This window comes from Cryobacterium glaciale, from assembly GCF_004402535.1.
In the GTDB taxonomy this organism is placed as follows: Bacteria; Actinomycetota; Actinomycetes; order Actinomycetales; family Microbacteriaceae; genus Cryobacterium; species Cryobacterium glaciale.
Genome location: NZ_SOEY01000018.1, coordinates 170,272 through 254,235 on the forward strand (window position 1 = coordinate 170,272; position 83,964 = coordinate 254,235).

General features: G+C 67.2%; 72 protein-coding genes, 1 tRNA gene and 1 riboswitch (1 of these 74 only partly in view). Of the genes, 29 read left to right on the forward strand and 44 right to left on the reverse strand.

Features of this window, described 5'->3' with window-relative positions:
• From E3O06_RS08915 to E3O06_RS08930, 4 genes are all read left to right on the forward strand, one after another.
• On the forward strand, positions 1 to 510 hold the final stretch of the coding sequence (locus E3O06_RS08915; protein ID WP_241980005.1) for an MFS transporter. The gene continues 984 nt to the left of window position 1, outside the view; the window shows 510 of its 1,494 coding nt (coding positions 985–1,494); its start codon lies beyond the left edge, outside the window; it ends in the stop codon at positions 508 to 510.
• A gap of 125 nt (positions 511 to 635) precedes the next feature.
• The gene (locus E3O06_RS08920; RefSeq protein ID WP_134502879.1) at positions 636 to 1,514 is read left to right on the forward strand and encodes a hypothetical protein; all 879 of its coding nucleotides are present in this window, start codon (positions 636 to 638) and stop codon (positions 1,512 to 1,514) included.
• 4 nt (positions 1,515 to 1,518) lie between these two features.
• A complete protein-coding gene (locus E3O06_RS08925; protein WP_134502881.1) occupies positions 1,519 to 2,619 on the forward strand; it encodes an acyltransferase family protein in 1,101 nt (366 codons plus the stop codon).
• Positions 2,616 to 3,185 carry a YdcF family protein gene (locus E3O06_RS08930; RefSeq protein ID WP_134502883.1) on the forward strand — a complete coding sequence of 190 codons (570 nt, stop codon included), beginning with the start codon at positions 2,616 to 2,618 and terminating at the stop codon, positions 3,183 to 3,185. Before E3O06_RS08925 ends, E3O06_RS08930 begins: the two co-directional genes overlap by 4 nt.
• Here the strand turns inward: E3O06_RS08930 and E3O06_RS18260 are convergent.
• Positions 3,157 to 3,786: an acyltransferase gene (locus tag E3O06_RS18260; RefSeq protein WP_134502885.1), complete on the reverse strand. Its 630-nt coding sequence runs from the start codon at positions 3,784 to 3,786 to the stop codon at positions 3,157 to 3,159. The genes E3O06_RS08930 and E3O06_RS18260 overlap by 29 nt on opposite strands.
• Positions 3,787 to 3,905: 119 nt before the next feature.
• On the opposite strand from E3O06_RS18260, the gene E3O06_RS08940 reads away from it, so the two are divergent.
• From E3O06_RS08940 to E3O06_RS17545, 8 genes are all read left to right on the forward strand, one after another.
• On the forward strand, positions 3,906 to 5,333 hold the full coding sequence (locus tag E3O06_RS08940) for an O-antigen ligase family protein (RefSeq protein WP_134502887.1): 1,428 nt from the start codon (positions 3,906 to 3,908) through the stop codon (positions 5,331 to 5,333).
• A gap of 112 nt (positions 5,334 to 5,445) precedes the next feature.
• On the forward strand, positions 5,446 to 6,435 hold the full coding sequence (locus tag E3O06_RS08945) for a glycosyltransferase family protein (RefSeq protein ID WP_198415799.1): 990 nt from the start codon (positions 5,446 to 5,448) through the stop codon (positions 6,433 to 6,435).
• On the forward strand, positions 6,432 to 9,350 hold the full coding sequence (locus tag E3O06_RS17530; RefSeq protein WP_166788151.1) for an oligosaccharide flippase family protein: 2,919 nt from the start codon (positions 6,432 to 6,434) through the stop codon (positions 9,348 to 9,350). The genes E3O06_RS08945 and E3O06_RS17530 overlap by 4 nt, the downstream gene beginning before the upstream one ends.
• Positions 9,347 to 10,564 (forward strand): glycosyltransferase, encoded by a 1,218-nt coding sequence (locus E3O06_RS08955; protein ID WP_134502891.1) that lies wholly within the window; start codon positions 9,347 to 9,349, stop codon positions 10,562 to 10,564. The genes E3O06_RS17530 and E3O06_RS08955 overlap by 4 nt, the downstream gene beginning before the upstream one ends.
• Positions 10,561 to 11,610, forward strand: coding sequence for a polysaccharide pyruvyl transferase family protein (locus E3O06_RS17535; protein ID WP_166788152.1), 1,050 nt, complete (start codon positions 10,561 to 10,563; stop codon positions 11,608 to 11,610). Before E3O06_RS08955 ends, E3O06_RS17535 begins: the two co-directional genes overlap by 4 nt.
• Positions 11,607 to 12,596: a glycosyltransferase family 2 protein gene (locus tag E3O06_RS17540; RefSeq protein ID WP_166788153.1), complete on the forward strand. Its 990-nt coding sequence runs from the start codon at positions 11,607 to 11,609 to the stop codon at positions 12,594 to 12,596. The genes E3O06_RS17535 and E3O06_RS17540 overlap by 4 nt, the downstream gene beginning before the upstream one ends.
• Before the next feature lie 382 nt (positions 12,597 to 12,978).
• Positions 12,979 to 14,538, forward strand: a complete 1,560-nt coding sequence (locus E3O06_RS08965) for a right-handed parallel beta-helix repeat-containing protein (protein WP_134502893.1) — start codon at positions 12,979 to 12,981, stop codon at positions 14,536 to 14,538.
• Between the two features lie 526 nt (positions 14,539 to 15,064).
• Positions 15,065 to 17,080 carry a right-handed parallel beta-helix repeat-containing protein gene (locus E3O06_RS17545; protein WP_166788154.1) on the forward strand — a complete coding sequence of 672 codons (2,016 nt, stop codon included), beginning with the start codon at positions 15,065 to 15,067 and terminating at the stop codon, positions 17,078 to 17,080.
• Here the strand turns inward: E3O06_RS17545 and E3O06_RS08980 are convergent.
• The 8 genes from E3O06_RS08980 to E3O06_RS09015 form a co-directional block, all read right to left on the reverse strand.
• Positions 17,034 to 18,245 carry a glycosyltransferase family 4 protein gene (locus E3O06_RS08980; RefSeq protein WP_134502895.1) on the reverse strand — a complete coding sequence of 404 codons (1,212 nt, stop codon included), beginning with the start codon at positions 18,243 to 18,245 and terminating at the stop codon, positions 17,034 to 17,036. The two genes, E3O06_RS17545 and E3O06_RS08980, sit on opposite strands and share 47 nt — an antisense overlap.
• Positions 18,242 to 19,330: a polysaccharide pyruvyl transferase family protein gene (locus E3O06_RS08985; RefSeq protein ID WP_134502897.1), complete on the reverse strand. Its 1,089-nt coding sequence runs from the start codon at positions 19,328 to 19,330 to the stop codon at positions 18,242 to 18,244. Before E3O06_RS08985 ends, E3O06_RS08980 begins: the two co-directional genes overlap by 4 nt.
• Positions 19,327 to 20,313 (reverse strand): glycosyltransferase, encoded by a 987-nt coding sequence (locus E3O06_RS08990; RefSeq protein WP_198415800.1) that lies wholly within the window; start codon positions 20,311 to 20,313, stop codon positions 19,327 to 19,329. The genes E3O06_RS08985 and E3O06_RS08990 overlap by 4 nt, the downstream gene beginning before the upstream one ends.
• An 81-nt stretch (positions 20,314 to 20,394) precedes the next feature.
• Positions 20,395 to 21,870 carry a tyrosine-protein kinase domain-containing protein gene (locus E3O06_RS08995; protein WP_134502899.1) on the reverse strand — a complete coding sequence of 492 codons (1,476 nt, stop codon included), beginning with the start codon at positions 21,868 to 21,870 and terminating at the stop codon, positions 20,395 to 20,397.
• A 105-nt stretch (positions 21,871 to 21,975) separates the two neighbouring features.
• Complete coding sequence (locus E3O06_RS09000) at positions 21,976 to 22,893, reverse strand: alpha/beta hydrolase (RefSeq protein ID WP_166788155.1); 918 nt, start codon at positions 22,891 to 22,893, stop codon at positions 21,976 to 21,978.
• The gene (locus E3O06_RS09005) at positions 22,890 to 23,945 is read right to left on the reverse strand and encodes an acyltransferase family protein (RefSeq protein ID WP_166788156.1); all 1,056 of its coding nucleotides are present in this window, start codon (positions 23,943 to 23,945) and stop codon (positions 22,890 to 22,892) included. The genes E3O06_RS09000 and E3O06_RS09005 overlap by 4 nt, the downstream gene beginning before the upstream one ends.
• A gap of 50 nt (positions 23,946 to 23,995) precedes the next feature.
• The gene (locus tag E3O06_RS09010) at positions 23,996 to 24,997 is read right to left on the reverse strand and encodes an LCP family protein (protein WP_166788157.1); all 1,002 of its coding nucleotides are present in this window, start codon (positions 24,995 to 24,997) and stop codon (positions 23,996 to 23,998) included.
• A gap of 125 nt (positions 24,998 to 25,122) precedes the next feature.
• On the reverse strand, positions 25,123 to 25,890 hold the full coding sequence (locus tag E3O06_RS09015) for an HAD-IIB family hydrolase (protein ID WP_134502907.1): 768 nt from the start codon (positions 25,888 to 25,890) through the stop codon (positions 25,123 to 25,125).
• 42 nt (positions 25,891 to 25,932) lie between these two features.
• Here E3O06_RS09015 and E3O06_RS09020 point away from each other — a divergent pair, with 42 nt between their 5' ends.
• The gene (locus E3O06_RS09020) at positions 25,933 to 26,556 is read left to right on the forward strand and encodes a flavin reductase family protein (protein WP_134502909.1); all 624 of its coding nucleotides are present in this window, start codon (positions 25,933 to 25,935) and stop codon (positions 26,554 to 26,556) included.
• A gap of 57 nt (positions 26,557 to 26,613) precedes the next feature.
• Here the strand turns inward: E3O06_RS09020 and E3O06_RS09025 are convergent, their stop codons facing one another.
• The 4 genes from E3O06_RS09025 to E3O06_RS09040 all read right to left on the reverse strand — a co-directional run bounded on the left by E3O06_RS09025 (position 26,614) and on the right by E3O06_RS09040 (position 34,153).
• Complete coding sequence (locus tag E3O06_RS09025; RefSeq protein WP_134502911.1) at positions 26,614 to 28,857, reverse strand: acyltransferase family protein; 2,244 nt, start codon at positions 28,855 to 28,857, stop codon at positions 26,614 to 26,616.
• Between the two features lie 250 nt (positions 28,858 to 29,107).
• Positions 29,108 to 30,142 (reverse strand): YeiH family protein, encoded by a 1,035-nt coding sequence (locus tag E3O06_RS09030; RefSeq protein WP_134502913.1) that lies wholly within the window; start codon positions 30,140 to 30,142, stop codon positions 29,108 to 29,110.
• A gap of 278 nt (positions 30,143 to 30,420) precedes the next feature.
• Positions 30,421 to 31,731, reverse strand: a complete 1,311-nt coding sequence (locus tag E3O06_RS09035) for a UDP-glucose dehydrogenase family protein (RefSeq protein ID WP_134502915.1) — start codon at positions 31,729 to 31,731, stop codon at positions 30,421 to 30,423.
• 358 nt (positions 31,732 to 32,089) lie between these two features.
• A complete protein-coding gene (locus E3O06_RS09040; protein WP_166788158.1) occupies positions 32,090 to 34,153 on the reverse strand; it encodes a cutinase family protein in 2,064 nt (687 codons plus the stop codon).
• A gap of 402 nt (positions 34,154 to 34,555) precedes the next feature.
• Here E3O06_RS09040 and E3O06_RS09045 point away from each other — a divergent pair, with 402 nt between their 5' ends.
• Positions 34,556 to 34,999 (forward strand): hypothetical protein, encoded by a 444-nt coding sequence (locus E3O06_RS09045; protein WP_134502919.1) that lies wholly within the window; start codon positions 34,556 to 34,558, stop codon positions 34,997 to 34,999.
• Complete coding sequence (locus tag E3O06_RS09050; protein WP_134502921.1) at positions 34,996 to 35,214, forward strand: hypothetical protein; 219 nt, start codon at positions 34,996 to 34,998, stop codon at positions 35,212 to 35,214. The genes E3O06_RS09045 and E3O06_RS09050 overlap by 4 nt, the downstream gene beginning before the upstream one ends.
• 9 nt (positions 35,215 to 35,223) lie before the next feature.
• On the opposite strand, the gene E3O06_RS09055 is transcribed toward E3O06_RS09050, so the two are convergent.
• From E3O06_RS09055 to E3O06_RS09070, 4 genes are all read right to left on the reverse strand, one after another.
• The gene (locus E3O06_RS09055; RefSeq protein WP_134502923.1) at positions 35,224 to 36,111 is read right to left on the reverse strand and encodes an aminotransferase class IV; all 888 of its coding nucleotides are present in this window, start codon (positions 36,109 to 36,111) and stop codon (positions 35,224 to 35,226) included.
• Between the two features lie 80 nt (positions 36,112 to 36,191).
• Positions 36,192 to 37,160 carry an anti-sigma factor gene (locus E3O06_RS09060; protein ID WP_134502925.1) on the reverse strand — a complete coding sequence of 323 codons (969 nt, stop codon included), beginning with the start codon at positions 37,158 to 37,160 and terminating at the stop codon, positions 36,192 to 36,194.
• On the reverse strand, positions 37,157 to 37,741 hold the full coding sequence (locus tag E3O06_RS09065) for a sigma-70 family RNA polymerase sigma factor (protein ID WP_241980007.1): 585 nt from the start codon (positions 37,739 to 37,741) through the stop codon (positions 37,157 to 37,159). Before E3O06_RS09065 ends, E3O06_RS09060 begins: the two co-directional genes overlap by 4 nt.
• A gap of 391 nt (positions 37,742 to 38,132) precedes the next feature.
• Positions 38,133 to 38,762 carry a DNA-directed RNA polymerase subunit beta gene (locus tag E3O06_RS09070; RefSeq protein ID WP_134502929.1) on the reverse strand — a complete coding sequence of 210 codons (630 nt, stop codon included), beginning with the start codon at positions 38,760 to 38,762 and terminating at the stop codon, positions 38,133 to 38,135.
• A gap of 95 nt (positions 38,763 to 38,857) precedes the next feature.
• Between E3O06_RS09070 and E3O06_RS09075 the strand changes: the two genes are divergently transcribed.
• Positions 38,858 to 38,930: transfer RNA gene (locus E3O06_RS09075), tRNA-Lys, on the forward strand.
• Positions 38,931 to 38,999: 69 nt separating this feature from the next.
• On the opposite strand, the gene E3O06_RS09080 is transcribed toward E3O06_RS09075, so the two are convergent.
• The 3 genes from E3O06_RS09080 to E3O06_RS09090 form a co-directional block, all read right to left on the reverse strand.
• The gene (locus tag E3O06_RS09080; RefSeq protein WP_134502931.1) at positions 39,000 to 39,560 is read right to left on the reverse strand and encodes a pyridoxine/pyridoxamine 5'-phosphate oxidase; all 561 of its coding nucleotides are present in this window, start codon (positions 39,558 to 39,560) and stop codon (positions 39,000 to 39,002) included.
• A gap of 49 nt (positions 39,561 to 39,609) precedes the next feature.
• Positions 39,610 to 40,833, reverse strand: a complete 1,224-nt coding sequence (locus E3O06_RS09085; RefSeq protein WP_134502933.1) for a GAF domain-containing protein — start codon at positions 40,831 to 40,833, stop codon at positions 39,610 to 39,612.
• Between the two features lie 91 nt (positions 40,834 to 40,924).
• Complete coding sequence (locus E3O06_RS09090; RefSeq protein WP_134502935.1) at positions 40,925 to 42,235, reverse strand: DUF445 domain-containing protein; 1,311 nt, start codon at positions 42,233 to 42,235, stop codon at positions 40,925 to 40,927.
• A gap of 283 nt (positions 42,236 to 42,518) precedes the next feature.
• Here E3O06_RS09090 and E3O06_RS18270 point away from each other — a divergent pair, with 283 nt between their 5' ends.
• Both E3O06_RS18270 and E3O06_RS09100 read left to right on the forward strand, forming a co-directional pair.
• Positions 42,519 to 42,689 carry a DUF305 domain-containing protein gene (locus tag E3O06_RS18270; protein ID WP_134502937.1) on the forward strand — a complete coding sequence of 57 codons (171 nt, stop codon included), beginning with the start codon at positions 42,519 to 42,521 and terminating at the stop codon, positions 42,687 to 42,689.
• Between the two features lie 146 nt (positions 42,690 to 42,835).
• The gene (locus E3O06_RS09100) at positions 42,836 to 44,899 is read left to right on the forward strand and encodes a heavy metal translocating P-type ATPase (protein ID WP_420898875.1); all 2,064 of its coding nucleotides are present in this window, start codon (positions 42,836 to 42,838) and stop codon (positions 44,897 to 44,899) included.
• Positions 44,900 to 45,013: 114 nt separating this feature from the next.
• On the opposite strand, the gene E3O06_RS09105 is transcribed toward E3O06_RS09100, so the two are convergent.
• Positions 45,014 to 46,954 carry a primary-amine oxidase gene (locus E3O06_RS09105; protein WP_134502940.1) on the reverse strand — a complete coding sequence of 647 codons (1,941 nt, stop codon included), beginning with the start codon at positions 46,952 to 46,954 and terminating at the stop codon, positions 45,014 to 45,016.
• 150 nt (positions 46,955 to 47,104) lie between these two features.
• On the opposite strand from E3O06_RS09105, the gene E3O06_RS09110 reads away from it, so the two are divergent.
• The 3 genes from E3O06_RS09110 (at position 47,105) to E3O06_RS09120 (ending at position 50,705) form a co-directional block, all read left to right on the forward strand.
• Positions 47,105 to 47,701 carry a TetR/AcrR family transcriptional regulator gene (locus tag E3O06_RS09110; protein WP_134502942.1) on the forward strand — a complete coding sequence of 199 codons (597 nt, stop codon included), beginning with the start codon at positions 47,105 to 47,107 and terminating at the stop codon, positions 47,699 to 47,701.
• 338 nt (positions 47,702 to 48,039) lie between these two features.
• Positions 48,040 to 49,011, forward strand: a complete 972-nt coding sequence (locus tag E3O06_RS09115; protein WP_134503028.1) for an AraC-like ligand-binding domain-containing protein — start codon at positions 48,040 to 48,042, stop codon at positions 49,009 to 49,011.
• A 188-nt stretch (positions 49,012 to 49,199) separates the two neighbouring features.
• Positions 49,200 to 50,705, forward strand: coding sequence for an APC family permease (locus E3O06_RS09120; protein ID WP_134502944.1), 1,506 nt, complete (start codon positions 49,200 to 49,202; stop codon positions 50,703 to 50,705).
• A gap of 70 nt (positions 50,706 to 50,775) precedes the next feature.
• On the opposite strand, the gene E3O06_RS09125 is transcribed toward E3O06_RS09120, so the two are convergent.
• Positions 50,776 to 51,702, reverse strand: a complete 927-nt coding sequence (locus tag E3O06_RS09125; protein WP_134502946.1) for a DMT family transporter — start codon at positions 51,700 to 51,702, stop codon at positions 50,776 to 50,778.
• A gap of 73 nt (positions 51,703 to 51,775) precedes the next feature.
• Between E3O06_RS09125 and E3O06_RS09130 the strand changes: the two genes are divergently transcribed.
• Positions 51,776 to 52,669: a LysR family transcriptional regulator gene (locus E3O06_RS09130; protein ID WP_134502948.1), complete on the forward strand. Its 894-nt coding sequence runs from the start codon at positions 51,776 to 51,778 to the stop codon at positions 52,667 to 52,669.
• On the opposite strand, the gene E3O06_RS09135 is transcribed toward E3O06_RS09130, so the two are convergent.
• Entirely contained in the window at positions 52,666 to 53,610 is a 945-nt protein-coding gene (locus tag E3O06_RS09135; protein ID WP_134502950.1) for an aldose 1-epimerase family protein, read from the reverse strand. The two genes, E3O06_RS09130 and E3O06_RS09135, sit on opposite strands and share 4 nt — an antisense overlap.
• Positions 53,611 to 53,810: 200 nt before the next feature.
• Between E3O06_RS09135 and E3O06_RS09140 the strand changes: the two genes are divergently transcribed.
• Positions 53,811 to 54,353: a gamma carbonic anhydrase family protein gene (locus E3O06_RS09140; protein WP_134502952.1), complete on the forward strand. Its 543-nt coding sequence runs from the start codon at positions 53,811 to 53,813 to the stop codon at positions 54,351 to 54,353.
• Positions 54,354 to 54,466: 113 nt separating this feature from the next.
• Here the strand turns inward: E3O06_RS09140 and E3O06_RS09145 are convergent, their stop codons facing one another.
• The 7 genes from E3O06_RS09145 to glyA form a co-directional block, all read right to left on the reverse strand.
• Positions 54,467 to 54,664, reverse strand: a complete 198-nt coding sequence (locus E3O06_RS09145; protein ID WP_134502954.1) for an integrase core domain-containing protein — start codon at positions 54,662 to 54,664, stop codon at positions 54,467 to 54,469.
• Between the two features lie 12 nt (positions 54,665 to 54,676).
• Positions 54,677 to 55,702, reverse strand: a complete 1,026-nt coding sequence (locus E3O06_RS09150) for an IS110 family RNA-guided transposase (RefSeq protein ID WP_198415801.1) — start codon at positions 55,700 to 55,702, stop codon at positions 54,677 to 54,679.
• A 269-nt stretch (positions 55,703 to 55,971) separates the two neighbouring features.
• Positions 55,972 to 56,427 (reverse strand): DDE-type integrase/transposase/recombinase, encoded by a 456-nt coding sequence (locus tag E3O06_RS09155; RefSeq protein WP_134502958.1) that lies wholly within the window; start codon positions 56,425 to 56,427, stop codon positions 55,972 to 55,974.
• Complete coding sequence (locus E3O06_RS09160; protein ID WP_134502960.1) at positions 56,409 to 56,672, reverse strand: IS3 family transposase; 264 nt, start codon at positions 56,670 to 56,672, stop codon at positions 56,409 to 56,411. Before E3O06_RS09160 ends, E3O06_RS09155 begins: the two co-directional genes overlap by 19 nt.
• Complete coding sequence (locus tag E3O06_RS09165; RefSeq protein WP_134502962.1) at positions 56,669 to 57,034, reverse strand: transposase; 366 nt, start codon at positions 57,032 to 57,034, stop codon at positions 56,669 to 56,671. The genes E3O06_RS09160 and E3O06_RS09165 overlap by 4 nt, the downstream gene beginning before the upstream one ends.
• 61 nt (positions 57,035 to 57,095) lie before the next feature.
• Entirely contained in the window at positions 57,096 to 57,980 is an 885-nt protein-coding gene (locus E3O06_RS09170) for a bifunctional methylenetetrahydrofolate dehydrogenase/methenyltetrahydrofolate cyclohydrolase (RefSeq protein WP_134502963.1), read from the reverse strand.
• A gap of 237 nt (positions 57,981 to 58,217) precedes the next feature.
• Entirely contained in the window at positions 58,218 to 59,489 is a 1,272-nt protein-coding gene (gene glyA / locus E3O06_RS09175; RefSeq protein WP_134503030.1) for a serine hydroxymethyltransferase, read from the reverse strand.
• A 60-nt stretch (positions 59,490 to 59,549) separates the two neighbouring features.
• Positions 59,550 to 59,638: riboswitch (ZMP/ZTP riboswitch) on the reverse strand.
• Positions 59,639 to 59,837: 199 nt separating this feature from the next.
• On the opposite strand from glyA, the gene E3O06_RS09180 reads away from it, so the two are divergent.
• Complete coding sequence (locus E3O06_RS09180; protein WP_134502965.1) at positions 59,838 to 60,995, forward strand: LLM class flavin-dependent oxidoreductase; 1,158 nt, start codon at positions 59,838 to 59,840, stop codon at positions 60,993 to 60,995.
• Here E3O06_RS09180 and mnhG read toward each other — a convergent pair.
• From mnhG to E3O06_RS09215, 7 genes are all read right to left on the reverse strand, one after another.
• Positions 60,979 to 61,341 (reverse strand): monovalent cation/H(+) antiporter subunit G, encoded by a 363-nt coding sequence (gene mnhG / locus E3O06_RS09185; protein WP_134502967.1) that lies wholly within the window; start codon positions 61,339 to 61,341, stop codon positions 60,979 to 60,981. The two genes, E3O06_RS09180 and mnhG, sit on opposite strands and share 17 nt — an antisense overlap.
• A gap of 37 nt (positions 61,342 to 61,378) precedes the next feature.
• Positions 61,379 to 61,648 carry an MrpF/PhaF family protein gene (locus E3O06_RS09190; RefSeq protein ID WP_338144836.1) on the reverse strand — a complete coding sequence of 90 codons (270 nt, stop codon included), beginning with the start codon at positions 61,646 to 61,648 and terminating at the stop codon, positions 61,379 to 61,381.
• Entirely contained in the window at positions 61,645 to 62,256 is a 612-nt protein-coding gene (locus tag E3O06_RS09195) for a Na+/H+ antiporter subunit E (protein ID WP_134502969.1), read from the reverse strand. Before E3O06_RS09195 ends, E3O06_RS09190 begins: the two co-directional genes overlap by 4 nt.
• Entirely contained in the window at positions 62,253 to 63,860 is a 1,608-nt protein-coding gene (locus E3O06_RS09200) for a Na+/H+ antiporter subunit D (protein ID WP_134502971.1), read from the reverse strand. Before E3O06_RS09200 ends, E3O06_RS09195 begins: the two co-directional genes overlap by 4 nt.
• The gene (locus E3O06_RS09205; RefSeq protein ID WP_134502973.1) at positions 63,857 to 64,399 is read right to left on the reverse strand and encodes a sodium:proton antiporter; all 543 of its coding nucleotides are present in this window, start codon (positions 64,397 to 64,399) and stop codon (positions 63,857 to 63,859) included. Before E3O06_RS09205 ends, E3O06_RS09200 begins: the two co-directional genes overlap by 4 nt.
• Positions 64,396 to 67,386: a Na+/H+ antiporter subunit A gene (locus E3O06_RS09210; RefSeq protein WP_134502975.1), complete on the reverse strand. Its 2,991-nt coding sequence runs from the start codon at positions 67,384 to 67,386 to the stop codon at positions 64,396 to 64,398. Before E3O06_RS09210 ends, E3O06_RS09205 begins: the two co-directional genes overlap by 4 nt.
• Before the next feature lie 95 nt (positions 67,387 to 67,481).
• Complete coding sequence (locus tag E3O06_RS09215) at positions 67,482 to 68,741, reverse strand: MFS transporter (RefSeq protein ID WP_134502977.1); 1,260 nt, start codon at positions 68,739 to 68,741, stop codon at positions 67,482 to 67,484.
• A gap of 197 nt (positions 68,742 to 68,938) precedes the next feature.
• Here E3O06_RS09215 and purU point away from each other — a divergent pair, with 197 nt between their 5' ends.
• Positions 68,939 to 69,799: a formyltetrahydrofolate deformylase gene (gene purU, locus E3O06_RS09220; protein WP_134502979.1), complete on the forward strand. Its 861-nt coding sequence runs from the start codon at positions 68,939 to 68,941 to the stop codon at positions 69,797 to 69,799.
• 116 nt (positions 69,800 to 69,915) lie between these two features.
• Entirely contained in the window at positions 69,916 to 70,272 is a 357-nt protein-coding gene (locus E3O06_RS09225; protein ID WP_241980011.1) for a YrdB family protein, read from the forward strand.
• Here E3O06_RS09225 and E3O06_RS09230 read toward each other — a convergent pair.
• The 6 genes from E3O06_RS09230 to E3O06_RS09255 all read right to left on the reverse strand — a co-directional run bounded on the left by E3O06_RS09230 (position 70,269) and on the right by E3O06_RS09255 (position 80,572).
• On the reverse strand, positions 70,269 to 70,919 hold the full coding sequence (locus tag E3O06_RS09230; RefSeq protein ID WP_134502982.1) for an alpha/beta hydrolase: 651 nt from the start codon (positions 70,917 to 70,919) through the stop codon (positions 70,269 to 70,271). The genes E3O06_RS09225 and E3O06_RS09230 overlap by 4 nt on opposite strands.
• 34 nt (positions 70,920 to 70,953) lie before the next feature.
• Positions 70,954 to 71,961 carry a ring-cleaving dioxygenase gene (locus tag E3O06_RS09235; protein ID WP_134502985.1) on the reverse strand — a complete coding sequence of 336 codons (1,008 nt, stop codon included), beginning with the start codon at positions 71,959 to 71,961 and terminating at the stop codon, positions 70,954 to 70,956.
• A gap of 76 nt (positions 71,962 to 72,037) precedes the next feature.
• Positions 72,038 to 73,279: an MFS transporter gene (locus tag E3O06_RS09240; protein ID WP_241980013.1), complete on the reverse strand. Its 1,242-nt coding sequence runs from the start codon at positions 73,277 to 73,279 to the stop codon at positions 72,038 to 72,040.
• Positions 73,280 to 73,410: 131 nt separating this feature from the next.
• Positions 73,411 to 77,085, reverse strand: coding sequence for a S8 family serine peptidase (locus E3O06_RS09245; RefSeq protein ID WP_134502989.1), 3,675 nt, complete (start codon positions 77,083 to 77,085; stop codon positions 73,411 to 73,413).
• A gap of 213 nt (positions 77,086 to 77,298) precedes the next feature.
• Complete coding sequence (locus E3O06_RS09250; protein WP_134502992.1) at positions 77,299 to 79,206, reverse strand: heavy metal translocating P-type ATPase; 1,908 nt, start codon at positions 79,204 to 79,206, stop codon at positions 77,299 to 77,301.
• Between the two features lie 151 nt (positions 79,207 to 79,357).
• On the reverse strand, positions 79,358 to 80,572 hold the full coding sequence (locus E3O06_RS09255; RefSeq protein ID WP_092107621.1) for an NADP-dependent isocitrate dehydrogenase: 1,215 nt from the start codon (positions 80,570 to 80,572) through the stop codon (positions 79,358 to 79,360).
• Positions 80,573 to 80,737: 165 nt separating this feature from the next.
• On the opposite strand from E3O06_RS09255, the gene E3O06_RS09260 reads away from it, so the two are divergent.
• On the forward strand, positions 80,738 to 81,190 hold the full coding sequence (locus E3O06_RS09260; RefSeq protein WP_134502995.1) for a GNAT family N-acetyltransferase: 453 nt from the start codon (positions 80,738 to 80,740) through the stop codon (positions 81,188 to 81,190).
• A gap of 8 nt (positions 81,191 to 81,198) precedes the next feature.
• The gene (locus E3O06_RS09265) at positions 81,199 to 81,531 is read left to right on the forward strand and encodes an MGMT family protein (RefSeq protein ID WP_134502997.1); all 333 of its coding nucleotides are present in this window, start codon (positions 81,199 to 81,201) and stop codon (positions 81,529 to 81,531) included.
• Between the two features lie 7 nt (positions 81,532 to 81,538).
• On the opposite strand, the gene E3O06_RS09270 is transcribed toward E3O06_RS09265, so the two are convergent.
• Entirely contained in the window at positions 81,539 to 83,164 is a 1,626-nt protein-coding gene (locus E3O06_RS09270) for a DUF4389 domain-containing protein (protein WP_241980015.1), read from the reverse strand.
• A 255-nt stretch (positions 83,165 to 83,419) separates the two neighbouring features.
• On the opposite strand from E3O06_RS09270, the gene E3O06_RS09275 reads away from it, so the two are divergent.
• The gene (locus tag E3O06_RS09275; protein WP_134502999.1) at positions 83,420 to 83,770 is read left to right on the forward strand and encodes a cupin domain-containing protein; all 351 of its coding nucleotides are present in this window, start codon (positions 83,420 to 83,422) and stop codon (positions 83,768 to 83,770) included.
• The last annotated feature ends 194 nt before the right edge of the window (positions 83,771 to 83,964 follow it).

Genomic DNA, 83,964 nt, shown 5'->3' on the forward strand with positions numbered 1-83,964 from the left:
TTCGCAATCGGCACGATTCTCGGCGCCTCCCAAAGCGACCGGCTGGCCAAACGGCTCGGGCGCACGGTGCTCGTGGTCGGCGTGGCCTTCGTCACGATCGGCCTGATCTGGATCTGGCTGGTCATGCTTCTAACGACTCCGGGCGACCTGACCAATTGGCACCTGCTGCCGCCGTTGTTCATCGCCGGCCTCGGCAGCGGATTCTTCATCGCACCGAACGTGTCCTTCATCGTCGCGACCGTCGCGCGCTCCGAAGCCGGCGGAGCGAGCGGCGTGGTCGGCGTCATGCAGCGCGTGGGCAGCGCCGTCGGTATCGCCGTGATCGGCAGCGTCTTCTTCGGCACGCTGACGGTGACCGGCCCCGGAACGGATGCCCTCGCCATCGCGTTCACGCACAGCGCCACCCTGGCGATGGCGGTCAGTGCCGGGTTTGCCGTGCTCGCGCTCGTGCTGGTGTTCGCGCTGCCGAAGCGCATCGCCGGCAACGGCCAGGCTTCCGCCGCCGGGTAGGCCGAGTTGGCTGTGCAGGCGGGGTGCTTCGGCTGACCCCGGGACCGCGCCCGGCACCGCACGAAACCTAGCCCCGCCACATCCCGGGTTGGACCTCGAGGACTCACTCTGCTACCTTCGGCAGAATGAAGCGTCGAGAGTTTCTCACTTTGTCCACCGCTGGCGCAGCCACGCTCGGTTTCGGTGCGCTCGGCGCACCGGCCACTTTCGCTGCCACCGCTCCGAAGCTACCCGGAGAGGTGTCGCGCCTGTCGAATGTGCTCACCCAGAAGGGAAAGAAGCTCTACGACAACATCGAAGTGGACATCGGCGGTGATCGTGCCCGCCTGTTCATTCCGCAGACAATTTCACGCAATTCCACCGCTTCGGTGGGGGCGGTGTGGTTCTACCACGCGGCCTCCAGCTCGCACAACGCCCTCAACGGTGGCTTCAAGTACCCCGGTGAGCTCGTCGTCGACCAGAACTCCATCGCCATCTGCATCAACGCCGGCGGCACCCAGTACACCAATTCCATCGCCACCAATGCTCAGAAGAACGCCTGGACCTACCTGAACTCGCTCTACACCGTGCGCCGCAATTTTCTGCGGGCTACGTCCTTCGGCGGATCACTGGCCTGCTACACCTACGGCAAGAAGCTCATCCCTTACATTCGCGGCCTGTACATGGTCAACGCCCTCTACGACAACGAGTGGCTCTACGCCTACGACACCCAGAACCAGGCGCACGTCGGCGATGCCTACAACAACAACCTCACCCTGCTCAAGGGCACCAACCCGGCGCGCATCAGCGCGACGCCGTGGACCAACAGCCGGGTCAAGGTACTCGTCTCCGATGACGCCCACCCCGATAATGTGGTCATTCCGAGCAAGAACGGACTCGCCCTGATCAATAAGATCACGCCGGTCGCCGCCGACGCCCAGGTGATGTATCACACGCTCGCCCATGAGACGCCGGGATTCGCCCACACCGACATGATGAAGACCTTCGCGCAGTGGTCCGTCTAGTGCAGTGGTCGGTGTAGCGAACCAGACGCGGGTCGACTGGGTTGATGGCGCCAAAGGCATCGCCATTCTGCTCGTTGCCCTCGCGCACGCGGTGCAGTGGACCGTGCTCAGCGGTCTCGCTCCCGAGCTGTGGAACAAGATCAACCTCGTCTTCATCGTGTTTCGCATGCCCCTGTTCTTCCTCGCCTCCGGACTGTTCGCCGCCTCGGTGATCACCCGCACCTGGCCCACCCTCTGGCGTACCCGACTGAGTCTGCTGGTCTGGGCGCTGCTGGTCTGGACGGTCATCCGCTTCGGGTATTTCTCGCTGCTGCCCAACCCGGCCGGCTTCGACGAGACCAACCCGATCGACCTGCTGCTCGCCCCGGTGCGCCCCAGCAACGGCCTGTGGTTTCTCTACGCCCTCGCCCTGTTCTTCGTGGCCGCCAAGCTCATGCGGGGCCGCATCGACTGGCGGGTGCAGATCGGCGGCGCCGCCGTGCTGTCGGTGCTGTTCTTCGCCCGCGCCGACACCGGCAACATCGCCTGGAATGGCATCGGCCGCTACTTCGTGTTCTTTCTGCTCGGCTGTTACCTGCGCGAGTGGATCATCGCCTTCGTGAACCGCCCCAGCCGCTTCGGCGCCCTGGGGCTGGGCCTGGGGTTCGGCGCGGCCTTCCTCGCGCTGGCCGGCGTCATTCTCACGGTCGATGCGCGGGTGCCGTTCATCACCGGCACCCTGGTGCTGGTCAGTCTGCTCGCCCTCGGCGCCGGCCTGCTTGTGGCCCGATTCCTGGTCGACTCTCGGGCAATGGGGTGGCTGGCCTACGTCGGTCGCAATACCCTGCCGATCTATGTCGGGCACGTTCTATTCGTCTCGGCCCTGACCAGCCTGCTGCTGCTATACCGCGGCGAGGCCTGGCTCGACCGGCTCGGCCCCGTGTTGCCCGTGCTCGTCGCCGGCGGGGCCGTCGCCGCCTCACTGCTGTTTTGGCGCCTCGTGCGCGACCTGCCGGTACTTCGATACGGGTTCATCGTTCCGACCTGGTTCGCCGGGCGCGCGCCGGGGGTGACATCGGCAGGGCAGGCAGAACCGGCAGAGCGGATGCGCCCGCGCAGCGAGTGAGCCGATCGCGCTGCCGGCAGCGCGCGCTCCTGGCGCTCACCGGCCTGGTGCTGCTGTCCGTCGGCCTGTTGGCCGTCACGACCCGAACGGTGATGTTTCCGCGTGAAGACCCGCCCGTTCCCGCCGACGCCATCGTCGTACTCGGTGGACTCGGAAGCGCCGCCGTGGTGGCCAAGGCCGTCGACCTCGCCAAGGCCGGTTACAGCGGACGCATCCTCATTTCGGATGCGTTCGGCGGCGACACCCGCCCGGCAAATTTGTGCGCACGCCCCGTGCCCGTGCCGAGCACGACGATCGAGGTGGAGTGCTTCGACCCGCACCCGACCACGACCCGAGGTGAAGCGGAGGCCATTGCCGCGTTCGCGAGAGAACAGGGCTGGAACCGGGTGATCGTGGTCACGTCGAGCTATCACGTGAGTCGGGCCCGGCTGCAGATCAGCCGATGCTACGCGGGGTCACTCGCGGTGATCGGTGCCCGACAGCCGATGGATCCGCTGAAATGGGCCTACCAGCTCGTCTACCAGAGCGCCGGGTTCATCAAGGCCGCGGCCACGCCCGCATGTTGACCAGAAACCCCTCGGCGATCGAGTCGACCCGCTCACGGTAGGTCGGGCCGACCATGTCGGCCTCTGCCGGCCATTCAGCGAGCGCCGCGTGGAACTCAGGCCATTCCTTGATCGGCCGGGCCGGAACACCGGCCACGATGGTGCCGTCCGGAACCGACGCGGTGACCACCGAGCCGGCTCCGACGACGCACCGGTCCCCAATTCGAACGCCCGGCAGCACGGTGACACCGGCACCAATAAACACGTCGGAGCCCACTCGAATCGGCGCAAACCGGTAGCGACGACCCCGCTCGTCGCGGTAGAGCCAGCCGGAACCGTCGTGGGTGATGAACGTCACCGCGGAGCTGATCGTCACTCGGTCGCCGATCGAGATGAGCCACGGCTCGGTCGTGGCGATGTCACTGAGAATTCGGCAGCCGCTCCCGATTTGCACGCCCAGGGCCCGCATGGCGTACACCCGGCCCCGGGAGCGTCGCAGGAACTTATAGGTCAGGCGGGACAATTTCACCGGAAACTCCACTTCGTTGATGGTTCGGGCCTTCAGCGACCCGCCCAAAGTATCGGTTTTCGGGCCGCCGCGCTGGCGCTGAGGAAAATTCACGTGTTATCGTTGCGCCTGATCGCACCAACAGCGCTGCGGCCAGATCTCGTGTTCCCACTGAGCTTGTCTAACCACTGAGCTACCACCATTCCCTGCGCGACCTCCCCCGAAGGCGGCCGATGTTCGATTTCACCACGCTGCGCCTGCACCGCACGCCGATTATTCTCGTCGCACTCGCTGCCCTGTTCGTGATCGTGGCCAGCCTGGTGCTGCCGCGCTTCGTCGCCGAGGTCGGTGTCATCGTGCTTCCGCTGACCCTCTTGGCTTTCGTCGCCGTGGCAACGCTGTTCCTGGTGCCGACGCACATCCTTCCGGCCGTTGCACTGGCCACCTTTGCGCTGATTCCGGCCCGCGTCCTTCCCCAGGACGGCCCGATCGGCGCCCTCCCGCTGACCACCATGATCATCGTCGTCTGGGCGGTGCGTCGCCTGCTCACCGGCCCAGCCGATCTTCCGGGCCCGGCCGCGCCAGCGCCATTCCGATCAGCCACCCGCTACTTTGCCCTGCTGTTCCTGGTCTGGTCGCTGTTCTCGCTCGTGCGCAGCACCGACGTGCAGGCAAGCCTCGGCTGGATCATCAGCTTCAGCGCCGGGGTACTCCTCCCGCTATCCATCGTCAACGCCAGCCGGGAGGCCTACTGGATTCGGCGCGTCTGGCTCGTGCTCGGAGCGTGGCTCGGAGCATATGCCGTGCTCGAGGGCGCGCTGCGCGCCAATCCGATCTGGGGCACCCTGTTCAGCGTGCTCGGCCTCAGTGATAGCCAGCACTGGTCGGTGTATCGCGCAACCGCATCGTTCGGGCATCCGCTCTTCGCCGGCTTGTTCTTTGCCGTGGCCTGCGCCCTCGCCATCGGGGTGTGGTTGCGGGAGAATTCGAAGCCTGCCCTCCTCGCTGCGGTGTTCAGCGGGCTCGGCCTCGTCGCGACCGTCTCCCGCGGCGCCATCCTCTCAGCGGCGATCGCCATCGCCTTCGCCTACGCGGTGTCGCTCGTGCTGCGCGGCGACAAACGCTGGGGCAAATTCGCCCTGCTCGCAGTATTGATGGTCGTCGCGGTGATCGGACTGTTCCAATTCGACGCCTTCACCGCCCGCAACAACTCGATCGAAGCCGAACTCTCCTCGCAGGCGCGTGACCTCGGCGTCTGGGTGTCGCTCCAGGCCGCGAACCTCACCGGTTGGATCGGGTCGGGCCCGGGCACCTCGGGCATCACCGGGCGCCTGTTCAACGAGGTGACCATCGAGAATTCGCTGCTGCAGCTGCTCATCAGCATCGGCCTGCCCGGAGTCGTGTTGTTCCTGCTCGTGATCGGTTCGGCGGTCGCGCACGCGCTCTCCCGCCGGGCGGTCGGGGCGGCAGCCGCTCTGGTGGCCTACACGGTGTGCATTGCCGGCTTCAACGCGATCGACGCCCTGCGCCCCATGCACCTGCTGCTCGGATGCCTGCTCATTCTGGCGTTGAATCCGACGCAAACGGATGCCGCTCCCCGGCCTGGGCCCCGCCGGGGCCGAGCAACTCTGCGCCCCAAACGGGGGTATGCGCGGCTCTAACGCGCTCGTAGCGCGCACGCTACGCTAAACCGACAGATTCTCAACTTTAGCCGGACTTCACCGGCCCCTGAGGGGTATGGGCGTGATGAATACAGGCACGACACACATCACCGTGTTGCAATCTCTGAGCCCGCCCGACGGCACCACCCGGTACGTCAACCAGGTAGTCGAGGGCGCACCGGATGCGGTGACCATGCGCTTCTTCTCCTGGCGCACCGCGCTGCTCGGTCGCTATGACGTTTTTCACGTGCACTGGCCGGAGCTGCTCATTCGTGCGCCGCGCCCGCTGAAGGCCCGACTGCGCCGCCTGGCGCTGCACGCGCTGCTGCTGCGGGCGCGGCTGCAGCACATTCCCATCGTGCGCACCATGCACAACCTGACCCCGCACGAAGCCGGCCACGGCGCCGAGACCCGGGCCCTCGACGCGCTCGACGCCCGCACGGCCCTCGTCATCCGCCTGAACCCGACCACGCCGGTGGAGCCCGAATGCCGGGCGGTCACCATTCTGCACGGCCACTATCGTGACCGCTTCAGCGCAATGCCGCGGCCCGAGTCCGTGAGCGGGCGCATCCTCTATTTTGGGCTCATTCGCCCGTACAAGGGCGTCGAAACCCTGTTGCGGGTGTTTCGGGCGCTGCCGGGCCCCGACCTGACGTTGCGCGTCGTGGGTCGGCCGTCGAGCGGGCTCGGCGAGACTATCACCGCCGAAGCCGCGCGGGATGCGCGCATCAGCTCGGTGCTGCGCTTCGTCTCCGACGAGGAACTGGTCGTCGAGGTCGGCGGGGCCGAACTGGTCGTTCTGCCCTACCGGGAAATGCACAATTCGGGGGTGCTGCTCGTGACGCTGTCGCTCGATCGGCCGGTGCTCGTACCGTCGACGCCGTCGAACCGAGCCCTGGCCGACGAGGTCGGGCCCGACTGGATCTACCTCTACGACGGCGATCTCACGCCCGAGATTCTGCAGGACACCCTCGAGCGGATGCGCGCGGCCGGCTCCCGGCCGCGCCCGCGGCTCGACGATCGGGATTGGAAGACCCTGGGCCAGCAGAGTTATCGCACCTACCTGCGGGCGCTACAGCTGGCCGGGCGGAGCATCCGTTGACCGCGATTCTGCCGCCCGACGCACCCGAAACGCCCGGAACTCCCGAGAAACCCGCCTCGACGACCGGACTCGGCCGCACGGCAGGCCGCGGCGCGTCGACCACCCTGGTCGGGCAGCTCATTCGCATCGGCGTACAGCTCGGCGGCATCGTCGTGCTCGGCCGGCTGCTCGACCCGAGCGACTACGGCCTGGTCGCGTCGGTCGCCGCCATCATCGGCGTCGGCGAGGTGCTGCGCAATTTCGGGCTGTCATCGGCCGCCATCCAGGTGCGCGACCTGAGCCGGCACCAGAAGGACAACCTGTTCTGGATCAACAGCGTGATCGGGCTCGCGCTCATGTTGCTCGCGGTGCTGTGCAGCCCGCTCATCGCCACCCTGTACGGCGACGACCGGCTCGTGCTGCTCACCCAGGTGCTCGCCGGAACGTTTCTGCTCAACGGGCTCGCCACCCAGTTTCGTGCTGACCTGAACCGCAACTTCCATTTCAAGGCCCTCGCCGGGTCGGAGATCGGCGCCCAGATCGGCGGCCTCGTCATTGGCATCGTGATGGCACTGAATGGTTTCGGCTACTGGGCCCTCGCCGGGCAGCAGATCAGCCAGGGCATCCTGACCCTCCTCATTCTGGTTCCGATCACCCGCTGGTTTCCCGGCTGGTATCACCGTCGAGCGCCCATGCGTCACCTGATCATGTTCGGGTCGAACCTCGCCGGCACCCAGCTGCTCGGCTACGCCAGCCGCAACACCGACACGATCGTGATCGGCGCGACCCTCGGAGCCGGCCCACTCGGCCTGTACAACCGGGCGTTCCAGCTGCTGCTGCTGCCGCTCAACCAGATCAACGGCCCCTCCACCCGGGTAGCCCTGCCGGTACTGGCCCGGTTGCAGGACGACCCGCCCAAGTACGACCGGTTCATTCTGCTCGGGCAGACCATCATGCTGCACGCCGTCACCATCGTGCTCGCCTTCTCCTGTGCCCAGGCCCTCCCCATCATCAGCATCGCGCTCGGCAGCAACTGGCTGGGCTCCGCCCCGATATTTCAGATTCTCGCCATTGCCGGGTTCTTCGAAGCGGCCGCCTATGCGACCTACTGGGTCTTCCTATCGAAGGGAGTCACCAAGCAAAACCTGTATTTCGCCCTGTGCACCCGGCCGCTGCTCGTCGCGTTCGTGCTGCTCGGCTCGTTCTGGGGCGTCTACGGCGTCGCCGCCGGCTACTCGCTCGGCGTCGCCCTGATCTGGCCGATCGGCCTGTGGTGGATCAGCCGGGTCACGAACGCCCCGGCACGCGCCATGTTCCTGGCCGGAGTACGCGCCATTCTCGGCTACGGTTTTGCGACCGGAGCCAGCTGGGCCGCCGTGCAGTGGATCCCTCTGGAGCTGTCGGTCGCGCGCGTCGCACTCGGAGGGGTCGCCCTGCTCGCAGCGATCGGCCTGGTCATGCTGGTCTGGCCGATCTTTCGCCGCGATGTGCGCTCGATCGCCCAGGCCCGCAGCTTTCTGCGCTCCGCCAAATCCCCCAAGCCGGGCACCGGCAGCCCGAACGCCGACCAGCTGGCGCCCGCCCGCACGACCGCCCGCCGCCGCACACCGGGGCGCACCCGGCTGCGCATCATCCGCCGGCTGGACCGGGTGCTGCACGGGCTCGCCGCGGCATCCGCTCTGCCCTACCTGCGCGATCGCGCCGCACTGAAACGAGCGACCGACCGGCTGCGCCCATTCGACGTGCACACCGCACGGTGGCACGTGCTCGTCGCCCCACCCGGCCAGGGCAATATCGGCGACCAGGCCATGGTCGAAGCCTTTCTCGAGAACGTATCGGGCCCGGTACAGGTTCTCGTGCGCCGGCCGGCCGACGTGCGGATTCCGCCGCAGCATGCCTGGCGGGCCCAGCTCGTGCCCATCCCACACCTGGTCTACGGTGCGGGACGGATCCACCGGCAGGCCATGGCCGCGCTGGCCACCGTGCTCGACGGCGCCCTGTCGCTGACCGTGGTCGGCGCCGACATCATGGACGGCGCCTACAGCGTGCGCGCCTCCTCACGGCGAGCGGATGTTGCGAGCCTCGCCCGCAGCGTGGGTGTCGAAGCGCGCATCCTCGGTTTCAGCTGGAACGGCCAGGCCAATACGGGGGTGCGCCGCTCTCTCGCCCGGGCCGGCCGGCTGGGCACCCGACTGCAGCTGCGCGACCCGATCTCGAGCGCCCGCGCCCGCGCCGATCACCTCGCCAACATTGTCGATGTCGCCGATTGCGTGTTCGCGGCCCATACGAGCTCCGCCCTCGCCGCCACGGAATATCTCGGCGCCACGCCGGCACCCTATGCCGTCGTGAATGCCAGCGCACTGGTCGGCCGAGGATTCGACCAGACCACGGAGTACGCCCGCATCGTCACGGCGCTGCTTCAGGCGGGGCTCCGGGTGGTGCTGCTGCCACACGTCGTGCGGTCGAGCGGCGACGACGCGGCCGCCTGCCGGGCCGTGTTCGACCGCCTGGCGGGGGCAGACGGAGTCATTCTGGTGAACCGGCTGCTCGCCCCGGCCGAGGTGCGCGGGCTGTGCGCCGGCGCCGAGATCGTACTGACCGGGCGCATGCACCTCGCCGTGCAGGCCATGTTCCACACGGTACCGGCCGTTGCGCTGTCGACCCAGGGCAAGGTCGCCGGCCTGATGCGGCTCTTCGACACCCAGGAGCTCTGTGTCGAGCCGGGCCTCGGCCTGGCCGAGCGTATGATTCCAGTCGCGCTCGGGGTGCTGGCCGATCGGAAGCGCTATCGCGACCGCCTGGCCGAACGACTGCCCGAGGTTCAGCGCCTGGCCGCCCGCAACTTCGCCGCCCTGCCGAGCGCTACCCCGTCCCGTCCCCCTGGTCAGCACCCGAGCGCCCAGCACCCGACTTCCCACAGACAAGGCCACGCATGACACCCTCCTCGCAGACCCCGCCCGACGACGCGCGCGGGCGGGCCGCGCTCCGCCGCATCCTCTTCGTGATTCCCTCGCTGCACGGTGGCGGGGCAGAATTCGTGGCCCGCACCTGGATGGGCTGGCTCGCCGACCAGGACTACGAGGTGAGCGTCGTGCTCACCGCCGCGGAGGTGAAGCCGGAGTACCTGCCAGACCGGGTGGAGGCCGTCTCTCTCGCTGGCCGGCACGGTCACGTGCAGAAGGCCGCCGCGCTGCGCCGCCGCTTGCTCGACTGGCAGCCCGACGTGGCGATCTCCCTGCAGGCGCACCCGAACCTGGTACTGCTGACCGCGGCCCGACTGGTGCCGGCACGCCTGCGCCCGCGCGTGCTCGTGAGCGAGCGCAACCTGGTGTCGCTCGGACTGCCCGGATCGGATCTGGCCCACCGCGTGAAGATCTGGTTTGCCAAGCGCCTGTATCGGTGGGCTGACCACGTGATCGCCATCTCGCATCCGGTCGCCGCTGAAATGGTCGCCGCCTTCGGGGTGCGCGGCGACCGCGTCACGGTCGTCGCCAACCCTGCAACGGCGAAGCTGCGCGGAACCCCGCGCGGGCAGGGCACGACCACCGCGCACGCGCAGGTTGGTGGCGACGAGGCGGGCGGCGTGGATACGATTGTGGCGCGATCGGAACGCCGCCCCGGATCGGCCAACGGCATTCAGATCGTGTTGGCTTGCCGATTGGTGGCACAGAAGCGTCCGCTGCTCGCGATCGCCGCCGCCGCCGAGCTGGCCCGCCGCGGCGTGCCCGTTGAGGTCGTCTCGTTCGGCGGCGGTCCGCTGCTGGAGGACGTGCAGGCTGCGGCCCGACAGGAGAACGTGGTCTTCCACCACCGCGGCTGGGTCGAGAACTGGTTCGACTACTTCGGCGACAACGCCGTGGCCCTGCTGACGTCGAGTCGCGAGGGCTTCGGCAACGTGCTGGTCGAGGCGGCTGCAGCCGGGTACCCCTCGGTCGCCGTCTCGGGGGCGCTCGGCGTAGCGGATGCGATTGTGCCCGGCATCACGGGCGAGCTCGCGCTGTCCGCACACCCGGTGGACCTTGCCGACGCTATCCTGCGGGCGGCCGAGCTGCCGCTCGACAACATCGAACCGTGGCTGGCGCGTTTCTCGGAGGAGGCGAGCGGCTCCGACCTGGAACGGGTGTTGCTGCGGGTCGTGGAGCGGGCATGAGAATCTTCGCCTCGGCCATGGGCCAGATCGACAACGTCGGCGATACCGTGCTGCGACGGGCATTTCTGGATGCGCTGCGAGGCGCCGGCGAGCTGCAGGTGTTCGTCGGTGCCCGGTCGGATGCCTACCTGAGCGGGCTCGGCCTGCACGACGACGATCGGGTGTACCGCACGAGCGCGGAGTGGCGACGCGAGATTTCGCGGTCGACGCTGCGGGAGGCATCCGTCTATGCCTTCAATGCCGGGGAAATGGAGTTGCAACGCGCCTACGCGCTGCGCTACCTGCGCCTGGCTCCGCACCTCGCGCTCAACCGGCTGCGCGGCGGCCACGCAGTGCACGCCGGATTCGGGGTGCGGCAGAAGACCGGGTGGCGCATACCGGTCGCGGCGACGCTGCGCCTGTGCGATCTCGTGGCCTGGCGCGACGCGTACAGCCGCGCAGCGATGGGGCTCGGTCGGATCGCTCCCGACTGGGCTTTCGCCACCGGGGCAGCGGATGCCGACCTGCTCGCGTCGACGCCCGACCGCCCATTGCTCGCCGTGTCGGTGCGCTACAACGGGCGCCGTCCCGACGAGGTCTGGCTGGGCGCCCTGAGGGGCCTGGCCGATACCCTCGGACTGGAGATCGTGGCCGTGTCGCAGATCGAACGGGACGGCCCGCTCGCCGAGGAACTCGCCGCGTCGCTCGGCGGTACCGCTCTGGTCTGGGATGGCCCAGACCATGCCGAGCAGGAAGTGAAGCTGCGGGGCGTGTACCAGCGGTCGCTGCTCGTGGTGACCGACCGGCTGCACGCCGCCGTGATCGGACTGACCGAGGGCGCGTTGCCGCTCGTGATCGCCGACGCTGGCCCGTCAAAGGCGGCCCGCACCCTCGACGCGGTCGGCATCAAGGGCGCAACGATCGGCTGGTCACTGCCCGACCCCGCGGCACTCGAACGTCGGGCTCGCGACGTCATCAGCCGCCGGGAACCGATTCTGCGTCACGTCGTCGAAGCCCGCGCCTCTCTGCACGAGCTAACCAGCTGCATTCGAAAGCTCACCGCGTGACCCGTTCCCCGGTCGTGAGCGTCATCGTGCCGGCCTACAACGCCGCCGAATTTCTGGGCGGCGCGATCGATCGACTGCTCGACCAGACTCTGGCCGAGATCGAGATCATCGTGGTCGACGACGGTTCAACGGATGCGACGGCCGTGATCGGTGCGCGGGCGGCCGCCGCGCACGCGGGCGTGCACTACTTTCGGCTGGAGCAGAACGGCGGGGTCGCACGCGCCAGGGCCCGCGCGGTAGCGGAGAGTCAGGGCGAGTTCCTGTGGTTCATCGATTGTGACGACGACTGGGCCCCGTCGGCGCTCGAGAAGCTCGTGGCGACGGCGCGGTCGACCGGCGCCGACGTCGTGGTGTGCGGTGCGGAGTACGTCTACCCCGGCCAGCGGCGCCCGCTGGCCGCGCCGCTACTGAACGATCCGATCACCGGGGCAGAAGCATTCAGCCGGCTGCTCGACGGCGAACTCACCGGGCACCTGTGGAACAAGCTTTTCCGACATTCCCTCGCCGACCAGATCGAGTTCACCCCGGCCCGGGTGCACTCCGACCTGGCCATGGTCGCCCAGCTGTTCGCCGCGGCCGATCGGGTGGCATTCATCGACGACGTGCTCTATTCCTATGTCGTGCGCGGTGGGTCCATCATCCGCTCGGGGTCGCGCCGGGCTGAGTCGCTGCTGCTCGTGGAACAGGCGGTCACGGACGCTGCGATCACCCTCGACACCCGCATCATCGGCTCGAACTCCTACGGCTACTTTCGGCTGCGTTACGTGCTGTTGTCCGGGCTGAAGGACGCCCTGACCGGCCCCTACGACGCCGAAGAACGCGCCGAGATCGTCGCTGAGCTGCGCTCCCGCCTGACCTGGCGCCTCGTGCTGCTCGCCGCTAGCCGCCGGGACTGGAAACGCCTGGCCCTGGCCGGTACGGCCAAGCTGAGCGTGCCCCTGCACCGTCGCCTGCTGCGTCTGGCTGCCGAACGTGGTGCCGCCTGAGCTATTAGGAGGACTTTCACAGGAAAGTGAAACGGATTCGACTTTACCCATCGATAGGCTCGAACCCATAGTTCAATCCGAATAGTCCCTGCGCTGTCGGGCATCGAACGCTGAATACGCACCGCACCACGCACCGACCGGGCCCGCATCCGCCCCAAGCACCTGTCAGAACGACACGCTGCTGCAGAACACGCGGGATCACGACACCTGCCCGGCTCGATGAGGTTGACGAACCGACCTCCGGCGACATCCCTGCCGGCACCGGTGCGACCGCTGCATCCGCTCACTCGGACCGTCCCTAGCGATTCGGGCAGGCACAGCATCCGCGCAGCACTGCGCACCCGCTGTTCATTCGCGACCCGACTCTCCGGAGGACTCCACCGTGCCACTTTCTCAGCTGCCATTTTTCCGCACGCTGCCCTTTCGCAAGCCTGATATCCGCACCCCTGCCAGCACAGCGCAGGCCGAACACCGCAAATCTGCCCGCCGCGCCACGATCGCCATAGCCGCCGTCACGGCCGTGACCCTCGCGATCCTCGCCCCCATGATCGCGCCCATCCCGGGCGCGGCGTCTGCGGCTTCGGCGCGTACCGTCATCGACAGTTCCTCGTCGAAGATCAGCTACACCGGCGCCTGGCGCAGCACCCGCCATGCCGCCGACCGCGGCGGATCCGTGCGGTTCCAGTCCAGCGCCGGCAGCGCATCGATGTCGTTTGCAGGAAGCAGCGTCGCCTTCATCACGCGCACCACGAAGAGCTCGGGCAAGAGCACCGTCTCAATCGACGGCAAGGTCGTGGCCACCGTGAACGGCTACTCCGCGACCACCGTGCACAAGAAGACCGCCTTCAGCACGACGAGCCTGTCGAGCGGCACCCACACGATCAAGATCACTCGCACCGGTAAGAGAGACGCTCGCTCGAGCGGCACGAACAGCATCATCGACGCATTCGTCGTCAATGCGGCGACCGGCACCACACCCGCACCAGCCCCGGCACCGGCTCCGGTTCCCGCTTCGTCGCCGTCTGTGCACCGCTACGCCGACTGCCCCGCAGCGTCGACGACGGTGCGCACCGCCGACGAGCTCATGGCCGCCGTCGACCGCGCCGTCCCCGGCACCGTCATCAGGATGGCCCCCGGCACCTACCGCGGCCAGATCAACATGCACGCCAATGGAACCGCCGCCGACCCGATCTGGGTCTGCGGCCCGCGCGACGCCGTGATCAATGTCGGCAGCATCCAGGACAACCACGGCATCCAGATCAAGAACTCCTCCAACCTGGTCATTGCCGGCATGACCGTCACCAACAGCCTCAAGGGCATCAGTGTGATCAGCGGCACGAACGTGACCATCGCCGACACCCGCGTCAACCACATCGGTTACGAGGGTATTCACCTGCGCGGCTTCACCACCGGCAGCACGGTCGTCGGCAACACGATTTCAAACACGGGAGCCCGCGACGCCTCATTCGGTGAGGGCATCTACATCGGCACGTCCGAGAACAATTGGTGCGAGCAGACCCGGTGCGGGCCCGACCGCACCGACGGCACCCTGGTGCTCGGCAATCGAATCAGCCTCACCGGTGCCCAGCCGATCGAGGTCAAGGAAGGCACCTCCGACGGCGTCATTCGCGGCAACGTGATCGACGGAACCAACGCCATGAGCAACGCTCAGGAATGGATCAAGGTCAAGGGCAACGACTGGACGATCGACGGCAACCAGGGAGCCAGCAGCCCCCTGCACGGCTACGCGGTCAACGGGAGTGTCGCCGGCTGGGGCCTGCGCAACACCTTCACCGACAATTCGGGAGCGGTGAACGCCGATGGCTACGCCTTCTTCATCCACGAGAAGGGCAGCAAGGGGTCGAGCAAGACCGACCTGTCGTGCTCCAATTCGGTCACCCGCGCCGCCGAGGGATTCTCCAACATCGCCTGCACCCGCTAGACGCAGAACCTGAACGGCCCCCAGCACGCTGTCACAGCGCGCTGGGGGCCGTGGCCGTCAAAGGGCGCCGCATGCACCCGCGAACGCCTCATGATCACGGCTGACAGAATCTCAAGAGTTCCAAATTGACTCTAGGCACTTTCACAGGAATGACGGATGCGCCGACCGGCGACCACTCGTGGCCGCTCGAAATTCGCACCCCCTGCTCGCGGGGCAGAACCCACAATGGGCAATAGCACTGGTCAGGGCCAAATCCAGAGGTCTTCTCAGTTTCGCCCGACCTGCCAACCGGCAGGGGTACGCGGCCCTCTCGCGCGCGCCCGCGCGAGAAAAGGCCGCGGCATCCGCTTAAATTGTGCCCACAAACCCATTTGCACACGGGTAACGCGCAGCAGCTCAGACGCTAATTGACGAAGTGATCACGGCAGCACAACCGCCGAAAAATCACAAAGATCATGTGCGTTTGCGAAGCCTTCGGGTTCACGGACGTAACCACCCCGTCCCTGAACATCCGGAAGGTCCCACCATGTTGTTCCCCCGCTTCACCCGACGTGCGAGCATCGCGGCCGTTGCCATCGCCGCGCTGGTTCCCCTCACCGCCATCATTCCCGTGGCGACGGCCTCCGCCGCAACGGCGCCCGCCGGCACCTCGGTGATCGACAGCACCTCCGCCCAGATCACGTACGCCGGTACCTGGCGCAGCACCGGCTCGCCCTCCGACCACGGCGGGTCCATTCAGTTCGCTTCGTCAAGCTCAAGCGCCTCTCTCACCTTCACCGGGTCGACCGTGGCCTACGTAGCCCGTACGACCCCCAGCTCGGGCACGAGCACGATCGCCATCGACGGTACGACCGTCGCCACCGTTGACGGCTACTCGGCGACGACGACATACCAGCAGGTGCTGTTCGCCACGTCGAACCTCTCCGGCGGCACGCACACCATCACGGTCAGCCGCACCGGCCAGAAGAATGCCAGCTCGACCGGCACCGGAAGCATCGTCGACGCCTTCGTCACCCTCACGCCGGCCGAGGCCACCGTTCCGGTGCCGACCCCGGTTCCCACGCCCACGCCCACGCCGACGCCGGTTCCGACACCCACGCCGACACCGACACCGGTTCCGACACCCACGCCGACACCGACACCGGTTCCGACACCCACGTCGACGCCCACGCCCACACTCGCCCCGACGACCGTCGGGGCGGCTCCGGTCGGCTCAACCACCTTCGACAGTGAGTCGGCGTCGGTGAAGTATTCCGGCACCTGGCGTACCTCGGGCTCGGCCAATGACTCGGGTGGATCGGTCAAGTTCTCGACCGCCTCGAGCAGCGCCTCGTTCACCTTCCAGGGCACGAGCGTCGCGTTCATCACCCGCCTGACCAGCAGCTCCGGCACAAGCAACGTGGCCATCGACGGCAAGGTGGTCGCCACGGTCAACGGTTACTCAGCCACCACCGCCTACAAGAAGACAGCCTTCAGCACGACGAGCCTGTCGGCCGGCACGCACACCATCACGGTGACCCGCACCGGCCAGAAGGATGCCCGCTCCACCGGCACCAGCAGCATCGTCGACGCCTTCGTCGTGTCGGCCGTGCCGAGCACCGCGCCGAGCCCGGCACCGATCAGCACCCACCGCTACGCCGACTGCCCCGCCGCGACCGTCACCGTGACCACGGCTCGGGAGCTCTTGGCCGCCGTACAGCAGGCCCAGCCCGGAACGGTCATCAAGATGGCGCCCGGCACGTACAACGAGCAGATCAACATGACCGTGAACGGAACCGCTGCCAACCCGATCTGGGTCTGCGGTCCGCGGAACGCCGTCGTCAACCCCGGAAGCATCCAGAACAACCACGGCATCCAGATCTCCAACTCGTCCAACCTTGTCATCGCTGGAATGACCGTCACCAACAGCCTCAAGGGCATCAGCGTGATTCGCAGCAGCAACGTCACCATCGCTGACACGCTCGTCGACAACATCGGCTATGAGGGCATCCACCTGCGTGCCTTCACCACCGACAGCAAGGTCGTCGGTAACACCATCAAGAACACCGGCAAGCGCGACCCGTTCTACGGTGAGGGCATCTACATCGGCACCTCGGAGAACAACTGGTGCGCCCAGACCAGCTGCCAGCCGGACCGCACCGACCGCACGCTGCTCATGGCCAACACCATCAGCCTCACTGGCGCCCAGCCGATCGAGGTCAAGGAAGGCACCTCGGCCGGCATCATCCGCGACAACGTGATCGACGGCGCCGCAGCCATGCCGCGCGCCGAGGAGTGGGTCAAGGTCAAGGGCAACGACTGGAGCATCTACAACAACCAGGGCAAGAACAGCACCGCGCACGGCTTCGCGGTGAACGGGAGTGTCGCCGGCTGGGGCCTGCGCAACTCCTTCTACGGCAACACCGCTCCGGTCGGCGCCGCCGGCTACGGCTTCTTCATTCACGAGCAGGGCAGCAAGGGTGCCAGCGGCACCAAGGTCTACTGCTCGAACACCGTCACGGCTGCAGGCTCGGGTTTCTCAAACCTGGCGTGTGTTTCTTAGCCACGCGATCTAATCGACGGTCGAGCGCAGCAACCCAGCTGCGCTCGACCAGCGGAAAGACAGCGGTCGCCGAATAGGTGCTCTCAAAGGCGGATCTGGCCAGATCCGCCTTTGTGGCGCGCCAGGCGGCATCCGTTATGGCGTGCCGCAGAGCCGCCTCGAGCGAGTCGATGTCGCCGGGTTCCACGATCACCCCCGCACCGTTGGCGAGAACCGCCGGCACACCGCCGACCCGGGTCGCGACCACACAGTTGCTGCGGGCCATCGCTTCGAGAATGAACATGGGCATCGCCTCGTCGCGCGAGGGTAATACCGCGATCGATGACCGTTCGAGCAGCTTCATGAGTGCCTCATGGCTGAGCGCACCCACGAATTCGCCGCGGGTGAGCGGAACCGCCGGCTGGTCCATAATCGGGCCGACGATAACCAGTTTCCAGAGCGGATGCTCGGGCGCGAGTCGCTGCCACGCCGCCACGAGCACGTCGACGCCCTTGCGTGTGCTGACCGCACCGCCGAACACCACGAGCGGCTCGGTCTCGCGGCGCACACCGTCGGCGACCGCGTTCGGCACGAGGATGACCCGCTCCCCCGGCACGAATTCGGCGGCCGCGGCTCGCGACTCGGCCGAGAGGGTGAGCACCACGTCGGCCGCGCGCAGGACGCGCCCGACCAGGCCGGGACGTTTCTGGGCGAAATCGGCGAAGGAGCTGCCGTGCAGCTGGGCCACGGTGGCGAACCCGCGGGCGTGGGCGAGGGCGAGCAGCGCGCCCTCACGGGCGAAGGACCCTCCCTGGGAGAGGTGCGCGATCACGACGGTGCGCCCGGGATCGGCCAGCCGCAGCACCGTCCAGAAAGCGGTTGCCGCCAGCAGGGCCGCCCGCACCCCGGCACTGCCGTCGCGCGAGGAAACCATGCGCAGGTCAAAGTCGGCGAAGGGATGAGCCAGGTAGCCGTTGACGACCTGGCTCATGCCGCCGGCGACCTCGCCGCTGCGCCCGATGTGCACGGCGAGCAGCCGTTCGGCCGGCGTGGACGGGACGGGCGAGACGGAAGACGAGCTGGCAACTGGAGCGGGAGCAGCGGAGGGCTTCATGATGCTCGGCGGCACGATGCTGATCGGTTCGGTGTCGATCGGCTGCGTGTCGCCCGCTTCGGCGAGGCTCACCGCACGCTCTCGGTTGTCAGCACCTGGTCGAGCAGGCGGCGCACGGTCTGCAACTCCTGCTGCGCCTCGGCCAGTCCGGCGAGGATGGCGGTGCGGCGGCCGATCAAGTTCTGCAACCGACCCGCTACCTCATCGGCCGTCATCCCGGCGCTGATAATGCTCACGTCGTGCAAACCGGCGGCGGCGAAGTGTCGGGCGATCTTGTCAGATCTTCCGTCTACCAGCAGCGCCGCCGGCACCGCACCCTCGGTGAGGGCGCCGACGAGCACGTGCAGGCGATCGCTCACGGCGAGCGCCGCCCGCCGGTACAGGGCGCGCAGGCGCTGTTCCTGCTCGTCGTGCCCTGTACCGTTCCAACGCAGGGCCTGGCCCCCGAGGTCGGCGGCGAGCTGGCCGCACTTGTCGTCGTCACGCAGAACCTGGGTCACACACCAGATCTCGAGGCCGTTGTCGGCCGCGACGGCGCGCACCCCGGCGAGCCAGGCGGCGCTCGGGTAGTCGAGGTCGGAGCGCATCGACACGACGAGCACGTCGCGCACCCCATTCGACACGTCACTGACGTTGGCGAAAGCCAGGTCGGGCATGATGCTCCCCTGCCCGAGATACCCGGCCGTCTCCGCATCCCGCCACAACGACACGTTGGACAGAGCGATCGACGGCGCCATCAGGGCACGCGGCAGCGGGGCGAAGTTGCGACTTCCGACCCCGACCCGGGCAACGCGGCCGTGCCGGGCCCGCACGAGGGCGAGCACCGGAAGCATGGCGAGATGCTCTTTCATACCGATCAGGGTGAGTTGGATCTCGCCCGGCTTGAACACGTAGGAGGCCCGGCCGCGCGCGGCACTCGCGAGCGCCGCCGCATACCAGCGGCGAAAGGAGCGGTACTGCACGTCGTCCGGCCCGAGGCCGAGGCCCTCGGCATACCCGTCGGGTGCCTCGCCGACGTATACGTGCAGCGGGCCGCTCGCGCGAAGCCAGTCGAGCAATTGACGGCGCAGCAGAATATCGCCGATATTGTCGTACTGGCCGCGGGCCGGCACGAAGATGTCGCGCAGCATCCGCTGCTTCGCCGCTCGCTTCCTCATCGGTCGCTGGGCAGGGGAATGCGCACCCCGGTGTCGATGGCGCGGCCGCCAGCGAAGCGGATGACATCGGCCGTCAGGTCCGGCGTGTCAACGGCCCGCGCTACGCCGAGGTACTCGGCCAGCTCGGCGATCTGCATCTGGTGGTCGTCGACGTGTTCGGCGCGGTGCTTGCGGCGGGTCACGATCACCGGGAAGATGCCCATCTCGAGCAGCCCCATGAAGGTGCCGACCCCGGCGTGGGTGATCACGACGTCGGCGTTCAGTGCGGCGTCGATGAACTGCGCGGTCGGCATCATCTGGTGCACCTGGCCGGGAAGGTCGGTGCGGTCGGTGGTGAAACCGAGCTGCCAGACGGTGCGCTCATCGGCCAGGCCGCTGGCGAGCACGGCGTCGACGAGGGAATCGAAGCGGTAGCCCTCGATGGTGCCGAGGGTGACGAACAGGCTGGGGCGTTCCGGCGCGGGCCGGATCAGGGGATGGTAGGTGGAGAGCACGCTCGGGTGGGTTCGCCAGCGATTGGTGGCCCACGCTGGATGCTGGGTGCGGACGCTGACCAGGTGGCTGGCGGCGAGCATCCGCCCGCTGAGCGACGGGCCCTCGACGCGGGAAACGCTCTCGATGTACAGGCTCGGCACGCCGCTGATAGCGGCCTGCGGGAGTGCGGCGACGGCGAGGCCGGCGCCGGTACTCACAGCGCCCTCAAAGCTTTCATGCTTGAGCACGCGGCGCACGATGCCGGCCGCCCGCATCATGCCCAGGTAGTCCCGGGGGCGCACGTACGGAACGTGGATGCGCCGTCGGCCGGCCAGCAGCGAGCGGCTCTGCATGGAATCAAAAGTGACCCAGAGCGAGCTCGGTGAGGCGCCGAGGCCCGGCGCCAGCCGCACCAGCTGGGCCAGGTGCCCACCGGTGGAGGCGACGAGCAGAAGCTTCCGCTGCGTGGAGGGCGACGGATCTATCGGGTGAGACGAGTGCACGGACACTGAGGCTCCCTTCGGGTAAAGCCTTGTAGAACTGATTCGAACGTGCGTCTTCGAACGTACAAACGGAGTGGAACGGGTCAACTACCAGGTGACGCGCTGTTGAGTGTCTGTCGGGGCAGACTCGCTGTCGGGCGGGGTGGAGCGGCTTGCGTCGCTCGGGCGTGCATCGACGGATCTGGGGGCACGGGGCGCCGGGCGGGTCACAGCCGCGAAGCCGCCGTCACGCACGAGCGCGTCGGGGCCGCGAGTGGGAACCATGGCGAGCACGACGCCGAGGGGAGTCGTACCGACCGCTTCGAGGGCGTCGAGGGCGGCGAGCAGTTCGGGTTCACGCACCCGGTTTGCGCCGACGACCAGGATGGTGCCGCCGCTCCAGCGGCTGAGTACGGCGGCGTCGGTCACCGCGAGCACCGACGGGGCGTCGATGAGCACGTAGTCGTAGCTGCTGCTGAGTACGTCGAGCACGGTGCCCATGGCGGTCGATCCGAGCAGTTCACTCGGGTTGGTGGGAATCCGGCCCGACGACAGCACGGTGAGCGGATGCTGCGTGCCCCACGACTGCAGGGATTCCTTGAGCTGCACGTCGCCGAGGAGCACGTCGGTGAGGCCGCGATCGGCGTCGAGGCCGAGATAGTCGGCGAGCCGGGGCGTGCGCAGGTCGGCGTCGATCACGGCGACCGTCGCGCCGCTCTCGGCCAGCACGATGGCGAGATTCACGAGGGTCGTGGTCTTGCCCTCCCCCGACACCGAGGAAGTCACCACGAGGCTGCGGCGGCTCGTATCGGCATCGGCGAACTCCAGGTTGGTGCGCAGCACCCGGAAGGCCTCGGCGCGGGCAGTGCTCGCGCCGTCGGGCGAGATGATCGGCGTGGCGCGGGCTTCGAGCGGGATGCCGCCGAGCACGGGGACGCTGGTGAGTCGCTCGATATCGTCGCGGTTGTAGACGCGGCGGTCGAGCAGGCCGAGGATGAGTGCGGTGACGAGGCCGACCAGCAGGCCGATCAGCAGGCCGACGGCGAGATTGAGGTACAGCTGGGGCAGTGCGGGGTTGTCGGGCGCGACGGCCGGGTCGAGAACTCCGACCGTGACCGGGCTTGCGCCGCCGTCGGCCGGCGTTTCCAGCTGGTTGATGACGACATCGGTGAAGCTTTCGGAGACGGCCTGCGCGAGCTGCTGGGCGGCATCCGCTGTGGAGGCGAGGGCAGCGATTTCGATGACGGCCGAGCCGGGCTCGGTCGTGGCCGTGACCCGCCCGGCCAGGTCGACCGCGCTCTCGTCGAGGTTCAGGCTCGAAATGACCGGGTCGAGCACGCGGGGGCTCGTGGCGACGTCGAGGTAGTACGGCAGCTTCTGCACCACGAAGTTGTTGCCCTGCACGAGGTCACCGGGAGTGGACCCGTTCTGGATTTGCGCGGCCACGAACACCCGGGTGGAGGATTCGTACTGCACCGGCGTCAGGAGGGCGGCGGCCGCGCCACCGACCAGGCCGAGCAGGACGAACGCGACGATGAGAATCCATCGCTTTCGCAGAATTCGAACCAGTCGTTTCAGTTCCATACGTACTTCTCCCCGCGTGATCGACGCGTCGTGCTTCGGGTGCACGACGACAGGACCCTATGTTGGCATAAAAATCCTCACTTTTGGACCGCCAGTATTGAGGATTTAATCAGTCCGTGTTGAGGAATTGACCAGATTGTCGATGAGGAACTGACGAATACTCGCCCGAGTGGCCTCGTCGAGGAGCTCCAATGCGTGTCGTTCACCGGGTTTCACGTCGAGCGTGACGGGCACGCCGACCGCCTTGAGGGCCAGCATCATGGCCTGCCCCTGCTCGAGGGGAACGAGTTCTTTTTTCGACATGGCGATGTAGAACGGCGGGTCGGTCTTGTCGACGGAGTACAGCGGCGATGCGTCCCTGGCGTTCGGGCACGCTCGAAAATCGTCGCAGCCGAGGTATTGCAGAATGGAGGAGATCGCCATTTTCGACGGGTCGCCGAGCAGCAGTCCCTTCTCGGTGAGGTCGACCGCCGGCGACAGTGCGACGACGGCGGCGACCCGGTCATCACCGGTGAGACTGCCGGTGCCGTTGGTTCCGATCGAGGAGGCGATGATCGCGCCGGCCGAGCTGCCGAACAGTCCGATGCGTTCGGGGTCGATGCCGAACTCGGCGACCTGGGCCGGGTCGCGCAACCAGGCGAGCGCGTCGGTTACGTCGTTCACCTGCGCCGGAAAAGCGAATTCCGGGGCCAGCCGGTAGTCCACCGAGAAGGCGGCGAGTCCGCCGTCGGCCAGCTCGGAGCAGAGTGCGGTCATACCGCCGAAGTCCTTGGTACCGCTGTCGAAGCCTCCGCCGTGGATGAGGATCACGGCCGCGGTGGGTTCGCCGCCGCCCTTGGGCAGGCAAGCGTTCAGCAGCAGCTTCTCCCCGCGAGCGGTACCGTATTGCAGGTCGTTCTGCAGCACGACCGAGTCGCTGTGCGCATTCGCGGCGGGCGCGGTAGGGGTGGCGGAGCATCCGCTCAACACCAGGCCAATAGCCAGCAGCCCAGCGGATGCCGCAAGCAGGCGGGTTGTCTTCACAACAGGTCTCCGTTCACCTGAGCACGACGGGAGACCACTTTGGTCTGGCGTTTGCGGAACGGGCTCACCCAGAGGAAGGAGTACCGGCGCAGGAGCTTGGCGAGGTAGAGCGAGGCGACGAGCACGATGGCGGCGAGCAGGAACGGCAGGGCGTTGCCGGCGCGCTGCAGCCAGACCGATTCGGCGAATGGCGCGAGCAGCGCGAGGGCGCTGGCCACGAGGAACAGGTGCAGCAGGTAGATCTGAAAACTGTATTGGCCGAGCGTGCTCATGAAGTTCAGCCATTTCACCCGCACCAGGAGGGTGGCCAGAGCGACACCCATCGCGACGGCGATAGCGCTTTCGAGCAGGATCAGACCGGGTATCCGCGAGAGGTGCAGGAGCACGAGGAGCGCTGCCAGGCCGACGTAGGCGACCACGAGCACGACGGCATGCCAGACGCGCACCCGCGCGGCCAGGCGGTACACCGTGCGTGGAAAATAGACGGCGATGATGAAGAACCCGAAGTTGGCGGCGACCCGATCCCAGCCGACGTTGTCGAGGTCGAGCACTCCCGGCGTCGTCGACAGCACCGCCACCGCTCCGGCCAGCGCGATTTGCAGCTTGACGGGCAGTTTCCGCAGCAGCCAGGCCAGCAGGGTGAACACGGCCAGGGCCCAGATGAACCAGTAGCTGCTGGTGGGCCAGATGGGCAGCAGCGCAATGTTGAGCAGGTCGGTCGGGGACCGTTCGGTGCCGCGCAGGTGCGGCACGACGAGGTAGAACACCACGCGAATGACCGACCACAACAGGTACAGGTAGACCAGGGTGAGCAGGCGGCGCCGCCAGAGATCTGTGAGGTTCCAGGTGAGCATGCGCCGGGCGGTGAGCCCGGCGATGAAGAAGAACACCGGCATCGGAAAGTAGCTGAGCACGAGGCGCAGCCGCGGGGTGCTGCCGGCCAGCCCCAGGTCGTTGAGGAACAACGACGAATGGTAGAGCACGACGAGGATGATCGCCGCGCCCTTGGCGAAGTTGATCCACTCGCGATTCTCGGCCTGTATCTCTTTCACAAACGAAATGTACACGAGAAAAACTCAAGATGGTATCTCGAGCGGATCATCTAGGGGTTGTAGGCCTCGAGCGTGTCGGTCTGGAAAGCCTGCTGCAGCGGGGCCAGCGCACTGAAATCGATATTAACGATGGACTGACCGTTGGCGGACGTTCCGGTGCCGTTCGTGGGCAGGGTGAAGAACGTGAGGTCGCTTCCGTGCAGGCCGTGCAGCTGCAGCTCGAGGCCGGTGAGATAGCCGAAGTCGAGGCCGTCATCCACGGCAATCCACGGAGTGATGTCCTCGATCAGCCTGGTCAGGGTGGCCGGATTGGTCACCGTTCGAGAACTCATGACGGTGCTCAGCATCGCCTTGAAGAAGCGCTGCTGGTTGCGCACCCTGGTGAAGTCACCGTCGGCGAAGGCGTAACGTTCCCGCGCGTAGGCGAGCGCCTCGGCTCCGGTCACGACCTGCTTGCCGACGGTGAAGGTATGGCCCTTGATCTTCGAGGACGCAAACGCGACCGGGTTGTCGATTTCGACGCCGCCGACGGCATCCGTTATGGCCTGGAAGCCCTCGAAGTCGACCACGGCGACATGGTCGATGCGTGTCTTGATCAGGCTTTCCACGGTTTGGACGGCAAGCGGCACCCCACCCCAGGACAGTGCGGCGTTGATCTTGGCCTGGCCGTGGCCGGGAATTTCCAGCCAGCTGTCGCGCAGGATCGACATGACCCAGACGCCCTCGCGATTTGCCGGAATGTGCACGACCATGATCACGTCGGAGCGCTGGCCGGTGAGGTTTACGATCGACTCGTTGTGCGCGCCGCGACTATCGGAGCCGAGCACGAGGATATTCTGGGCCGCTGCCGCCACGCCCACGCTCGGGGCAGGGCGAAGGTTCGCGGGCGGGAAGACCGTGCTGATCGTCGCGACCTGGTCGTCGAAGGCTCGGCTGAGTTTGTAGGCGCCGACGCCGCCGACTCCGGCGCCGAGCAGCAGGAGCGAGAGCATGCTGCCGAGTGCGATGTGCCAGACCCTTTTGCGACGCCGGTGTCGGAGTGCGTACGGCACGATGCTGCCTCCTGCTACCGCCTTCGGGAGCGGTGTGCATACCGTAGGCCAGACTCCCATCCAGCGGAATGGGGTAGCCCCCGGTCAGCCCCGGACTGGGGGTAAAAGCACTACTCGGTCACGCGTCAGACGGTGACGTAGCGGGGAATCAGGTCTTCGAGCAGGGCTGCGGTGTCTGGCCAGCCTTCGACGGCACGGCACTCGACACCGAGCACCTTGACCGGGTAGTCGTTGCCGTTCTCGTCGAGGCGATCGCCGACGAAGAGCATGTCGTCGAGATCGACGCCGGTCAGCTCAGCCAGACGCTTCATGCCGTAGGCCTTGTCGATGCCCCGCCGGGTGATATCAACGGATGTCGACCCGCCGGACCGCACTTCGAGATCGGGCAGCAGGGCCTGCACGGCCTCCCGCAGGGTGTTCTTCTTCTCGCCGCTCGGATCCCAGGCGATTTTGGCGACGACCGGCGCCGCCTGGCCGAGGGCGGAGAAGGTGATCTGCGAGCCGCGGTCTTCGAGGATCGGACCCCAGGTGTCGCTCTCCCAATACCCGAGGCTGCGCGCGCTCTGCTCGACGGCGTCAAGGGCCCGAGCCTTCTGGTCTTCGCTGAGGTTCTCGGCGTAGACCTGGGTCCAGCCCTGGGCGTCGGCGCGGTAGTACTGGGTGCCGCAGGTGGGCATGAGGTGCAGACGGGCGAGGGTCTCCCCACTGACCTCCGGCAGGTTGTCGATGATCTGAGCCTGGAATTGGCCGAATTGGCCGCCGGAGATGACACAGACCTCGGTCACGCCGAGCAGCTTCACGAGCAGGTCGATCATGGTCGGGTCGAGCGCGGACTTGGACGGCGCGAGCGTATCGTCGAGGTCGAAGGCCACCAGGCGGGGAAGAGTAGGCATCAGGCCACTCTATCGGCGCTGCTGACTTGTTAGCCTGAGCGGGTGCGTACTGACTTTGACCCCCGAGACCTGCCCCGCCGCGATTTCTACCGCCTGCTGAATTCGCTCGTGGTGCCGCGGCCGATCGCGTGGGTGTCGAGCCGGTCGGCGGAGGGTGTCGACAACCTGGCGCCGCATTCGTTCTTCACCGTGGCATCCGTTTCGCCGGCCATCGTGCAGTTCACCTCGGTCGGCGTCAAGGACACCGTGCGCAATATCCTCGCGACCGGGGATTTCGTGGTGAACTTCACGCCGGAATCGCTTTTTGCCGAGGTCAACGCGACCGGTACCGACTTCGCAGCCGACGAGAGCGAGTTCGACCGCGCCGGGCTCACCCGGGAGCCGAGCCTGACCGTGGCATCGATGCGGGTCGCCGAGTCCCCCGCTGCGATCGAATGCCGCCTGCACTCGACCCTGTCGATGGGCGACTGCACGCTTGTCTTCGGCGAGGTGACGCACGTGGCGGTGTCGTCTGCGGTGCTGGACGGGGCGCATCCGCTTATTGGCAAGCTGCGCCCGCTGTCACGACTGGGCCTGGACGAGTGGGGAACCATCGGCGAGGTCAAGGAAATCCAGCGCATTCGGGCGAGCGACTGGCCGCGAGACTTTCGGCCGCGCGAGCACTGACTTTCGGGCCGCCCACCCGGGCCAGGACGAAAAAGTGGATGCCGCCAGCCGAGCCGGCTACTCGGCCGGCGGGAACAGGGCCTCGGCGAGCAGCGGGCCGAGCTGGGTGCTCGCCTCGCGCACGAAGTGCTGGCCGTCGAAGAACACCGGGGTGTTGTCGATGACGGCCGGGCAACTGTTGTCGACGCAGAGCCACGGCACGACGTTCACGTATTGGGCGAAGTCGCCGGCCGAAGTGACCGCGGCCCGCTCCGCCGCGACGACCTTTTGGTAGAGGCTCGACGGTCTGTAGGTGCAGTCCGCCGGGCCGCTCGTGAGGGTCTTGCACTCCGCGAACGGCGTGCTGGCCGGCGGCGGTGAGAGGACCGCGACGTGGTCGGTCGAGCCCTTCAGCGCGGTGATCGTGTCGGTGGTCGCGGTCTGCCACTCGGTCAGGGCGGCGGCTCCCTCGTTGCCGCTCGCGAGGCGCACGATGGATCCGGCCAGGCTCGACATGATCACGAGGTCCGGCGAGATCCGGGCGACCTCGGCGTAAACCCAGGCGTGGTGGTCGTCGCAGGTGGCTGCCGACGCATCGGAGGCGTTCTTCGGCGCGACCGAGATGTTGACGGCCGGGCAGGAGAACATGGTGAGCGACTGCACGTTGTAGCCGAGCGGTTCGAGGGCCGCGCGAATGGCGGGCATGTAGCTGATCGCCATGGAATCGCCGAGCAGCACCGCGGTTTTCGCCGCCGTGGGGTCGCCGTAGCGGCAGCCGGCGGCGTTCTTCGCGCTGACCGAGAGACAGTTGTCGTCGACCCATTCCGGGGCGCCGGAGTTGTCGCCGAGCGCGTCGAAGGTCGGGGTGGTCTCCGGCCAGGCCGTCGACGCCAGGGCCGCGGTGATGGCGGCCTGCCGGGTGGCCAGCAGGGTGGCGGGTTCGGCGGGCGTCTGCACGCCGAGATCGGCGCCTGCGCCTAGAGGGGCCAGTCCGAGCGGGGCCGGGTCGACGGCGGCCGCCGACGGGCCGGATGACGTGCCGCCCTTCAGCGCCACGAAGGAGATCGACACGATGACGAGGGTGACGACGACGAGGGCGCCGATCCAGGCCTGGGCCGCGGTGAGGCCGGAGCGATGCTGGGTGGCGGGGCGGCGCATCCGTTCTCGCTGGCGGGTCTGGGAATTTTCAAGCCAGAGGGAGCGACGAATGGGGTCCTCGACGAAGTGGAAGGAGAACACCGAGAGGGCGAGCATGAGCACGATAGCGAGCGGTAGGTAGAGCGGCGAGTCGGTGGCGAAGACGGTGGCGAGCAGAATGACGACCGGAAAGTGCCAGAGATAGAGAGAGTAGGAGATCTTGCCGATGTACCGGCTGACCGGATTCGTCAGCGGAAACAGCAGCCGCTGCTCGGGCTGGCCGATGCCGGCGGCGATGACGAGGGCGCTTCCAGCGACGGGCAGCAGGCCCCAGGGGGCGGGGAATGGCGAGTCGCGGCTGATCAGCACGAGGCTCATAGCGATGAGTGCGAGACCGAGCCAGGCGAGCACGGGGCGAAAGGCGGCCGAAAGCTTGGCGATGCCGGGTGCTGCGGCGGCGAGGAGGGCGCCGATGCCGAGTTCCCAGGCGCGGGCGCCCGTGGAGAAGTAGGCGATGGCCGGGCTCGTCGAGGTCAGGGCGAAGCTCCAGGCCAGGAACGCGAGGGTGATGACGCCGGTGGTGACGGCGACCGATGTGATCAGGGCGCGGGCGCTGAGCGTGCGACGACCGGCGAGGGCGAAGATCACGATCAGCACAAACGGCCAAACAAAGTAGAACTGCTCTTCCACCGCGAGCGACCAGTAGTGCTGCAGCGGGGAGACGGCGTTGGTGGCCTGCAGGTAGTCGGTTCCGACGAAAGCGAAGTGCCAGTTGGCCACGAACAGTGCCGAATAGACGCCGTCCCACAGGGTGCTGAGGGCGCGGACACCAGGCAACAGCAGGTAGCCGATAGCCACGGTGACGACGAGCACGAGCAGCGACACCGGCAGGATGCGGCGGATGCGCCGCCGGTAGAAGTCGACGAGGGAGATGCGGCCGGTGCGGGCGTGCTCCTTGAGCAGCAGGCTCGTGATCAGAAAACCGGAGATGACGAAGAAGATGTCGACGCCGATGAATCCGCCCGACGGCCAGCCGAGCAGGTGGTCGAGAATGACGACGATCACGGCGACCGCGCGCAGGCCCTCGATGTCACCGCGAAAGGTGCGGGTGGCGGACTTGCCCCCGGTGGGGCCAACGTGGTCGGGGGCGCGCTCGTGGCGTTCCCGGACGGACTGAACGGACATGTATAGCCTCCGACTCGGGTTTCGGAACTGGTACCTGTTCGGCCCGACGTTCGGGCACGTCCTGCGATTATGACGTAATCTCAGCTACCGAGGCAAACTCGGCCCGATTGTTTACCTCAGCGTCACAACCTCGCCGGTGCGGGCCGATACGGGTGGCTAAATCAGGAAATCCGGCGGGGCGTGCGCCGTACTGTCCCGAAAACTGCCGACTCCAAACGTGTATTTCCTGAATTGGCCACGGAGGGCGGGGTCAGGACAGCTGCACGGCACCGAAGGCAAGAGCGGCGATCAGCGCCCAGGACAACAGGCCGACGGCGAGAGCCCGGCCGCCGGTGCGCAGCAGGGTTACGAGGTCGACAGCCGCGCCGAGAGCGAAGAGGGCCATGGCCAGAAGGGCGGTTTGCACCAGGTCGGCACCCACGAGCACCTGTTCGGGCAGCGGAACCACGGTGCGCACGAGCATGGCCGCGATGAAACCGGCCACGAACAGCGGGATGATCGGCGGCCGGCTCGACCGGCCTCGGCGGACCGGCCGGCCGCGCACGTCGGTGGCGGGGGTGACGGCATCCGCTTTATCGAGGCCGGCGAGTCGGTGTCGCTCCACCATTGACGCGGCGGCGACGATCGGGGCGAGCATGAGCACCCGGGTGAGTTTGACGACGAGGGCCACGGCGAGCGCGGCAGACCCGGCGATCTGCGCGGTCGCGACGACCTGGCCAACGTCGTGCACGCCGGCACCCACCCAGTGGCCGAATTGCAGGGCGTTCAGGCCGAGCGGATGCCACAGCAGCGGCAGCACGGCGATCGCGAGGGTTCCGCACAGGGTCACCAGGGCGATCGGGGTGGCGGTTTCCTCGTCCCTGGCCCGAACGACGCCGCTCATGGCACCGATCGCCGAGGCGCCGCAGATGCTGAATCCGGTCGCGATGAGCAGGGGCTGATGCCCGGGGAGGCCGAACCAGCGACCGAGGCCGAGGGTGCCGACGAAGGTGAGCAGCACGATCGCGACGGTGGTCGCGATGGTCACCCAGCCGAGTGCGGCAATGTCGACGAGGCTGAGTTTGAGGCCGAGCAGCACGATTCCGAGCTGCATGAACGGTTTGGCGGCGACGGACAGGCCGGGCGCGAGGGATCCGGCGAGCAACGGGCGGGCGGCCGGGATCTGGCCGACGACGATTCCGAGCACGACGGCCATCGTAAGGAGGGGGATGCCCGGTGTAGCGAGGTGCACGCCCCAGGCCGCGGTGGCGGCAAAGGCCGCGACGAGCACTCCCCGAAGCCACATTGGTACGAGTCTAGGCGGGACGGGCCCGGGCCCCGTCCAAGTTCCCAGTTAACGAACTGGGCCCGCGTTCCTAAGGTGGTCCCGGTTTCGGGGCCTGGGCCCGAAACGCGCGTCAGGCTCCCGATGATCTCCGGGCCCATGCTCCGCAACCGGGCCCATGATCAATCGTGGGCCCGGTTGCATAAGGTGGGCCCGCGTTCCAGGCTCAGTTCCATAAGGTGGGCCCGCTTTCCGGGCCCGGGCCCGGAAAGCACAGCGCAGGAAGAAACGGCCGCAGGCTAGGGGCGGCCCAGGCCGTAGTAGGTCCAGCCGGCGGCACGCCAGACGGCGGGATCGAGGGCGTTGCGGCCGTCGACCACGGTCTTGGTTTTCACGAGCGAGCCCGCCCAGACCGGGTCGAGGTGTCGAAACTCGGGCCACTCGGTGACGAGCACGACGGCATCCGCTCCCCGCAAGGTGTCCTCGAGCGACGAAGAATACTGCAGCTGCGGATGCCGCGCCCGCGAGTTCTCAATGGCCTGCGGGTCGGTCGCCACCACTTCGGCCCCGAGACCGCGCAACTGCACGGCCACATCAAGCGCTGGTGAATCGCGCACGTCGTCGGAGTGCGGCTTGAAGCTCAAACCGAGCACCGCAACCTTGGCGTTGTAGACGGTGGCGCCGAGCGCCCCCACCGTGAGGTCGACCACGCGCTGACGACGGCGCAGGTTGATCTTGTCGATCTCCTTGAGGAAGGCCACGGACTCGCCGCGTCCCAACTCTTCGGCTCGCGCGGTGAAGGCGCGAATGTCCTTCGGCAGGCATCCGCCCCCGAAACCGACGCCGGCCCCCAGGAAGCGGCGGCCGATGCGTCCGTCATAGCCGATGGCATCCGCCAGCTGGGTGACGTCGGCGCCGGTCACTTCGGCGATCTCGGCCATGGCGTTGATGAAGCTGATCTTGGTGGCGAGAAAAGCGTTCGCGGCGACCTTGACGAGCTCGGCGGTCGCGTAATCGGTGATGACCAGGGGGGTGTCGGCGGCGAGCGCCGTGGCGTAGATCTCGTTGAGCAGCGCGGTGGCGTGCTCGCCTTGAGGACCCGGGGCGACGCCGTAGACGAGGCGGTCGGGGCTGATGGTGTCCTGCACGGCGAATCCCTCGCGCAGGAATTCGGGGTTCCAGGCCAGCGAGGCCCCGCTGCCGGCCTCGATGAGGTCGGCGAGGCGGGCAGCGGTTCCCACCGGCACCGTGCTCTTGCCGACGACGAGGTCACCGTCGGCCAGATGCGGAATGAGCGATTCGATCGAGGCATCGACGTAACGCAGGTCGGCACTGTAGCTGCCGGGCTTCTGCGGCGTACCGACGGCGATGAAGTGCACCTGCGAGCCGGCGGCATCCGCTATGTCGGTGCTGAAACGTAGGCGACCACTGCTCATGGCCGAGGTGAGAACTTCGGGAAGTCCTGGTTCGAAGAAGGGTGGCTTGCCGATGGCAAGTTGGGCGATCTTGGCGGCGTCGACGTCGATTCCGACGACATCATGCCCCAGCTCGGCCATAGCCGACGCGTGTACGGCGCCCAGGTAGCCGCATCCAATGACAGAAATTCTCATTTATTCCTCTCGGTCATCCCAGAGCATACTGGGCGCGGAACGTCACCCCAATTCGAGCAGGTTAACGAGCGGATGCCGCGCCCACGTTCTCGCTGCCTCGCGGTTTCCGCGGCGGGTACCGGTTGGGTGCGTTCCGGGGCTGGGTGCGTGCTGGGTGCGTTCCGGGCCGGAACATGGGCCCAGGTTAGAAGCTCGGCCCGGGTTCGCAGAGTGGGCCCGGGCGCGGCATCCGCTCGGCTGCGCACGTAGTGCCGGTAGATTTTGCGACACGCCGAGCCAGGGACCTGAGGTGCCCGGCGTGTCGCAAATTTACCGGCGTAACGTACCGCGCGCGGGTGGCGCTGCGGCGCATCCGTCCTTAGGCGGCCACCACGCGGCGACGCGGCAGCACGGTCACCGCGAGGCCGGCCAGCAGCACCAGCAGGGCAGCGCCGAGCACGCCACCCAGGTCGACTCCGGTTTTCGCAAGGGTCGAAGCGGATGCCGCGGCGTCGACCACCCGCACGCCCAAATCGAGCACGCGAACCGAGCCGTTCGGGGCCAGTCCGACGACCTGCAGGGTGTGCAGGCCGGCCGCGATACTGGCGGGCACGGCAAAATTCTTGCTGAACGCTCCGGTCGAATTCACCGGCGCGGAACCGACCGCAGTCGCGGTGGAGAACAGGTAGACCTGCACGTCGGTGTTCGGCGCGAAGCCCTCCCCCGACACGGTGACCGAGCCGTCCCGCTCGAGTACGAGCACGGTGTTGGGATCTACGTTGGTGGCCGAACCGCCCCGGTGCAGGCCGTTGACGGTCAGCGTGTAGTCGGTACCCGTGACAGTGACGCCGGTACGGGCCGACGTGCGGGCGACGGTGACGGCATCCGCTTCGCCATCGACGGTGGCCACGGCCTGGCCGACGGCGGGAACGGTGACCGGGGTGACTGATTCGAGCGGGCCGCCGGTCTGGGGCAGGTCGGTGCCGGGGTCAACTGTCGCGGCGACGATGTCGACCGTGCTGACTCCCCAGGCGCCGTTCTCGGCGCCGACAACGACGAAGTACTTTCCCACGGCGAGATCGGCGGGAACCATGACGCCCGACTCCGAGGCGAGCACGGTCGCACAGGCCGGTTCGGCACCCCACGGCGACGCGGAGACGGCCGGCACGAGCAGCAGGGTGAGCGCCGAGTCGGTCGGGGCGCCCCGCAGCACGAGCGGCAAGGTTGATCCGGCTGCGACCGGATCAGGCGCCGTGTCCACCAGGAAGTTGGGCGCGGCGAGGTCGGCCTTCGGCAGGGCGGCAGCCATGGACGCGACCGTGTAGTCGAGCACGGTCGTGTCACTGCGGAATCCGTCAGTCACCGTGACGGTCACGCTGTTCTCCCCCGCAACACCGACCGGCACATAGGCCATCCCGGTCGCATTGGTTTCGACCAGACCGTTGCCGAAGTCGAAGGTATAGGCGGCAAACGGGCCCTCCACCTGCGATCCCACAGCCGAGATGACCGTCGGAGCGCCCGCGACGGCCAGAACGGATGCCGCGGCGTGCGCCACCGGAATACCCATCACGGCGGGCGCGGGATTCAACCGTGCGTCAGCAGCGAGCGCCTGAAACGCCTGGGTGGCCGGAACCAGGTCGGCCTCGGAGACGAAGTAGGCATGGTTCTCGTAGGCTTCGGTCGCGACCCGCCAGATGCTGCTCCAGCCGAATTCACAGACCGGATCGCCCGCGTGACAGAAGGCAGCCGTGGCGGTGTTCTGCGCGTAGAGGCCGTCGAACTTGTCGGCGAAATACGGGGCCAACCAGTGCAGCAGGCCGTCGCCAGCCACGCCGGCTCCGACATTGCCAACGGCGTTCGGCTTCTGTGCCGGGTCGCCGAGCGTGACGACCCCGATCACGTCGACCGGGTTCAGCTGAGCGAGCACGCGGGCGGCGAGGGCGCCCTGCGAGTAGCCAACAGCGATGAACCGTGGGGCGAAGTCGCAGGAGCCCATCGCCGCAACGGTTTTCGTCTGCTTGATCAGCAACTCGGCCGCGACTGCGCCGGCCTGGGCGGAGGCAGCCAGGGCCGCGAGGTCGGTAGGATCCACGGCGGCGGCGGGATACCCCGGCAGGTAAGGAGCGTCGGGCGCGCCGATCCCGATCACTGGAATAGCTGCGGCAACGGCGTCGGGCGCGAGCTGCCCGATCAGGCGCTGCAGCGTGGGTCCTTCCCAGCCGTTGGTGACGAGACCGCTGTCGCCGTAGACGTAGGCGGCTCCCGCGGTCGCGGTCACGGCCGGAGCGACATTGGTCTCGCCGCTGCCGCGGAACGCGAGCATTGTGACGGGCGCGCAGTTAGGATCCGTGACGGCGACAGCAGCCGTGGCCACGCCCGCGACCAGGGCGGAGGTGACGACCGCTCCGGCCAGAACCACCCCTAAGAAGCGTCGAACGGACATGTATTTCCCCCTGAGACTGACGCGCCGATGTGCCCGTCGACACTGATTCCTCGACGGTATCGGGCCGGCACAACCCGCACAATGCCCCCGAATGCGCGGGTGCGTGCGTTCAGGGCCCGGGCCGGGCTGGCCCAGCTGAGGAACTGGGCCCGCGTTCCTAGGGCGGGCCACGGCCGCACGCCGAGGCGGGGTACCCGCACGGGGCATCCGTTTGGGAAGGTAACGCCGGTAGATTTCGCGACACGCCGCGATCGAGGCATGTTTTGCCCGGCGTGTCGCACATGTGCCGGCACAACGTGCAAGCGGATGCCGGGGCCTGGCCTGATCGCGGGTCGTCGCGACGATTGCTGGCCACCGCAGTCCAACCGATTCATGCCACTATGTGCCCATGAATTGGACTCAGTGCTGACGGCCTATGTCGCTTCTGACTTCTGGGCGGCGTGGTTTCTATCTCCCGGATTTGGCGGTGCCGCCGCGGGACTCGGAGCACTCATCGCTCTCATCGGCGTGCTCATCTCCCTCCGAAACCAGCGCGCTGTCGCCCAGGCCGACCGGGATGCCCGTGATCAGATTGCCGCGGAGGACCGCAAGGCAGCCGTTCTCTCCGAGCAACGTGACGACTGGTGGAGTCGGGCCCAATGGGCGCTCAATCTCGTTCTCACGGGCGACGATGCGCAAGTGCAGGGTGGTTACGGATTTCTGCGGGTGCTGGCCGAGTCCGATCTCGCTGACGTGCACCAGGCCGCCCTCATCGCGTCGATCACCGACACCGATCTCGACAAGTACAACATCACGATGGAGAATGGTGCTGTCACCATCACCCACCAGAAACCAGGCACACCATGAGTCAGCAGGAACGTACTCTGGGCACGCTGGTCGCCGCCGCCCGAGCTCGACTCGCGGCGGACGCGAAAACCGGAGCGGTCACGCCCGAGAAGGTTCGGGTCCTGGCCCAGCTCACCGATTTCGAAGGCATCCCGCTGCCCCAGGCCGACTCACCGCAGGCATTGGTTTTTCGGATGCCCGAATCGCAACCCGCGCGGGCGTCCAAGACCGCCTAGGGTCCGCTCCTATGCCGTGCGCGCCAGCAGGTACGCGTTCAGGGCATCGGTCAGCGCCTGATCGGCCGCAAACGCCTCACCGTCGAGGGCGACCACGGAGACGGCCAGGCGCACGCTGGAGACGAGCCAGGCGGCATCCGCTTGGCGAAGCTCGTCGAGGGCGACATCGCGGTAGGTGACTGAAGCTCCCTGCGCGCGCAGGTAGTCGAACATGCTCTGCTGCGTGGTGCCGTGCAAAATGGCGCCGCTCGGCGCGGGCGTCACGTACTCCCCCGCGATGCGCAGCACGACGCTCGAGGTCGGGCCTTCCATGACATAACCGTCGGTCGTGAGAAAGATGGTGTCATCGGCTCCGCGGCGATGGGCCTCGCGAATCGCCGCCATGTTCACGGCATAGCTGAGCGTCTTCGCGCCCATCAGCAGCCAGGGCGCCCGTTCGGCGACGCCGCGCGGGTAGCCGCGGTCGAGGGTGATTACGCGCACGCCGTTCGCGCGCACCACGGAGAAGTCCGCCGCCGCGGCCGCGTGCAGCCAGGCGGTGGGCGCCGGGCCGTGCTCGACACCGCGGCTGAGTACGAATTTGAGGGCGATCTCGCCCCGCTGTGGAATGCGCGACACGGCGTAGGTGATCGCGGCACGCCACTGCTCGGGATTCGGCACCGGCAGTTCGCAGATCCGCGCGGAGTTGCGCAGCCGGCTGATGTGCGGCTCGACCTCCTGCGGGTGGCCATTGACGACGGCGAGAGTTTCAAAGATTCCGTCACCGCGCTGGGTGCTCAACTCGCCGACCCGCAGGGCGGGCGCCGATGAATCCATCTCGTGGAACGTGTCGGCGAAGTCGTGCTGCAGCGAGTCGGCGGGCACGGGGTCGATCAGCAGTGTGAAGGGCAGTCTCATGCCCTGAGCCTACTTCGCGCGCCCGCTGACTGCGCCGGGCGGATGCTGCCGCCCAGCCCGAATCCTCGCCCGACCGACCGCTAGCTCTGGAAGGCGACGATCGGGTTGGTCGTGGGCTGGTCGGATCCGCCGTTGGGTTCCACCGTGACGCCAACCTGGTCGCCGGCGTGCATCGTGCCGTCGAGCACGCGCCAGGCTGTGCCGTCGCCGCTCGAATCGAAGGTTCCGGCCGAGACCGCACCCTCGCCGTTGATGTACCAGGCCTGGTAGTCCTGGTCACCGCCCAGCACGGGCAGGTTGTCCACCAGCACCGCGGAGATTCCGAGCTTGTTGGACCAAACCAGGGTGGCTTCCTGACCGTCGGCGGTGGTCGTCGCGGCGCGCTGGGAGTCATCGGCCGCATTGATTTGCGCGAGCCCGGAAGCCTGCTGCGACGCGAACTGGTTGCTGTTGAGGACCTGGCCGAAGAAGGATCCGCCCACGAACAGCGCCACGGCAGCCGCCGCGGCCAGCATGAGCTGCGCCGGACGCTTGAACCAGCGCGCCTGGGCCCGCTCGGTCGCCGATGAACGCCCGGCGCCAGAAGACGCAACAGAGCGGATGCCCGCGACCGGTCGGGTCGCGTCGGTCGGCGCGCCGTCCCCGGGCGCGGTGTCGGCCGGGGCGGTGGTGGTCGGAGCGCCGTCCCCGTGCCTCGGCGAAGGCGCCGACAGCCCGGCGGGAGCGGTCGCGGCCGGGGAGACGGCCGGGGCCGCGTTGGGAGCGGAGGTGGGGGCATCCGTTGTGGCAGCGGCACGCGGCAGGGGTGGAAGCTGCGGGGTCGACGCGAGCAGTGACATGAGGTTGGCCTTGAGCGCGGCGGAAGGCTGCACGGGGGCCACGGCGAGGCCGAGGGCCACCGCGGTGTCGTTCAACTCGGCGGCTTCGATGCGTGCTCGCTCGGAGTCGGCGAGGTGCGATTCGAACGCGGCCGTGTCCTCGGCGTCGAGGGCGTGCAGGGCGTAGGCTCCGGCAAGGTCGGACGGGTGGGTTTCCTTGTGATCGGTCATGATGCCACGCCCAGTTCGTCGCGCAGGCGGATGAGGCCGTCGCGGAGCCGCGTTTTCACGGTGCCCAGAGGAATGTGGAGCATGTCGGCGACCTCGCTGTGACTGAACCCGCCGTAATACGCGAGGCTCACAGCCTGACGCTGCAGCTGAGTCAATCGAGTCATCGCCTTCTCCACCCTTTCATGTTCGATTCGTACTTCAACGCTTTCGGCCACATGGTCGTAGGCAACGGCCAGGTCACGGATTCCGATCTTGGTATCGCGGTCACGTCCCGCCTGCGACGACCGAATTCGGTCGACCGCTCGCCGGTGTGCCATGGTGAGGATCCAGGTACTCGCACCACCACGCGTTGGTTCGTAACGCGACGCCGACTGCCAGATCTCCAGAAAAATCTCCTGGGTCACTTCTTCCGACTGGGCGTGGTCGATGAGCAGACGCTTGACCAGACCCAGCACCCGCGGGGCAATCTGGTCGTACAGTTCTCCGAAGGCCGATTGGTCGCCGTGGGCTACTCGACCGAGCAGCTCCTCCTTAGTGGCAGGGGCTGCCGGCGAGAGCTCTCCGGCGGATTCAACAGTCATGAGATCTAGCATGTCAGGTCTCGTCCCGTTCCATGACTAGGGTTCGGTGCGAAGTCGGTAACGGATTGGTCGTTCTGCCAGATTTTCGCTCGAGTGGATGCCTGCGACCGGCTCTCGCCGCGCCCGCCTCTGGAATGCAGAAGGCCGGGCCGCAGAGCACCTCTCGGCGCGAGGCCGCTCGAAGCGGCGAATAATGGAACCCGGGATTACTGCGGCCCGACCAGACTCCAGTGTATTCGACACGGGCCGTCGGCGTCGAATGTTCGCCGTCGGCGCACGGGGGATTCCGGGGTTGTGCGCCCGGGCCCACCTTGCGAAAGCGGGCCCATGATCGATCATGGGCCCAGTTTCCGGGCCCGGGCCCGGAAAGATTAAGGGGGATCGCGGCGGGCTACTCCAGGGAGTCGCGCCGCCAGAGGCGTGCGCAGGCGGTGAACTCGGCGGCGGTCGTCGAGAACCGGAGCGCCCGGGTGGTCAACTCCGAGGAGCGGTGCGGCTCGGTCAGCTCGAGGTCGTCGGCGACGCTCGTCGCGCCTACCGCCGTCACTCGGCAGTAGGCCGCGCCGCGATCCAGCGCGACGGCGAAATCGCCCGTGAACAGGCCGCGCAGAATCTCATCGGCCAGGACCATGATTTCTGACGGCCCGGTGGGCACCGCGGCGCCCGCGACGAGCGGATCGATCGTGGCGGCAGCATCCGTTCCCCGTTGGTAGAGGTAGGCGCACCCCTCGGGATCCTGCCGGATCAGCATGCGAATCAAGTAGATGCGCCAGAGTGCGCCCGGCAGGCTGCGTGGCGCGGCCCGCGACCACAGCTCGGCGACCGCGTCGATACCGTTCTCGTCGGTGTAGGCGACCAGGCGTTCGACGGTCTCGGGATCGGGGTCGCTGCGCACCCGATTGAGCAGGGCCTGCGCGGTCTCGTGGGCGACGCGGCTGATGTAGGCCGGATCGTCGCCGCCCTGGAACGCCTCAAACTTGTTCGCGGAGAACAGGGTGGGCTTGTGGAAGTTCTCGGCCACGGCGGGTTCTCCTTCGGGTTCAGACAGCGGGTTTTTGCTGCCCTCCACGCTACCCAGAAAAGCCGAGCGCGAATCCACGGTAGATTAGAACTCACGGGCCTCTAGCTCAGTTGGTAGAGCAAAGGACTTTTAATCCTTGGGTCGTCGGTTCGAGCCCGACGGGGCCCACAATGATCGCGCACGTGGCGCGGCAGATGCGCACCGAATCCGCTGGATTCGGTGCGCATTTCTGTTTTCTCAGAGGGCGTAGCGGTGGCGGATGTGGTGGCGATCGGGGCTCGCCTGCCAGAATTCGACCTCGGTGGGGCGCAGCGTGTACAGCTGCCAGTCCGGGTTGGCCCGCCCGTCGGCCCCCGGGCGTTCCGCCCAGTCCAGGGCGGATGCCTCGGCCGACAGCAAAAAGACCTCACCAACCACGCGCACCTGCCTCCCGAGGGTCGCCCAATAGAAGTTCATGGCCGCGTGCGGGTTGGCGGCGAGTTCGCGCCCCTTGCGGGATCCGCGGGTGCTCGCGAACTGCCAGGATCCGAAGCTGCCGGCAAGCGCTGTCCCAGCCAAGGAATCAGCCGCAGGGTCGAGGTTTTTCAGAATGAGCATGCGCGACGACACCAGTCCGGTCTCGGTGCTCGTCGCGAGGCTGAAGGCGTGCGGCTGGGGCACGCCGGCGGCGAGGGCGTGGTCGAACCAGTCCAGAAAGAGTGCGACCGGATCGGCCGGAGCCGTGGCGGGATCGAACCGCGGCAGGTCGGCGGGAAAATCGGGCAGGGCCCGCAGGCGGCGACGCAGGGAATCAGTCACGCCGCGAGCCTACCCCCGGAGAGCGTCGACGCACGAGAACCACGAGGTTCTACCTCGCCCGCGGCGGCACCCGAAGCTCCCGCTGCACCAGCAGAGCGAGCTCCCGCAGGAGCACCTGGTCGACGTCGGCGACTAAACGGGGTTTCGGGTCGAACACGCACAGGGCACCGATGCGCTCCCCCGACGGGGACTCGATGGGAAAACCGGCGTAAAAGCGAATGAGCGGATCACCAAGCACGAGCGGATTGTGGCTGAACCGGGCATCGCTTCGGGCATCCTCGACGATGAGCGGGCCGTCGTCACCAATCGTGATCGCGCAGAAGGAGTCTGAGCGGGGCACTTCAGTGGACTCCAGCCCGACCCGGGCTTTGTGCCACTGGCGGTCACGATCGATGATGGTGATCAGCGCCGATTCGGTGGCGAACAGGCGCTGCGCGAGAAGGACCAGCCGATCGAACCGGGCCTCCGTCGGGGTGTCGACAATGGCGAGGCCGTCGACGGCCGCTTGCCGGGTGCGTTCCCGGCCGGCGACATCCGCTTGCACCGGCACGGTGCCGGTGATGCCGAGGCGCGCCGAGTCGAGGCTGTCGGACATGGCACTGGCTAGGAGCACGGCCCAGCCGCGATAGTCGGCGGCGGAGCGATGCCGGTCGATCTCGGTGGTCGCCGCCGGGGAGAACGGAACAAAAGTCGTGCGCGGTGCCTCCTCGACCAGTCGGGCGCTCACCGTGTTGAGGTCGGTGGCCGACCAGTCGGCGACGAACACCAGCGGGCGCCGGAAGATTTCGATGCTGCGAATGGGCGGAATGCCGAGCACGAAGATTTGGGTGCTGCGCGAGGTCTCGTGCTCCAGCACCGCGAGCAGGGCCGCCAGCCGGTCGTGCCATTCGCTAACGCTGGTCAGGTCAAGGGCTTCGTTCACGCCCAGAATGACCACGACGGCGTCAAAACGGCCGAGCCGGGTTCCGTTCAACGCCACGAGGGCATTCGCGGCGGTCATGGTGCTGCTCGCCACGAGGTCGATGTCGACGCCGCGACCGGTGCGCGCAGACAGTTCGCGGGCGAGCGAGCCGGGCAGGGCCAGCTGGTGGCTGAGGACGCCCCAGCCGACGGCGGGTCCGCAACCGAGGATGAGAACTCGATCGCTGTCGATTCCTGCGGCGTGGGCCTGCGGGGCGTCGCTCGGGCGGGGCAGGTGGCGGTCCTGGCGCTCGGCCGATGCCGTCCAGACGCGCATCAGCGGGCGGAGCGCCCACCGGGTCAGGTCGTGCATATTAGCCTTTCGGGTACGGCAGAAAAACTCATTCTGCCCCGAATGGGGCAAGCCCCTTTACCCCGCCCATGATTCTCAGCAAACTTACAGTTCACACGATCGCGGCCACCGCGTGGGCGAGGGTGAAAATGGCCAGGCCGGCGAGTGCGCCGACCACCGTTCCGTTGATGCGGATGAACTGCAGGTCGCGGCCCACCTGCAGCTCGATCTTCGCGGCGGTCTCCGCCGCTGGCCAGCGCTCGACCGTCTCGGTGATGACCCCGGCGATCTCGTGGCGATAGTTGGCGACGATGTAGCTGGCCGTGTCGGCGAGCCAGCGGTCGATGCGGGAGCCCAGCGCGGCATCCGTTGTGAGGCGGTTGCCCACATCATGCAGAGTCGAACGGATGCCGACCCGCAGCGCGCTCGTCGGCTCACCGAGGGCCAGCGCGAGGGACGCCTTAATGGCCTCCCAGGTGTCACCGGCGAACTCGCGCAGTTTGGCGTTGTCGAGCACCTCAGCCTTGAGGGTCTCGACCCTGTCGATCACGGCCGGCTCGTATTGCAGGTCGTGCATGACCTCGCTGAGGTAGTCGTCGAGGGCTTTTCGCACCGGATGCTGCCGGTCACCACGCGCGGACGCCACGAAGGCGAGAACCTCGCGGTAGGCCTTGTCGTCGACGAGTTTGTCGACGAATCCGGGCAGCCAGGTGGGCAGCCGCTGGGACACCACGCGGCCGAACGCCTCGGGGTGGGCGCGCAGCCACCCGTCGGCGCGGTCGAGCAGCAGGTCGACGGCCGCGTGCTGCTGCCCGCTCGTGACGAGCCGCTCCCCCACCCGACCGAGGCTCGGGCCCCACTCGGGCTTGACCAGGTGTTCGCGGGCGACGGATTCGATGAGGTTCTTGATGGCGTCGTCCCCGAGCAGGTTGAGCAGGCCCCTGCCGGCGACGGCGAGTTCGTCGGTGAGTCTCTCGGCGTTCCTGTCGTCGCTGAGCCAGGCCCCGAGGCGGCGGGCCGGTTGCACCGATTCGAGCTTGCCGCGAATGACCGCCTCGGAGAGAAAGTTGGTCTCGACGAATTCGCCGAGGCTCGCGCCGATCTCGTCCTTACGGTTGGCGATGATATTGGTGTGCGGGATACGGAGGCCCAGCGGGTAGCGAAACAGGGCGGTCACGGCGAACCAGTCGGCGATCGCGCCGACCATGCCGCCCTCGGCCGCGGCGCGCACGTATTCGAGCCAGGGATAGCGGTCTTGCAGGGCGAACGACACGGTGAAGATGACGGCCATGAGGGCGAGCAGGCCGGCCGCGAGCCGCTTCATGCGTTTCAGGGCGGTGCGGCGGGCCGCGTCAGTGGGTGATTCGACGGGGGCGGCCGCGTCAGTCGTCTGTTCGGGTGCCGTGGAGGTGGTCTGCGCCATGGTTACAGCCTGCCCGATTGCGGTGCTGCGCGCTGCTCATTTGTTCGTCTTTAGCGGGAGCCGATGACTTTCCGATACTCTATGGGGGTATGCAATTCGTTCGGACCGCGCTAGGCGACGAAGGTGACATGAGCCCGACATCGGTCATGGCCGCATCCGCTTCGAAGGATGCACGGTTCAACGTGCGCACCTCGTTGCTCGCGCCTCACCGTTCTCTGCATCAGCCGCGTCTAGAACCACGTACTCTCGGGCGCAGCGCGACTGGGATGCCACCGAGAACGGGATGGCTGACATGGACCACGGCATGGGCGGCATGATGGCGCTGCAGGACGCGTTGGGAGCGGATGCCGGCGCCCTCTACCTGACCCAGATGATCATGCACCACGAGGGCGCGATCGTGAGTTCACAGACCGCCGAGATCGCAGTGATGAACGACCTTCTCGCCACGGAATAACGCTTGGCTCGCGAAATGCGCGAACTCCCCAGCCTGAATACTCTTGGGGGTATAAGAAACCTATATACGAGGAAAACATGACACAGCCTGACCATCACGGCACGATGAACCACGCTTCTGCGCAGCCGGGCACTATGGACCACGCTATGAACCACGGGGCCATGAACCACGGCGGCCACGGCGATCACGTCGGGCAGTTTCGGCGCCTGTTCTGGACCATGCTCGTCATCGCGGTGCCGGTGGCTGGGTTCAGCCACATGTTCTCGATGCTCGTCGGTTATGCCCTGCCCGACATCGTGGGCGTGACGTGGGTCTCCCCCGTACTCGGCACCGTTATGTACGTCTGGGGCGGGCGGCCGTTTCTGACCGGGGCTGTATCCGAGCTGAAGACTCACAAGCCCGGCATGATGCTGCTGATCGCCCTCGCGATCACGGTCGCGTTCCTCGCATCCTGGGGCGCGAGCCTCGGCCTCATCGATGCCGAGCTCGACTTCTGGTGGGAACTGGCCCTGCTGATCGTGATCATGCTGCTCGGCCACTGGATCGAAATGCGGTCGCTGGCGCAGACATCCACTGCCCTGGAATCGCTCGCCGCGCTGCTGCCGGATGAGGCCGAACGGGTCGAGGGCGATGACCTCGTTGGCGAGCACAGCGTCGTCGTCTCGCCGAGCGAGCTGGTGCTCGGCGACCTCGTCGTGGTGCGGCCCGGCGGGCGCGTGCCGGTCGACGGGCAGGTCACCGAGGGCACGGCCGACGTCGACGAGTCGATGATCACCGGCGAATCACGCCCGGTGCAGCGCACCGTCGGCGATCAGGTCGTGGCGGGCACCGTCGCGACCGACTCCGCCCTGCGGGTGCGGGTCACGGCGGTCGGCGAGGACACCGCACTGGCCGGAATCCAGCGACTCGTCAGCGAGGCGCAGAGTTCGTCGTCGCGGGCGCAGCGCATCGCCGACCGGGCGGCCGGCTGGCTGTTCTGGTTCGCGCTCGGTGCCGGGGTCGTGACCGCCATCGTCTGGACCCTGCTCGGTCAGCCGCAGGATGCCGTGGTGCGCACTATCACCGTGCTCGTCATCGCCTGCCCGCACGCCCTCGGGCTCGCGATTCCGCTCGTCGTGTCGATCGCTACCGAACGCGCGGCGAAGGGTGGCGTTCTGATCAAGGATCGGCTCGCCCTCGAGAGCATGCGGCAGGTCACCTCGGTGCTGTTCGATAAGACGGGCACGCTCACGAAGGGCGAGCCGACCGTGAGTCACGTTGCTGTTTCTGTTCCTGGCAGCGAAGCGGATGCTGCGGCTCGCGTCGGCGCGGCTGCGTCGATCACCGCAGATGCGGTGCTCGCGTGGGCTGCCGCGGTGGAAGGTGACAGCGAGCATCCGCTGGCCCGCGCCATCGTGACGGCGGCGCGCCACCGTGGGCTCACCGTTCCGCGGGCGAGCGAGTTTCAGACTGCCGCGGCGGTAGGCGTCACCGGCCTCGTCGACGGGCGGCGAATCGGTGTCGGCGGGCCGAGCATGCTCAACGAACACGGCGCGCAGCCGCTGGCCGAGACCGTACCGTGGCAGAGTCAGGGCGCGATCATTCTGCACGTGCTGCGCGATGGCGTGGTCATCGGCGCGATCGGCCTTGCCGATGAGATTCGCGAGGAATCAGTGCAGGCCGTTGACGCCCTGCACCGGCAGGGCATCGAGGTGGTCATGATCACCGGCGACGCCGAAGCGGTGGCCCGATCGGTGGCCGGCGAACTCGGCATCGACCGGGTATTCGCGGGCGTGCACCCGGAGGACAAGGCCCGCAAGGTTGCCGAACTGCAGCAGGAGGGCCGCCGCGTGGCGATGGTCGGCGACGGGGTCAACGACGCGCCGGCGCTGGCCCAGGCCGATGTCGGCATCGCGATCGGCGCTGGAACCGACGTGGCGATCGCCTCGGCGGGCGTCATTCTCGCCAGCGACGACCCGCGTTCGGTGCTCTCGGTGATCGAGTTGTCACGGGCAAGCTACCGCAAGATGAAGCAGAACCTGTGGTGGGCGGCGGGCTACAACCTTCTGTCGGTTCCGCTCGCCGCCGGGGTGCTCGCGCCGATCGGGTTCGTGCTGCCCATGGAGATCGGGGCGCTGCTCATGTCGGTGTCGACAGTGGTCGTGGCGCTGAATGCGCAGCTCTTGCGGCGTCTCGACCTGCGCCCGGAGGCGAGCGTGCGCGAGCGGTAGCCGAGCCGCGGCATCCGCTCGCCGGGCCCACCTTCTGAAAGTGGGCCCATGATCAATCGTGGGCCCACTTTCCGGGCCCGGGCCCGGAAAGCAAGCGCACACTCGCCTGCCGGGTCAGTGGCAGTGACCACCGGATGCCGGCGGCGCGGTGGACAGCACAGCCGCCGGCACGTCGAGCACCGGGCTGCGGTCGAAGAAGCCGTCGGGACGCAGCTTGAAGCCCACGGTGTCGACCGGCATGATCGGCCAGTCCTCGACCCGGGGAAAGTGGGTCAGGCCGAAGGTGTGCCAGAGCACGATGTCTTCGCCGTCGATGTCGCGATTGGCAGCGATGAAGGCGGGAAGTCCGGCTCCGCCGGAGTGCTGGTTAACGAAGTCGCCGGTGGGATAGCGCTCGTCCTCGGCGAAGCGGGTGACCCAGAGCCCCTTGGTGGCGAACGCCGCGCGCTGGGCGACCGACGACAACGGGTCAGCGAGCAGCATGGGCAGCCCCTGCGGGTGCAGCTTGTAGGCCACGGGTTCGCCGAGCCGATTGAGGGAATTGGGGTTGGAGACGTGCCAGGTGCGGCCGATGGAGGCATCCGCTTGTCGGACGCCCTCGGATTCGGTCGCGAGCACGGTGCGCTGGCGGGTGAAGGCGTTGCCGCGTTCGTTGCCTGGACCCATCGGCACGCGCACGACGTCTTCCTCCTCAACGCGGTTGGTGTCACCGTCGAGCGCCATGTCGAGGCGGGCGCTGAACAGGTGCTGGTGAAAGGGAGCACCGAGTCCGGGGGCGATTTCGGAGGCGTAGGGGTAGCCCTTGCCGGCGTAGGCGCTCGTGAAGACGACGCCGGTGGCCTTGGCCTCGAATTCGATGGTGCCGTCGAGATAGAGGTACCAATAGAAGCCGTAGTCGTAGTTGCCGACCGTGGTGAAGAAGGAGATCACGAAGCGGCGGTTGCGGCGGGTGTATTCGATGCCGCTCCAGAGGTCGCTGTGCTTGGCGAGGATGCTCCAGTCCTCTTCGTGCATGCAGATGCCGTTGCGAATCTCGCGCGGGTTGCCGAAGCCGTCGGTGATGACCGGGCTCAGGTAGGTAATCTCGCCGAGGCAGTCGCAGCCGAGTTCAAGGGAGTTGGCGTACTGGCCGACCAGGTATTCGCCGGTGTCGAAATAGTTCTGCCAGGACCGCACCGGTGCGGGATCGCCGTAGGGCACGACCATCTCGGCGATCGACGCCCGACGGATGATCGACCGCGTCGTGGAACCGTCGCGAAAGCCGATGTTGTGCAGCACGACGCCCTCGCGCACGTCGAAGCCCACATCGAGGCTCCACTTCTCCCACTCCACGTGGTTGCCGCCGGTGACAGTGAAGCTCACGCCCTCTGGCTGGGTGATACTGATCGGTTTGAGCGTCTCGCGCAGCGGCCCGGTGAGGGTGGGATCGGTGTAGTTGCCGTGTTCGGCGGGAATGGGCACGACGCCGAAGTCGAGCACCTGGTCGACGGTCTTCGCTACGATGTCAACGTAGGCGACGAGGCCGTCGATCGGGTGCGCCCAGGCGCTGTCTTCCGGAAAGTTCTGCACGAAGGCGAGCCCGCGCAGAATACGGTGACCCTTCTCGTTCGGGTACTCGAAGACGCCGGCCGAGAGGGGCGCGACGCGCACGGTGGCCACGTCGATTCCGCGGGCTGCGAGCGCGGCGAGCCAGCGGGCATCCGTGGTGAGCAGCTCTTCGACGGCGCCAAATTCTTCTTCGAGCACGGGCAGCTCGCCGGTGAGCGCGGTGTCGAGGGTCACGCTCGATTCGATGGTGTTGTGGGTGGCCGAGACGATCACGTCGGTGGGGGCGGCGCCGGACACATCGTGCAGGAAGACGCGAAAGCGCCGGTCGAGGTCTGTGGCGTGTCTCGGCGGGTCGAGCAGGCCGAGGTAGGCGACGCGGATGCTGTCGCCGAACAAACCGGCATCGGCCAGAATCGTGCGGACTCTCTGTAGTTCGTCTGCGGTGGGCAGCGCGAAGGCGGTCACGGTGTTAGTAGGCACAGTGTCAGCGGTCTCGGCGGTGAGCATTGCTTCTCTTTTCCTGAATCGGCCGGGATGCGTCAGTGTGACCCCGGGAGTTTTTTCCTATGGTTGTAGAATATAAAGCCATCAAGCCGGTGCTGGCAAGCGTTTCGAGAATCTTTCTGGCAAGCTGATGATTCGCCATCAGGAGGGCCCATGCCGAAAGTCGTCGATCACGACCAGCGTCGCGTCGAGCTGGTCAACGCCACCTGGCGCATCATCGCCCGGCACGGCATCGAGGGCGCGACCCTGCGCGAGATCGCCACCGAGGCCGGATTCGCCAACGGCGCCCTCAAGCCCTACTTCGGCACGAAGGACGACCTGCTGACGTTCGCCTTCGGGCACGTGTTCAGTCAGACCAATCGACGCATCGAGCGCTCGACCGCCGACCTGGCCGGGCTCGCCGCCGTGCGCGCGTACTGCCACGAGATTCTGCCGCTCGACGAGACGCGGGTGAGCGAGGCCCGCATCGTGATTCCGTTCTGGCAGAAGGCGCTCAGCAACGCCGCGAAAGCGCACCTGCACGACGAATCCATGCAACAGTGGCGGCGCGCCCTGCTCGGGCACCTGACCGAGGCGCGAGCCGCCGGCGAGGTGCACACCACCATTACCGACACGGATGTCGTGGGTCACCTCATGAATGTTATGCTCGGCGCGCAGATCACCGCGGCGCTCTCCCCCGACGAGCACGCGCCGGAGCAACTCGTGGCGCAGCTCGACGGTTATCTGCAGCTCCTGTCGACCGGAGAATAGCGGGTCGCTGGGCACCCGCGCCCCGGGGAAAGCCGCACGGGCGGGCGGATGCTGCACCCGCGCCCGGCAGGCCAGCCGCGCGGGCATTCTCTGGCAGCGTCAGCAGCAAATGACCGCGCGAACGCCCGCCATTTCGCACAGCGCGTGCAGAAGATGGCCGCGCGAGCACGCCATATTGGAGATTGACCGCGCTCTCGTCGGTCTATTTTCGCCGAGTGTCGAAAAAAGAATGACAACGGCGCCGCACTGGACTACATTGACTGCAGACGATCATTGATCGACCCCTGGGGTCAGATCTGGTCGGCGTCCTGGACCCAGCGAAGGAGCTGCTCGTGACGATGGCCGTTGTGAACTCGGTGACGGAAGCCGCGCCCGTGTCGGTCGACAGCATCTCCTGCGCGGTCGCCGACTCATTCGCCCACTGGCGCACGCTCGTTTCGCAATCGTTCGTTCCGCTCGAGGTGCGCCGGCAATCCCGTACCTTCCACGGCACCCTGCGCTCGCGCGTGCTGGACGAGCTCTCGATCGTCGAGGTCACCGCCAACGGACACCAGGTCGTGCGTACACCCTCACTGATCGCGGCATCCACTCGGCAGTATTTCAAGCTGAACCTGCAACTGACCGGCACCGGCCTGCTCGTGCAGGACAACCGCGAGGCCACCCTGCGCCCCGGCGACCTGGCCGTCTACGACACCAACCGGCCGTATACGCTCGAGTTTGAGGAGGACTTTCGCACCCTCGTACTCATGTTTCCGCACGATGTGCTCGACCTGCCGGCCGATTCGGTCGGCCAGCTCACTGCTGTGCGGCTGCCAGGCGACGCCGGGCTCGGCCGTCTGATCAGCCCGTTCATGGTGCAGCTCGCCGAGAACCTCGACGTGCTCTCCGGTGCGAGCGGACACCGCCTCGCCTACAACGCCGTAGATCTGATCGCGACCATGTTCGAGAGTGAACTGAACCTGCGCCGCGACCCGGTGGCGGGGGCGCACGGCGACCTGCTCGGTCGCATCCGCTCGTACGTGGATGGGCATCTCGGTGACCCCGAACTCTGCCCGGCGAGCATCGCGGCAGCCCACTTCATCTCGACCCGGCATCTGCACAACGTGTTCCACGAGGCCGACAGCACCGTGGCAAGCTGGATCCGCAGCCGCCGGCTCGAGCACTGCCGGCGCGACCTGCGGGACCCCATTCTCAGTGATCGCTCGGTCGGCACGATCGCCGCCCGCTGGGGCTTCGTCGACGCCGCCCACTTCAGCCGCATTTTTCGCACGGCCTTCGGCGAAACGCCGAGCACCTACCGCCGCGCCTGAACCGGTTCGTCAGCGCAGACCTGCGCCATTCGACACTGCGCCATTCGACAACTCCGGTGCCGCAAATGGCAACCCGTTCGGCTCAGAGATTGCCACGCTGTGAGGTACACGCAGCAGACACGGATGCCGCGGCATCCGCTCACCGACAGCACACCTGCACCTGACCTCTTACTCAACGAGGAGTAGCCATGACTCAAACCAAACCCGCATCGACGACAGCACCGGAGACTGCCCTGCATAAGGGCCGGCTCGGAGTGCTGGGGATCGTCTTCTTCGTCGTCGCGGCTGCGGCCCCCCTCGTCGGCATGACCGGCGCGGTGCCGGTGGCGATCGTGCTTGGCAATGGAGCAGCGGCCCCCGGCGCCTATGTGGTCGTCGGACTCACCCTGCTCGTCTTCAGCGTCGGCTACGCGGCGATGAGCCAGCGCGTCACCAACGCGGGCGCCTTCTTTGCCTACATCGGCCGCGGCCTCGGCCGCCACCTCGGGACCGCATCGGCGTTCGTGTCGATCCTTGCCTACCTGGCCATTCAGCTGGCGATCTACGGATTCTTCGGCGCGCTCATGGCCGGGCAGGTTGGCGTGCTCCCGTGGTGGGCCTGGTCGCTCCTCTCCTGGGGCGTCGTGACCCTGCTCTCCCTGCTCAGCGTCGATGTCGGGGCCAAGGTGCTCGGCGTGCTCATGCTGCTCGAACTGATCGCGCTCGTGGTCACCGCGGTCGCCATTTTGATCGACGGCGGTCCGGAAGGGCTCAACTTCTGGGCCTCGTTCGACCCCGCCGCCATCGTTGCCGGAGGCCTGGCCGGTTCGGCCGGCATCGCGTTCGCGTTCGCCTTCGCGTCCTTCATCGGCTTCGAGGCCACCGCCATCTACGGCGAAGAGTCCAAAGACCCGAAGACCGTCGTGCCCCGCGCCACCTACCTTGCGGTCGTCGTCATCACCGTACTGTTCGGCCTGACCGCCTTCGCGATGGTGACCGGCATGGGAGCGTCGACCGTGGTCGAGAAGACCGTCGAGTTGTCCACGGTCGCTGGCGTGCCCCTGGCCGACCCGGCCGCTGTGCTCTTCGCGCTGGCCACCCAGTACGTCGGCCCGTGGATGGCAACGGTCATGGGCATCCTCGTGTTGTCGAGCCTGTTCGCCGGACTCCTGGCCTTTCAGAACGCGGCCGGCCGCTACCTGTTCGCACTCGGTCGCGGCGGCGCGCTTCCGAAGCCGCTCAGCAAGGTCAACGGCCGCGGCGCTCCGAGCACGGCCTCGCTCGTCACCTCGGTCATCACCGGCGTCGTGCTCGTGGTGTTCGCGGTGTTCCAGCTCGACCCGGTGCTCAACCTGTTCTACTGGTTCAGCGGCCTCGCGGTCATCGCCATCGTGCTCATTGAAATTCTGGTGAGCGTGGCGATCATCGTGTACTTCCGCCGCAACAAGGGCGCGGAGAACATCTTCCAAACCGTGATCGCCCCTGTGCTGGCGACGATCGGCCTGCTGCTCGGCGAATACCTGCTGATGAGCCGCTTCGGGTTGCTCGCCGGCACCGTGGCCGAGGGCGTCGACCCGACCACGACCCCCTGGGGCCTCAGTACGATCGGCTGGGTGCTCGTTGCCCTCCCGTTCATACTGCTCATCGGCGGCTACATCTTCTCCCGGATGCAGAACCACGAGAACGACGATCTCGTGCGGGACGTGCTGTCCTAGATTTTCGTAGCCCTGTGCGTGCGGCATGGCCTTCGGGCCGTGCCGCACCGTCGTTTCGCCGAACGGATGCCTACCCCACGTTCAGCCGATGGCTCGCCTCGATGCGCTGACCCCAGAATGTTCCCGCGATGATGAGGATCGCCCCGACCGCGCCGACCAGACCGAGCGTCTCGCTGCCGAGCGACACCCCCACGAGCACCGCCCAGATCGGCTCGGTTCCCATGAGCAGGCTGGCCCTGGCCGCCGAGGTACGACGGATCGCCCACATCTGGGCCAGGAACGCGAAGACGCTGCAGGCCAGGCCGAGGTAGAGCACGCCGATCCACGCGGCCAGGGTGAAGGTCGTCACAGCGGCAACGAGACCGGGAACGTCGAACGCGGTGAACACCACCGCCCCGACGAGGGCCTGCAGCAGGGTGAGGGTGATCGTGCTGTCGCTGCGGCCGCGAACGAGGTGGCCCATCATGGTCACGTGCACGGAGCGCACGAGCGCCGCCGTGAGAATGAGCAGGTCGCCCACGTTCGGCTGCGCAAACCCGTTGCCCGAGACGAGCAGGGCGACCCCGACCACCGCAAGAACTGCGGCCACGAAGAACGGGCGCGGCAGCCAGCGCCGGGCCGCGACCGACTCGAGCACCGGCGTGACGATGATGGTGAGGCTGATGATCAGCCCGGCGTTGGTGGCCGACGTGAACGCCACGCCCTGGGTTTCCAGCCAGAGTATGCTCGCCTGCGTCACCCCGAGCAGCACACCCACACCGAACGCCCGCCGCGACGGCAGCCGTTCCCGAGGCACCCCCCACACGATCAGCAGGGCAAGCGCCGCGACCAGAAAGCGCAGCGCGAGCACGGCCGACACACTCGCCTGCTCGGTGAGCACCTTGGCGCTGAGATAGCTGCCGCCCCAGACCGCAGCCACGAGCAACAGCACGAGGTCGACTCGGTAGCGGCCGATAGCCCGCGGCAACAGCGTGCGGTGGGTCAGAATGTTGGTCATGAGGCAATGGTGCGCAGGCGGCATCCGTTAAGTCTAGACACCACTTATTGAACGGATGCTTTAGCCTGAGCTTATGGAATTACGTCAGTTGGCCGTATTGCGTGAGCTCGGCGAACGCGGAAGCGTCGCGGCGGTGGCCCGGGCGCTGAACGTCTCCTCGTCGGCGGTGTCACAGCAGCTCAGCGCCCTGCAGCGGCGCGCCGGTACCAAACTCACCGAGAAACGCGGCCGGGTGCTTGCCCTGACGCCGGCCGGACACGCCCTCGCCAGCGCCGCCGCTGAGGTGTCGACGGCGATGGCGCGGGCCGATGAGGCCGTGGCGCGATTTCAGAACGATCCGGGCCTGCCGGTGACCGTGTGCGCGTTCCACAGCGCCGGGCTCGCCTGGTTTGGGCCGCTGCTGAACCGCCTGCACTCCCGTGGCGGGCCCACGGTGGGCTGTGGCGACGAGGACGTGCCGCGCGATCGCTTTGCGGCCCTCGTCGCGGACTACGACCTGGTGATTGCCCATCGGGTTTCGCACGATCCGCACTGGCCGACCACGGTCGCGGTCACGCCGCTGCTGTTCGAGCCGCTGGATGTGGCGGTGCCGGTCGGGCATCCGCTCGCCGAGCGCGCGTCGGTGTCGGTCGACGATATTCGCCACGAACCCTGGGTCACCGGACACGTCGGGTTTCCGCTCGCCGAAGCGGTGAACGTGGTCGCCGCGGCGGCGGGTCAGCCCCTCCGCATCGTTCATCGCATCAACGAGTTCTTCGTGGCGGCCTCGGTCGTGGCGACCGGGGCCGCGATTGCGCTGCTCCCGCGCTACACGATGGCTCCCCGCGAGGGTGACGGCGTCGTGCTCGTGCCGTTTCGTGGCCTGGCGGTGGGGCGCCAGATCGACGTTCTCAGCCGCCCCGAAACGCTCGCGCGGGCATCCGTTCGTCGGGTGCTCGACGAACTGGTGATCATCGCGCGACGCTAGTTTTGCAGCTCGAAACCGGCGTGACGGATGCCCCAGCGCACCACCCACTGCTCCCCCGGCGCCACCCAGTGCAGGCCGGCACCGGAATTGAACGCGTTGGCGGGGGCCGTCATCGGCTCGATCGCGATGGCGAGGCCGCGCACGGGCTCCGCTGGACCCTGCGTGACCGGAAAGATGCGCGGAGTGAACACCTGCACGTAGCGCATAGTCTCGTCGCCCCAGAGGGTGATGCTCCGGCCGTCCGGCGCGGTGAGGGAATGTTCGCCGGCAGCGCCGATACCGCCGAAGCCGTCATCAAGGTCGAGGTCGCCCACCGCTCGGCCGCCGCGCAGGTCGAACCGGGTGCCGTCGACGGCGGTCTCGCCCGTCGGGTTAAGGCGGTCGTCGACGTCGACGTGGGTCGCGGCATCCACTCGCACGACGAGGTCTTCCGTAAGCACGTCGCCGATTTTCAGAAACGGATGCGCCCCCACCGCCACCGGCGCCGGCTCGGCCCCCACATTGCTCACCCGGTGCGTGACGTCGAGCCCGGTGGCGGTGAGCGCGTAGGTCACCTCGGTCTCGAGGTGAAAGGGATAGCCGGACTGTGGAAACACCGTCGCGGCGAGCGTCACCGTGTCGCTGGTTTGGGACACCTTTCGATACGGCGTGAAACGCAGCAGCCCGTGGCTCGCGTTCTGTTTGCCGGGCTCGGTCAGAGCGAGCTGGCGGGTCACGCCGTTCTGCGTCCACTGGCCGTCGCGAATGCGATTGGGCCAGGGCACGAGCACGATTCCCGCCGCCATCGGCGGTTGGACCAGCTCATCGAAGGTCTCCACCAGATCTATGCCATTCACGGAATATACCCGCAGGCCGGCCGCGACCTCGGTCACGACGACCCGAGCCGGGCCGCTCGGTGTCTGCAGCGTCAATTCGTACTGGATTCCGGTGGGTGCACGCATCCGTTCAGTGTATTGCGGGTAACGGTTTGGCCGGGTCGGGGCTGGGGCAGCGCGCACCGGCCCCGACCGCTTGGGGCATCCATGGACGCCCGCAGTGCAGACCTCTGCGCTGTGCGCCGCGCACTGAGGGCGCGGCCGGGCGAAACTGTGCGGCCGTCTCGAGCCGGGCGACAGCATCCGTCGGCAGTAGGCTGACGCGTATGACTGCTGACCGCGCCGCCCGAATCATCGTCCTGCCGAACACCCCCGCTCCGAGCATCGCTGAGACCGCGTTCGTCGCTCCCGGCGCGATGCTCGTCGGCAACGTCACCCTCGGCGACCGCGCCAGCGTCTGGTACAACTCAGTGCTGCGCGCCGAGCTCGAGCCGATTACCATCGGCGCCGGCTCCAACCTGCAGGACAACGTCTCCTGCCACGTCGACACCGATTTTCCGCTCACCCTCGGCACCGGCGTCTCTGTTGGGCACGGCGCCGTGCTGCACGGCTGCACGATCGAGGACAACGTGCTCGTGGGCATGGCCGCGACCATTCTGAACGGCGCCGTCATCGGCACCGGATCGCTCTTGGCTGCCGGAGCCGTCGTGCTCGGCGGCACGGTGGTGCCCCCGGGCTCGCTCGTGGCCGGAGTTCCCGCCAAGGTTCGACGCCCGCTGACCGACGACGAGATCGCCAGCATCCGGCACAACGCCGAGAACTACCTCGAGCACACCGAGCTGCACCGCTCCGCTCTCGCCCAGCCGTAATTTTCTAGCGGCGAACGGATGCCGCGTAGCTTGTGCCGGTAAATATGCGACACGCTGCGTGAAACGGATTGCGGTGACCCGGAGATTCCGGTCAGTGTTCTGTGGTTCGTTTTCTATGCTGCCACAGGTCGGAGTTCGGCGAGTTTTTCGGCGGGTGTCAGGTAGCCGAGCGCCTGGTGGAGACGGTTGTGGTTGAAGTGGTGAATGTAGCTGTCGACCTCGGTTTTTGCGCTGTCGCGGGTGAGGAATGTCAGCCAGTCCAAGCGTTCGGTCTTCAACTTTGAGAAGAATGATTCAGCGACGGCGTTGATGCCCCTATGTTGTCAATTCGTGCTGCACGAGGTTTTGGGCTGGTCGGGGAGGGTTTTCAGGATGGTGAAGATTTCGCGTGCGAGGTATCGTTTGAGGCAGCGGATGACGTCTCGCTTGCTTTTGCCTTGCTCGGTGCGGTGCTGTAGGTAATTCTGGGTGGTTTCATCCCACCGAAGTCTCGTCAGCACGATTCGATACAGGGCTGCGTTGGCTTGGCGGTTCCCGCCGCGATTGAGGCGCCGTTTCGTCGTTTTCCCTGACGAGAACTCGACCGGGCTGACTCCGCAGAGCGCTGCGAAGGCGGCTTCGTTCTTCATTCTTTCGGGATTGTCGCCGACTGCGATGAATAGCGCCGCGGCGCTGTCGTAGCCGACGCCGGGGCGGTCTAGGAGCTCGGGTGCGCAGGCCATCACAGTGCGTGTCATGGCCGTTTCCAGGCGGCTGAGCTGAGCAGTGAGTTGCTGGATGCGGGTGGCAAGTTCACTCATCAGCATTCGTTCGACGGTGCTGGGCAGCAGCAGGGCGCAGGCCCGGCTGAGGGCTTTGGTGCTGAGTCCACGGAGCTGATCGCGCAGTGCTGGCTCCGCTCCGACCACGAGGCCTTTGAGCTGGTTGATCGCAGTCGTTCGTGCCTTCACTGCTGACGATTTCACCAACCGCATTTGGCGTAGGTCTTCGGCGGCACCGATACCGGTTTTCGGCGTGGCCAAGGACCGGCCGGCGATGACTGCCCGGGCCGCGGCTTCAGCGTCAACGGCATCTGTTTTACCGGCTTTGCGCCGCAGTGCTCGGTCTGGTTGATTCACCTCGAACACTTTCACGTTTTGGGTTTGGAGGTACTTCATCAGCGCGGAACCGTACGAGCCGGTGCATTCGATACCGGCCGCGTTCACGTCCCCGAACCGGTGGGCCCACTCCAATGTCGCTGCATAGCCATCGCGTGTCGTCGGGAAGCTGTGGGTCGCGAGAAGAACTCCCGCGATCGTCAGGATCGCCGCGACGTGGACATCCTTGTGTGTGTCTACGCCAAGGATCACCCCTTCACCGTGGAGTGCTGGTCGCGACTTTCGGGGGTGTTTCAGAATGGGTGATCTCATGGCTGCCTTTCGTGGGGTTGACGAGCAATTCCACGAGAGGAAGTCAGTCAGGACTGTGACGATCCACGCAGGCAGCGAACGTCCACGGAAAGGCCCCTATTGGGACATGGCTTGGCCAGGTGAAACTTCAGGCACCAGACCCGGTCGCAGCCGACAGATCAACGCAAGGACACGCCGGCGATGAGGCCGGCTGTCAATCCCAACACGGGTCAAGCCGCGACCCGGCCTGATGCGTTGATCGTCTCACAATCCCAGCACTCCATTCGGGCGCCCATGGAGCGGTGGATTCCGGCTCGTCGGCAGTAGTTGCTGAACTGTTTGGACCGGTATTGGGTGCCGTGGTCGGTGTGGAACACGGCACCCTTGACGATCAGGCCACTCGCGCGGGCGGCGGTCATCGCGCGGACGATGAGCTGGGTGGTCTGCCGGTTGCTGGTGGCGTAGCCGAGCACCTGGCGGGTGGCCAGGTCGATCACTGTGGCCACGTAGAGCCAGCCCTCACGAGTGGCCACATAGGTGATATCTCCGACCAGGATCGATCCAGGTATGAGCGAGCCGAAATCCCGATTGAGCAGGTCCACCGGGTCTTTCAGCCGGGCAGCACGGGCTTTGGCTCGCTTGAATGCCCGTTCGGCCAGCGGGGACATCAAGCCGAGGTCGGCCATGATTCCGGCGATCGTTTCCGGTTCACGCCGACTCCATCTTTTTGGATCGCGGCGGTCACTTTCCGGTAGCCGGACACGTTATTCGACGCCGCGAACGTCGTGATCACCAACGCGGTCAGCTCCTCCCGTCGTTGGTTCGTGGCGGTGGTGTGACTGATCGCCCAGTCATAAAACGCCGAGGTGGACACCTCGAGTTTTTGGCACAGGTAAGTGACCGGGAAGTCGGCCTTCAACTGGGCGATCACAGCGAATCGTTCTCGTCGCGATCGAGTTCCCGGAAGAAGGCCCCCGCTTTTTTTTCGAACGCCAAATCCCTAGACAACCGGGCATTCTGTTGCTCCAGTTCACGGATCCGCTTGCGCGCTCCAACCGGCAGCTGCCCCTCCGGATCAATCTTGTCCAGCCGGGCCTTATCCACCCAGGCCCACAGCGTCTTGTCATCGATCCCGAGCTCTCTGGCCATGACAGCGATGGGTTTCCCGCTCTCCAGCGTCAACCGAACCATCTCAGCTCTGTACTCCGGGGTTACATCCCCGGCCTTGCGTTCTTTCCGTGCCATATTCGCAATCCAATCAGAGGTTATGAAGAACCACTGACCGGAAACCATGGGTCACCGCAGATGCCGCACACGGCGTGTTGCGAAATTTACCGGCGTTAGCTACGGCCGTCTAGGCCAGCAGGGACTGCTCGGCGGCCTTGACCACGTTCGAGAGCAGCATGGCGCGGGTCATCGGACCGACGCCGCGGGGGTTCGGCGAGAGGTGCCCGGCGACCGCGGCGACGTCGGGGTGCACGTCGCCGATCAGGCGGCCCTTGCCGGTGACCTCGTCATGCACCCGGGTGATTCCCACGTCGAGCACGGCGGCGCCCGGCTGGATCCAGTCGGCCTGGATCAGGTGCGGCACGCCCACGGCGGCCACGACGATGTCGGCGCGACGCACCTCACCGGCGAGGTCGACCGTGCGCGAGTGGGTCAGGGTGACCGTCGCGTCGAGTCCTTTGCGGGTGAACAGCAGGCCGAGCGGGCGACCGACGGTGAGGCCACGACCCACCACGACGACCTTCTTGCCCACGATCGGCACATCGTAGCGGCGCAGCAGCTCGACGATTCCGGCCGGGGTGCACGGCAGCGGTGACCGCAGCTCGCCCTCGATACCGAGCACGAGTCGGCCCAGGTTGGTCGGGTGCAGACCGTCGGCATCCTTCGACGGGTCGATCAGCTCGAGCATGGCGTTCTCGTTGTGGCCGACCGGCAGCGGCAGCTGGATGATGTAGCCGGTCACCTCACGGCTGTTGTTGAGGTCGTTGATGGCGGCGCGCACGTCGGCGCTGGTCGCCGAGCCGGGCAGGTCGATGCGCAGCGATTCGATGCCGACCTCGGCGCAGTCGCGGTGCTTGCCAGCGACGTACGTTTCGGATCCGGGGTCGTTGCCCACGAGCAGGGTGGCCAGTCCGGGCACGACGCCGTGCGAGCGCAGGGCGGCGATGCGGTCCCGCAGCTCGGCCTTGATGTCGGACGCGGTCTTGACCCCGTCGAGTGTGATTGCGGCCATCATGGATCCCTACTGTTGTCGATCGGTTCAGTGCTTCAATTCGGTGCGGTCGTTCCGTTCCACTTCCCGGGCCCGGGCCCGGAAAGCGGGCCCATGTTATAGCCTGGGCCCAGTTGCCGGGCCCGGGCCCGGTCAAGTGTGCAGACGGGGAACCGTGCACTGCAACCGCACGCGCGCAGCCACGCGTGAGCGGATGCCGCCGGCCGATCCGACCCGCGGCATCCGTTGTCGAAGAAGTTACTGCTGCAGGCCGGAGTACAACGGGAACGCCTGCGTCAGTGCGCCGACGCGGGTACGGAGCGCTGCAATGTCGGCGCCGGGCTTGAGGGCCTCGGCGATGACGTCGGCGACCTCGGTGAACTCGGCGTCGCCGAATCCGCGGGTGGCGAGGGCCGGCGTGCCGATGCGGAGACCGCTCGTGACCATCGGCGGGCGGGGGTCGAACGGAACCGAGTTGCGGTTCACGGTGATGCCCACCTCGTGCAGGGCGTCTTCGGCCTGCTGGCCGTTGATCTCGGAGTGGCGCAGGTCGGCGAGCACGAGGTGCACGTCGGTGCCGCCGGTGAGCACGTCGATGCCATGGGCGCGCGAGTCGTCGGCGGTGAGGCGGTCGGCGAGGATGCTGGCGCCGCGCAGGGTGCGCTCCTGGCGTTCCTTGAACTCGGGCTCGGCGGCGAGCTTGAACGCGGTGGCCTTGGCGGCGATCACGTGCATGAGCGGTCCACCCTGCTGGCCGGGGAACACGTTGCTGTTGAGCTTCTTGGCCAGGGCCATGTCGCGCGACAGGATGAAGCCCGAGCGCGGACCGGCGAGGGTCTTGTGCACGGTACTCGACACGACGTCGGCGTAGGGCACGGGCGAGGGGTGAAGGCCGGCGGCGACGAGTCCGGCGAAGTGGGCCATGTCGACCCAGAGCAGCGCGCCGACCTCGTCGGCGATGGCGCGGAAGGCCTCAAAGTCAAGGTGGCGCGGGTAGGCCGACCAGCCGGCGATGATGACCTTCGGCTTGCTCTCGATGGCCTTGTCGCGCACCACGTCCATGTCGACGCGGAAGGTCTCCGGGTCGACGCCGTAGGCTACCGGGTTGTACAGCTTTCCCGAGAAGTTGAGCTTCATGCCGTGGGTGAGGTGGCCGCCGTGAGCCAGCTCGAGTCCGAGGATGGTGTCGCCGGGCGTGGCGATGGCGGAGAGTACGGCGGCGTTGGCGGTGGCACCGGAGTGCGGCTGCACGTTCGCGTAGGCGGCTCCGAACAGGCTCTTGGCCCGGTCGATGGCGAGCTGCTCGGCAACGTCGACATACTCGCAGCCGCCGTAGTAGCGGCGTCCAGGGTAGCCCTCGGCGTACTTGTTGGTGAGCACCGAGCCCTGCGACTGCAGCACGGCGCGCGGAACGAAGTTCTCGCTGGCGATCATTTCGAGGTAGTCGCGCTGGCGACCGAGCTCCTGCTCGAGCACGGCGGCGATCTCGGGGTCAACGACCGAGAGCGGTTCGTTGAAGGTCGACTTCACTGCGTAGTTGGACTGCACAGTGGTGGCGGAATCAGGCACGGAGTTCTCCTTATATATGGATGTTGCGGCCCAGGCGTGCGGCCACTAACCGTGTCAGTCGCTCCCCGATGGTGACCCATCTTCGTGCTACGCCAGTTGCGACCCATTTAGCATATCAGCGGATGCCGGTACCGGCGCTCCAAATACCCGCTCGCACTTCGCGGCAAGTGTTTGGGAAATTGGCACTGGTTGCAAGACGTGCCGGCTTCTCAAACACGTGCCACGAAACTTCAGCGGCCGGGAATAGCAGCGGGCGGGCGGCCGTTATCATCGATATACATGCACACGCATTGAAATTTGGAGGCTGGTATGCAGTTCGGAATCTTCACGGTCGGAGATAGAACCACCGATCCCACCACGGGTGACACGCCGACCGAGAACGCCCGGATCAAGGCCATGGTGGCCATCGCGCAGAAGGTCGAGGAGGTGGGCCTCGACGTTTTCGCCACCGGTGAGCACCACAACCCGCCGTTCGTGCCGTCGTCGCCGACCACCATGCTCGGCTACATCGCTGCGCAGACCTCCCGCATCATCCTGTCCACCGCCACGACGCTGATCACCACGAACGATCCGGTGAAAATCGCCGAGGACTACGCGATGCTGCAGCACCTCGCCGACGGCCGGGTGGACCTCACGCTGGGACGCGGCAATACCGGCCCGGTCTATCCGTGGTTCGGCAAGGACATCCGCGAGGGAATCCCGCTCGCGCTGGAGAATTATGCCCTGCTGCGCCGGCTCTGGCGCGAGGACGTCGTCGACTGGGAGGGCCAGTTCCGCACGCCGCTGCAGGGCTTTCAATCCACCCCGCGACCGCTCGACGGCGTGCCGCCGTTCGTCTGGCACGGAAGCATCCGCAGCCCGGAGATCGCCGAACAGGCCGCGTACTACGGTGACGGATTCTTTTCGAACCACATCTTCTGGCCGGCCTCGCACACCGCGAAGATGGTGCAGTTCTACCGCCAGCGTTTCGAGCACTACGGCCACGGCACCGCCGCCCAGGCCATCGTCGGGCTCGGCGGGCAGGTGTTCATGAGCAAGAACTCCCAGGACGCCAAGCGCGACTTCCGCCCCTACTTCGACAGCGCACCGGTCTACGGCAACGGGCCGAGCATGGAGGACTTCACCGCTCAGACTCCGCTCACCGTGGGCAGCCCGCAGGAAGTCATCGACCGCACCCTCGGTTTTCGGGACTACGTCGGCGACTACCAGCGCCAGCTCTGGCTGATGGACCACGCCGGCCTGCCCCTGAAGACCGTGCTCGAGCAGCTCGACATTCTCGGCGAAGAGGTTGTGCCGGTGCTGCGCCGCGAGTTCGCGAAGAACCGCCCGGCCGACGTGCCGGCCGGGCCCACGCACGAGTCGCTGCGCCTCGCCGCGCAGGCTCCGGTGGCCGCCGCCGCTGTGATGCACGGCGACCTCGACACCGCGCCCGCCATCGCACCGACCGCCTTCAGTCCGTCGCGCTAGTCCGGCCCTCGTCGCGGCGTCCCTTGAGCTCATCGACGATGAGCAGGTCCGGCCGCAGGTGCTCGGTCTCGTAGGCGGCCCGGCCCACGAGGTGCGCCGCCATCGGCGCGGTCAACGCCTGAAAGACGACGATCGCGACGACCAGGGTGACGGTGCCGACCGAGAAATTGTTGATCGCGACATCCGCTGTCACCGCCATGAGCCCGAAGATCTGCGGTTTGGTTGCGGCGTGCAGGCGCGACAAGACGTCGGGAAAGCGGATGAGCCCGATTCCGGCGGCGAGGCACATGGCGGCGCCAACCAGCACGAGGATCGCCGTCAGCACGTCGTGCAGGAGGGCGCTCATGCGGTCACCGCCAGGCGGGACAGGAGCAGAACGGCGCTCATGCGCTGTCCCGGGCGGGCAGAAAGCGGGCGACACTGAGCGATCCGAGCACCGCGAACAGGGCCAGCACGAGCAGCACCGGCAGGGTATCGGTGTGCCGATTCAGGGCCATCTCGGCGCCGAGTGCGCAGATGATCGTCGCGACGAGCACATCCGAGGCGATGACCCGGTCGAGCACACTCGGTCCGACGACGATGCGGTACACCGAGAGCAGGGCGCCGATCCCGAACATGACCGAGGCGACCACGGCCACAATCTGCAACATCATGACTGTCCCTTTCCATTCGAGCGGGCCGCGCGCCGATTTGCGGGACGCACCCCGCGCATCCGCTCGACGTCTTCGCGCGAACCGAACCCGCGCACGATGCGCCGCTCGGTGTCGAGTACGCGGCGCCGAAAACTCTCGATATCGCCCGCGCTGTTCATGTTGAGCACGTGGAGGTACAAAATAGACGATTCCCGGTCGATGTCGACGACGATCGAGCCGGGCACGATCGAGGTCGCTACGGCGGTCCAGGTGAGGATCAGGTCGCTGCGGGTGCGCAGCCGAATCTCCAGGATGGCGTTCGAGGTGACCAGCCGCGGCTTCACCGCCAGCCAGGACACGTCGATCGACGCCCGCACGATATCCAAAATCAGCCGCACGAAGAACACGACGGTGTGCAGCGGATGCACCCGCCCGCTCAGCTGCACCGGCACCAGGTAGAACGCCACGGTCACGACAATTCCCACCATGATCCCGACGAGCAGGTTGAGCCAGCTGAACTCGCCCCAGAGCAGCATCCAGAGCACGATCAGCGCGATCAGAGGGGGGATCTGGTTGCCGACGGCTTCGAGCCGAACCCGCCGAGTTGGCACATCGCGGGGCGTGGTCATTTGGCACCGCCCTCGAAGTTCGTGCCCAGATTGCTCTCAGCGATCGACCCGGTACCGTTCGGGAACACGGCGTCGATATAGGTCGACGGCGAGCTGATGTTTCCGGCGGCGCGGGTGGTGAGGTCGAAGATCGGCCCGGCGAACACCGTCAGGCCGAGGGTCAGCACGAGCATGGACGTGGTCGCGCCCACCATGAGCGGGGAGATACTCTTCTTCAGCACGATTCCCTCGTCCTGCGGGTCTTCCACGAGGGATTCCGACATCGCCGAGGTGTAGTCCTTGACCTGTAATTTCGGCCGCCAGAATGCCAGGTTCCAGGCCCGGGCGAGGGCGTACAGGGTGAGCAGCGAGGTGAGCGCGCCGACCGCGATCAGCACGTAGATGATCGGGTCGCCGACGATGGTGCCAGCCTGGAACAGGGCGATCTTGCCGAGAAACCCGGAGAAGGGCGGGATGCCGCCGAGGTTGAGCGCGCCCAGAAAGAACAGGATCGCCACGAGCGGCGACGATTTCAGCAGCCCGCCGAGCCGCGACAGCGAGGTGGTGCCGCCGACCCGGTCGATGAGCCCCGCCGCCAGGAACAGGGTGGTCTGCACGGTGATGTGGTGTACAACGTAGAAGATGGTCGCGGCGATCGCGAGCGGGGTGCCGATCGCGATGCCGAACAGCATGTAGCCGATATGGCTGACCAGGGTGAATGACAGCAGTCGTTTGATGTCGGCCTGTGCGAGCGCCCCGAGAATGCCAACGAGCAGGGTCAGCGCGGCCACGATCATGAGCGGCATCGAGAACTGGTTGTCGGGAAAGAACAGGGTCTGGGTGCGCAGAATCGCGTACACGCCGACCTTGGTGAGCAGCCCGGCGAACACCGCGGTGACGGGTGCTGGCGCGGTCGGGTAGGAGTCGGGCAGCCAGAACGACATCGGGAACACGGCCGCCTTCACCCCGAACGCGATCAGCAGCAGCAGGCCGAGAATGAGCTGGATATCGGCGGGGAGGTCTGGCATCCGCTCGGCGATGAGGGCGAGGGTGACCGTGCCGGTGGCGCCGTAGATGAGGGCGATCGCGCTGAGGAAGAGCAGTGAAGAGACCAGGCTCACGACGATGTAGGTGATGCCCACCCGGATGCGGGCGCCCGTGCCGCCGAGGGTCAGCAGCACATAACTGGCCGAGAGCAACATCTCAAAACCGACGTACATCGAGAAGAGGTCGCCGGCGACGAAGGCATTGAACAGTCCCGCGGCCAGCACGAGATAGGTCGGGTGGAAAATCGAGACCGGCGTTTCGAGGTCACCGTCGATGATGCCCTGACCGACCGCGAACAGCAGCACGCCGAGCAGCATGAGCGCCGAGATGAGCAGCATGATCGCCGAGAGTCGGTCGACGACGAGCACGATTCCCCACGGCGCCTCCCAACCGCCGACCTGAACCACGGCCGGGCCATGCCGGTCGACGAGCACGAGCAGGACGACGCTCATCACGGTCGCTGCCGTGAGACTCAGCACGCTCACGATGACCTGCAAGCGTCGGCGCAGGCCGAGCATCAGCGCGATCGCGGCTCCGAACAGTGGCAGGCAGACGATCAGGGGAACCAGGGCGGTCATCGCTGGTCTTCCCGGTCTGAAGCGGATGCGCCGGCGCGGCCGGCCGCATCCGTTTTCGCGCTGTCAGTGTGGCGCAGGGGGTCTTCATCACTCGTGGTGCCGTCACCGCGCTCGAACTCGTCGAGCGACTCGGCGATCGCGTCGTCATCATCGGAGGAGGAGCGGAAGGTGGCGTCGGCCTCGTCGGAACTTTCGGTGGCGTGCTCGTCGGTGAGGGTGTCGCCCTCGTCGCCGAGCTGCGCCAGCCACCACGAGCGGTAAATGAGGGCGAGCAGCAGGGCGGTGATGCCGAAGTTGATCACGATCGCGGTGAGCATGAGAACCTGCGGAATCGGGTCGACCATGTCGTCAACGCTCGTGCCGGTGACGATCGGTGAGCTGCCGGGGCGGCCACTCATGATGAAAATGAGCAGGTTGGTAGCGTTGCCGACGAGCAGAAAGCCGATCAGCACCCGGGTGAGACTGCGTTCGAGCATGACGTAAACGCCGGCCGCATACATGACGGCCATGACGATGACGAGGGTGAGGGAGGCGCTCATCGGGTTGCTCCTCCGTTCGGGGCCTCGTGCAGGGGATGAATGCTCAGGCCGGCGGCTGTGTCTGTGGCAGGCTCAGCGTCGTCGGGGGCTGGCCGCGGGCCGATCTCGTCGGCTTCACTCTGCCGGTCTATCTCGCTGCCGAGGCTGCGCAGAATGTCGTAGGTGAGGCCGATGACGACGAGGTAGACGCCGATGTCAAAAATGGTCGAGGTGCCGAACGACAGGTCGCCGAGCACCGGCACGGTCGCCGTGAAGTAGGCCGATTCCAGCGGGATCCCGTCGAAGAACAGGGAGACGACGGCCATGCCCACGGCGAGGATGACGCCGAGACCGAGGAGCTTGCCCGGGTCGATCGGTGCCGCTTCGCTCAGCTCGTAGCGTCCACCGGCCAGGTAGCGGGCCACAAGGGCGAGGCCCGCGAGCAGTCCGCCAGCGAAACCGCCGCCTGGCAGGTTGTGGCCGGCGAAGAGCAGGTAGATCGACACGATCATGGCCGGGTGGAACAGCAACCGCACGAGCACTTCGATGAGGATCGACCGGTTGCGCGGGTCGTTCTTGCGGCCGGCGAGCAAAAACGCCTGCCGCGTGACGGCGTGGCCCTCGCTGGAGAGTTCGGGGTCGGCGACGACGCGGCGCCGGTTGGCGCCGGAGCGCAGGCTGCGGGATTCTTTCAGGCGCGGCACGACCGAATTGCGGCCGGACACGAACAACAGGCTCGCGACGCCGGTCGCGACGACGATGAGCACCGACACCTCGCCCATGGTGTCCCAGGCCCGAATGTCCACGAGCATCACGTTGACGATGTTGTCGCCGTGGCCGTCGTCGACCGAGAGCCGCGGCAGGGCGCCGGCGATGCTCGCGAAGTCCCGCGCCCCGAGTGCGATGAAACCGATCGTGCCCATGACGAGGCCGACCAGGCTGCCGATCAGAAGACGGCGTTTGCGACGCACCGGCTTGTTGTGCTGGGCGATATTCGCCGGCAGCCGCCGCAGCACGAGCACGAAGATCACCAGGGTGATCGATTCGACCAGCGCCTGGGTGAGGGCGAGGTCGGGGGCGCCGTGAAAGGCGAACAGGGCGACGAGGCCGTAGCCGGTGACGCCGGCGAGGATGACGGCGGTCATCCGCTGCCCGACCCGAGCCGCCATCACCGCGCAGATGCCCATAATCAGGGCGATGAGCACCTGGCCGGGGTAGTCCCAGAGCACGATCGCGTCGGGCCAGGTACGGTTAACGAACGCCGCGAAGCCGAGGGCAAGCACGAACACGGTGAGAATCGTGCCGAGGTACTGCGGCAGGCCGCCCTGCTGGGCGAAATGGGTGACTCTGGCCGCGACGCGGTCGACACTGCGGATGGCCTTGCCGTAGCCGCGGCCGGCATCGATGTAGTCGGGCACCTTCGACTGCAGCCGTGACACCCCTCGGCGCACGCGGAACAGCAGTGCGCCGAGCAGTAGAACGACTGCGCTGAGGTAGAGGGCAGGCTCAAGCCCGTGCCAGAACGCGAGGTGGTACGGCGGTTCAGTGAGACTGCCGGCGCCAGGTACCGAGTCGGCGTAGGGGGCGAGCAGCGGGTCGAGCACCGAAGCGAAGAGTCCGAGGCCGATGGTCGCCACGGTGAGCACTCCCGGGGCGAGCAGGGTGTCCCAGGGACTCGCGTGCAGCACGGTGGCCGGCTGTTCCTTGCGCGTTCCGAAGGCTCCCCAAAAGAAACGGATGCTGTACGCCACCGTGAGCACGGATCCCACGGCCGTGCCGATCAGCGCAGCGTAGCCCCAGCCGGACCCGCCGACGCCGGCGTCGAGCAGCGAGGTGAACACGGCCTCTTTGGCGACGAAGCCGAACAACGGCGGCAGGCCGGCCATCGAGGCGACCGCCACGAGCGCGATGACGGCCAGTGCCGGGGCGCTGCGGCCGACGCCGCTGAGCTTGCGCCAGTCGCGGGTACCGGCGCGATGGTCGATGACCCCGACCACGAGGAAGAGTGTGGCCTTGTACAGGGCGTGCGCGAGCAGTAGGGCGGCCCCGGCGAGGGCGGTGTCGCGGGTATTGAAGCCGATCGCGATCATGAGAAAGCCGAGCTGGCTGACGGTGCCGTAGGCCAGCAGAAGTTTGAGGTCGTACTGGCGCAGCGCCCGCCAGGCGCCGACGACCATGGTCCAGACGCCCAGGGTCACGAGCACCGGCAGCCAGCCGTCGCTGTCCGCGTAGCCGGGGGCGAGGCGGGCGACGATGTAGATGCCGGCCTTGACCATCGCGGCGGCGTGCAGGTAGGCACTGACCGGGGTCGGTGCGGCCATCGCGGCGGGCAGCCAGAAGTGGAACGGCACGAGCGCCGACTTCGAGAGCGCCCCGACCAGGATGAGCAGAACCGCCCAGGTACCCATCGGGCCGGTCACCGGGTTGGCCACGATGGAGGCGAGGCTCGTGGTGCCGGCGGCGACGGAGATCATCACGACGCCCACGAGCATGACCAGGCCGCCGAACGTCGTCACGATCAGGGCCTGCAGGGCGGCGCCGCGGCTCTCGCGTTTGTGGGTGTAGTGCCCGATCAGCAGGTAGGACAGCACGCTCGTGACTTCCCAGAACATGAACATGATCACGAGGTCATCGGCGGTGACGAGGCCGTACATGGTGCCGGCGAAGGCGAGCAGCAGGGCGGCGAACCGGCCGAGGCTCGGTTCGTCGTCGGTGAAATAGCGGGCGCAATAGACGAGCACGAGGGCGCCGACGCCCGTCACGACGAGGGCCAGCAGCCAGGCCAGGGTGTCGACTCGAAAGGAGAGACTGATGCCGAGCTGCGGAATCCACGGGATCGACTGGGTTACGGCCCCGCCAGCGGTGACCGTGGCGGTCTGGGTGAGCGTGTACCCGAAGGCGCCGGCCGGCAGCAGGGCGATCAGGTAGAAGACGCGGGTGCCCAGATGTCGGGTGAGCCACGGCGTGAGCACCGACAAGACGATGAATGCGAGGAGGAATGGAACCATGCGTCCTCCAGGCTTGTCAGGTCGGGCTTGTCAGGTCGGGGTGTGAAGGTCTAGTCTACCCGCCGACCGGCGGCCCCCTGACGGGGTTGGCCCAATCAGGCTCGACCGCGCCGGTGGGCCAGACGGTCGGTGACGATCACCAGCGCGAGGGCCACGACCAGCAATCCCACGTAGACGATCGGCACCAGCTCGAGGCCGACACTGTCGATCAGCACCGCCCCGAGCAGGGCGCCGCCGCCGATTCCGGCGTTGAACGCGGTGGTGTAGAAGGCACTCGCGGTATCGCGGATTTGCGGGGACGCGGCGTGCAGCATTCGGGTCTGCATGAGTGGGGGGAGCATGCCGAACGCCATCCCCCAGAGCACGAACGCGATTAGCGCGACGGGCAGGGTAGCCGTGAACATCGCGAGCAGCGTCACGCTGAGGGCGGCGACCGCGAGGCCGAGGATCAAGCCGAGGCTCGGGCGCGGGCCGAAGATCGTGCCGACGAACACCAGGCCGACCGCGCCGGCCACGCCGTAGGCGAAGAGCAGCGGGGCAACGAGACCCAGGTCGACGCCGAGCCCGTCGAGCAAGAAGGGTGCAATGTAGGTGTAGAAGCTGTAATGACCGATCATGGTGATGCCGGTGATGATGCAGATCAGCACGACCGCCGGCACGGTCGCGTCGCGCGGGGATTTCGTCAGCGATTTGGCAGCGGATGCCGGCGCGCCGGTCGAGTATCGCGCCACCGGTGGCAGAAACTTCCAGACCAGTACCGCGCCGACGAGCATCAGGGCGGCGAGCACGACGAAGGAGAGCCGCCAGCCGAGCAGGTGCCCGCCCGCGGTGCCGAGCGGCACCCCGAAGACGAAGGCGAGCGTGCCGCCCGCGACGGTGATCGAGACGGCGCGACCGATCTGGACTTTCGGCACGAGGTGCCCGGCGTAGGCGCCGACCACCGACCAGAACAGGCCGTGCGCGACTCCGCCGAGCACCCGAGCGGCGACGACGAACTCATAGGTCGGAGCGACGGCGGTGAGGATGTTGCTCACCGCGAAGATGATGAGTACCACGATGATGAGGCCATGCCGCGGAAAACGGCGGGTCCAGATGGCCACCGGCGCGCTCGTGAGCACCACCGTGAACGCGAACCAGGAGACGAGCAGCCCGATCTGCGACTCGGTCACATCGAGGCTGCGACTCATTTCGGGGAGCAGGCCGGTCGGCAGCATTTCGCTGGTGACCGAAAGAAAAACGGCTGCGGACAGGGTGATCAGCCCCACCCAGGGGAACGGAGTCGGGGGTCCGGTCTTCGCGGCGGGTACGGCGGGGATCGATCCGGTGGGCAGAAAAATATTGGCGGTGTTGGTCATGGCTGCATTCGAAACTGGCAAGTCGGGGTCGACCGGTGGGACCATTCACACCGAGATCGAAGCCACTCGACTACGCGCCGACGTGCGCGCCCGGGGCCGACTTGTTCAGTGCGACCAACACGTAGTCTACCCAAACTGGCTGTCGCGGCAACTGAGCGGGCCGCGGCATCCGCTCGCGTGCCGGGTATTCTGAGCCAATGACTTCTTCGACCCCGCATCACTGGGTAATCACGCTGGTCTGTGCCGACCAGCCCGGCATCGTGCACGCCGTCAGCGGCGCGATCGTGCAGGCGAACGGCAACATCTCGGAGAGCCAGCAGTTCTCCAGCGATGACACCGGACGCTTCTTCATGCGGCTGCAGGTGCAGTCGCCGGCGACCCGGCCCGAGCTCGAGGCGGCGCTCGCGCCGGTGATCGACCGCTACCAGGCGATGTCGATCATCGACGTCGTCGGGCGTCCGCTGCGCACGCTCGTGCTCGCGTCATCGGCCGGACACTGCGTGAACGACCTGCTGTTTCGGCAGCGCGGCGGGCAGATTCCGGTAGAGATTCCGCTCGTACTGAGCAACCACGGCACGCTGCGCGACCTGGTCGGGTTCTACGGGGTGCCGTTCGAGTCGCTGCCCATAACGGATGCCGCCAGCAAGGCCAACTTCGAGGCGCGCGTGCTCGAGGCGGTCGACGAACTTGATATCGAGCTCGTCGTGCTCGCCCGCTACATGCAGATTCTGTCGCCGGAACTCTGTGCGCGGCTCAGCGGGCGGGCGATCAACATTCATCACTCGTTCCTGCCGGGGTTCAAGGGCGCGAACCCGTACCGCCAGGCGCACGCCCGCGGCGTGAAGCTCATCGGGGCGACGGCGCACTTCGTGACCGGTGACCTCGACGAGGGTCCCATCATCGAGCAGAACGTGGTGCGGGTCGACCACTCGCGCACCCCCGCAGAGCTCATCTCGATCGGGCAGGATGAGGAGAGCCGCACGCTCACCCAGGCGGTGAAGTGGTTCGCCGAGAACCGGGTGCTGCTCGACGGTGCCCGCACGATCATCTTCAAGTAGTAGTTTTTTGTGCCCGGGCCCGGGCCCGGAAACTGGGCCCATGATCTATCGTGGGCCCGCTTTCCGGGCCCGGGCCCCGTCCGCAGGGCGGCAGAGCGCATCGCTAAGATTGATGGGTGACAGATACGCGCGAACTGCCGAAAATCGGCCCCAATGACATGCTTCGGTTCGTGCTCGAACTCTTCGCCTTCATCAGCCTCGGAATCTGGGGCTTCGTCGCCTGGCCTCTCCCCTGGCCCGGCGTGCTGTTCGGCTTGGCCACCCCCGCCTTCGCTATTCTGATCTGGGCACTGTTCCGGTCGCCGAAGGCCGTTTTTCGCCTCGACGCGTTCGGTAAGGCCTTCATCGAGATCGCCATCTTCGGATCGGCCGCGATCGCCTGGTGGGACCTCGGCTTCCCCATCATCACCGTGATCTTCGCCGTCATCGCCACCGTGAGCGGTGTCATCTCGGGGCGCAAAGAGCTGCGTTAGGCCAACCACTTCACGGCGGCGGCGACATCGGTTTTCGCGATACCGTGCCCTCCGGGCCGCAGCACCTGCTCCACCCGTGCGCCGCCCTGTTCGAGCACGGTGACCAGCCTCTGCACACTCGGCAGCGGCGCCATCGGGTCACTTTCCCCGTTCACCAGCAACAGAGCGGATGCTGCCAGGTCTCCGGCAGCGACCCGTGCGGCGGTCGTGCCCTCCCCTCCGGCGGGCAGACCGTCGAGCGGATGCATGCCGGAGAACGCGATCACCCGCGCCAGCACCTCGGGGCGCAGCAGCGCCAGGGCGAGGGCGATGTTGGCGCCGTTTGAGAATCCGACGGCGACCATCGGGCGATCGCCCAACTCGTAGCGGTCACGCGCCCAGACCAGGAACCCGGCGAGGTCGTCGGCCCGGCGAGCGACGTCGTCGGTGTCGAAGACCCCCTCCGACAGGCGTCGGAACCAGCGGTTCATGCCATTCTCCTGAACCCGCCCGCGCGGGGCGAGCACGGCGGCTGTGGGGTCGAGCGCTGCGGCCAGGCGGCTGATCTGCTGCTCGTCGCCGCCGGTCCCGTGCAGCATGAGCAGTACGGGTGCGTCGGCCGAACCGGAGCGAAACAGGTGCGGCCACTCGGCATTCGCGGCGCTCATTCGAGCCGACCGCTCATCGACTGCGCGGCGACACTCATTCGGCGGCCGAGGCGGATGCTGCAACCGGCGCCGCAGCATCCGCTACGCCGGGGTTGTTCTCGGCGGGCACCCGAACGGGCAGGACCGAATTCTCGATGGCCTCACGATTGGGCTCGAGCCACGGTGGAAGTTTGAGCGACCGGCCGAGCTCGAGCAGCGGCTCGTCGATGTCGAATCCGGGGGTGTCCGTGGCGATTTCGAACAGAACCCCGCCGGGTTCGCGAAAGTAGATCGAGGTGAAGTAGTCGCGGTCGAGAATGGCCGTGACGCCGTAGCCGCGGTCGACGAGTTGCTCCCGCCACACTTTCTGGGTGGCCCGATCGGGCACCCGGAAGGCCACGTGGTGCACGGAGCCGCCGGCGGTCAAGCCCCGCTCGCCGGAGGTGTCGGCAAGGATATCAACGAGGTTTCCGGCCGCCCCATCGCCGGCGCCGACACGAATGCGACCGTCCGTTTCGGAGATCACGTGCATGCCGAGGTCGGCCGTGAGTACCTGCACGGTCTTCGCCGGATCGACCACGGAGAGCACCGAGGAGTGCTGCCCGCGAACGGCGAACTCGGCGGGAACGGATGCGGAATCCCAGGGATTGCGCGGATCCACCGTCGACGACGCCACGAGGTCGATCTGCAGCCCGTCGGGGTCGCGCAGCGAGAGGCGTTCCTCGTGTGAGGAGCGGCCCGTGATCGCGGCTTCCACTCCGATTTTCGCGAAGTGGTCCTTCCACCAGCCGAGGCTACCGGCCGGAACCGAGAACGCGGTCGTCGTCGACTGGCCGGCGCCGATGCGCCCGCTACGGATGCCGGTCCACGGAAAGAAGGTGAGGAGCGATCCTGGGCGGCCGGAATCGTCGCCGTAGTAGAGGTGATACGTGCCCGGGTCGTCGAAATTGACGGTTCTCTTGACCAAGCGCAGGCCGAGCCCGGTCACGTAGAAGTCGATGTTGCGCTGCGGGGCCCCCGCAATCGCGGTGACGTGGTGCAGTCCGCTGGTCTGGACGGTCATAGGTCTTCTCCTTTGGCGAATCAATCGTTCGATATTCATGCAAACGCATGTATATCGGATTTCATTCCCCAGATTTTCAGACGCGTCGTTCCGTCGGCATCCGCAGCGCGTAGGCGGCCGCTAAGAGCAGGAAGACCCCGCCGACAGCGAACCCGGCCGAGAACGAGAAGGTGTCAACGAGCAGGCCGGCAACCAGCGGACCGACGATGGCACCGGCATCCGCGCACATCGAGAACACTGACACCGGCCGGCCCCCGCGCGCGCCGGCGGCGTCGCCCACCGCTGCGGCGGGCGCGGTGCCCATGAACGCGGCGGCGACCCCGTAAACGCAGAGCAGGGCACCGAGCACCCAGATATTCGGCGCGAACGAGATGGCCACAATCGTCAAACCAGCCACAGCGAAAGCCCCGATGATGGCCGGTTTCCGCCCGACGGTATCGACAAACCGGGCGGCCGGAGCAAGCGCCAGCGCCTGCGCTACCGCCGCAGCGGCGAGGGCGATGCCGGTCCACGAGCTCGTACCGCCGAGCACCACGACGACGAACAGCGGAATGAGCGTCGTGCGCACCCCGAGCGAGGTCCAGCCCTGGGCGAAGTTGGCGAGGCATGCCGCGCGAAAACGCTCGTCGCGCAACACGGTGCGAAACGGCGTGCGCACAGCGGATGCGTCCGCGCCGGCCAGCGCGCTGCCCCGCCCGCCCGAGCGCAGCAGGAACAGACCAACCAGGCCGGCCACCGTCAGGGTACCGGCATAAAAGAAAAACGGAGCGGTGAGTGAGATGGTGGCGAGGAGACTACCGATCGCGGGGCCGGCCATGCCGCCGATCAGAAACCCGCCCTGGTAAAAGCCGATCGCGCGCGCGCGACGGCCCGGCTCGGCCGTGCGCAGCAGCAGCGTCATCGCCGACACCGAGAACATGGCCGAGCCGATGCCGCCCGCGCCGCGCAGCAGCAACAGTTGCAGGTAGCTATCGGCGGCGCCGACCAATCCGCTCGAGAGCGCCACGATCCCGATGCCGACGGCGAGCACGGTGCGCTCCCCCGCCCAGTCGATCAGGCGACCGCAAGCGGGGCTGAACACAAAACGCATGAGCGCGAAGGCCGAGACGACCGCACCGACCTCGAGGTTGCCCACCCCGAAGCTCTGTACATACACCGGAAGCACCGGAACGACGACGCCGAACCCGACCATCACGAAGAACGCGATGACGCCGAGCACGATCACGTCGCGATTCAGTCGGGGCTTCGGGCTGGCTGGGCTCCGTTCGGGTACAGCGGATGCCCAGGGTCGCCCCCGCATCCATCCCGCCACTCGCATCCCTCCAGCCTAAACTGCCGCGCTGGGCACCCGTTCCCTCCGTCGGGCCCACCTTACGAAACCGGGCCCATGAGCTATCATGGGCCCGGTTTCCGGGCCCGGGCCCGGTCAGCACTACCGCACGCGCGGGGCTACCGCACGACCAGCAGGCTCCGCGCCGGGCTCTTCGCGGCCGCGACTTCGTCGTTGCCGGCGTAGTGTCCGACGACCTTGTACAGGCCACGACCGAGCTTGGGCAGCGTGACGCTGCCGTGCCCGTTCGCATCGAGCGCCACGCTGAAGCTGCGCTTGTCGACGGTCACTGTGGCCGTGTCGCCGACCTCACCCTCGCTGGTGACAGTGATCGACGCGGTGACTCGGCTGGAGAAGAACACGGCCCGGTGGCTCAGAGTCACCGCGACCTGAGCGTCATACTTCACCACGACTCCGGCCGAGGACGCCGAGGTGCTCGTCCCGTCGGCGGCCGTCGCGGTCACGACCACGGTCAGGGTTGCTCCGGCGAGCGCCTCGGTCGGCGTGAATGTCGACGAGGCAGCTCCGGCAATGTCGACGCCATCGCTCTGCCACTGATAGCCGTACGAGAGGCTATCGGGACTCCAATCTCCCGGGTCTGCGGTCAACGTGGAGCCGACCTCTGCTGTGCCCGACACGCTCGGAGCCACGATGTTCACCGGGCCATCCGTTTCGCCGCCCTCGCTCGCCGCGATGGCGAGAATCGTCGACGCTGAACTGTCGCCGTAGTCGACGACACCGAGGTACGGCGTGTTCGGCACGAGGCCGGCCCAGCTCAGCGAGTACGTGATCGGAACGCCCTGCGGACCCTCGATCGCCGGCGGCGTCGCCGTGAACCCATTGCTGGGCTCCCCCGACGAGACCGAGAAGGTATTCACGTCGAACGCGGTCGTACCGTTAAAGACGTCCACGACGACCTGATAGAAACCGGCTTCGGGGTCGTCCAGGTCCACGCGCTCGTCGGCCGAACCGGTGGCCGACTGCCAGCCGGCGACCGGGTCGCCACCAGCACCATCAAGGAGGAACACGAACAGGTCAAGGTCCGTCGAATCATCGACGGCATCCAGGTCGAATCGGGCCAGCCGGCCTTCCTGAATCTCCACCTCGTAAGCGAACTGATCGCCGGTCGTACCCGCATCGGTGTGCGGGCTGAACGGGTCGTCGGCGTTGTTCTGGTGCACCCCGTTGGCGAGGCCCCTGAGGTTCAGCGCCACCGGCTCTGAGCCGCCGGGCGCCACGGTCACGTCGACCGTGCCGTCCACGCCGGCGCCGACCACTTCGGTCGGGGCGACGACGGTGACCGGGCGAACGGCGATCGGGCTGTGCACCACGTCGAAGAAGTCGCCGGGGTCACCCGATCCGCCGTTGCCGAAGCCCCAGTCCAGCGAGCCGGTCGCGTAGACGTCGAGCGGGGCATCCGTTCGGGTGAAGGTCACCGTGTAACTCTGCTGCTCGCCGACCGCAGCGAACGTCATCTCGGCCGGAGAGACAACGGCGTTGATGCCGGGAATCTCGATCGGGGTGGCGGTGTAGGTGCCTGTCCGAACGGCAGTCACCGTGCGGGTGATGGTCTCCGGCGCGGTCAGGGCTCCGATCTGAATGGACGGCAGGTTCAGGTTGCTCGCGTCGATCGGCTCCACGCCGGCATCGAACCCGATCCCCTGCAGGTAGGCCAGCCAGTCGGCCGGGCCGCTCTGGTAGACCAGGCCGGGAAAGTCGAAGGACGAGGGATTGACCTGCCCCGCGCCCTGCGCGAACGGGTCGGTCACCCGGTCCCCGTTGGCGTCGACCGTGTCCTTCGCGGTCGTCATCATGACCGATTTAATCTCGGACGGAGTCGCGAGCGGCCGAAAGCCCAAAATCAGTGCGGCCAGGCCGGCGATGTGCGGGCTGGCCATCGAGGTACCCGACAGAAACTGGAACGTCGGGTCGCCGCCGGCCGCATTGGGTCCGTCGGCCAGGATGCTGACACCGGGTGCGGCGATATCGGGCTTGAGCAGGTCGCCGCCGTCGGCGGTCACCGGCCCACGGGAAGAGAACCCGGCCACCTGGGGCACCGGAGTCTGCTCGGCGGTGGCGTTGTCTGGCGTGAACGTGACCGTCGCGCCCTCCGTTGCCGCGTAGGCGAAGACCGGGTCGAAGGCGGGAGCGTCGAGGTGGATGCTCGGCACCGAGTGTTCGTCTGTGCTGACGTCGGCCGGTGTGCGGTTGACCAGCAGCATGCCGCTGCCGCCCGCCCGCAGCACCTCGGCCGACTTGGCCACCCGATCGTAGACGCCGCGTTGGCAGAAGACGATGTCGCCGGCCACCTTGGCCGGGTCGAGTGAATCCGGCGCGCAGAGCAGCGCGTCGGCCGGGTCGAAGCCGTCCACCGATACGAGGTCGGCCCGCACCAGATCGCCGAAGAGTGGGGTGGCTCCCGGCGTGCGGTCGACCGTGATCGAGGCGCCCACATACTGCGAGCCGTCACCCAGGGTGGCCGTCGCTTCATAGGACGGGATGGTGGTCGCAGCGACCGTGGTGATCCACGGTGACGCGTTGTCGAGGGTCGACGCCGTCGGTCCGGCATTGCCGGCCGAAGCGGCCACGAAGATACCGGCTGCCGCCGCGCCGAGGAAGGCCTGGTCGGTCGGAGAGAACGTGGTCTGGGCCGGGCCGCCGCCGATCGAATAGTTGATCACGTCAACGCCGTCGGAGATGGCTTGGTCGATGGCCCGCAGAATATCGGTGTCTGTACAGCCGTCATCGGTCGTGACCGAGTTGTCGGGGCCGGACCAGCACACCTTGTAGGCGGCGATCTTGGCGGCCGGGGCCACGCCCGAAATGACGCCGAAGTCGACGCCGTTCACATTCGCTGCAACGTCGACGTTGCCGCCGGCGGTGCTCGCGGTGTGCGAACCGTGGCCGTCACCGTCGCGCGGGGAGACATATTCACCCGTTACCGCCGTGCCGATCTGGTCGGCGCCGAACCCGTCGAGAAAGTAGCGCGCTCCGATCACCTTGGTGTTGCAGGCCGTCGCTGTGAACTGTTCGCCGGCCTGGCAGGTTCCGGTGAAGGTGGTTCCGTCGGCCTTGTTCATGGTGATCGTGTCACCGTTAAGCCACGGCTCGGAGCCGGGGGTCGTGCCGAGTTCCGAGCCGGCGAAGGAGGGGTTCTCCGGGGCGATACCGGTGTCGAGCACACCGATCACAACGCCCTTGCCGGCCTCACTCGATCCGCCCAGCTTGGACCACAGTCCGGTCGGCCCGCTCAGCCGGAGAAAGTCGGTCGACGACTCGGCGGTCACGTGCCGGAGGGCGTCGGGGACGACCGACACCACGTTCTTCTTCACGGCGAGCGCCGCGGCCTGCTTTCCGGTCAGCTGCGCGGCGAACCCGTTGACCGCGAGCGTGTAGGAATACCCCACGGTCGCATCAACGGATGCCGCCACCTCCCGCTGCACCCGGGTGAGATAGTTCTGGTAGGTCTCGGCCGAGCGGCTTTGGGCGTCGAGCTTGGCTCCGGCGCCCGGCATCGTCGCCGAGAAACCGTTGACCCCGCCCTGATACAGCGCGACAGCCTCGTCGCTGAGGGTCACGATGTAGCGGTCAGCGGTGAAGTCCATCCGCTGCCCGCCTGGGGCGGCAATGCTGCCGGCCAGGCCGTTAGCGGCCGGCACAGCGCCGGCGGGAATGGTTCCGCCGACGAGTACAGAAGCGCCCACCAGGGCGAGGGTGACGGTGGCCGCGATTGTGGCGCGGCGGCGCGTACGGGAGGTCGGCGCCGGGTTCAGCGCTGAATCCGGCGCAGACATCGTGCGCCTAAAGAAAGAACTCACGTGGGTGTCCAATCCGATAACGGTGCGGGGTGGTCTCGTTCCACAGCAGGAACGGTTCGCTGCCCCGATGCGCGGGACAGTTCGCTCGTGACCGTAGCGCGCTCGCCGCCCCCCGGATAGGGGCATTCTCCCGCCCGGCCGGGCCTCGCCGGCGCGCCCCGGCTGCCGCGCGGCCCAGCTCGCGCACGGTCAGTGGGCGATGGCCGCCGCCGATTCGACCGCGGCCGGTGCCGAACCGACCGGCGTCCGCCGCGCCGCCGCCACGTCCCGCCGACCACCGATCGCCCGCAGCGCGTTCAGAATCGTCACGAGGTCGACGGCCTCCTGGCTGATCGCGCCGACGGTCGCCGGAATCAGTCCGAACGCCGCCACCACCATGAGCATGACGCTCAGGGCAATGCCGAGCCAGATGCTCTGCAAGGCCACCCGCACGGTGTCCTTACCAATGCGCACGGCTCGCACGGTGCGGGAGATATCGTCGAGCAGGATAACCACGTCGGCCGATTCGCTCGCCGCCGTCGAACCCTTCGCACCCATCGCGATTCCCACGTCGGCGACGGCCAGCACGGGAGCGTCATTGACACCGTCCCCGACCATGATCACCGGCCGTCGGGTGAGCGCCCGCACCGCCTCGACCTTGTCGCTCGGCAGGCAATCCGCGCGCACGTGCACGATACCCACCTGGCCGGCCACGTGCTGGGCGGTGGCGCGCGCATCGCCGGTGAGCATGAGGTTCTCCCGCACACCGAGGCGTGCGAGGTCGGCGACCGTCTGGCGTGCATTGTCGCGCACCCGGTCGCTCGCCACGATGCTGCCGGCGAACCGTCCGTCAATGGCCAGGTACATAGCCAGCTCGCCGCCGGCGAGGTGGGTGGCCGTCGCATCCGCTGCGCCGTCATGGATGAACGCGAGCTTGCCGACCCGCACCAGGCCGGCCCCGAACCGGGCCTCGACGCCGAAGGTCGCGGCCTCGCTCGCCGAGTCCGCGGTGTGCAGCTCGAGACCGCGCTCGTGAGCGGCCGCAATAACGGATGCCGCCAGCACGTGACTCGAATACTGCTCGGCCGACGCCGCGAGGGTCAGCAGCTCGTCGGCGGTGAAGCCCGATTCGGGGCGCACCTCGGTGATCGTGGGCGTGCCACAGGTGAGGGTGCCGGTCTTGTCGAAGACGACCGTTTTGGCACGGGAGAGCGCTTCGAGCACCCCGGCGCCCTTCACGATGATGCCGTTGCGGGCTGCTCGACTCATGCCACCCATGAACGCCACCGGAGCGGCCAGCAGCAGTGGGCACGGTGTCGCCACCACGAGCACCTCGGCGAACCGCACCGGGTCGCCGGAGAGGGCCCAGGCCAGTCCGGCGAGGGCGAGCGAGCCGGCGGTGAACGGTACCGCGTAACGGTCGGCGAGCCGCACCACCGGTGCCTTGCTTTTCGACGCCTCGTCGACGAGGGCGATGATGTGCTGGTACTGGCTGTTCGCGGCGGTCGCCGTCGCGACGATCGTGGCGGCGACCTGCCCGTTGATCGAGCCGCTGAGCACCCCGTCACCGGCCGCTCGCTCCACCGGAAGGCTCTCGCCGGTGAGCGAGGACTCGTCGAACGCGGCGCTGTCACTGTGCAGCTGCCCGTCGACGGGCACGATCTCCGAGGGGCGAACGAGCAGCAGATCCCCCACGCGTACCTCGGTGGCGGGCACATCCACTGCCTCACCCGAGTCGGGGTCGAGTCGATGCGCGATTTGCGGGGCACGTTTCAGCAGCGCATCGAGTTCCCGCGCCGCCCGTCCAGCGGCGAAGTCTTCAAGGGCCGCCCCGCCGGCGATCATGAGCACAATGAGCAGGGTCGCCACGTATTCGCCGACGAGGATGGTCGCGACGATCGCGATGATCGCGAGCACATCGATGCCCAGGCTGCCTCGGCGCAGGCGACGCAGCATCCCCACGAATTCAATCAGTGCGATGACGAGGCCGTAACCGCTGAACAGCCACTGCACGGCACTGGCCGCATCGACGGCCCACAGGGCAAGGCCGAGGAGCCCGACGACGATCGTCGCCGAAACAACGGGATACCTCAGAGCGAATGCCGGGATGCGGGTCATGGACTGAGTCTGGCCCCTGCGCACGCCGGCCGCCACCTGTGTGGGCGCAGTCCCACGCACCGACATCCGCTCGTGAACGCACGAATGCCCCGACCAGGAGTGGTCAGGGCCTTCGTAGTACGGCTGGTGCGGCGTGGACGGCTGGTGCCGACTACGCCAGGCGGGTCTGCAGGTTCTCGGCGAGCGAGGCGAGGAACTCTTCGGTGGTCTGGTAGCCCTGGTCCGGGCCGACCAGGAGCGCGAGGTCCTTGGTCATCTTGCCGCTTTCGACGGTCTTGATGACGACGTCTTCGAGGGTCAGCGCGAACTCGGCCAGGGCCGGGTTGTTGTCAAGCTTCGCGCGGTGCGACAGGCCGCGGGTCCAGGCGTAGATCGACGCGATCGGGTTGGTCGAAGTGGGCTTGCCGAGCTGGTGCTGGCGGTAGTGACGCGTCACGGTGCCGTGAGCGGCCTCCGCTTCGACGATCTTGCCGTCGGGGGTGGAGAGCACGCTGGTCATGAGGCCGAGCGAGCCGAAACCCTGGGCGACGGTGTCGGACTGAACGTCGCCGTCATAGTTCTTGCAGGCCCAGAGGTAGCCGCCCTCCCACTTCATGGCCGAGGCGACCATGTCATCGATGAGGCGGTGCTCGTAGCTGAGGCCGGCCGCTTCATAGGCGGTCTTGAACTCGGCGTCGAAGATGTCCTGGAAGATGTCCTTGAAACGACCGTCGTAGGCCTTGAGGATGGTGTTCTTGGTTGAGAGGAAGACGGGCACGTTGCGCTCGAGGCCGTAGGCCAGGGTGGCGCGAGCGAAGTCGGTGATCGACGAGTCGAGGTTGTACATGCCCATGGCGACGCCGTCGCCGGGAGCCTCGAACACCTCGAACGTCGACGGCTCACTGCCGTCCTGCGGGGTGAAGGTCATGCTGAGCGTGCCCTTGCCCTTGAAGCGAAAGTTGGTGGCCTTGTACTGGTCGCCGTAGGCGTGGCGGCTGATGATGATCGGCTTATTCCAACCCGGAACCAGGCGCGGAATATTGGAGATGACGATCGGCTCGCGAAAGATGGTACCGCCGAGGATGTTGCGGATGGTGCCGTTCGGCGAGAGCCACATCTTCTTGAGGCCGAACTCTTCCACCCGGGCTTCGTCGGGGGTGATGGTCGCGCACTTCACGCCGACGCCGTGCTTCTGGATAGCGTGGGCGGCGTCGATCGTGACCTGGTCGTTGGTTTCGTCGCGCTTCTGAATCGAGAGATCGTAGTACTCGAGGTCGATGTCGAGGTACGGGTGGATGAGCGTTTCCTTGATGGCGTGCCAGATGATGCGGGTCATCTCGTCGCCATCGAGCTCGACAACAGTTCCCTCAACCTTGATCTTCGACAAAAATTTCTCCTCTTTACTCAGTGTGGCCGTCACGACCATCGTCAAGCTTACTAGAAGCACGCAACTATCTTGACATCGAGATAAATTTGCAAGTGACAAGTGAATTGCGCCGTCGAAGCGCTGCTCGACTACCGGCGACCCCCGGGCGCACGTTAGCCTGATCACATGGGTGAGCTGACGCTGGAAGAACTATCCGCACGTAACATCGTTGCGGCCAACAACCTGAGCCTGAAGCCGGGCCAGGAGCAATTCATCGCGCCGGTTTCGTATTCGGTCGCCGCGTCGGTGATCAACCCGGCCACCTCGTGGCAGCGCGTGGTACTTCTCGATGGTGTCGTCGCGGGTTTCATCCACGGCAACTTCGACCCAAACTCCGAGCACGAAGAGTTTCGCGCCTGCATCTGGCGCATCAATGTCAACGCGGAGATTCAGGGGCAGGGCGTCGGTAAGTTCGCCGCCGAAGCGCTGGCCGCTGAAGCACGCGACCGTGGTTTCGACCACGTCAACGTCATTTGGGAGCCCGGCGCCGACGGCCCGGAGGCCTTCTTCCACCGGCTCGGTTTCGTCGATGTCGGCGAAACCCAGTACGGCGAAATCATCGGCTCACTGAAGCTGTAGTTTTTTCGGTGAGTGAGCCCGATGACTTCGTGTCGCGGGTGCTCGGCGTGGTCGACGCCATCCCGCCCGGGCGAGTGATGACCTACGGCGGCGTGGCCGCGCAGCTCGGTTCCCGCGCGGCCCGCGCCGTCGGGCTGGTGTTAGCGCGGTACGGCTCTGATGTGGCCTGGTGGCGGGTGATTCGCGCCGGCGGTCATCCGCCGATCGGGCATGAAGCCCAGGCCCTGCCGCACTATCGCGCCGAGAACACGCCGTTGCTCTGGTCGAAAATAACGTCCGCGAAAACGGATGCTGCCTACCGCGTCGACTACGCCGCCGCCCGCTGGTCACCGCTCGCGTAACGCCGGTCTAGTTCTGATCACCAGGGACCGGTTCGGTCGGGCCCTGGTCCAGCCGGAACGGCGGGTATTCGTCGCGCATCAGCGCCGTGTACGTGACAACGCGGAAGACCCAGCGGTTGACGCCCATGATGAAGCTGAACAGCGGCCGCTGGTACCGACCGGTGAACAGCAGGATGACCCCGGCGACCACCACGAGCACGCCGAGCAGCGAGACGCCGTCCGTTCCGCCGGTGCCCACTCCGTCATCTCCGCGCCACGGGTAGGCCCAGGTCGACATGCCGCCGACGAGAACCGTGAGCAGCACGAGGTGCGGGATGGCGAGCAGCCACGACTTCACGAGCACGAGTCCGCGCGACAGGCGTTCGGGATATTCGACGTCGAAGTCGGCCGGGTAGTCGGTGCGCGCAAGCGTGAACGGCGGGTAGCGGTCGGTGCCAATGGCGGAGTAAGCGTAGAACGACACCCGCCAGCTCCAGCGCAGCACGCCCACGTTGAAGTAAAAGATCGAGCGCGGGTAGCGACCGGTGAACAGGATCGCGAACGCCGCCACGATCGTCGTCACGATGAACGCGAACCACAGGCAGGCGAGCAGCACGAAGTGCGGAATCGCGAGCAGCCACTTGATCAGCCACAGGCCGCGCGAGAGCACGGGGTCGAGGTGGCCGGTCAGCGCCGCCGGATACACCGGCTTCAGCGACGCGCCCATCTCAACGGAGGCCCGTGCCATGGCCGCCGCCCCACCCAGCGGCGGGGTGATCGGGGCTGTCGCATCCACTCGGCCAAAGGCGGGCGGCTGCGGTGACGCGCCAGCGGCACCGGGCGTGCGTGGCGCCGGCGCGAGCTGCCGGCCGAGGCCGATTGCTCCGGCGACGACCAGAAAGACACCGATCAGAAAGAGGATGCCGCCACCCACGAGAAGTCCCACCGCGATCGGTCCGAGCAGGTCGGTGTGCACGCCGGCGGCGAGGTTCACCGCGACTCCCGGGCTCGCGTCAGCGTTCATGACGACGACGGACCAGTTGCCCGCAGCGGGCTTCCAGGTGATCTCCTGGGTGCCGGCGCCCGAGGCAGATTCGGTCCAGAAACTTTCGTCGGAGGGAGCGCCCGGCGTTTGGGTTCCGGGGACGTTGAGGTAGTCGCCCCGAAACGGCCGGCTCTCCACCTCGCGCAGTTCGCTGTGGTTCACGTCGGCGAGATACGCTTCGACGTCGGCGCGGGGCGCGATGCCGATGAACACGTCCCGGTCGGAGTCGACCGCGGACGCTTGCAGGCGCAGGGTGGCGATGTCGAATCCGACACCGGTCGGCACTCCGAAGTCAATTCCGACATCGAGTTTCGGCGAGGTGATCGCATAGGAGTCGACGGCGAAGGTCTCGGCCTGTGACGTGAAGTAGCCGTCATCCTGCTGCGACGCCGTCACAACGGCGAGCGCCGTTCCGCCCGTGAGCATGCCGGCGCCGACCAGCCCCAGCACGGTGCCCAGGATGAGCATGATGATCGCTCCGGGTCGCGCTCCGGAGCGCGCACGCCGTGTCGAGTCGGGCGGGGTCTGGTCGGGCGGGGTCTGATCGGGCGGGGTCTGATCGGGCGGGGTCTGGTTGGAAAGCTGATTGGGTGATGTGATACCGCTCATCGTCTGGCAGCCTTTCTGGTGCGGTGCATGCGGAAGGACCACAGGTGCGCCTCCAGCATCCCGTACCTCCCCTGATCGCACTAGTGACCAAAGACCCGACAAGTGGCTCGCGCCCAGCCTCCCGCCCATCTTCCCGCTCAGCGGATGCTTCGGCCGCACGGCCGGCTCATGCACCAGCTCCAACTCGCAGCTCCCATGGCCAGCGCCGGCGGCCAGCGCCTGTGCAGGCCGCCAGCCCGGTGCTACCGTGCTGGCATGCACAGCGATCCGGTCGTCACCAACCCCCAGTTCTACCGGGTGATCTTCGAGAACGAGCGGGTGCGGGTGCTCGAATACCTCGACCGGCCCGGCGACGAAACCACGCCGCACCGGCACCCCGACAGCGTCATGTTCACCCTGACCGCCTTCCAGCGGCGTCTGTCCAGCGGCGGCCGGTCCGTCGACGTCGACCTGCCGGAGGGCGAGGCGCGGTGGCTCCCCGCCCAGGTACATTCCGGGGCGAACATCGGCGACACCGCAACCCACACCATCTTCGTGGAGCTCAAAGAGCCCGCCCCGATCCCGGTCACCCCCGGCCCATCCGAGCCCCTTGGCCCTCTCCCCTAAGCCGTCTCACGGTGCCGCGGGACTTGCGCCACTGCGCGGGAGGCGCAACTCGCACGCACTGGCGCAGGTCCAGCGTGTCGCGTGGCCGCGCGATGTCAAGCTGAGTGGAGTCACTCGGGTTAGTTTTTGACGCCGGTGTCGGGAAGATGATTGATCCCGACGATGCCGGCTGGTGCCGGCGTTGTGGGGCGTGC

Bases quoted from the DNA above. Each gene is read 5' to 3' on its own strand.
- E3O06_RS08955 (WP_134502891.1), top strand. From the start codon at position 9,347: ATGACACCCTCCTCGCAGACCCCGCCCGACGACGCGCGCGGGCGGGCC.
- E3O06_RS09105 (WP_134502940.1), bottom strand. From the start codon at position 46,954: ATGCTCACCGCCGAGACCGCTGACACTGTGCCTACTAACACCGTGACC.
- E3O06_RS09060 (WP_134502925.1), bottom strand. From the start codon at position 37,160: ATGACCGATCACAAGGAAACCCACCCGTCCGACCTTGCCGGAGCCTAC.
- E3O06_RS09050 (WP_134502921.1), top strand. From the start codon at position 34,996: ATGAGTCAGCAGGAACGTACTCTGGGCACGCTGGTCGCCGCCGCCCGA.
- E3O06_RS09155 (WP_134502958.1), bottom strand. From the start codon at position 56,427: ATGGCCGACCTCGGCTTGATGTCCCCGCTGGCCGAACGGGCATTCAAG.
- E3O06_RS08920 (WP_134502879.1), top strand. From the start codon at position 636: ATGAAGCGTCGAGAGTTTCTCACTTTGTCCACCGCTGGCGCAGCCACG.
- E3O06_RS09135 (WP_134502950.1), bottom strand. From the start codon at position 53,610: ATGCGTGCACCCACCGGAATCCAGTACGAATTGACGCTGCAGACACCG.
- E3O06_RS08940 (WP_134502887.1), top strand. From the start codon at position 3,906: ATGTTCGATTTCACCACGCTGCGCCTGCACCGCACGCCGATTATTCTC.
- E3O06_RS09130 (WP_134502948.1), top strand. From the start codon at position 51,776: ATGGAATTACGTCAGTTGGCCGTATTGCGTGAGCTCGGCGAACGCGGA.
- E3O06_RS09165 (WP_134502962.1), bottom strand. From the start codon at position 57,034: ATGGTTTCCGGTCAGTGGTTCTTCATAACCTCTGATTGGATTGCGAAT.
- E3O06_RS09140 (WP_134502952.1), top strand. From the start codon at position 53,811: ATGACTGCTGACCGCGCCGCCCGAATCATCGTCCTGCCGAACACCCCC.
- purU (WP_134502979.1), top strand. From the start codon at position 68,939: ATGACTTCTTCGACCCCGCATCACTGGGTAATCACGCTGGTCTGTGCC.
- E3O06_RS09170 (WP_134502963.1), bottom strand. From the start codon at position 57,980: ATGGCCGCAATCACACTCGACGGGGTCAAGACCGCGTCCGACATCAAG.
- E3O06_RS09230 (WP_134502982.1), bottom strand. From the start codon at position 70,919: ATGAGCGCCGCGAATGCCGAGTGGCCGCACCTGTTTCGCTCCGGTTCG.
- E3O06_RS09035 (WP_134502915.1), bottom strand. From the start codon at position 31,731: ATGAGAATTTCTGTCATTGGATGCGGCTACCTGGGCGCCGTACACGCG.
- E3O06_RS09115 (WP_134503028.1), top strand. From the start codon at position 48,040: ATGGCCGTTGTGAACTCGGTGACGGAAGCCGCGCCCGTGTCGGTCGAC.
- E3O06_RS09270 (WP_241980015.1), bottom strand. From the start codon at position 83,164: ATGAGCGGTATCACATCACCCAATCAGCTTTCCAACCAGACCCCGCCC.
- E3O06_RS08985 (WP_134502897.1), bottom strand. From the start codon at position 19,330: ATGAGGAAGCGAGCGGCGAAGCAGCGGATGCTGCGCGACATCTTCGTG.
- mnhG (WP_134502967.1), bottom strand. From the start codon at position 61,341: ATGAGCGCCCTCCTGCACGACGTGCTGACGGCGATCCTCGTGCTGGTT.
- E3O06_RS09055 (WP_134502923.1), bottom strand. From the start codon at position 36,111: ATGAGACTGCCCTTCACACTGCTGATCGACCCCGTGCCCGCCGACTCG.
- E3O06_RS09110 (WP_134502942.1), top strand. From the start codon at position 47,105: ATGCCGAAAGTCGTCGATCACGACCAGCGTCGCGTCGAGCTGGTCAAC.
- E3O06_RS09065 (WP_241980007.1), bottom strand. From the start codon at position 37,741: ATGACTGTTGAATCCGCCGGAGAGCTCTCGCCGGCAGCCCCTGCCACT.
- E3O06_RS09180 (WP_134502965.1), top strand. From the start codon at position 59,838: ATGCAGTTCGGAATCTTCACGGTCGGAGATAGAACCACCGATCCCACC.
- E3O06_RS09025 (WP_134502911.1), bottom strand. From the start codon at position 28,857: ATGTCCGTTCAGTCCGTCCGGGAACGCCACGAGCGCGCCCCCGACCAC.
- E3O06_RS09235 (WP_134502985.1), bottom strand. From the start codon at position 71,961: ATGACCGTCCAGACCAGCGGACTGCACCACGTCACCGCGATTGCGGGG.
- E3O06_RS18270 (WP_134502937.1), top strand. From the start codon at position 42,519: ATGGCTGACATGGACCACGGCATGGGCGGCATGATGGCGCTGCAGGAC.
- E3O06_RS17535 (WP_166788152.1), top strand. From the start codon at position 10,561: ATGAGAATCTTCGCCTCGGCCATGGGCCAGATCGACAACGTCGGCGAT.
- E3O06_RS09100 (WP_420898875.1), top strand. From the start codon at position 42,836: ATGAACCACGGGGCCATGAACCACGGCGGCCACGGCGATCACGTCGGG.
- E3O06_RS09030 (WP_134502913.1), bottom strand. From the start codon at position 30,142: ATGTGGCTTCGGGGAGTGCTCGTCGCGGCCTTTGCCGCCACCGCGGCC.
- E3O06_RS09120 (WP_134502944.1), top strand. From the start codon at position 49,200: ATGACTCAAACCAAACCCGCATCGACGACAGCACCGGAGACTGCCCTG.
- E3O06_RS09090 (WP_134502935.1), bottom strand. From the start codon at position 42,235: ATGGCGCAGACCACCTCCACGGCACCCGAACAGACGACTGACGCGGCC.
- E3O06_RS09215 (WP_134502977.1), bottom strand. From the start codon at position 68,741: ATGACCAACACCGCCAATATTTTTCTGCCCACCGGATCGATCCCCGCC.
- E3O06_RS09190 (WP_338144836.1), bottom strand. From the start codon at position 61,648: ATGATGTTGCAGATTGTGGCCGTGGTCGCCTCGGTCATGTTCGGGATC.
- E3O06_RS09200 (WP_134502971.1), bottom strand. From the start codon at position 63,860: ATGACCGCCCTGGTTCCCCTGATCGTCTGCCTGCCACTGTTCGGAGCC.
- E3O06_RS09205 (WP_134502973.1), bottom strand. From the start codon at position 64,399: ATGAGCGCCTCCCTCACCCTCGTCATCGTCATGGCCGTCATGTATGCG.
- E3O06_RS09275 (WP_134502999.1), top strand. From the start codon at position 83,420: ATGCACAGCGATCCGGTCGTCACCAACCCCCAGTTCTACCGGGTGATC.
- E3O06_RS09210 (WP_134502975.1), bottom strand. From the start codon at position 67,386: ATGGTTCCATTCCTCCTCGCATTCATCGTCTTGTCGGTGCTCACGCCG.
- E3O06_RS09040 (WP_166788158.1), bottom strand. From the start codon at position 34,153: ATGTCCGTTCGACGCTTCTTAGGGGTGGTTCTGGCCGGAGCGGTCGTC.
- E3O06_RS09245 (WP_134502989.1), bottom strand. From the start codon at position 77,085: ATGTCTGCGCCGGATTCAGCGCTGAACCCGGCGCCGACCTCCCGTACG.
- E3O06_RS09125 (WP_134502946.1), bottom strand. From the start codon at position 51,702: ATGACCAACATTCTGACCCACCGCACGCTGTTGCCGCGGGCTATCGGC.
- E3O06_RS09085 (WP_134502933.1), bottom strand. From the start codon at position 40,833: ATGCACGACCTGACCCGGTGGGCGCTCCGCCCGCTGATGCGCGTCTGG.
- E3O06_RS09195 (WP_134502969.1), bottom strand. From the start codon at position 62,256: ATGACCACGCCCCGCGATGTGCCAACTCGGCGGGTTCGGCTCGAAGCC.
- E3O06_RS09015 (WP_134502907.1), bottom strand. From the start codon at position 25,890: ATGCCTACTCTTCCCCGCCTGGTGGCCTTCGACCTCGACGATACGCTC.
- E3O06_RS09250 (WP_134502992.1), bottom strand. From the start codon at position 79,206: ATGACCCGCATCCCGGCATTCGCTCTGAGGTATCCCGTTGTTTCGGCG.
- E3O06_RS17545 (WP_166788154.1), top strand. From the start codon at position 15,065: ATGTTGTTCCCCCGCTTCACCCGACGTGCGAGCATCGCGGCCGTTGCC.
- E3O06_RS08995 (WP_134502899.1), bottom strand. From the start codon at position 21,870: ATGGAACTGAAACGACTGGTTCGAATTCTGCGAAAGCGATGGATTCTC.
- E3O06_RS09260 (WP_134502995.1), top strand. From the start codon at position 80,738: ATGGGTGAGCTGACGCTGGAAGAACTATCCGCACGTAACATCGTTGCG.
- E3O06_RS09240 (WP_241980013.1), bottom strand. From the start codon at position 73,279: ATGCGAGTGGCGGGATGGATGCGGGGGCGACCCTGGGCATCCGCTGTA.